The sequence below is a fragment of the Mannheimia pernigra genome, assembly GCF_013377995.1.
Lineage (GTDB): Bacteria > Pseudomonadota > Gammaproteobacteria > Enterobacterales > Pasteurellaceae > Mannheimia > Mannheimia pernigra.
Map to the genome: position 1 here is coordinate 461,372 of NZ_CP055305.1, position 115,343 is coordinate 576,714.

At 39.7% G+C, this 115,343-nt stretch carries 102 protein-coding genes, 1 tRNA gene and 6 pseudogenes (2 of these 109 running past the window's edge); 67 read left to right on the plus strand and 42 right to left on the minus strand.

The features are described from left to right. The 10 genes from HV560_RS02290 to HV560_RS02335 all read right to left on the minus strand — a co-directional run. On the minus strand, positions 1–145 hold the 5' portion of the coding sequence (locus tag HV560_RS02290; RefSeq protein ID WP_176812062.1) for a factor H binding protein domain-containing protein. It extends 1,280 nt beyond the left edge of the window; 145 of the gene's 1,425 nt are visible here — the first part of the coding sequence; it begins with the start codon at positions 143–145; its stop codon lies beyond the left edge, outside the window. 156 nt (positions 146–301) lie between these two features. Further along, on the minus strand, positions 302–724 hold the full coding sequence (locus HV560_RS02295; protein WP_176809440.1) for a F0F1 ATP synthase subunit epsilon: 423 nt from the start codon (positions 722–724) through the stop codon (positions 302–304). A gap of 25 nt (positions 725–749) precedes the next feature. Further along, complete coding sequence (atpD, locus tag HV560_RS02300) at positions 750–2,123, minus strand: F0F1 ATP synthase subunit beta (protein ID WP_176807793.1); 1,374 nt, start codon at positions 2,121–2,123, stop codon at positions 750–752. Positions 2,124–2,143: 20 nt separating this feature from the next. Beyond that, entirely contained in the window at positions 2,144–3,010 is an 867-nt protein-coding gene (atpG, locus tag HV560_RS02305; protein WP_176807794.1) for a F0F1 ATP synthase subunit gamma, read from the minus strand. 26 nt (positions 3,011–3,036) lie between these two features. Further along, positions 3,037–4,578, minus strand: a complete 1,542-nt coding sequence (gene atpA, locus HV560_RS02310; protein ID WP_176807795.1) for a F0F1 ATP synthase subunit alpha — start codon at positions 4,576–4,578, stop codon at positions 3,037–3,039. 12 nt (positions 4,579–4,590) lie between these two features. Further along, entirely contained in the window at positions 4,591–5,124 is a 534-nt protein-coding gene (atpH, locus tag HV560_RS02315) for a F0F1 ATP synthase subunit delta (RefSeq protein ID WP_176809438.1), read from the minus strand. Positions 5,125–5,137: 13 nt separating this feature from the next. Beyond that, complete coding sequence (atpF, locus tag HV560_RS02320; protein WP_176807797.1) at positions 5,138–5,608, minus strand: F0F1 ATP synthase subunit B; 471 nt, start codon at positions 5,606–5,608, stop codon at positions 5,138–5,140. A 61-nt stretch (positions 5,609–5,669) separates the two neighbouring features. Then, on the minus strand, positions 5,670–5,924 hold the full coding sequence (atpE, locus tag HV560_RS02325; RefSeq protein ID WP_005599073.1) for a F0F1 ATP synthase subunit C: 255 nt from the start codon (positions 5,922–5,924) through the stop codon (positions 5,670–5,672). A gap of 117 nt (positions 5,925–6,041) precedes the next feature. Next, positions 6,042–6,830: a F0F1 ATP synthase subunit A gene (gene atpB / locus HV560_RS02330; protein ID WP_159628808.1), complete on the minus strand. Its 789-nt coding sequence runs from the start codon at positions 6,828–6,830 to the stop codon at positions 6,042–6,044. A 24-nt stretch (positions 6,831–6,854) separates the two neighbouring features. After that, the gene (locus HV560_RS02335; RefSeq protein ID WP_176812063.1) at positions 6,855–7,238 is read right to left on the minus strand and encodes an ATP synthase subunit I; all 384 of its coding nucleotides are present in this window, start codon (positions 7,236–7,238) and stop codon (positions 6,855–6,857) included. A gap of 304 nt (positions 7,239–7,542) precedes the next feature. Here HV560_RS02335 and HV560_RS02340 point away from each other — a divergent pair, with 304 nt between their 5' ends. Further along, a complete protein-coding gene (locus HV560_RS02340; RefSeq protein ID WP_176808982.1) occupies positions 7,543–8,181 on the plus strand; it encodes a MerR family transcriptional regulator in 639 nt (212 codons plus the stop codon). 102 nt (positions 8,182–8,283) lie between these two features. Here the strand turns inward: HV560_RS02340 and rsmG are convergent, their stop codons facing one another. Continuing rightward, complete coding sequence (rsmG, locus tag HV560_RS02345; RefSeq protein WP_159628811.1) at positions 8,284–8,898, minus strand: 16S rRNA (guanine(527)-N(7))-methyltransferase RsmG; 615 nt, start codon at positions 8,896–8,898, stop codon at positions 8,284–8,286. A 211-nt stretch (positions 8,899–9,109) separates the two neighbouring features. On the opposite strand from rsmG, the gene HV560_RS02350 reads away from it, so the two are divergent. From HV560_RS02350 to HV560_RS02375, 6 genes are all read left to right on the plus strand, one after another. Beyond that, entirely contained in the window at positions 9,110–9,625 is a 516-nt protein-coding gene (locus HV560_RS02350; protein ID WP_176812064.1) for a hypothetical protein, read from the plus strand. A 27-nt stretch (positions 9,626–9,652) separates the two neighbouring features. Further along, entirely contained in the window at positions 9,653–10,411 is a 759-nt protein-coding gene (locus HV560_RS02355) for a tetratricopeptide repeat protein (RefSeq protein WP_176812065.1), read from the plus strand. Positions 10,412–10,434: 23 nt separating this feature from the next. Then, the gene (locus tag HV560_RS02360) at positions 10,435–11,100 is read left to right on the plus strand and encodes a hypothetical protein (protein ID WP_176812066.1); all 666 of its coding nucleotides are present in this window, start codon (positions 10,435–10,437) and stop codon (positions 11,098–11,100) included. Between the two features lie 153 nt (positions 11,101–11,253). Further along, positions 11,254–12,651 carry an SEL1-like repeat protein gene (locus tag HV560_RS10320; protein WP_176812067.1) on the plus strand — a complete coding sequence of 466 codons (1,398 nt, stop codon included), beginning with the start codon at positions 11,254–11,256 and terminating at the stop codon, positions 12,649–12,651. Between the two features lie 50 nt (positions 12,652–12,701). Further along, on the plus strand, positions 12,702–12,860 hold the full coding sequence (locus HV560_RS02370) for an SEL1-like repeat protein (protein WP_238348725.1): 159 nt from the start codon (positions 12,702–12,704) through the stop codon (positions 12,858–12,860). A gap of 19 nt (positions 12,861–12,879) precedes the next feature. Continuing rightward, positions 12,880–13,173 (plus strand): tetratricopeptide repeat protein, encoded by a 294-nt coding sequence (locus HV560_RS02375; RefSeq protein ID WP_176812068.1) that lies wholly within the window; start codon positions 12,880–12,882, stop codon positions 13,171–13,173. Positions 13,174–13,247: 74 nt separating this feature from the next. Here HV560_RS02375 and HV560_RS02380 read toward each other — a convergent pair whose 3' ends face one another. Both HV560_RS02380 and mnmG read right to left on the minus strand, forming a co-directional pair. After that, positions 13,248–13,448, minus strand: coding sequence for a hypothetical protein (locus tag HV560_RS02380; RefSeq protein ID WP_176812069.1), 201 nt, complete (start codon positions 13,446–13,448; stop codon positions 13,248–13,250). A gap of 112 nt (positions 13,449–13,560) precedes the next feature. Next, positions 13,561–15,453 carry a tRNA uridine-5-carboxymethylaminomethyl(34) synthesis enzyme MnmG gene (mnmG, locus tag HV560_RS02385; RefSeq protein WP_176809429.1) on the minus strand — a complete coding sequence of 631 codons (1,893 nt, stop codon included), beginning with the start codon at positions 15,451–15,453 and terminating at the stop codon, positions 13,561–13,563. Between the two features lie 451 nt (positions 15,454–15,904). Between mnmG and HV560_RS02390 the strand changes: the two genes are divergently transcribed. The 4 genes from HV560_RS02390 to uriH all read left to right on the plus strand — a co-directional run bounded on the left by HV560_RS02390 (position 15,905) and on the right by uriH (position 19,924). After that, the gene (locus HV560_RS02390) at positions 15,905–16,366 is read left to right on the plus strand and encodes a YchJ family protein (RefSeq protein WP_176812070.1); all 462 of its coding nucleotides are present in this window, start codon (positions 15,905–15,907) and stop codon (positions 16,364–16,366) included. 68 nt (positions 16,367–16,434) lie between these two features. Continuing rightward, entirely contained in the window at positions 16,435–17,064 is a 630-nt protein-coding gene (locus HV560_RS02395; protein WP_176809427.1) for a tellurite resistance TerB family protein, read from the plus strand. 222 nt (positions 17,065–17,286) lie between these two features. Continuing rightward, positions 17,287–18,939 (plus strand): phospho-sugar mutase, encoded by a 1,653-nt coding sequence (locus tag HV560_RS02400; protein WP_176812071.1) that lies wholly within the window; start codon positions 17,287–17,289, stop codon positions 18,937–18,939. A gap of 55 nt (positions 18,940–18,994) precedes the next feature. Then, positions 18,995–19,924, plus strand: coding sequence for a uridine-preferring nucleoside hydrolase UriH (gene uriH, locus HV560_RS02405; RefSeq protein ID WP_176812072.1), 930 nt, complete (start codon positions 18,995–18,997; stop codon positions 19,922–19,924). Between the two features lie 39 nt (positions 19,925–19,963). Here uriH and recG read toward each other — a convergent pair whose 3' ends face one another. Continuing rightward, positions 19,964–22,045 carry an ATP-dependent DNA helicase RecG gene (gene recG / locus HV560_RS02410; RefSeq protein ID WP_176812073.1) on the minus strand — a complete coding sequence of 694 codons (2,082 nt, stop codon included), beginning with the start codon at positions 22,043–22,045 and terminating at the stop codon, positions 19,964–19,966. Positions 22,046–22,233: 188 nt separating this feature from the next. Between recG and htpG the strand changes: the two genes are divergently transcribed. Further along, positions 22,234–24,117 (plus strand): molecular chaperone HtpG, encoded by a 1,884-nt coding sequence (gene htpG, locus HV560_RS02415; RefSeq protein WP_176812074.1) that lies wholly within the window; start codon positions 22,234–22,236, stop codon positions 24,115–24,117. 53 nt (positions 24,118–24,170) lie between these two features. Here the strand turns inward: htpG and HV560_RS02420 are convergent, their stop codons facing one another. Beyond that, the gene (locus HV560_RS02420; RefSeq protein ID WP_176809422.1) at positions 24,171–24,764 is read right to left on the minus strand and encodes a hypothetical protein; all 594 of its coding nucleotides are present in this window, start codon (positions 24,762–24,764) and stop codon (positions 24,171–24,173) included. Between the two features lie 172 nt (positions 24,765–24,936). On the opposite strand from HV560_RS02420, the gene proS reads away from it, so the two are divergent. The 4 genes from proS (at position 24,937) to HV560_RS02440 (ending at position 33,551) form a co-directional block, all read left to right on the plus strand. Beyond that, positions 24,937–26,652, plus strand: a complete 1,716-nt coding sequence (proS, locus tag HV560_RS02425) for a proline--tRNA ligase (RefSeq protein ID WP_176812075.1) — start codon at positions 24,937–24,939, stop codon at positions 26,650–26,652. A gap of 150 nt (positions 26,653–26,802) precedes the next feature. Beyond that, entirely contained in the window at positions 26,803–28,947 is a 2,145-nt protein-coding gene (locus HV560_RS02430) for a TonB-dependent hemoglobin/transferrin/lactoferrin family receptor (RefSeq protein ID WP_176812076.1), read from the plus strand. A gap of 69 nt (positions 28,948–29,016) precedes the next feature. After that, positions 29,017–30,705 (plus strand): ShlB/FhaC/HecB family hemolysin secretion/activation protein, encoded by a 1,689-nt coding sequence (locus tag HV560_RS02435; protein WP_176812077.1) that lies wholly within the window; start codon positions 29,017–29,019, stop codon positions 30,703–30,705. Between the two features lie 8 nt (positions 30,706–30,713). Next, positions 30,714–33,551 carry a two-partner secretion domain-containing protein gene (locus HV560_RS02440; protein WP_176807818.1) on the plus strand — a complete coding sequence of 946 codons (2,838 nt, stop codon included), beginning with the start codon at positions 30,714–30,716 and terminating at the stop codon, positions 33,549–33,551. A gap of 90 nt (positions 33,552–33,641) precedes the next feature. Here the strand turns inward: HV560_RS02440 and HV560_RS02445 are convergent, their stop codons facing one another. After that, the gene (locus HV560_RS02445; RefSeq protein WP_176807819.1) at positions 33,642–33,818 is read right to left on the minus strand and encodes a DUF1232 domain-containing protein; all 177 of its coding nucleotides are present in this window, start codon (positions 33,816–33,818) and stop codon (positions 33,642–33,644) included. A 13-nt stretch (positions 33,819–33,831) separates the two neighbouring features. Further along, positions 33,832–34,272, minus strand: coding sequence for an FMN-binding protein MioC (gene mioC, locus HV560_RS02450; RefSeq protein WP_176812078.1), 441 nt, complete (start codon positions 34,270–34,272; stop codon positions 33,832–33,834). Between the two features lie 197 nt (positions 34,273–34,469). Between mioC and HV560_RS02455 the strand changes: the two genes are divergently transcribed. Then, positions 34,470–35,156 (plus strand): CPBP family intramembrane glutamic endopeptidase, encoded by a 687-nt coding sequence (locus HV560_RS02455; protein ID WP_176812079.1) that lies wholly within the window; start codon positions 34,470–34,472, stop codon positions 35,154–35,156. A gap of 70 nt (positions 35,157–35,226) precedes the next feature. Here HV560_RS02455 and nanA read toward each other — a convergent pair whose 3' ends face one another. The 7 genes from nanA to HV560_RS02495 form a co-directional block, all read right to left on the minus strand. Further along, positions 35,227–36,105: an N-acetylneuraminate lyase gene (gene nanA, locus HV560_RS02460; protein ID WP_176807822.1), complete on the minus strand. Its 879-nt coding sequence runs from the start codon at positions 36,103–36,105 to the stop codon at positions 35,227–35,229. 26 nt (positions 36,106–36,131) lie between these two features. Then, positions 36,132–37,025, minus strand: coding sequence for an N-acetylmannosamine kinase (locus HV560_RS02465; protein WP_176812080.1), 894 nt, complete (start codon positions 37,023–37,025; stop codon positions 36,132–36,134). 8 nt (positions 37,026–37,033) lie between these two features. Continuing rightward, positions 37,034–37,720 (minus strand): N-acetylmannosamine-6-phosphate 2-epimerase, encoded by a 687-nt coding sequence (locus tag HV560_RS02470; RefSeq protein ID WP_176812081.1) that lies wholly within the window; start codon positions 37,718–37,720, stop codon positions 37,034–37,036. 372 nt (positions 37,721–38,092) lie between these two features. Beyond that, complete coding sequence (locus HV560_RS02475; protein ID WP_176807823.1) at positions 38,093–39,424, minus strand: Fic family protein; 1,332 nt, start codon at positions 39,422–39,424, stop codon at positions 38,093–38,095. 423 nt (positions 39,425–39,847) lie between these two features. Continuing rightward, positions 39,848–40,207: a helix-turn-helix domain-containing protein gene (locus tag HV560_RS02485; protein WP_176807824.1), complete on the minus strand. Its 360-nt coding sequence runs from the start codon at positions 40,205–40,207 to the stop codon at positions 39,848–39,850. A gap of 9 nt (positions 40,208–40,216) precedes the next feature. Next, the gene (locus HV560_RS02490) at positions 40,217–40,555 is read right to left on the minus strand and encodes a type II toxin-antitoxin system HigB family toxin (RefSeq protein WP_238348726.1); all 339 of its coding nucleotides are present in this window, start codon (positions 40,553–40,555) and stop codon (positions 40,217–40,219) included. A gap of 115 nt (positions 40,556–40,670) precedes the next feature. Further along, positions 40,671–40,765 (minus strand) — tRNA-Sec (locus tag HV560_RS02495). Positions 40,766–40,829: 64 nt separating this feature from the next. Between HV560_RS02495 and selA the strand changes: the two genes are divergently transcribed. From selA to selB, 4 genes are all read left to right on the plus strand, one after another. Beyond that, on the plus strand, positions 40,830–42,227 hold the full coding sequence (gene selA / locus HV560_RS02500; protein ID WP_176812083.1) for an L-seryl-tRNA(Sec) selenium transferase: 1,398 nt from the start codon (positions 40,830–40,832) through the stop codon (positions 42,225–42,227). A gap of 53 nt (positions 42,228–42,280) precedes the next feature. After that, the gene (locus HV560_RS02505; protein ID WP_176807827.1) at positions 42,281–42,451 is read left to right on the plus strand and encodes a hypothetical protein; all 171 of its coding nucleotides are present in this window, start codon (positions 42,281–42,283) and stop codon (positions 42,449–42,451) included. A 111-nt stretch (positions 42,452–42,562) separates the two neighbouring features. Next, positions 42,563–42,733 carry a hypothetical protein gene (locus HV560_RS10325; protein ID WP_238348727.1) on the plus strand — a complete coding sequence of 57 codons (171 nt, stop codon included), beginning with the start codon at positions 42,563–42,565 and terminating at the stop codon, positions 42,731–42,733. Between the two features lie 16 nt (positions 42,734–42,749). Further along, on the plus strand, positions 42,750–44,597 hold the full coding sequence (gene selB, locus HV560_RS02515) for a selenocysteine-specific translation elongation factor (RefSeq protein ID WP_176812084.1): 1,848 nt from the start codon (positions 42,750–42,752) through the stop codon (positions 44,595–44,597). Between the two features lie 110 nt (positions 44,598–44,707). On the opposite strand, the gene HV560_RS02520 is transcribed toward selB, so the two are convergent. After that, a complete protein-coding gene (locus HV560_RS02520; protein ID WP_176812085.1) occupies positions 44,708–46,240 on the minus strand; it encodes a YadA-like family protein in 1,533 nt (510 codons plus the stop codon). A gap of 313 nt (positions 46,241–46,553) precedes the next feature. On the opposite strand from HV560_RS02520, the gene HV560_RS02525 reads away from it, so the two are divergent. From HV560_RS02525 to trkA, 5 genes are all read left to right on the plus strand, one after another. Then, positions 46,554–47,516 (plus strand): TAXI family TRAP transporter solute-binding subunit, encoded by a 963-nt coding sequence (locus tag HV560_RS02525; protein ID WP_176812086.1) that lies wholly within the window; start codon positions 46,554–46,556, stop codon positions 47,514–47,516. A 203-nt stretch (positions 47,517–47,719) separates the two neighbouring features. Next, a complete protein-coding gene (locus tag HV560_RS02530; RefSeq protein WP_176812087.1) occupies positions 47,720–50,356 on the plus strand; it encodes a TRAP transporter permease in 2,637 nt (878 codons plus the stop codon). Between the two features lie 38 nt (positions 50,357–50,394). Then, positions 50,395–50,820 carry a universal stress protein gene (locus tag HV560_RS02535; RefSeq protein ID WP_176807833.1) on the plus strand — a complete coding sequence of 142 codons (426 nt, stop codon included), beginning with the start codon at positions 50,395–50,397 and terminating at the stop codon, positions 50,818–50,820. Positions 50,821–50,871: 51 nt separating this feature from the next. Then, the gene (gene rsmB / locus HV560_RS02540; protein WP_176812088.1) at positions 50,872–52,200 is read left to right on the plus strand and encodes a 16S rRNA (cytosine(967)-C(5))-methyltransferase RsmB; all 1,329 of its coding nucleotides are present in this window, start codon (positions 50,872–50,874) and stop codon (positions 52,198–52,200) included. Beyond that, on the plus strand, positions 52,201–53,577 hold the full coding sequence (trkA, locus tag HV560_RS02545; RefSeq protein WP_176807835.1) for a Trk system potassium transporter TrkA: 1,377 nt from the start codon (positions 52,201–52,203) through the stop codon (positions 53,575–53,577). It begins immediately after the preceding gene. Between the two features lie 71 nt (positions 53,578–53,648). On the opposite strand, the gene HV560_RS02550 is transcribed toward trkA, so the two are convergent. The 5 genes and pseudogenes from HV560_RS02550 to HV560_RS02570 all read right to left on the minus strand — a co-directional run bounded on the left by HV560_RS02550 (position 53,649) and on the right by HV560_RS02570 (position 58,967). Next, positions 53,649–54,299, minus strand: coding sequence for an L-fuculose-phosphate aldolase (locus tag HV560_RS02550; protein ID WP_176807836.1), 651 nt, complete (start codon positions 54,297–54,299; stop codon positions 53,649–53,651). A 59-nt stretch (positions 54,300–54,358) separates the two neighbouring features. Next, positions 54,359–54,514, minus strand: a pseudogene (locus HV560_RS10330) (RbsD/FucU domain-containing protein); the annotation flags it as partial. A gap of 107 nt (positions 54,515–54,621) precedes the next feature. Next, complete coding sequence (gene fucK / locus HV560_RS02560; RefSeq protein ID WP_176812089.1) at positions 54,622–56,055, minus strand: L-fuculokinase; 1,434 nt, start codon at positions 56,053–56,055, stop codon at positions 54,622–54,624. A 191-nt stretch (positions 56,056–56,246) separates the two neighbouring features. Next, positions 56,247–58,013: an L-fucose isomerase gene (gene fucI / locus HV560_RS02565; protein ID WP_176812090.1), complete on the minus strand. Its 1,767-nt coding sequence runs from the start codon at positions 58,011–58,013 to the stop codon at positions 56,247–56,249. 207 nt (positions 58,014–58,220) lie between these two features. Continuing rightward, on the minus strand, positions 58,221–58,967 hold the full coding sequence (locus tag HV560_RS02570) for a DeoR/GlpR family DNA-binding transcription regulator (RefSeq protein WP_176809399.1): 747 nt from the start codon (positions 58,965–58,967) through the stop codon (positions 58,221–58,223). 280 nt (positions 58,968–59,247) lie between these two features. Between HV560_RS02570 and HV560_RS02575 the strand changes: the two genes are divergently transcribed. Further along, positions 59,248–61,305: a TonB-dependent receptor domain-containing protein gene (locus tag HV560_RS02575; RefSeq protein WP_176812091.1), complete on the plus strand. Its 2,058-nt coding sequence runs from the start codon at positions 59,248–59,250 to the stop codon at positions 61,303–61,305. A gap of 97 nt (positions 61,306–61,402) precedes the next feature. Here HV560_RS02575 and HV560_RS02580 read toward each other — a convergent pair whose 3' ends face one another. After that, on the minus strand, positions 61,403–62,614 hold the full coding sequence (locus HV560_RS02580; protein WP_176809397.1) for an ATP-binding protein: 1,212 nt from the start codon (positions 62,612–62,614) through the stop codon (positions 61,403–61,405). Between the two features lie 173 nt (positions 62,615–62,787). Here HV560_RS02580 and purL point away from each other — a divergent pair, with 173 nt between their 5' ends. Beyond that, complete coding sequence (gene purL, locus HV560_RS02585) at positions 62,788–66,687, plus strand: phosphoribosylformylglycinamidine synthase (protein WP_176812092.1); 3,900 nt, start codon at positions 62,788–62,790, stop codon at positions 66,685–66,687. Between the two features lie 69 nt (positions 66,688–66,756). On the opposite strand, the gene HV560_RS02590 is transcribed toward purL, so the two are convergent. Further along, complete coding sequence (locus tag HV560_RS02590) at positions 66,757–66,894, minus strand: hypothetical protein (protein ID WP_176807843.1); 138 nt, start codon at positions 66,892–66,894, stop codon at positions 66,757–66,759. Positions 66,895–67,046: 152 nt separating this feature from the next. On the opposite strand from HV560_RS02590, the pseudogene HV560_RS02595 reads away from it, so the two are divergent. Together HV560_RS02595 and HV560_RS02600 are read left to right on the plus strand one after the other, a co-directional pair. Continuing rightward, a pseudogene (locus HV560_RS02595) lies at positions 67,047–67,229 on the plus strand (IS1595 family transposase); the annotation flags it as partial. Between the two features lie 292 nt (positions 67,230–67,521). Then, positions 67,522–69,987: a TonB-dependent receptor plug domain-containing protein gene (locus HV560_RS02600; RefSeq protein ID WP_176809395.1), complete on the plus strand. Its 2,466-nt coding sequence runs from the start codon at positions 67,522–67,524 to the stop codon at positions 69,985–69,987. 40 nt (positions 69,988–70,027) lie between these two features. Here the strand turns inward: HV560_RS02600 and HV560_RS10440 are convergent, their stop codons facing one another. Continuing rightward, a complete protein-coding gene (locus tag HV560_RS10440) occupies positions 70,028–70,162 on the minus strand; it encodes a hypothetical protein (protein ID WP_015586978.1) in 135 nt (44 codons plus the stop codon). Positions 70,163–70,431: 269 nt separating this feature from the next. Between HV560_RS10440 and HV560_RS02605 the strand changes: the two genes are divergently transcribed. Together HV560_RS02605 and HV560_RS02610 are read left to right on the plus strand one after the other, a co-directional pair. After that, on the plus strand, positions 70,432–70,800 hold the full coding sequence (locus tag HV560_RS02605; RefSeq protein WP_238336869.1) for a transposase: 369 nt from the start codon (positions 70,432–70,434) through the stop codon (positions 70,798–70,800). Positions 70,801–71,180: 380 nt separating this feature from the next. Next, positions 71,181–71,420 (plus strand): annotated as a pseudogene (locus tag HV560_RS02610) (asparaginase domain-containing protein); the annotation flags it as partial. A gap of 218 nt (positions 71,421–71,638) precedes the next feature. Here HV560_RS02610 and HV560_RS02615 read toward each other — a convergent pair. Continuing rightward, positions 71,639–72,223, minus strand: coding sequence for a protein-methionine-sulfoxide reductase heme-binding subunit MsrQ (locus tag HV560_RS02615; RefSeq protein WP_176812094.1), 585 nt, complete (start codon positions 72,221–72,223; stop codon positions 71,639–71,641). Then, the gene (msrP, locus tag HV560_RS02620; protein WP_176807847.1) at positions 72,223–73,176 is read right to left on the minus strand and encodes a protein-methionine-sulfoxide reductase catalytic subunit MsrP; all 954 of its coding nucleotides are present in this window, start codon (positions 73,174–73,176) and stop codon (positions 72,223–72,225) included. The genes HV560_RS02615 and msrP overlap by 1 nt, the downstream gene beginning before the upstream one ends. A gap of 320 nt (positions 73,177–73,496) precedes the next feature. Between msrP and HV560_RS02625 the strand changes: the two genes are divergently transcribed. From HV560_RS02625 to HV560_RS02775, 31 genes and pseudogenes are all read left to right on the plus strand, one after another. Next, the gene (locus tag HV560_RS02625) at positions 73,497–73,781 is read left to right on the plus strand and encodes a hypothetical protein (protein WP_176807848.1); all 285 of its coding nucleotides are present in this window, start codon (positions 73,497–73,499) and stop codon (positions 73,779–73,781) included. A 103-nt stretch (positions 73,782–73,884) separates the two neighbouring features. Further along, positions 73,885–74,928 carry a Gfo/Idh/MocA family oxidoreductase gene (locus HV560_RS02630; protein ID WP_176812095.1) on the plus strand — a complete coding sequence of 348 codons (1,044 nt, stop codon included), beginning with the start codon at positions 73,885–73,887 and terminating at the stop codon, positions 74,926–74,928. Positions 74,929–75,093: 165 nt separating this feature from the next. After that, positions 75,094–76,200, plus strand: a complete 1,107-nt coding sequence (locus HV560_RS02635; RefSeq protein ID WP_176807850.1) for a transglutaminase-like domain-containing protein — start codon at positions 75,094–75,096, stop codon at positions 76,198–76,200. Continuing rightward, entirely contained in the window at positions 76,175–76,540 is a 366-nt protein-coding gene (locus HV560_RS02640; RefSeq protein WP_159628859.1) for a mercuric transporter MerT family protein, read from the plus strand. The genes HV560_RS02635 and HV560_RS02640 overlap by 26 nt, the downstream gene beginning before the upstream one ends. Positions 76,541–76,557: 17 nt before the next feature. Next, the gene (locus HV560_RS02645; RefSeq protein ID WP_159628860.1) at positions 76,558–76,863 is read left to right on the plus strand and encodes a heavy-metal-associated domain-containing protein; all 306 of its coding nucleotides are present in this window, start codon (positions 76,558–76,560) and stop codon (positions 76,861–76,863) included. A 235-nt stretch (positions 76,864–77,098) separates the two neighbouring features. Further along, a complete protein-coding gene (srlA, locus tag HV560_RS02650; RefSeq protein WP_025235004.1) occupies positions 77,099–77,653 on the plus strand; it encodes a PTS glucitol/sorbitol transporter subunit IIC in 555 nt (184 codons plus the stop codon). A gap of 31 nt (positions 77,654–77,684) precedes the next feature. After that, positions 77,685–78,677 (plus strand): PTS glucitol/sorbitol transporter subunit IIB, encoded by a 993-nt coding sequence (gene srlE / locus HV560_RS02655; RefSeq protein WP_176812096.1) that lies wholly within the window; start codon positions 77,685–77,687, stop codon positions 78,675–78,677. A 73-nt stretch (positions 78,678–78,750) separates the two neighbouring features. Then, positions 78,751–79,116 (plus strand): PTS glucitol/sorbitol transporter subunit IIA, encoded by a 366-nt coding sequence (gene srlB / locus HV560_RS02660; RefSeq protein WP_176812097.1) that lies wholly within the window; start codon positions 78,751–78,753, stop codon positions 79,114–79,116. Between the two features lie 47 nt (positions 79,117–79,163). Beyond that, the gene (gene srlD, locus HV560_RS02665; protein ID WP_176812098.1) at positions 79,164–79,952 is read left to right on the plus strand and encodes a sorbitol-6-phosphate dehydrogenase; all 789 of its coding nucleotides are present in this window, start codon (positions 79,164–79,166) and stop codon (positions 79,950–79,952) included. An 84-nt stretch (positions 79,953–80,036) separates the two neighbouring features. After that, a complete protein-coding gene (gene gutM, locus HV560_RS02670) occupies positions 80,037–80,405 on the plus strand; it encodes a transcriptional regulator GutM (RefSeq protein WP_176812099.1) in 369 nt (122 codons plus the stop codon). A 74-nt stretch (positions 80,406–80,479) separates the two neighbouring features. Continuing rightward, entirely contained in the window at positions 80,480–81,127 is a 648-nt protein-coding gene (gene hxpB, locus HV560_RS02675; RefSeq protein WP_176812100.1) for a hexitol phosphatase HxpB, read from the plus strand. A 41-nt stretch (positions 81,128–81,168) separates the two neighbouring features. After that, entirely contained in the window at positions 81,169–81,966 is a 798-nt protein-coding gene (gene srlR / locus HV560_RS02680; protein WP_025235009.1) for a glucitol operon DNA-binding transcriptional repressor SrlR, read from the plus strand. 10 nt (positions 81,967–81,976) lie between these two features. After that, positions 81,977–82,912, plus strand: coding sequence for a KpsF/GutQ family sugar-phosphate isomerase (locus HV560_RS02685; protein WP_176812101.1), 936 nt, complete (start codon positions 81,977–81,979; stop codon positions 82,910–82,912). A gap of 197 nt (positions 82,913–83,109) precedes the next feature. Beyond that, the gene (locus HV560_RS02690) at positions 83,110–84,984 is read left to right on the plus strand and encodes a PTS mannitol transporter subunit IICBA (RefSeq protein ID WP_176812102.1); all 1,875 of its coding nucleotides are present in this window, start codon (positions 83,110–83,112) and stop codon (positions 84,982–84,984) included. A gap of 57 nt (positions 84,985–85,041) precedes the next feature. After that, entirely contained in the window at positions 85,042–86,181 is a 1,140-nt protein-coding gene (locus HV560_RS02695) for a mannitol-1-phosphate 5-dehydrogenase (protein WP_176812822.1), read from the plus strand. A gap of 9 nt (positions 86,182–86,190) precedes the next feature. After that, complete coding sequence (locus HV560_RS02700) at positions 86,191–86,709, plus strand: MltR family transcriptional regulator (RefSeq protein WP_176812103.1); 519 nt, start codon at positions 86,191–86,193, stop codon at positions 86,707–86,709. Between the two features lie 99 nt (positions 86,710–86,808). After that, complete coding sequence (locus HV560_RS02705) at positions 86,809–88,674, plus strand: SLC13 family permease (protein WP_176807853.1); 1,866 nt, start codon at positions 86,809–86,811, stop codon at positions 88,672–88,674. A gap of 279 nt (positions 88,675–88,953) precedes the next feature. Further along, the gene (gene yiaK, locus HV560_RS02710) at positions 88,954–89,952 is read left to right on the plus strand and encodes a 3-dehydro-L-gulonate 2-dehydrogenase (protein ID WP_159631205.1); all 999 of its coding nucleotides are present in this window, start codon (positions 88,954–88,956) and stop codon (positions 89,950–89,952) included. A gap of 92 nt (positions 89,953–90,044) precedes the next feature. Beyond that, positions 90,045–90,506: a NanQ anomerase/TabA/YiaL family protein gene (locus HV560_RS02715; RefSeq protein ID WP_176812104.1), complete on the plus strand. Its 462-nt coding sequence runs from the start codon at positions 90,045–90,047 to the stop codon at positions 90,504–90,506. An 8-nt stretch (positions 90,507–90,514) separates the two neighbouring features. Further along, positions 90,515–90,997: a TRAP transporter small permease gene (locus HV560_RS02720; RefSeq protein WP_176809388.1), complete on the plus strand. Its 483-nt coding sequence runs from the start codon at positions 90,515–90,517 to the stop codon at positions 90,995–90,997. Beyond that, entirely contained in the window at positions 90,994–92,271 is a 1,278-nt protein-coding gene (locus tag HV560_RS02725) for a TRAP transporter large permease subunit (protein ID WP_176812105.1), read from the plus strand. Before HV560_RS02720 ends, HV560_RS02725 begins: the two co-directional genes overlap by 4 nt. Positions 92,272–92,364: 93 nt before the next feature. Next, the gene (locus tag HV560_RS02730) at positions 92,365–93,351 is read left to right on the plus strand and encodes a TRAP transporter substrate-binding protein (RefSeq protein ID WP_176807855.1); all 987 of its coding nucleotides are present in this window, start codon (positions 92,365–92,367) and stop codon (positions 93,349–93,351) included. 82 nt (positions 93,352–93,433) lie between these two features. Beyond that, a pseudogene (locus HV560_RS02735) lies at positions 93,434–93,553 on the plus strand (TRAP transporter substrate-binding protein); the annotation flags it as partial. Positions 93,554–93,742: 189 nt separating this feature from the next. Next, positions 93,743–95,251, plus strand: a complete 1,509-nt coding sequence (locus tag HV560_RS02740) for a sugar ABC transporter ATP-binding protein (protein ID WP_159628869.1) — start codon at positions 93,743–93,745, stop codon at positions 95,249–95,251. A 124-nt stretch (positions 95,252–95,375) separates the two neighbouring features. After that, the gene (locus tag HV560_RS02745; RefSeq protein ID WP_176812106.1) at positions 95,376–96,422 is read left to right on the plus strand and encodes an ABC transporter permease; all 1,047 of its coding nucleotides are present in this window, start codon (positions 95,376–95,378) and stop codon (positions 96,420–96,422) included. Between the two features lie 18 nt (positions 96,423–96,440). Next, positions 96,441–97,550, plus strand: a complete 1,110-nt coding sequence (locus HV560_RS02750; protein WP_159628871.1) for an ABC transporter substrate-binding protein — start codon at positions 96,441–96,443, stop codon at positions 97,548–97,550. 195 nt (positions 97,551–97,745) lie between these two features. Then, positions 97,746–98,639, plus strand: coding sequence for an SMP-30/gluconolactonase/LRE family protein (locus HV560_RS02755; protein WP_176812107.1), 894 nt, complete (start codon positions 97,746–97,748; stop codon positions 98,637–98,639). Positions 98,640–98,695: 56 nt separating this feature from the next. Continuing rightward, the gene (locus HV560_RS02760; protein ID WP_176812108.1) at positions 98,696–100,168 is read left to right on the plus strand and encodes an FGGY-family carbohydrate kinase; all 1,473 of its coding nucleotides are present in this window, start codon (positions 98,696–98,698) and stop codon (positions 100,166–100,168) included. A gap of 212 nt (positions 100,169–100,380) precedes the next feature. After that, complete coding sequence (locus tag HV560_RS02765) at positions 100,381–100,695, plus strand: ElaB/YgaM/YqjD family protein (RefSeq protein WP_159628873.1); 315 nt, start codon at positions 100,381–100,383, stop codon at positions 100,693–100,695. A gap of 89 nt (positions 100,696–100,784) precedes the next feature. After that, on the plus strand, positions 100,785–101,192 hold the full coding sequence (locus HV560_RS02770; protein WP_159628874.1) for a phage holin family protein: 408 nt from the start codon (positions 100,785–100,787) through the stop codon (positions 101,190–101,192). A gap of 4 nt (positions 101,193–101,196) precedes the next feature. Beyond that, positions 101,197–101,463, plus strand: coding sequence for a hypothetical protein (locus tag HV560_RS02775; protein ID WP_238336870.1), 267 nt, complete (start codon positions 101,197–101,199; stop codon positions 101,461–101,463). Positions 101,464–101,713: 250 nt separating this feature from the next. Here the strand turns inward: HV560_RS02775 and HV560_RS02780 are convergent, their stop codons facing one another. After that, positions 101,714–103,312 (minus strand): glycerol-3-phosphate dehydrogenase/oxidase, encoded by a 1,599-nt coding sequence (locus HV560_RS02780; RefSeq protein ID WP_176807861.1) that lies wholly within the window; start codon positions 103,310–103,312, stop codon positions 101,714–101,716. Between the two features lie 364 nt (positions 103,313–103,676). Between HV560_RS02780 and glpT the strand changes: the two genes are divergently transcribed. From glpT to glmS, 4 genes are all read left to right on the plus strand, one after another. Further along, the gene (glpT, locus tag HV560_RS02785) at positions 103,677–105,122 is read left to right on the plus strand and encodes a glycerol-3-phosphate transporter (protein WP_176812109.1); all 1,446 of its coding nucleotides are present in this window, start codon (positions 103,677–103,679) and stop codon (positions 105,120–105,122) included. 63 nt (positions 105,123–105,185) lie between these two features. After that, positions 105,186–106,259: a glycerophosphodiester phosphodiesterase gene (gene glpQ / locus HV560_RS02790; RefSeq protein ID WP_176807863.1), complete on the plus strand. Its 1,074-nt coding sequence runs from the start codon at positions 105,186–105,188 to the stop codon at positions 106,257–106,259. 266 nt (positions 106,260–106,525) lie between these two features. After that, positions 106,526–107,287, plus strand: coding sequence for a DeoR/GlpR family DNA-binding transcription regulator (locus HV560_RS02795; RefSeq protein ID WP_176807864.1), 762 nt, complete (start codon positions 106,526–106,528; stop codon positions 107,285–107,287). A 72-nt stretch (positions 107,288–107,359) separates the two neighbouring features. After that, entirely contained in the window at positions 107,360–109,195 is a 1,836-nt protein-coding gene (gene glmS, locus HV560_RS02800) for a glutamine--fructose-6-phosphate transaminase (isomerizing) (RefSeq protein WP_176807865.1), read from the plus strand. Positions 109,196–109,324: 129 nt separating this feature from the next. Here the strand turns inward: glmS and HV560_RS02805 are convergent. The 6 genes and pseudogenes from HV560_RS02805 to HV560_RS02830 form a co-directional block, all read right to left on the minus strand. Further along, positions 109,325–110,150, minus strand: a pseudogene (locus tag HV560_RS02805) (cysteine ABC transporter substrate-binding protein). Between the two features lie 20 nt (positions 110,151–110,170). Continuing rightward, positions 110,171–110,902 carry an amino acid ABC transporter ATP-binding protein gene (locus HV560_RS02810; RefSeq protein WP_176807866.1) on the minus strand — a complete coding sequence of 244 codons (732 nt, stop codon included), beginning with the start codon at positions 110,900–110,902 and terminating at the stop codon, positions 110,171–110,173. A gap of 170 nt (positions 110,903–111,072) precedes the next feature. After that, on the minus strand, positions 111,073–112,866 hold the full coding sequence (locus HV560_RS02815; protein WP_176809378.1) for an alpha/beta hydrolase: 1,794 nt from the start codon (positions 112,864–112,866) through the stop codon (positions 111,073–111,075). A gap of 8 nt (positions 112,867–112,874) precedes the next feature. Further along, positions 112,875–113,549, minus strand: coding sequence for a cyclase family protein (locus tag HV560_RS02820; protein WP_176807867.1), 675 nt, complete (start codon positions 113,547–113,549; stop codon positions 112,875–112,877). A gap of 11 nt (positions 113,550–113,560) precedes the next feature. Further along, positions 113,561–114,908, minus strand: a pseudogene (locus HV560_RS02825) (alpha/beta hydrolase-fold protein). A 63-nt stretch (positions 114,909–114,971) separates the two neighbouring features. Further along, positions 114,972–115,343, minus strand: the end of a protein-coding gene (locus HV560_RS02830) for a GntT/GntP/DsdX family permease (protein WP_159628885.1). It continues 1,101 nt past the right edge of the window; the window shows 372 of its 1,473 coding nt (coding positions 1,102–1,473); its start codon lies off the right edge, out of view; the stop codon is at positions 114,972–114,974.

Sequence of the window (115,343 nt, forward strand, 5' to 3'; positions counted from 1 at the left end):
ATTTAACCGAATCTAGTTCTGCCTGAGCTTGGGTTAGCTGATTTTGCCGTTTTAGATTTGTTTCACCTGATTTCCCACCACCGCTACTACAGGCTGTAAGACTAAGTAAAATAAGACTAGCTAGAGAAAGTTTTTTTACTGACATAGTGTTTTCCTTATTAAATTAACCGTGCAAACGCACACAAAAATTGTACAAAAAAAAAACAATCTGTCGTCAAATAAAAAATGAATTATTGGAAATAATTTATGATTTTCAACCGCTTGTAAAAATAAAACCCCACTTTCGTGAGGCTTTTCGAGATTAACGTTTATTCGCTAATTTTGTTTTTGTGAGTTCGTAAACACGTAATTTAGCAATTTCTTGTGCTAATTTCGCCGTTAAATAGTCTTCACTATCGGCTTTAGATAAACGTTCTTCTGCTTTGCGTTTTGCTTCAAGAATACGTTGTTCATCTAAGTCTTCACCACGAATAGCTGTATCTGCAAGCACTGTAACAGTGGTTGGTTGAACCTCAAGGAATCCACCTGATACATAGATAAATTCTTCTTTACCATCAGCAAGAGTGAATTTAGCCATACCTGGTTTAATTGCCGTTAATAGTGGCGTATGCCCTGCATACACCCCTAGTTCACCATCGATCCCTGAAACACGAACACTTGTTACTGTGCCTTCAAAAATTTTACGTTCCGCACTCACTACTGTGAGTTCAAATTGAGATGTCATACTGTTCTCCTTTGTTTAAGAACAATTACATCTGTTTTGCTCTTTCAACCACTTCGTCAATTGAACCTGCCATATAGAACGCTTGTTCTGGAATATGGTCGTATTCGCCTTCTAAAATGCCTTTAAAGCCACGGATGGTTTCTTTTAATGGAACGAATTTACCTGGTACGCCATTGAATACTTCCGCAACGTGGAATGGTTGTGAAAGGAAACGTTCAATTTTACGTGCACGAGCAACCAAACGTTTGTCATCTTCAGATAATTCGTCCATTCCCAAGATTGCAATAATATCTTTTAACTCTTTATAACGTTGTAATGTACCTTGTACATCACGAGCAACTCTATAATGCTCCTCACCAACCACTAATGGATCTAACTGGCGAGATGTTGAGTCTAATGGGTCAACCGCAGGGTAGATACCTAGTGATGCAATATTACGGCTTAATACGACTGTTGAGTCTAAGTGAGCAAAGGTTGTTGCTGGAGATGGGTCAGTTAAGTCATCTGCAGGAACATATACCGCTTGAACAGAAGTAATAGAACCTGTTTTAGTTGAAGTAATACGCTCTTGTAGTACACCCATCTCTTCTGCAAGAGTTGGCTGATAACCTACCGCAGATGGCATACGACCTAATAATGCTGATACTTCCGTACCTGCAAGGGTATAACGGTAGATGTTATCTACGAAGAATAAGACATCACGACCTTCATCACGGAATTTTTCCGCCATGGTTAAGCCAGTTAATGCGACACGCAGACGGTTGCCTGGTGGTTCATTCATCTGACCGTAAACTAGCGATACTTTATCTAATACGTTAGAGTCTTTCATTTCGTGGTAGAAGTCATTACCCTCACGAGTACGCTCACCTACGCCCGCAAATACAGAGTAACCGCTGTGCTCAATTGCGATGTTACGGATTAACTCCATCATATTTACGGTTTTACCTACACCCGCACCACCGAATAAACCAACTTTACCACCTTTCGCAAACGGGGCAACTAAGTCGATAACTTTGATACCCGTTTCAAGTAACTCGGTACTATTAGCTTGTTCTTCATAGCTTGGTGCTGCACGGTGAATTGTCCAACGCTCTTCTTCACCTATTGGGCCTGCTTCATCAATAGGCTCACCTAATACGTTCATAATACGACCTAGTGTTTTTGTACCTACAGGTACTTCAATCGCTTTATTCGTATTTTCAACTTTTAAGCCACGTTTTAAACCATCAGATGAACCAAGTGCGATACAACGAACCACACCGCCACCTAATTGTTGTTGAACTTCAAGCGTTAAGCCTGTTTCAACTTTTAATGCATCATAAACTTTTGGTACTGCATCTTGCGGAAACTCAACATCGATTACCGCACCGATGATCTGTACAATTTTTCCCGTTGCCATTACCGTTCCTCTATTCTGTGTTAAATTGCAGCGGCACCCGCGACAATTTCATTTAATTCATTCGTAATACTTGCTTGACGAGCCTTGTTATACACCAATTGTAACTCATTAATCAGATTACCCGCATTATCCGTTGCAGCTTTCATTGCCACCATTCTTGCTGCTTGTTCCGACGCTAGATTATCAACTACTGCTTGATATACCTGAGATTCTAAATAACGTACAAGTAAGCTATCTAATAACGCCTGTGGACTTGGTTCATAAATATAATCCCAAGAACCTGTTTGTTCTAATGAGTCATTTTCAATTTCTGGCAATGGAAGAAGTTTTTGTACTGTTGGTTTTTGAGACATCGTGTTTACGAAGCGGTTATATGCTACATAAACTTCATCAATCTCACCGTCACGGAAGGCATTTACCATACCGTTTACAATACCGACTAAATTCTCCACTGCTGGTGTATCACCCAATCCGTTAAGATGACCTTTAATGTCTAATCCCATTGAGTTGAAAAAAGCAATACCTTTATTTCCAACTAAACTTAATTCAGGTTTAATACCTTGATCATCTTTTTCTTTCAACTCATTTAAAACTGCTTTAAATAAGTTTACATTCAAACCTCCGCATAATCCTCGATCAGTTGAAACCACTAAATAGCCAACTTTCTTTACTGGGCGAGAGGTAAGAAATGGGTGTTTATACTCAATGTTACCTTTGGCAATATGGCTAATTACCTTGCGAATACTATCTGCATACGGACGAGAAGCCGACATACGCTCTTGGGTTTTACGCATTTTTGATGCTGCAACCATTTCCATCGCTTTAGTAATTTTTTGTGTATTACGAACACTTGCAATTTTGGTTCTTATCTCTTTAGCACCTGCCATATTTTTTTCTCCGCTAAAAAGTTAGATTACCAAGCACTGTTCTTTTTGAAACTAGATAAAATCTCGTTCAATTTATCTTTAATTTCATCATTGAAATTACCCGATTTTGACAGTTCTTGCATAAACTCACCGTAGTTGCTTTCGGCATAAGCTAATAAATTAGACTCAAATGAACCTACACGCTCAACAGGTACATCATCAAGATAACCATATTCAGCTGCCGCTAGAGATAGACCTAACTGTGCTACAGACATTGGCTCGAATTGTTTCTGTTTAAGTAATTCAGTTACTTTTTGACCGTGCGAAAGCTGTTTGCGTGTTGCTTCATCAAGGTCTGATGCAAACTGTGCGAACGCTGCTAATTCACGATATTGTGCAAGTGCGGTACGAATACCACCCGCTAATTTCTTCACTAATTTAGTTTGAGCAGAACCACCCACACGAGAAACCGAGATACCTGGGTTTACCGCAGGACGAATCCCCGCATTGAATAAACCTGATTCTAAGAAAATCTGACCATCAGTAATTGAGATTACGTTAGTTGGAACGAATGCAGAAACGTCCCCTGCTTGAGTTTCAATGATAGGCAATGCAGTTAAAGAACCCGTTTGACCTTTCACCGCACCATTAGTAAAGCGTTCTACATAGTCTGCATTCACACGAGATGCCCGCTCTAATAAACGAGAATGTAGGTAGAAGACATCACCTGGGAATGCTTCACGACCTGGTGGACGGCGTAATAACAATGAAATTTGACGGTAAGCAACCGCTTGCTTAGATAAATCATCATAAACGATTAACGCATCTTCACCACGATCACGAAAATATTCACCCATAGTACAACCTGCATAAGGTGCAAGGTATTGCAATGCTGCAGATTCAGAAGCGGATGCCACCACCACGATAGTATTCGCTAATGCTCCGTGCTCTTCTAATTTACGCACCACATTTGCAATCGTTGATGCTTTTTGACCAATAGCAACGTAGATACATTTAATACCTGTATCACGTTGATTGATGATGGCATCAATTGCTAATGCCGTTTTACCTGTTTGACGGTCACCGATTATTAATTCACGCTGACCTCGACCGATTGGCACCATTGAGTCAACCGCTTTATAACCGGTTTGAACAGGTTGATCTACCGATTGACGGTCAATAACACCCGGTGCAATCACCTCGATTGGAGAGAATCCGTCATTTTCGATTTCACCTTTACCATCAATTGGCTGGCCTAAGGTATTTACTACACGACCTAATAAGCCACGACCAACAGGCACTTCTAAAATACGGCCTGTGCACTGTACTTCCATACCTTCTGCTAAATCTGCATAAGGTCCCATTACAACTGCACCGACAGAATCTCTTTCTAAGTTTAATGCAATCGCATAACGATTGCCTGGTAATGCAATCATTTCACCTTGCATTACATCAGATAAGCCGTGGATACGAATAACCCCGTCACTTACTGAAACGATTGACCCCGTACTTTGAGCTTCGCTCACTACATTAAATTGGGCAATACGCTTTTTAATCAATTCACTAATTTCTGTTGAATTTAGTTGCATTTTTTATTCCTCTTACAAGCTCAGCTCTTGACTTAAACGGTTTAGCTGTCCACGACTACTACCATCAATAACAACATCATCATAACGAATAATCACACCCGCAATTAATGAACTATCAACTGATGAAGTAATACGAACTTTTGTTCCGAGCCGCTTTTCCATCGCATTAGCAATTTTTGCTTCTTGTGCATCTGTTAACTTATCTGCAGAAACCACTTCAACATTTTTCACTGACTCATGTTCTGCTCTTAATTCTAAAAATGCATTCAATACAGCAGGTAATACCGCTAAACGCTTATTATCAGCCATAACACGAATGAAATTTTGCCCATATTGATCTAATTGTTCGCCACAAATATTGATAAACGTATCAGAAATTTGACCGCTTGCAAGTGATGAGTTAATAAAACTAGCTACTTGCTCATTATTAGCGACAGCTGCAGAAAACTGTAACATTTCCTGCCATTTATTCAATTGACCTTGTTCTAAAGCAAAATCGAAAGCTGCTTTAGCATAGGGGCGAGCTACTGTGCTTAATTCTGACATCTGCCCCATCCTCTTATAGTTCTGCAACTAGCTTATCAATAATATCGTTGTTCGCTGCAGCATCAACTGAACGCCCAACAATTTTCTCCGCACCAGCAATTGCTAATGCAGCCACTTTTTGACGCAGCTCTTCTTGAACACGTTTACGCTCGCTTTCGACTTCCGCATAGCCTTGTTCAATAATACGTTGACGTTCCACCTCAGCTTCTGCTTGTACAGATTCTAAAATTTCATTACGACGTTTTGTTGCCAAATCAATAATATTTTGTGCTTCTTCTCTCGCCTTAAGGATTTCTAAATCCGCGCTAGCTTTAAAATCAGCTTGCTCTTGTTTCGCTTTTTCAGCAGAAGCTAAAGCATTAGCGATATTTGCTTGACGCTCTTCGATAGCTCGAATAAGCGGGGGCCAAACATATTTCATACAGAACGCAACAAATAATGCGAACGCAATAAGCTGACCAATTAGTGTTGCATTTAAATTCACAACGCCCTCCTAAAAGTCGGTTAAAGTTATTCTGCTGAATAACGGTTAATCAAATCCCGACTTATTTCAATAAATCAATGAACGGGTTCGCAAAGATAAATAGTAAAGAGATACCTACTGCGATCATCGCAATAGCATCTAAAAGACCAGCAACGATAAACATTTTTGTTTGTAAGCTTGATGCCAATTCTGGTTGACGCGCTGATGACTCTAAAAATTTACCACCTAAAATCGCAAAACCTATAGCTGTACCAAGTGCAGCAAAAGCTAATAAAATTGAAGCACCAATAATTGTTGCTGTGATTACTGATTCCATAATGTTCTCCATTAAATTGAGGAATTAGCCCGAAGGCTAGGTTGTTGATAAAAGTAAATATTCAAACCGTTCAATTTTGCAAAATTTTACGAAAATCCAACGGATTGCAAGGTTAGTTTAATGATCCGCTTTATTATAAGCGATACTCAAATAAACAATCGTTAGCATCATAAAAATAAACGCTTGAAGCGTAATAACCAAAATATGGAAAATAGCCCAAACTAAGTGTAATGGAATACCTAACGCCTGAAGAGCGAAGTTATCAGCCATATACATTACTGCAATAAGGATAAAAATTAATTCACCTGCATACATATTACCAAATAAACGGAATGCCAATGAAATGGGTTTTGCAAGTAAAGTAACTGTTTCTAAAATAAAATTGACAGGAATAAATGCCCAATGATTAAAAGGATGTAACGTATATTCTTTTACTAAACCACCAAAACCTTTAGACTTCACGGTATAAAATAAAATCAATCCGAATACACAAATAGACATTCCTAAGGTTGCACTAATATCTGCTGTAGGCACTGCACGTAAGTAATCAATACCGAAAAGATGTGCAAGCTGAGGTAAGAAATCGACTGGCACGAGGTCAATCGCATTCATAATAAATACCCAACAGAAAATTGTTAATGCAAGTGGAGCAATCATATTACGAGGTCCATGGAAGTTATCTTTAACTAAGCCATCTACCCATTCAATGACAATTTCAACAAAACATTGCAATTTACCTGGCTGACCCGAAGTTGCATTTTTCGCCACTCGAGAAAATACCCATAAAAAAATTGCACCTGCCACTAAAGAAAAGAAAAGCGTATCTAAATTTACTGCCCAAAAACCATCACCTGTAGATAAAAAACTCAGATGGTGGCTAATATATTCTGCTGTCGTTCCAGCCATAACATATCCTTTTAACGTAAAAAATTAGTGGGTAAATCTACTTAATAAAAACGGGATCATATTATTTAATAATAATACAATAAAATACCCCATAAAAAACCACACAAAATCCATCGGAGAAACTAATTCAAAAAAACCAACAATCAATAATATCGTCGCTAGCCATTTAAGTCCTTCGCCTCGATAGAAAGCGGTCATATTTGTCCGATCTTTTGCAGAATTTCTAAAGAAAACCCAATACACAAAAATAGCGTGAGGAACAAAACTAGACACAGTTCCAGCAATAAAGGAAATGGTGATATTCCCTTTATATAAAAATAGAAAAAAAGCGAAAGCCAATATAACGCCAACCTCAATTCCCAACGCCCTACGATATTGTGATTTTGCTTTATTGATTACAGCAGACACATTTTACCCTTTTTGTTTGAGACAAATTTACCTTCACAATCAAGCTAATAATTAGCCACTGTTTAATCAACGGAAATTCGCCAGAAATTATACTTTACAAATCAAGAGTTGCAACCTAAAACTATTCAAAAATCGGCATTCTTCACATTTTTGAGAAAAAATGCTTATTTTTAGCAAAAAATTTAAAAATTTATTTAAAAAACGAACAATCTATTTTATTTTTACATTTAAAACTAAAAAGTTTTACTTTATACTTAATAAAAAACCAAACCAGAATACGACTATCAATAAAAAAGGAAAGATGATGATTAAAATGAATGACTTAGTGAAACTCACTAACACCCCAAAATCGACCATTTTATACTACATAAAAGAAGGTATTTTACCTGAACCTTATAAAGATAAGCCAAATTTCCACCTTTATGATAAAAATAATATAAAACTATTAGAATTTATTAAATACCTACAAACTAACTTTAATGCCACAATAGCACAAATTAAGTTATTATTTGAGCAATCTCATTTTGATATAAACAACCCTTATGAAAGTTTAGCCCACTCTCTATCTCTGGTTATGGGTGCTGAAAATGAAACTTTTTCAACAAAAACACTCTGTGATGAATTCAAAATAAGTGAGCAGACCCTCAACGAATATGTAGAAAAAGGTTTACTAAACCCACAAAATGGTCTGTTTACCAGCAAGGAAAGGGACATTTTAGCCATCATCAATCGCTGTAATGAAACAGAATTAAATTTACTCCAAACGTATATGGAAGTGGCAAAGAAACTAGCTCAATTTGAAGTCAATATTACTTCTGAAAGCTTGGCAAATAGCGAGCTGAAAGAGGATAAATTAAAGCACCTTTTCGATATTCTCCTCGTATTAAAACCTTATTTGTTTAATATGGAAACCTTAAAAACTTATCAGCAAATAACTGAGTAAATGTAGTAAGCAATTGCTTTCTAAATTTACTTAATATAAAAATACAAGCGGTGTTTTTTGCTCACTTTTTTGCAAAAAGCTAGAGAAAAAACACCGCTTGTATTATGCTTTTTTCAACACAATCAAATGCCGCTCACCAACTAATTCGGGAACATTTAATTTAATCACATTAACTAAGTCTATTGGCTGATTAATTCCCGCCATTTCTTGCTCATCATAAACGCCTTTAAGAGCGTAAAATTTGCCGTGTTCATTTGGCAGATGATAGCACCAATCGATCATATCATTAAGAGAGGCGAAAGCACGGCTTAACACACCATCAAACTGGTTCGATGTGTATTCTTCTACTCGGCTAAGTACTGGCGTGACATTTCTAATCCCTAATTCACGCAGTGCATTTTTGATAAAGGTGATACGTTTTCCTAAGCTATCAAGCAACACAAATTGTTTATCGGGGTTGGCTATTGCAAGCGGAATACCAGGTAATCCAGGCCCAGTTCCTACATCAATAAAATTTTCACCCTGCAAATGGCGGCTAACCACAAGGCTATCCATTATATGTTTCACTAACATTTCATCAGGGTTGCGAACAGAGGTGAGGTTATAGGCTTTATTCCATTTATCTAATAAACGGACAAACCCAACCAACTGTTCTTTTTGCTGATCGGTCAAATTTATTTCAGCTTGGGCTAACAAGCGGTCTAATTTTTCTAACATTTTACAAATCCTTTCTTTTATTTTGCAGATTTTAACCAAAAATCGACCGCTTGTCTTGGTGAGAAAAGTGGTTAAATAAACATCAATATTTCAATTAATATCGAGCAAGAGGGTTTAGCAGTCCTTTATAGGACAGATAGTATACTATCTGTCCTACCCTCTTGATAGAGGGTAGCGAAATACTGGATAAATACATATAAAACTGACTAAAATGCATCATCTCCATCAAAAAACTCATTCAAGACTAAAACAGACTTCTGATTATTGGCATTCCGAAGCTGCAAATTTATTAACATCAGCAGAAGTCCTATACAACAATCTAGATAAAAAACCATTCTGTTGGAATAGCTATAAACTGCTTATCGGGCTATCGTTCGAATTATTATTGAAATCGATAGCTATCCAAAAAAATATGGAGCTATCTCATACTCATAAACTAGACGAGCTTATTAAATCAATCAATATTCCATTATCAAATAATGACGATTTAGGCATTTTGAAAATTTTAACTGAATATGTGATTTGGGCTGGGAAATACCCTATCCCCAAAAAAGCTCATGAGCTTCCCAAATTATCCAATTTAGAAAACCAATACTTAAATAAAACCATTTCAAAAATAGGAAATATCAAAATAGGTACTTACAACAATAAACTTGATTTCCCTTACCTACTTAAACTTTGGCAAAAAATAAACGATGTATATATACATAATCGTTTTCCCGAATAACATTACTATTTTATAAGGAACTCTAAAATGATCATCAAAAAATCACTACTTATCGCTCTACTCTCTGTTGGTATCGCTAATACTGCATTCGCCGAAACCGATAGCGAAAAATTTGATCGAGCTATTCAAGCCTACGAACAACAAAACTATTCCGCTGCTTTCCCACTATTTAAACAACTTGCAGAACAAGGAGACGCAAGTTCCCAATTCAATCTCGCTTTGATGTATGCAAACGGAGAAGGCGTTACCCAAAGCGATAAACAAGCCGTCTATTGGTACAAAAAAGCCGCTGAACAGGGATACGCAGATGCCCAATCCAATCTCGGTGTGATGTATGACAAAGGGCGAGGTGTGACCCAAAGCGATAAACAAGCCGTCTATTGGTTCGAAAAAGCCGCTGAACAGGGATACGCAGATGCCCAATCCAATCTCGGTGTGATGTATAACACAGGGCGAGGTGTGACCCAAAGCGATAAACAAGCCGTCTATTGGTACAAAAAAGCCGCTGAACAAGGATACACAATTGCCCAATTCAATCTCGGTGTGATGTATAACACAGGGCGAGGTGTGACCCAAAGCGATAAACAAGCCGCCTATTGGTTCGAAAAAGCCGCTGAACAGGGATACGCAGATGCCCAATTCAATCTCGGTGTGATGTATTACGAAGGAAAAGGTGTGCGAAGAGATGTTTCCAAGGCTAAGCAGCTATTTGGACAATCTTGTGATAATGGTAGCGCTAGTGGTTGTAAAAATTATTCTATTCTTGATAAACAAGGTATTCATTAATACAAAATGTCAAAACACTATTTATGAATAGCATACACACTATTATATTTATCTTAGGTTGGATAATCGGTACACTTTTTGGTATTGGTGTTACCGATTGGCATCTTTTGCTGAAAGATGAATATAAAATCACTGACTGGATAATCGCAATTTGCACTATTTTAATTGTAATGGGTACATCGCTTGCTACCATATATACTAAGAAAAGTGCTTATTATGCCAAAAAGCAGTTTTTTTCCAACAATCTGCCATTAGCGCAAGAAATTTATTCCAGTTTAGTAAGTCAATTACAAACATTCTCATATAATCTTAATGATCGCTGCCGTGAAATTCGTAATCTAGTTAACAAACGATATGAACCACATAGTACGATTCAAAATATTACCTCCACAATGGAAAACACTTTAAGTAAATTATCTAACTTAAAAGAAACAATAGAAAAACAAAAAAATCAACTCTCATTTTTAATGCAAAGTAATGATTTCAATAACGTAACTGCTCCGCTTTTTCTACTTGAATTAAATCTAAAAAATTTTTTAGATTTGTACAAAATCCACCCAAATAATATTGAAGATTTACGAAAAATAGCTAAACAGATTTTAGATTGTAATAATCAACTTATAGAAGCACTTAATCCAATTAAAACTTTTTTTCAACATTATTTTCAGCAAACAAGGAACCCCAAATGAACTTCAAAAAATCCCTACTTATATTCCTATTCTCGTTTGGCATTGTTCAATCTGTCTTTGCTGAAATCAATAGCTAAAAATTTGACTGTGCCGTGCAATTACTATTGCTAATATATGAAATCAAATTTTTTCGACTCTCACTAAGGATATAAAATGAAACTCAAACTAAAAAAATCACATAAACTTGGATTGGTAGGGCTTGTTACTGCATTGATAGCAAGTACTATTGTCTATAATCAATTAAGTGATCGCCAGCAACTTGAAATTCAATCACTATTTAGTTCAAGCGCCAAACGCTGGCTACATGAACAGTATGTTGAAGACTTTGGAAACTATCTAGAAAATGGCAAATCTGTAGGGATTGCGATGAGATATTCTGAGATAGAAATGGAAGAAGTTGTGAATCATAAGATACGAGAAGGTTATCTAAGACCCAAATTAGATTGCGTATGGGATTATGATTATTGGGGAAAAAATTACGGAAATAGCCATGTTTGTGATGGGATAAACTATGCTTATATCCATTATGCAATGAAATTTTTTAAAAATAATAGTACTAAAATGCAGAAAGCACTTAAACTGACTTTCAAGGATAGTATGCTATTCTATTATCATGGCTATAATGGAAGAAACGAAAATAACTACTACTACAATTTTAAAAATGAATACCAAGCATATGCAGAAAGTGCTATACGTGATAAAAAGCACGAATGTGAGCAAAAAGAAACTCGGCTTGAAGAACAACGTTGTTTATTATATGAACTGGTTTCAAAATTACATCCTTTCAGAAATAAATTTGATGATTTATTTTATATCAATGAAGAACTCATCTTAGAAGATCTTATTGCAAATGCTAAAACATTAGATATACAGCAAGCAGCTAAAATATATTTAATTGACTTAGTTATATATAGATATAAAGATTACAACAAACAAAAATATTGGAATATGTTGCAGGAGTTGAGTGATCAATCATATTACCCTGCACAAATATTATTAGCTTATTATCTATATAATGATCACAACAATGATAAAGCGTTAGAAATATATAATAAATCAAAATTAAATAATAATAAGATTACAATTGATAACCTATCCGACACCATAGGAAGAACTCTTTATCAAAAGATAGAAGCAGATATCTATTGGGGAAAATATGCTCGTAGTAAACATATCGATAAAGATAAGGATAAAAGTAAACAGTGGTTACAAAAATATCTAATTGCTTGCCGTGTAAATAATTTAGAGGATATAGTTTCACTTCCTACTTTTCACGGATACCAGCGACCTAATAGCTGTCTTTACCATATAGCAAGTGATTATCAAGATGAAAAAAAGTATGGAAAAGCCAAAGAAATCTATGACAAGATAGAGTCATTCCATGCTAACGATATTATCGCATTATTCCAACTCGGAGTTATCTATTATAACGGCTTAGGTTTACGTCAGGATTTAGAAAAAGCCAAATCCTACTTTGGCAGAGCATGTGATTTAAACGATCAATCGTCTTGCGATCTTTTCCGTGAAGTGAATGAGAAAATTCGTTATTAAACACCTGAATCACTATTTGGTAAGTTGTAAGGAAAATCCAACGTGACTAATTGTTTGAAGCCCAATATAAATTGGGGGAGATGTATCAGCACGGTTGGGGTGTTCGTCAAAATAAAGCAACAGCGAAAGAATTGTTCGGTAAAGCGTGCGATAACGGAAGTCAGACAGGTTGCGAGCAGTACCGCCAGTTGTTAGAGCAAGGCTATTAATTTATACGGAAAATAACCAATGAAATTAATTTTATATTCACTCTTATTCGCAGTTTCAACATTCGCTCACAGTTCAGCTTGTGATAAATATAAGGTAAAGCAAGACTATATTAATCATTTCGATTGTGTTAGCGAACTTGCCGAATCAGGCTATGCTCCAAGTCAGTTAATTTTAGGCGTGGCTTATGAATTTGGTGAAGGTGTTCAACAAAATCTCAATATGGCAAAGCACTATTATGGTTTAGCTTGCGATAAAGGGCATCAGAAAGGCTGTGCCAATTATGCGAGATTAAATGAACAAAGCATAAAATAGCCCTACTTAATTTAACAAGCGGTAGATTTTGCAAATTTTTCTGCAAATTCTACCGCTTGTGTTGTTTCGCTTATCTACTCTCTAATCCGCAAATCCCGATTTCGCAGTAAATGCGTTTCGCTAAGCAGTAAATTTTCTAGAAACTGCACCAAATACTCATCGGTGGCAAATACGCCTTCACGGAGATTTTCATAATTCGCCCGAACTAACGCATTTATGAAATAGAGTGAATGTTCGGCAAACATCTGACTGTTAATTTTTTTAAAGCCAAGCATTTTCAAATATTTCACCAAAAATACGGCTGTTGTACGAGTATTCCCTTCACCAAAAGGGTGAATTTTCCATCTCTTTTTGCAAATACAACTAAAAAATCAACCGCTTGTATCATTACAACTCACCTCGTTTCAACATTCCTTGTTTTTTCAAATTCACCAGAAGAATGGAGATTGCCGCAGGCGTAATGCCTGAAATGCGGCTGGCTTGTCCGATGGAAACAGGCTTATGTTGCATCAATTTAGCACGCACCTCGTTAGATAAACTGTCCACTTTGTCGTAATCAAACTCTGGCGGAATTTGGGTATTTTCGTGGCGTTTATGGCGTTCAATTTCGTTGTATTGATGTTCGATGTAGCCTTGATATTTAATTGCAATTTCCACCTGTTCCGCAGCTTGTTTGTCTTCAATTGCTGGAGCAAACGGGGCAATTTGTGTCAATTTTTCGTAGCTCATTTCAGGGCGGCGAATTAAGTCTTCTCCGCTGGCTTCTCGGGTAAGTGGCGTGCTTAATAACGCATTAAGTTCACTTAGATTTGGCATTTGTAAATGAGCCCAAATCTGTTTTAAACGGCTACGTTCTTGCTCAATCGCTTCCATTTTTTGGTTGAAACGCACCCAGCGGGCTTCGTCAATTAAGCCTAATTCGTGAGCAATCGGCGTTAAGCGAATATCCGCATTATCTTCACGCAATAATAGACGGTATTCCGCACGAGAAGTGAATACACGGTATGGCTCTTTTGTGCCTAGCGTGCAGAGATCGTCCACCAATACGCCTGTATAAGCTAAATCACGGGTAGGGAACCAAGATTCCTTGCCTTGAACTTGTAATGCCGCATTAATGCCAGCTAATAAACCTTGTGCTGCCGCCTCTTCATAACCTGTAGTGCCGTTGATTTGCCCTGCGAAGAATAAGCCGTCAATGGCTTTGGTCTCTAAAGTTGGTTTTAAGTCTCGTGGGTCGAAATAGTCGTATTCAATCGCATAGCCTGGTTTGATAATTCGGGTGTTTTCCAAGCCTTTCATCGAATTTACGATCCCCATTTGCACGTCAAACGGCAAGCTGGTGGAGATCCCGTTTGGATAGACTTCAATCGTGTTTAAACCTTCAGGTTCTAGGTAGATCTGGTGGGAATTGCGATCCGCAAAACGCATCACTTTATCTTCAATAGATGGGCAGTAACGTGGGCCAATGCCTTCAATAATACCGGTGTACATAGGACTGCGATCGAGATTTGAACGGATCACCTCGTGGGTTTGTTCATTCGTATGCGTAATGTAGCAAGGGATCTGGCGAGGATGTTGCTCAACCGATCCCATAAAAGACATTACAGGCAATATTTCATCACCGTGCTGCTTTGCCAATACCTCAAAATTAATAGTACGTGCATCTAAACGTGGTGGCGTACCTGTTTTTAAGCGATCTACACGCAAATTCAGATCACGCAAGCGATCTGCCAGCATAGTTGCTGCTGGATCGCCGGCACGCCCACCTGCATAGTTATCTAACCCAATATGGATCTTACCCGCTAAGAAAGTTCCTGCGGTTAAAACCACTGAACGAGCTTTAAAGACCAACCCCATTTTAGTGACTGCACCAACCGCACGGTTATTTTCTATTAAAATATCAACAACTTCTTGCTGAAAAATATCTAAATTAGGTTGGTTTTCTAATGCTGTACGCACCGCATTACGGTAAAGCACACGGTCAGCTTGGGCACGAGTAGCCCGTACAGCAGGGCCTTTTGAGCTGTTTAACGTGCGAAATTGGATCCCTGCCATATCGGTAGCCATTGCCATTAAACCGCCCATAGCATCGATCTCTTTGACTAAATGGCCTTTACCGATCCCACCTATCGCAGGATTACAAGACATTTGACCTAAAGTATCTACATTGTGGGTCAAAAGTAACGTTTTTAACCCCATACGGGCAGGAGCTAGAGCGGCTTCTGTACCAGCATGTCCACCACCTACGACAATAACATCGTAAATTTGGTTATAAATCATATATTGCCTTTTTATCTAAAAATACTGTTCTAAAATAAACGCATATTCTAGCGTAAAAAGGGATCGTCAGGGAAATGGATTTTGATGAAAAGGATCATTTATAGCCAAGCTAAATATAATATAGATCTATATAAAGATCTTTATTGTTACTCTTATTAGATCGAGCTATTTAGGTGAATAACCGATCTTTTTTATTAGAAACAATGAGTTAGATGAAAAATTAGGCGTGGATAGATCGCATAAATAGAAAAATTAACTTGTGGATAAAACCCAATGTTATCCACAAGAGATAAAATGAATGTGCTTTATAACGTAAAACTCTCAAATAATTCAGTCTTTTTTCATAAGTTATCCACAGAGGGTATGTCACGCTTTTGAGTTCAATTTCTTTTTTATTATTTATCAAGTAAAATTTAGCATCATCAATGAATATGCAAAAAAGTGAGAAAAAATGACCGCTTGTTATTGCCAATCGGGCAAAGATTATACGCAATGTTGTGAGCCTTTTCATTTAAGAGACAAAATCCCAGAAACGGCAGAGCAACTAATGCGTTCTCGTTATTCTGCTTATCAGTTGGTCAATATTACGTATATTGTAGAAACAACAGTACCAAATCAGCAAAAATTTCTTGATCAACTGGCAATGAAAGAATGGGGAGAAAGCACAAAATGGGCTGGGTTAGATATTGTGAAACATTTGCCTAATCTCTCTAAAATACATAGTCAGGTTGAATTTAAAGCCTTCTTTGAAACAGAAGATGGTAGGCAAGTTCATCACGAAATATCACTGTTTGTAAAAATAGAATATCGATGGTTTTTTGTTGATCCTACCGTTTCTTTGCCTAACCAAAAGCAATCTTGTATATGCGGTTCAGGCAAAAAATTTAAACATTGTTGTGGTTATTATCTCTAGTTAATGGAACTCTTTTTAAACCGAAAAGACTAAATAAATGCGATTTACTTACTAATGAGGAACAAAAAATGGATTTCAGTAAAATTTTAAGCCAAGTATTAGAGATGGCAAAAGATGCAACAACGAATGGATTAATTAAAGGTAACACTAAAAATGATCAGATTGCTAAAGTAGGTGGAGCAGCAGCGGCTCTTGGCCTTATTTCAATGTTGTTTGGGCGTAAAGGTGGTTCAGGTTTAGCTAAATTAGGCTCTTTGAGTGCATTAGGTAGCCTTGCTTATCAAGCTTATAAAAAATACCAAGAACAAAATGGGACCGCTTCTACATTAAGTCAAAATGAATTTGCAGAAATAGATTCTCACGCAGCGAGTAAAGTTATTTTACAAGCAATGATTGCAGCCGCAGCTGCAGATGGTGCAATTACTGAAGATGAAAAAGCGGCAATAGTTGCTCAAGTATCACAAGATACCGAAATATTGGACTGGATGAACCAAGAAATGAATAATCCAGCAAGTGTAGAAGACATTGCTCGTCAAGTTGGAAATGATCAAGCTTTAGCTACCCAAGTTTATCTTGCCGCTAGAGCAGTATGTACAAACTTAGTGCGTAAAGAAATTATCTTTTTAGCAAACTTAGCAAAAGCTTTAGGTTTACCAGATGGATTGGTTGAACAATTAGAAAAAGATGCTGGTTTCTAAATGTAGCACTAAATGTTAGCAACAAGCGGTTATATTTTGAGAGTTTTTTGCAAAAAACTGATGAAATATAACCGCTTGTTCTTTTGTCACTATATAAAAAATAAGTAAACGTTTGCCTGATTTTTATTTGATAACTCGATCACAAAAAAACAAATAAATCCTTTAAAACAAAGGCTCTTTGAGTTAGTCTAAATATTATTTTAAATTTAAAAGGAGTAAAAAATGACTATTTTCCAAATTGCTCAAAATTGGTTGGAGCAAGATCCTGATTTAGAAACCCGTGCGGAATTAGAACAGTTAATTCAAGCCGCACAATCAGATGAAAAAGCGAAAGAAGAATTGGAAGCTCGCTTTTGTGGTCGCCTACAATTTGGAACCGCAGGTTTGCGTGGTAAATTACAAGCAGGCTCTCAAGGTATGAACCGTGTGTTAGTTGCTCAAGCCGCTGGCGGATTAGCAGCTTTTATTAAAGAGTATGATAAGGCTCCTTCTATTGTGATTGGTTATGATGGGCGAAAAAATTCTGATGTATTTGCTCGTGACACCGCAGAAATTATGGCTGCAGCAGGCATTAAAACCTATTTACTTCCTCGCAAATTACCTACACCTGTGCTTGCCTTTGCTATTCAATATTTTGACACGACAGCTGGTGTAATGGTAACCGCAAGCCACAATCCACCTGAAGATAACGGCTACAAGGTTTACTTAGGTAAAGCAAATGGTGGCGGACAAATTGTTTCCCCTGCTGATAAAGAGATTGCAGCATTAATTGATAAAGTGGCAAGTGGCAGTATTGCTGATTTACCGCGTAGCCAAGATTTCACCGTGTTAGATGATGAAGTGGTAAATAAATATATTGAAAAAACCGCCTCGCTTGCAACACAGCCAAAAGCGGAGATCAACTACGTTTACACCGCAATGCACGGTGTGGGTTATGAGATATTAAGCAAAACCTTAGCCAAAGCAGGATTGCCGCAACCCCATTTAGTCGATGCACAAATTCAGCCTGATGGCTCATTCCCAACGGTAAACTTCCCTAATCCAGAAGAAAAAGGTGCGTTAGATTTAGCTATTGAGCTTGCTAAAGAGAAAAATGCTGAATTCATTATTGCAAATGACCCCGATGCGGACCGTTTAGCGGTTGCAATACCAGATAGAGAAGGTAACTGGAAGTCTCTTCACGGTAATGTGATTGGTTGTTTCTTAGGTTGGTATTTAGCGAAGCAGTATCACGCACAAGGTAAAAAAGGCGTGCTGGCTTGTTCATTAGTTTCTTCACCTGCTTTAGCGGAAATTGCGAAAAAATATGGATTAGACTCAGAAGAAACTCTAACAGGCTTTAAATATATCGGTAAAGTGGATAACCTATTATTTGGTTTTGAAGAAGCCCTTGGCTATTTGGTTGACCCAGATAAAGTGCGTGATAAAGATGGTATTTCAGCGGCAATTATGTTCTTAGATTTAGTCTGCAGCTTAAAAAAAGAAGGTAAAACTATTGCGGATTACACGGCTGAATTTGTGAAAGAATTTGGGGCTTATGTAAGCGGTCAAATTTCAATCAGAGTAAGCGATTTATCGGAAATTGGTAAATTAATGACAGCATTACGTAATCATCCACCTGCAGACATTGGTGGATTTAAAGTGGCTGAATTTATCGATCATACTAAAACGACACGTCAAAATGATATTTTGGTTTTTGTTTTAGAAAATGGTAGCCGATTAATTGCTCGCCCTTCAGGCACAGAACCGAAAATTAAGTTCTACCTAGATGCTCGGGGTACGGATGCAAAAAATGCAGAAGAGGTATTGAGCCAATTTGACGAAAGTGTCCGCACATTGCTTCGCCAAGATCAGTACGGTAAACAAGATTGTTAATAATCTATAAATATAAGGAGAGCATTGCTCTCCTTTTTTGAAGGAGATGAATGATATGGCACAAAAAATTATTTTAGACTGCGATCCTGGGCACGATGATGCGATTGCAATGATGTTGGCGTGGGGAAATCCGAATATTGATTTATTAGCAGTTACCACAGTGGTTGGGAATCAAACCTTAGAGAAGGTTTCTCGCAATGCGTTAGCAGTAGCAGAAATTGCCAATATCCGCACTATTCCTTTTGCGAAAGGCTGTCCTCGTCCATTAGTGAGAGAAGTAGAAAATGCCCCAGATATTCATGGTGATTCTGGTATGGATGGCCCTGTTTTGCCGGAATCTACAATGCAATTTGAGGAAAAGCACGCAGCACAATTAATTATTGATTTAGTAATGTCCTATCCTGAAAAAAGTATTACACTCGTCCCAACGGGTGGGTTAACCAATATCGCCTTAGCTGCTCGCTTAGAGCCTCGTATTATTGAACGAGTAAAAGAAGTGGTGTTAATGGGTGGGGGCTATCACACGGGTAACTGGAGTGCCGTAGCGGAATTTAATATAAAAATTGATCCAGAAGCTGCTCATATCGTATTTAATGCGGGCTGGAAAGTGACGATGATAGGCTTAGATTTAACTCATCAAGCTCTAGCAACGCCAGATGTGGTAGAACGTTTTAAAGCATTAAATAGCAAGCCAGGGCAATTTGTGGTTGATTTATTAGCGTTCTTCTCCAAAATGTACAAACAAGCCCAAGATTTTGATGCTCCACCAGTTCACGATGCTTGTGCAGTGGCTTATGTCATAGATCCAAGTCTAATTGAAGTGCAACAAGTGCCAGTCAGTATTGAGTTAACAGGTACGCATACGTTAGGGATGACTGTCGCTGATTTTCGCTATCCACCCAAAAAATGTAATACTTGGGTAGCGAAAAAACTAGATAAAGACCGTTTTTGGGATTTGGTGATTGATGCGGTAAAACATCTATAATAGAAATAAGGCTGAGATTTTTCAGCCTTATTCATTTAATTAAGCATTTGTATATTCTGCCTTATTATCTAACCATCTCTTAATCAACGCTTGTGCAAGCGGTTGATTTTCGCTAATAATTTGCTTAGCGTAGTGTTGAACTAGCGGGATTATTTTACGGTCTCGCATCAAATTCGCCACTTTAAATTCTGCCATTCCAGTCTGCTTGGTGCCTAATATTTCCCCAGTGCCACGAATTTCTAAATCTTTTTCGGCAATGTAGAAACCGTCTTGGCTATCCCTCATAACCTGTAACCGTTTGCTAGAAATTTTGCCGAGAGGTGGTTTATACATCAATACACAGTGAGAGGCAGTTGAACCACGCCCAACTCGACCTCGTAATTGGTGCAGTTGAGCTAATCCTAACCGTTCAGAGTTTTCGATGATCATCAAACTCGCATTCGGTACATCAACACCTACCTCAATCACAGTGGTGGCAACCAATAAATCTAAATTAGCGGATTTAAATTCCGCCATAATATCCTGTTTTTCTTGCGGTTTCATTCGTCCATGTACTAAGCCAATGCGTAAATCAGGCAACGCTCGCTGCAAATCTTCCGCAATTGCGGCCGCGGCTTGGGCTTCTAGCACTTCCGATTCATCAATCAGTGTGCACACCCAATAGGCTTGGCGATTTTCTTGTTTACAGGCTTGGTAAACTCGCTGCACAATTTCCGCTCGCCGATCTTCTGAAATCACTACGGTAGTAATAAGCGTTCTGCCTGGTGGTAGCTCATCAATAATAGACGTATCTAAATCAGCATATACTGTCATTGCCAGTGTGCGTGGAATCGGGGTTGCAGTCATAATGAGTTGGTGCGGATACACATTCCCTTTCGCTCCCTTTTCACGCAGAGTTAAGCGTTGATGTACGCCGAAACGGTGTTGTTCATCAATAATGACTAAAGCTAAATGATGAAACGCCACATTTTCTTGGAACAGGGCGTGCGTACCGATAATCATCTGCACATCACCGTTTTTAATCGCTTCTAATTGAGCTGTTCTTGCCTTGCCTTTCACTTTGCCAGCGAGCCAGCCTACCTTAATACCGAACGGATGGAGCCAATTTGCAAAATTACTAGCATGCTGTTCGGCAAGAATTTCAGTCGGTGCCATCAGTGCAACTTGTTTGCCGTTATCAATTGCTAGTAAGGCAGCAAGAGCCGCAACAAGGGTTTTACCCGAACCTACATCACCTTGTACTAAACGCATCATCGGATTTGAATGAGCTAAATCTTGCTCAATATCTGCGGTCACTCGGCTTTGGGCATTGGTCGGCTGAAAAGGTAAACTTGCCAAAAAGCGTTGCTTAATGTCGGTTTTATACCGTAATGCTTCCGCACATTGCTGTTTTACCCCCAAGCGAAGTTGCTGCATTGCCAAATTATGAGCCAGTAATTCTTCAAAAATTAACCGTTTTTGAGCTGGATGTTCGCCTTTTTCTAATACCTGTGCGGAAATAGTGGGTGGCGGACGGTGCAACAACTGCAACGCCTCTTTTAAACTATATTGGTGTGGATTGTATTCATCGGGCAGAAGTTCGGCAACGTTCACTTTTTCCAATAACGCCAGAGCTTGCTCGGTTAGTTTACGAAGTGAGGCTTGCTTTAAACCTTCGGTGGTGGAATAAATCGGCGTCAGCGTTTCTGCCAACTCAAGCGGTTGATTATTACGGATAATTTGATATTCAGGGTGATGAATTTCTGCCATAAATCGCCCACGTTTTACTTCACCAAAGGCTTTTACTCTAACACCTGTGGCAAAGCTGTTTTTCATTCCTGCATTGAAATTGAAAAATTTGAGCATAATTTTGCTCGTGCTGTCAGAAAGTGTGACGGATAAAATCGGACGGCGACCAAACTGCACTTCAGTGAGCTGAACATACCCCTCAATGGTGCAGTAACTTTCAGGGCGAATGTCTGCAATTGGGGTAATACGAGTACGATCTTCGTATCTGATTGGCAGATGAAATAGCAAATCCTGCACATTATTAATGCCGATACGGCTCAGTTTTTCCGAAATTGCCGCCCCCACGCCCGAAAGGGCAGTTAACGGTACGCCATCTAATAGTTGTTCGCTCATAGTGTTATTCAAATCATCATTACTGGAAACAAGTATAAGGGTTAAATCAGGTTTTCTCTATTTTTTAATCATTTTTCTTGCATACAAGCGGTATTTTTTTCTCTCATTTTTTGCAAAAAATCTTGAAAATTTGACCGCTTGCCCCATCTAGTTTCTGTTTTTTAAATGTTAAATAAAAGGAATACACAATGGCAAATCAAGAAACTCGTGGCTTCCAGTCGGAAGTGAAGCAACTTTTACAGTTGATGATTCATTCTCTTTACTCTAACAAAGAAATTTTCCTGCGAGAGCTGATTTCAAACGCCTCAGATGCCGCAGACAAGCTTCGTTTTAAAGCACTCTCTGATTCTTCTTTATACGAGGGCGATGGCGAGTTGCGTGTGCGGGTGTCGATTGATGACACTCTCGGTACTATTACGATTGCGGATAACGGTATTGGAATGACCCGTGAGCAGGTGATTGAGCATTTAGGTACGATTGCAAAATCAGGCACCAAAGAGTTTTTAAATGCTCTGGGTGCAGATCAAGCGAAAGACAGCCAGCTTATTGGGCAGTTCGGTGTGGGCTTTTACTCATCGTTTATTGTGGCGGATAAAGTCACGGTAAAAACTCGTGCCGCAGGCGTGCCTGCTGAGCAAGGGGTGATTTGGGAATCAGCCGGAGAGGGCGAATATACGATTGCTGATTTTGAGAAAACCGATCGTGGCACCGAAATTATTCTACATTTGCGTGAAGAGGAAAAATCATTTTTAAACGAATGGCGTTTGCGTGAGATTATCGGTAAATACTCCGATCACATCGGCTTAGCGGTGGAAATTCAAACCAACGAATACGATGAGGAAGGTAAACCAAGCGGTCAAAAATGGGAAAAAATTAACAAAGCCCAAGCTCTTTGGACTCGCTCGAAAAACGAGATTTCAGACGAGGAATATAAAGAGTTCTACAAGCACATTAGCCATGATTTTGCTGAGCCATTGCTTTGGTCGCATAACAAGGTTGAAGGAAAGCAAGAGTACACCAGCTTGCTTTATATACCAAGCAAAGCACCCTGGGATTTATTCCAACGTGAGCAGAAACACGGCTTAAAACTCTATGTGCAACGAGTCTTTATTATGGACGATGCAGAAGTGTTTATGCCTAATTACCTGCGTTTTATTCGTGGTCTGTTAGACACTAACGACCTACCGTTAAATGTCAGCCGTGAAATTCTACAAGAAAACCGTGTTACGCAATCGCTCCGTTCTTCTCTAACCAAACGGGCATTGCAATTATTGGAAAAATTGGCGAAAGACGATACAGAAAAATATGCTCAATTCTGGAAAGCGTTTGGCTTAGTGCTGAAAGAGGGCGTGGGTGAAGATTTTGCCAACAAGCAACAGGTGGCAGGCTTGCTCCGTTTTGCTTCAACGCACTCAGATTCTAGCGAACAAGCGGTCAGTTTTGCTGATTATATTGCAAGAATGAAAGCGGGGCAGAAAGCAATTTATTTCTTAACAGCAGATAGTTATCAAGCGGCTAAAAATAGCCCACACTTAGAGTTGTTTAATAAAAAAGGTATTGAGGTGTTGTTGCTTTCCGAACGCATTGATGAGTGGGTAGTTAGCCATTTGACAGAGTTTGATGGCAAACCATTGCAAAGCATTACCAAGTCTGATTTAGACTTAGGCGACCTTGCTGACAAAGCGGAAGATGAAACCCAAAAAGCCCAAGAGGCAGAGTTTGGCTCATTCTTAGAACGAGCAAAAGGCTACTTTGGTGAACGGGTGAAAAATGTGGTGCTCACTCATCGTTTAACGGATACACCTGCAGTGGTTTCAACTGATAGCGATGAAATGACCACTCAAATGGCAAAACTGTTTGCTGCAATGGGGCAACAAGCACCAGAAGTGAAATATACTTTCGAGCTAAACCCAGATCACACAATGGTGAAAAAAGTCGCGGATATTGCAAGTGATGATGAGTTCAATGAGTGGATTGAATTACTATTTGAACAAGCGTTATTGGCAGAACGAGGCACGCTAGAAAATCCGATTGCATTTATTAAGCGAATAAATAAGTTATTAAATGAATAACTCAAATAAAAATCCACCTCAAAGGTGGATTTTTTAGTTAATAGGACAGGTTTTTACTGCTTATTTGTTTCTGGTTGTTGAGTGGCTTTTTGCTCTCTTTGACCTTCAAGCGATTGTTCTTCTGGTAATCCTTGTTCTTTGTGTGGCGTTGGCTCTTTTTGACCAATCGCTTTTGATAATTCTTCAGGCGTAGTTTGCTGAACAAGTGGTTTACCCTCACTTCCTACCCCTGTTGATTTTGCCGTTGGGGTATGTTCAAGCGTTTTAGCGTGAGTTTCTGGTTTTTGCTCATTGGCTAACGTTTTAGGCTCTGGTTGTTTTTGGTTAGCCTGCGGAACTTCAGCGGGTTGCTGTTGTTGCTGACCTTCAAGCGATTGTTCTTCTGGCAATGCTTGTTGTTTGCTTGGTGCGGGTATGTTTTGCGTATCTTTCGCTTGCTCACGCTTTTCTTCTTTTGTAACAGCTGGAAGCGGCTGTGGCTGTTTGACTTCTAGCTCTTTATGCGGATCTACGGTTTGTTGAGACTCAGTTTTTGTTGGTTCAACTGCTTCTACTTTTTCTTCTTTCTTCTCATTATTGCCAATAACATAATTACCGCCAATAAATGCCACTAAAACTAATACAATTAATAAAAATATTTTAGCCATTGTTTATCTCCTTTACTCAGTTTTTCCTATCCTAACACGTTCTGAAGCCAATACACAACAAGCGGTTATTTTTTTATGGGATTTTGCAAAATTTTCTGAAAATCTGACCGCTTTGTTTTAGAATAGACAACATTTTTAAGCTTCTAAAAATATAAAGAGAATAGGAATAACAATGCGTACAAGTCAGTATTTATTTTCAACCCTTAAAGAAACCCCGAATGATGCACAGGTAGTGAGCCATCAATTAATGTTGCGTGCCGGAATGATTCGCCCGATGGCATCTGGGTTATATAACTGGTTGCCAACTGGAATCAAAGTGTTGAAAAAAGTGGAAAATATTATTCGTGAAGAAATGAATAAAGGCGGAGCAATCGAGGTATTAATGCCTGTGGTGCAGCCAGCGGAATTGTGGGTGGAATCGGGGCGTTGGAATGATTATGGTCCAGAACTGTTACGTTTTAAAGATCGTGGTGAGCGTGATTTCGTACTTGGCCCCACTCACGAAGAAGTGATTACGGATTTAGTTCGCCGAGAAGTCTCTTCTTATAAGCAACTTCCGCTGAATTTATACCAAATTCAAACCAAATTTAGAGATGAAGTTCGCCCTCGTTTTGGCGTAATGCGTTCTCGTGAGTTTGTGATGAAAGATGCTTACTCTTTCCACACCACCCAAGAGAGTTTACAAGAAACCTACGATATTATGTATCAGGTTTATAGCAACATTTTTACACGCTTAGGCTTAGATTTCCGTGCGGTACAGGCAGATACTGGCTCTATCGGTGGTTCAGCGTCGCACGAATTCCAAGTCTTAGCTTCAAGTGGTGAAGACGACGTGGTTTTTTCAACCGAATCAGATTTTGCCGCCAATATCGAATTAGCAGAAGCGGTAGCCGTAGGAGAACGCCAAACACCAACTGCGGAGATGACATTGGTCGATACGCCAAATGCGAAAACCATTGCTGAGCTAGTGGAAAATCACGGTTTAACCATTGAAAAAACGGTGAAAACGTTAATCGTGAAAGGGGCGACTGAAGAGCAGCCACTAATTGCATTAGTGATTCGGGGAGATCACGAATTAAACGAAATCAAAGCACAAAAGCATCCGTTAGTCGCTGATCCGCTTGAATTCGCTGATGAGGCGGACATCAAAGCAAAAATCGGGGCGAGTGTGGGGTCTTTAGGTGTGATTAACTTGCCCATTCCTGCAATTATTGACCGCTCGGTTGCATTAATGTCAGACTTCGGCTGCGGTGCGAACATTGATGGCAAACATTATTTTAATGTGAATTGGGAACGTGATGTCGCAATGCCTGATGTGTTCGATTTGCGTAACGTAGTGGAGGGCGATCCAAGCCCAGATGGTAAAGGTACATTGCAAATCAAACGTGGTATTGAAGTAGGACACATCTTCCAATTAGGTAAAAAATACTCGGAAGCAATGAAAGCAACGGTGCAAGGCGAAGATGGCAAACCGCTTGTGATGACAATGGGTTGTTATGGTATCGGCGTGACTCGTGTGGTGGCTTCTGCCATCGAACAGCACCACGATGAGCGTGGCATTATCTGGCCAAGTGATGAAATTGCACCGTTTACGGTGGCAATCGTGCCGATGAATATGCACAAATCGGAAAGTGTGCAAGCCTTTGCCGAAGAGTTATATACGACCTTAAAATCACAAGGTGTTGATGTGATTTTTGATGATCGTAAAGAGCGTCCAGGTGTGATGTTTGCAGATATGGAGCTTATTGGAGTACCGCATATGGTGGTGATTGGCGAGAAAAACCTAGAAAACGGTGAAATTGAATACAAAAACCGTCGCAATGGTGAAAAACAGATGATGGCGAAAGAGAACTTGCTTGATTTCTTGAAGGCAAATGTGAAAGCCTAATTGCAATATTTCGCATAAAATTGACCGCTTGTTGATTTGCCCCTCCAACAAGCGGTTTATTTTTGTATAAAAATAATTTTTATTATTGATAATTGTTCTCAATATAAATATTATAGCCACTTTACTTTATACCTAAAATTAGGGGCTACAATGAAATTATCTAAAATTTACCTTGCGTTATTGGCTAGTTCAACGGCTGGTTATGCTCTTGCTGATCAATCAATCAATCAATCAACTCTTGATATCATTAATGTGGTGGCAACTCGTGACCCGAGTAAATTTGCCGACAATCCGCAAAAAGCAAGCAAAAATAATCTCCTTTCTAAACAAGCTACTAGCATTGCTGATGCGTTAAAAGATAATCCAAACGTCGATATTCAAGGCGGTTCCCGTGCCATTGCTCAGAAGCCAAACATTCGTGGTTTGAGCGGTAACCGTGTAGTGCAGGTGGTTGATGGCGTGCGTCAGAATTTTGATTTGGCACATCGTGGTTCCTATTTTTTACCGATGTCGTTAATTCAAGAAATTGAGGTGATTAAAGGCCCGAGCAGCTCATTGTGGGGTAGCGGTGCGTTGGGCGGCGTAGTGGCAATGCGTACGCCGAACGCGTTGGATTTGCTTAAAAATAACGAAAAATTTGGGGCAAAAATCCACCAAGGTTACCAAACTGCCAATAATTTGTCTGAAACCGACGTTTCCTTGTTTGCGGCGAACGATAAATTCGATGGGCTGATTACGGGGTTCCGTAACAATGCTGATAATTTACGCACAGGTGAAGGGCGAGAACTAAACAACACGGCATATCAGCAAATGGGTGGTTTGGCGAAACTGGGTTGGCAAATTAACGACACCAATCGTTTGGAACTTTCCCACCGTGAAAGCCGAATTAAACAAACTGCACCGAGTAATAACGAGGTGGAAAATCCACTCACAAATGAACAGATTGTAGCGGAAATCCGTCGTTTCCACACAACAGTGACTCATACTGATCCGCAATACGCACAAAAATTGGCGGATTTCTATGCGGGTGTCACTTCACGCTTCGGGAGTGTGAGCTATTTAACCGATCAAAAAATTACCGATAAAAGCACTGCACTGAACTACTATTTCAATCCATATAATCCTTATATCAATACCCAATTTACTCTTTATCGTAACAGTACCAAAGAGAAAGAAAAACGTCAGTTAAGCGGTGTGAAAGATCAAACCAAACTCAATACCACGGGGTTGAATTTGCGTAACCATTCAGAATTACCAGGGTTATCCTTGGTATATGGCGTGGATTATATGTTGGATAAAGTTGCAACTCAACGTGGTAGAAATAATTCAGATGCACAATATCGTGCTAATCCTTATGAGGCAAAATCTAAAACCACAGGTGCTTATTTGATTGCACATATTCCGTTGTTTAACGAAAAAGTCGTCTTTTCTCCGAGTGTACGTTACGACCATTTCAACACTTTAAGTGAAACGGTGAAATACAAAGATAGCCATTTATCTCCTGCTGTAAAACTAACTTGGAAAGCAACAAATTGGTTGGATTTAACTGCTAAATATAATGAGGCATTTCGTGCACCTTCAATGCAGGAGCGTTTTGTTAGTGGCTCACATTTTGGGGCGAGTTTTATGGGCAGAAACATCAATAACACCTTCGTGGCTAACCCGAATTTGCGTCCTGAAACGGCGAAAAACAAAGAAATTTCCGCCAATTTCCACTTTGATGGCGTCTTTACCGAAAACGATAAACTCAATGTGGCGGCGACCTATTTCCGTAACGACGTGAAAGATCTGATCAATCTGCAATTATTCAAACAAAATTCAGCAGATCGACGCGAAATTCCACCGAAATTGTCACAATACCAAAACATCGCCAACGCTCGTTTAGCTGGGGTTGAGTTGAAAGCACAATATCAAACCGAGCGTCTCGGTGTGTTTGCGGACTACGGTATGACCAAAGGTAAAGACAGATCCACAGGCGAAGCCTTGTCTAACATCGCGGCAGGCAAAATTGGGCTAGGCGTAGATTATGCGGTGGTGAAAGATAAATTCACCGTAGGGGCGAAAGTGACTCGCTATAACGCTCAAACCCGCGTGCCGAAAAACCACGGAATGACCTACCAAGGCTACACATTGACCGACCTCCGTGCCACCTACGCACCGCTGAAAGGCGAGTGGGCAAATCTGCGTTTAGATTTTGCAGTGGAAAACTTGTTCGATAAAAAACATTTACCGGCATTTAGCCTGATGGAAGGGGCAGGACGCAACGTGAAAATAAGTGCAGGTTATACCTTCTAATATAAAGGGGAGAAGGATTGACAAGCGGTCACTTTTCCCCAATTTTTTGCAAAATTGATAGGAGATACAATGAAATTTAATTTATCGGCGATCGCAAGTGCGATCGGTTTTGCCCTTGTTTTGAATACCTCAGCGTTTGCAAATGTACCCAACGCTGGTACGCTGAATCGCGAATTGGAGCAGCGTAACATTCAGCCGAAAATCAAACCAAGTGGTGAAATGTTCAACCAAGCCAGTAAAACGCCATACACCGCACAAGATGGGCAGGGGCTGAAATTCCCGCTTTCCCGTGTGCAAATTTTCGACCGTGATCAACAAGAAACCTCCGCTCCTGAATTGGCAGGCGTTTTGGCGAAATATGTGGGCAAAGAGGTCTCGCTGGCGGATTTAAACCATTTGGCGAACGACATCACTGAGTTTTATCGCAGTAACAACTATTTGGTTGCCAAAGCAATTATCCCACCTCAGGAAATTGAACAAGGTGTGGTGAGAATTTTGCTGTTAAAAGGCAATATGGGTGAGGTTCGGCTGCAAAATAACAGTGCCTTGAGTGAAAAGTTTGTCGCTCGTTTAGCGAATACGACGGTCAATTCAACCGAATTTATTTTAAAAGACAAGTTGGAAAAATTAGCTTTGACGATGAACGATATTCCTGGCGTGAATACCAGCTTGGAACTTTCCGCAGGCAAGAAAGTTGGCGAAGCGAATTTATTGCTTAAACTCAATAATGCCCAGCGTTTTTCGGGGTATGTGTCGGCGGATAACCAAGGTAACAAAACCACAGGACGTTTTCGTTTCGCGTTGGGGGCAAAAGCCAATAATTTGATTGGTTGGGGCGATGAATTGAAGTTGGATTTGATTAGCTCCAACAATGCTAATTTGAGAAATGCCCGTTTGGATTACTCTTCGCTCATCGACGGCTACGCCACCCGTTTGGGTGTCACAGCAAATTATTTGGCGTATGAATTAGGCGGCAATTTCAAAGATTTGCAATCAAAGGGGAACTCACATAGTTTTGGTGTGTATGTGTGGCATCCGACCATTCGTACGCCAGATTTCCGCTTAAATACCAAAGTCAGCTTTAACCACCAAGCCTTAACTGACAAACAGCAAGCCGTTGATGTGGTGCAAAAGCGTAAGCTCAACAGTCTCACTACGAGCATTAACGGGGCGTGGAACAACATCAAAGACGGCACGAGCTATTTTTCACTGTCGGCATTATTTGGTAATTTAACTAACCAAACCAACGAGAGAACACACTATGTGGTAGATGATTTCCAGCCGAAATCCCGTTTCACTGTCTATCAATATAGCTTGTCACACGAGCAAATGCTGCCTAATGCCTTTGGCTTCACTGTTGGCGTGAATGGGCAATTTACTGACAAAACGCTCGACAGCTCGCAAAAAATGCTACTGGGTGGCTTGTCTGGCGTACGTGGCTATCAAGCTGGTATTGCTTCGGTGGATGAAGGGCATATGGCACAAATAGAACTCAAACATTATTTACCGCTCTTTTCCAAAAGCGTGCTGACCAGCTCGGTTTTCTATGATTACGGCATCGGCAAATACTATAAAAATAGTCGTTTCTTGGCAGCAGGCGTGGAAAACAAGGTAAAAGTACAAAGCCTTGGGGTGAGCTTCTCGCTTTCAGCGGCAGGCAACTATGCGGTGAATGTGAGTGCGGCAAAGCCGTTGGGTAACAAGATCAAAAACGCAGACAAACACCAGTTTGGATTTTCTGTGATTAAAACATTCTAGGAGGAAATATGTTTAAGTTAAATGCCATTTCTTGGACGATTTTGACCGCTTGTAGCGGCTTGGCTTACGCCTCTACGCCAAGTTTGCCACAAAACGGCGAGGTGGTTGTTGGTGCGGCTGCGATCAATACCAGTGGCGATAAAATGACGATAGATCAAAGTACCCCAAAAGCACAAATCAACTGGAATAGCTTTGATATTGGTAAAAATAACGAGGTGGAATTTAAACAGCCGTCAGAAATGGCGGTAGCTTACAACCGTGTGACGGGGGGCAATGCTAGCCAAATTGCGGGCAAACTGACCTCCAATGGTAAGGTGTATTTAGCGAACCCAAACGGTGTGTTAGTCACCAAAGGGGCTGAAGTGAATGTTGGCGGTTTGTTGGTCACAACGAAAGACTTAGAACAAATCAGCGAGAAAGGGGATAAAGATAAATTTACCCGTAAATTGCAAAAAGAAGGACAAATCCGTAATCAAGGAAAAATTACCGCAAAAGGCGAACGGGCTTTCGTGGTATTAGTTGGTGATGATGTTGTTAATGAAGGGGAAATTACGGCTGAGCGTTATTATCATAAAGAAACCAAGAGAGTTAAAGGTTGTCATGATGACCCTTGGAGTTGGAATGGAAAAACCTGCTACGATTATGAGCAAGACATTGTCAAAAGTACCAGTGGTGATGTGAATTTATCTTCAGGTGAAAATGTGACCTTTACCCTGCGTGATGGTTATATTGATGTGGCATTAGATGAGAATACGGTAAAAAGTATCATTAAAAATGAAGGCATTATTACCACTGATGGTGATATTACGTTGACGGCCAAAGCACGTAATCAGGCATTGGATAGTTTGATTATAAACGATGGTGTGCTGCAAGCGAACCAAGTCGTCAGTAAAAAAGTGGGTACTGTTGTGTTATCAGCAGGTGATATTCAGTTAAATGAAAAGAGTGATATAAAAGCGGAGAACTTGCATTTTTCTGAACCAGCTACCTTTGGACTAAAAGAGAATATCAACGTCAGTTCTCAAAAAGGGGCTAAAGTCACAACCCCTAATTTGCATATCAAAGGAAAAACAGTGCATTTGACTGGCGATTTCGGCCGTCAGAACAACACCGACTTATATACCCACGACCAAACACTCAAATCGACAGTTCATATTCAAGTTCCCAATACAGAAGATATTCGCATTGCGGATAAAGATAATGGTGGAGCAGGCTCATTTATCCAAACAGATGCTTTAAGCTCATTGTTGGCGAATAATGGTCGAGTCAATATGCAAGGTAACGGGTTTGATATTTCAGGCAATATCAACATTGATTCATTTAAAAAGACAGATGGGGTATTGAAGATCACCAATCAAGGGAATATTAATATTCATAATGCAAATATTAATTCAACTGGCCGATTATTTATGATCACAAGTTTGCAGAATACGGTAGATTTTAAGTCAAATATCAGTATTAACGACAGTAAATTTAATTTAGGTAATGGGGCTATTGGCTTAGGACGCAGTGCGAGTTCTCGTGATTTCTTAGATGATCGCCATTACAAAGTTGAAGATAAACAACGTAAGAAATTTAATGTTGATATGAACAATGTTGAATTTAGTCAAGTTGATGATGTTGTTGTGGTTGGTGGTTTTGATAAGGTCAATTTAAATCACATTAACGCTACGGGGCAGACCAACTTTTACATTGATTCTGGTAACACTCGAGAATATATGAGATATAAACGTGGCAAACAAGAAGAGATGACCCTTTATGAATATGGCGTATTAAATTTAGATACGCGTACGCAATTATCCAGACGTAACCAAAACAGAGCCCGTTGGATATCTCATGCGACTATAGAAGACGATATTCACAGAGAATACAATCTTCGGTATGATTTGTTTGCCGCTAAATTTAACAACCGAGCACCAGTTGCAGATACGGAAATTAACATTTCCAATAGTAATATCAAGCTAAACAATGGTTTTGTGCATTTGATGGCTGAGAAGATTAAGTTGGATAACAGTAATATTGATATTGCTTTTAATAAAGATAACAGTATGGATGAGAGCACCCAATTTAACCGGATTGGATTTAACGGCAAAGTCGCAATGAAAAACTCCCATATTAAAGCTGTTGGTGAAGAGAAAAGTGGTATCTCACCAAACCCGCCTTATGCAACTATGTTCTTAGTAGGTGAATTAGAGGGTGAGAAGAGCTCCATTTTTGTGAAATCCCATCAAGGTTATGCGTTTAGAACGGATGGTGACTCTCGACTTACAGGAAAAAACAACAAAGATGACTTGAAAATTACCGCAATTACAACTGGTGGTCGAATGGGGGCTGAAGTGATGGTAAATGGTTTGCCTGGATCGATAGATAATGATGCGAATTCCGCTAATATGGCATTTACCGTTGGTGATGCGGCACGAACCAAAACGGTAATTGAAAATGCGACCATTACAGCACTTGCACCCAATGGCGGTACAGCGTATTTAAGCTTTTCTGAGGCGCTTATTGATGTCAAGCCAAGCGCAGATTTCACCTTTTTTGAATTGCCAAGAAATAAAAACTTAAATCAAGCTGATATTAAAGGCAATTCTACTAAACTCAATTCTCGTGATTTTGCCCGCCTTTACGACCGCATCAACGGCGTGAAAGCCAGCAGCCTTTCTGCCGAGCAATTAGGCGTAGCGGATGCCAGCAAACTGAGCTTGAGAAACAGTAACGTTGAGAATCTGGACATTGAAAACCTGGTTTCCATCACTGTTTGTGATGAAAACAACCAATGCGAAGACCGTATGCTGGGTAAAAAGACTGATTCAAGAGTGAGTGTGGGAGAAATATTATCCGAATAAGTTGATTCTCATAAAAGGGAGCGGTAGCTCCCTTTGTTTTTGATGTAATGTTGATTTACAAGCGGTTATTTCTTACTAATTTTTTGCAAATTATTCTAAAATCGTTTTAATCAACAGTATAAGGGCTGTGGCATCATCAACTAAACCGAGTGGGCCTAAAATCACTTCAGGCAAAATATCAATCGGGCTGAACATATAAATTAAGATAATCGCAATTTTAATCCACTTCATTTTGTTAATGGGATGTTTTGCTTGAATTTTGTTCATTTATTTATCTATCCTATAGATTGGTTATAAAAGAGGGTAGCCACTCCTCTGCTGTGGCATCGTGGTCAAAATTATTGACTACGTCAATACGTAAAGATTCACAAACCTGTATTGCCCCTTTTGCTTTTAGTGCTTCTTCAGCAATATTGACCGCATTACAAAAGGTATCGTAATCAGAGCTGCCTATCCCAATGATGCCAAATTTCATTGGGCTTAAATCAGTAGAACTGTTGGCTAAATCTGTAAATAATGGTTGGATATTTTCTGGTAATTCGCCAGCTCCGTGGGTGGAAGTGACCACAATTAAATGCGATCTCCCTTTAATATCTGACAGCTGAGCTTGATTAAACAATGTTACTTCAATGCCTTGTTTAGTTAATATATCGTTAATATGATCGGCAACATATTCCGCACCACCAAGGGTGCTACCTGTAATAATGCAAATAGACGTCATTTTAAACCTCTCTTAAAAAATAGATATTGTATTTTGAGTGACAATTTAGATTTATTATAGGTCAATTATGAGGTTAGTGCTTCTTTAATTATGGTTAATAAATCTAATTTAGATGTAAATGCAATTTACTTGTATTAAAATCACCGCCTTATTTTTAAATAATAAAATGAAAAAATATTAGACTAAAAGGAGAGCGTATGGCAGTTCAGAAGATAAAGTATCTGACATTTAAAGATATTATGGTATTAACCCTCATTTTCTTTGGTGCATCAATTTATTATTCTTCTATCGGATATATTGAGTTGCTTGATAATAATCAGGTTGCCCCTGAAATATCGGTTAATGATTTAGCGAGCTATCATATAACCGTTGTGCAGGGTATTTTGTTGATGATTGCTTGGTTGTATTTACGTTGGCGTAATTTTGATTTTAGCGTATTAAATTTTAAGGTTGATCGTTACACATTACCGATGACTTTAGTGCTCGTATTGGTAGCAGGTGCTATTGCAGATATTTATCAATATTTACATTCATTCGTTATACCAGAGCATTACCCAGAAATAGATGAGTCATATTATCAACGCATTAGTTATACCCCTGAATTAATCATCACATCATTGGTGAATGGTTTTTTTGAAGAGATTTTCTTTATAGGGTTAGTCTTTGCGGTGCAACCTCGATCTTTTCCTAAAGCATTAATCTTAAGTATTGTGGTTCGTTTTTTATTCCATACTTACCAAGGTATTGCAGGGGCTTTAACTGTGACAACACTAGGAATATCATTTTGGTTATTTCGCCGAAAAATGAATGTGCTTGTACCTTTTTTTATTGCTCACGCCGTCTTTGATATTTGGGGGCTAAGTGCATTAGGATTCTTCCTATAATGACTTGAAAAAAGCACCTTAAATAATTTATTTAAGGTGCAATAATTAAGAGGGTGTTATTTCTTATACATTATAAGAATTTTGCTTTTAACTCTTTCGCTCGAGCTAATTGTTGCTCGGTTGCTTTTGCCGTCATTGGCTCACGGCAGAAGCCTGCATCAACACCTTCTAATTTTAATAACTCTTTAATCGTTAAATATAAGCCGTTTGCTAAAATACCTTCAATTAAATCGTTTGTAACGTGTTGAATTTCAAGTGCTTCTTTGATCTTACCTTGTTGAGTTAATTCAAAAATTTGTCTTGCACGCACACCGTTTACGTTAAAGGTTGAGCCGATAGCACCATCTACACCAAGAGAGGCTGCTGGTAACATCATTTCATCAAAACCAGCCCAAATTAAGTGATCAGGATAGGCTTTTTTCAAGCGTTCTAATAAGTAGAAATCACCCGCTGTAAATTTAACCCCTAAGATTTTCGGGTTTTTGTAAAGTTCACCGAACTGCTCAATACCGATATTCACACCTGTTAAGAACGGGATAGAATAGACAATCATATTATTGCCTGTTTCTGCAATAATTGTTTCGTAGTAATGTTTGATTTCAGGGAAGCTGAATTTATAGTAAAACGGCGTAACCGCAGATAAAGAATCGTAGCCTAATTCTGTGGCGTATTTACCTAATTCCACCGCTTCTTTTAAGTTTACGCTACCTACTTGTGCGATTAATGCAATTTCATCTTTCGCTTCATCTTTTGCAATGCGGAAAATTTCTTTTTTCTCTTCGGTAGAAAGCATAAAGTTTTCACCCGTTGAACCGCCAACATATAAGCCGTCCACTTTCATTTTATCAATGTTGTGGCGGATAATTTGGCGTAAACCTTTCTCATTAATTGAGCCGTCTTCGTTAAAAGAAACGAGTAACGCACTAAAAATACCTTTTAAACTTTTCATTTGAATCTCCGGAGTTTTTGAAAGAGTTAATTGTTCTTAAAATGATGTTCAGCCCACCAAGCCGCACCGATTAAACCTGCATCTTGCCCTGATTTGGCATTGTCTAATGCACAGTGATAAACAGCGGGAAGCTCGGTGAGATAGTGTTGAACCAACGGCAAATACCCTTCCGCCAAGCCAACACTACCCCCTAACACCACTTTTTGAATATCTAAACTGATTTTTAAATCAGCAATTAAATTGGCAATCGCTTTTGCAGATTTTTCTACTAATTCGACCGCTTGTTGATTACCTTGTCTGAAACGCTCAAACACTTCTTTTGGTGAGCAAGGGGAATCCCATTTGCTAGAAACCGCCTCTATGGCACGCCCTGCCGCTATGGCTTCTACACACCCAACTCGACCACAACCGCAAACAGGGCCATTAGGATCGGCAAGGGTATGACCAATATGCCCTGCAATGCCATTTGAGCCAATTTGCAATTCGCCGTTTAAAATAATGCCACCGCCAACACCGGTGGAAACGGTAATAAAAACAAAATTTTTGACCGCTTGTTGTTCTTCATTTAAATATTCCGCACAGACTGCTGCTTGTACGTCATTTAATAATGCAATTGGCTTATCAGTATGGCGAGCAATACTTTCTTCTAATGGAAACTCAGCTAAACCGCCCAAGTTTTTGGGGTTTAATGCAGTAAGCACGCCTTTATTGATAATACCTGTTGAGGCTACAGCAATAAAATCAAATTGCCCTTGATAGGCGTGTAAAATCTCGCTAATGGTTTTGTGCAAACTTCCTGCTTGATCGGCTTGAGGTTTATCTGTTGGAGTTTGAATTTGCTTGCGTTGTTGCACTTGGTTGTGCTGAACAATCGCAGTGGCAATTTTTGTGCCTCCAATATCAATCGCTAAACAACGCATATTTACCTCTACTTTTGGGCTGATTTCACAGAGTTGGCAAACCAACTAACGATATGCTCTAAGCGAGTTAATGCTGAACCAACGGTAACATAATCCGCCCCGATTTCCATCGCGACTCTGGCAAGTTCTGGCGTATTGTAACGCCCTTCTGCCATCACATTACAACCCGCTATTTTTAAATCTTTCACTAATTGATAATCTGGTTCATCAGGCACTTCACCGCCTGTATAGCCCGACATCGTACTGCCAATAATATCAAAACCCAGCTGTTGGCAATGCAAGCCTTCTTCCAAATTAGAACAATCTGCCATTGCTAAACAACCTTTTTCGTGAATGCGTTTTACAGCATCTTCAATGCTCACAGGGCGAGTGCGGAATGTGCCATCAACGGCAATAATATCTGCACCTGCATCGGCTAACGCATCAATATCTTCTAAAAATGGGGTGATACGAACTGGGGAATCAGGCAAATCACGTTTTACAATACCGATAATCGGCACATCAACGGCTACACGAGTGGCTTTTAAATTCTCTACCCCTTCAATGCGAATCCCTTTTGCTCCACCAATAACGGAAGCAGCTGCCATTGCAGCAACAATTTCAGGTTTATCCATCGGACCATCATCGACAGGTTGGCAAGAGGCAATTAAGCCGTGTTGGATTTTATTTAAAATGGTATGACGAGATGCTGACATAATCTTTTTCCTTAGTGCAAAAGTCGTCAATAGACTAGATTTGTTATGAAGAAATACTCCAAATAATTATAATCTAATAAACTTTTACTACAAATAGGAAATTAGAAAAATGTGAACTAGATCGCATTTTTCATCAAAATATTTTTGAGAATGGAGAGAAGAAAGAGAAATGGCGGAAGTGTATGGGAGTCAAATTAATAGGTTAAATTTTTGATTTTAAATGTGTTTTTATTTTACCCTTAAGTTCTTGTTACTTTTTTTCATTGCTGCCCATATATTCCGTCATCATCATTTTGTAATTCAGAAATTTGGCTGTAGCAAAGTGATGGACAATAAAAAGCCTTTAGAATGTAACTTCTAAAGGCTGGTTGATTATTGGGTTTGTAACCGTTCGATTAAATCACTAGGGGCAATGTAGCTTATGCTGTTGCCGGTCTTGAATTGACCTAATAGATTAAGCTCAAACAATCCCTTTAAATCGCTTCTAGCTGTGTTTTCTGATATGCCGTACTCGTTGCAGATTTCTCTTGCGGTAAAGATGTAGCCTTTTTCTTTAATCGCTTTTTGCAGTATCTGAATTTGTCTATCGTTGAGTTTAATAGCAGTTTTGGCGGTAAATTTTGCTATCTCCCCCATAAATGCGTTGAACCGCTTTTGCTTTTCACTAATAAACCGCTCTAGGTCGTTAATGGCTCGCTTAATGATGTGAGCTTGATAGTAAATGAAATAAGTCAAATCTAGCTCGTCTGTTTCGCTGTAGAGGTAAGATAACGCATATTGTTTCGGGGCTTCTTTGAGTAGTCTGCTGATAGAGATATATTCAAATAGCCAGTAGCCCGATTTCAGCATATACCAGTAAAACAAGGCTCTTGCGGTTCGTCCGTTGCCATCCCCGAAAGGGTGGATATACCCAATCAGGAAATGCAGCAAAATAGCTTTAATCACTGGGTGAATGAATTGCCCTTTTTCTCCGCTATGGTCTGCATTCGCAAATTCACAATAGGCGGTCATTAGTGCTTTTAGTTGGGTGTGCGATGGCGGCTGATAGAGTTGGTTTCCGTCATTATCTGAAATGAATATATCATCATCTTTCCTAAATTCTCCTGCGATGGCTTTATTCTCAATGGCGTTATGCGTTGCCGTGCGGTGTAGCTCAAGGATAAGCTCAATAGAAAGCGGTTCATCTTTGAGCTTGATCGCCTCTTTCATCAAGGCATAGTTATTCGCAATCATCATTTCGCCTTTGGTTTTGGGCTTTCTTGCAGTTTCTAGCATCTCTTTTGCCACTTTGCGAGTAGTAACTGCCCCCTCTAGTTGGGCTGAGGTGATAGCTTCCTCCATTACAAGCGATTTCAATAAAAAACGGTCTTGTTCGCTTTTATTTAAGCCAGTAAGCGTGCTTGTTCCTACATTTCCGCCAGTTGCTTTATCGATGAAATGAAGTTGAGCCTGCAGACTATCTGGTACACAAAATGAAAATTCGCACTCGCCTACTCTTAACGCATTTTTTAGCCCCTTGCGGTTTAGCTTGGTGGCAAGCCATTTTATTTCGCTATCTTTAGGGTACACATATTTGAATTTATCCCACGCCAAATAACGCCCCTTTTCATCGGTAGCTTTGAATTGCGAAAGAAAGGGCAAAACGTCATTAATTGAATATTGCTCTAAAAGCGTGTCGAGATTTGGCGGATAGGGTAGTTTCATAACGAAAGCCTCAATTTTTAAAAATTGCGTTTAATTCCGCATTATGTGCTGATTTTATTATTGTGTAAAGCGGCGGTTTATCGGGGGCTTTTGAGGATAATAACTAAGGGCATTTACAAGGAAGCTAAACCGCCAATCGGTAACCTCTATTCAGACGTAGGGGCAATTGAGTATATTTTAGCCCTGTTGTGTCCTATTGGGGATAAAATAGTTCCAGAAGATGATGCTTAGAAAGTCAAAAACTGTCAAAAACCACGCCGCCGCAACCCCTCGGGAGTACCTTGTTAATTTTAACCATAGCATATCGACATCCACCATCATAGAAGCCGCTAAGAGTGATATAAAAGCGGTCATAAAGTGTTGATAAATTGATAAGGAAAGGCAAACAAAAAGCCGTTAATCTCTCAATCAACGGCTTTGTAACTAGGCTTGAATCAATATATCCGCCCCTATGCCTAGCTTGCTATGAAGTTGGCGGATCATATTTAGCGTGAGAGGTCTAGTTTTGTTAAAAATCTCATACACTCTATTGGGTTTGCCTATAATACCATCTAGGTCTTTAATCTCTAGCCCTTGCTGTTCCATTCTAAATTTAATTGCTTCTATTGGGTCTGGTAGTTCAATGTGATAGTGTTTGCTTTCATAGTTTTCAATTAAGCTAATCATTACATCAAAATAATCTACCTCTTCCCCTGTTAACTCTTCCTCACGGTCAAATAGAGGCTCAATTGCTTTTAATGCTTGCTTATAGTCTTGTTCTGTTCTAATCGGTGTAATATTCATTTTCTGCCCCTATAGTTCTATTTCGTCTGCGTTGATACGGTCATATTCTGCGTGTGTGCCTATAAACTTGATGTAAACCGCTCCTAATCTAAATGCAACCGCCACAATTAGCCTATGGTCGTTTCCTTTGATATTAAACACAACACGCCTATTTTTTAAGATACTGGCATTTTTATATTGTGCCTTAATATCGTGAGCTGTCTGCCAATTAGCTTTTTTTACCTCAGCTACCCACGATTTTAGAGGTTGTTCCGTTTCAGGGTGTTTTGTGTAGTAGTCTATTAATGTTGAAGTTGAGATTATTCTCATAGTTTCCCCTGTTGGTTTGTTGCTATATTTTAATCCCATTTTGGGATTGTGCAAATTACATTTTAAAAGAAGGTGAAAATCAAAATATCTATATATAGAAATAGGTTAGACCATTACAAGTTGTGAACGCTGGGGAATGTTAGAAAACAAGGGTTGGCGGAAGTGCATGGGAGTTGAACCCACCTGAGAACGCTGGCGTCCTCAACAGGATTTGAAGTCCTGCCACCTCACCGGAGATGACGCACTTCCGAATGTGTAGCAATATTGTACTTTATTTATTAGAATAATCCAAAATATTCTCTTAATAAAAATTATGCAAAAACTATTCAGACAAATCCCCTCTCTTGATTTGCTACTAAAAAAGCCACAAGCGGTCGAATTATGCCAAACATTTGCTTATTCTACGGTTGCAGAACAAGCACGATTATTGATTAATCAAGCCCGTCAATTTATCGCTCAGCATCAAGCATTACCGAGCTTTATCTCAGAGGAAAATGCATTTTTCTCCATATTAGAAGGTAATCTGCAAGCCTTAAGCAACGTTAAGATCAGAACGGTTTTTAATTTAACAGGCACCGTGCTACACACTAATTTAGGGCGAGGGCTATGGTCGGAAAAGGCGATTGAAGCTGCCACAAACGCAATGCGACATCACATTGCATTAGAATTTGATATTGATGAAGGAAAACGATCGCATCGAGATAATTATATTTCTGAGCTTTTGCAAACCTTAACAGGAGCGGAGGCGGCTTGTATTGTGAATAATAATGCGGCGGCGGTGTTGCTAATGCTTGCGACTTTCGCACAAGGCAAAGAGGTGATTGTTTCTCGAGGTGAATTGGTGGAAATTGGGGGGGCGTTTCGCATTCCAGATATTATGCGTCAAGCTGGGTGCAAGTTGGTGGAAGTAGGCACAACAAACCGTACGCATTTAGCCGATTATCGCAACGCAATCACTGAAAACACCGCCTTTTTGATGAAAGTTCACACGAGCAACTACCATATTGAGGGGTTTACCAGCTCGGTATCGGACGAGGCGTTAGTGGCATTAGGAAAAGCGTTTAATTTACCTGTCGTGACAGATTTAGGCAGTGGCTCATTAACCAATATGCAAGCGTTAAATTTACCTAATGAACCGTTGGTACAACAAAAAGTTGCAGCAGGTGTAGATTTAGTTTCTTTCTCGGGCGATAAATTGTTGGGCGGCCCTCAAGCAGGCATTATTGTAGGCAGCAAAACGATGATACAACAACTGCAACAACACCCACTTAAACGTGTATTACGTTGTGATAAAGTGATTTTATCTGCCCTTGAGGCAACGCTTCGCCACTATTTATTCCCAGAAAAATTACCCGAAGCCTTACCTACACTCAATTTACTCACTCAATCGCTCGAGGAGTTACAGAACAAGGCAGAACGCTTGAAAAACGCCTTAAACAAGCGGTTAAATGCCGATTATATTTTGCAAATTGAACCCAGCCACGCCCAAATTGGCAGCGGAGCGTTACCAACCGAAAGGTTGCCTTCGGTTGCCGTGACTATTTCTGCTGAAAAACAGCGCGATTTGCTCGCACTCGAAAAACAGTTCAAAACCTACCCAAGCCCCATTATTGGACGCATTGCACAAGGAAAAATGTGGTTAGATGTGAGATCGGTTGCCCAGTTTGAGAGGTTAATTGAGATGTTGGGGAATCACAAAACCAAACCTTGAACTTTAGTTAAATCAGGCTAGAATATTAACCAATGAATGACAAAGGGGGATATATGGATCTTACGTTATTACACAATGCTGCTCAATTAGAAAAACAAAACTGTTTTTATACAGATGATGAGCTTGAATTGTTATATAAATTAGAGAACGGCTTAGTGGAAACCAAATCTCATCATCAAGTAATGGAAGATTTGCGTAAAAAATTAGGGTTGTCTGAAAAATGATGAAGTTTGATTATGATATTGTTTGGCTGAAAAAGGCAGAAATAAAATTATTTCATCAAACTGATTATATTTTACAACAATCTCAAAATCCGATTATTGCTGAGCAATTCTATGATGCAATTAAAAGCGAAGTCGATAAACTCTTATACCGCAGAGGTTTATCGACTTCGCAAGAAAAAAGAAATTCCGATTTTAAACGGAAAGTATCAAGTAAAATTCCTGATCGGTCAGGAAAATGTCTATATCGTGGATTTCAAATCCTCTCGTCAAAATAGTTACTAATTTCACAAGGATTTCTATGATTATCTGCACCGCAGGTCACGTGGATCACGGCAAAACCTCGCTTTTACACGCCTTAACGGGCACCAATACCGCCCATTTGCCCGAAGAGAAAAAACGTGGGCTAACGATTGATTTAGGCTATGCCTATTTACCTGTTGAGAATGATATTTTAGGTTTTATTGATGTGCCAGGGCATCAACGGTTTTTATCCAATATGCTGGCAGGGCTGGGCAGTATTCATCACGCGTTGTTGGTGGTTTCTGCCGAAGAGGGTATTAAGCCGCAAACCGAAGAGCATTTAGACATTCTCCGCCTGCTGAATTTTCAGCACATTATGGTTGTGATCACCAAGGCAGATCGTGCGAGTGTCGAGCAAATTTCGTCATTAATTGAAAAGGTGAAAACAGCGTATCCATTTTTAGCACAGGCGAAAACGTTTGTGACCTCTGCCAAAACCCTGCAAGGCATTGAGGAATTAAAGGCTTATTTAACGCAATTCAATCAACATAATCCTCACACAAACAAGCCATTTCGCTATGCGATTGACCGTGTTTTTAATATTAAAGGTGTAGGTTTAGTGGTAACAGGCACAACGGTTGCAGGCAGTGTGAGCGTGGGATCGGAGTTGTTTTTATCGAACGGTAAAACGGTTCGAGTAAAAGCCATTCACGCCCAAAACACCCCTTCGCAAACAGGCTCTGCAGGTCAGCGTTTGGCGTTAAATATTGCGAATGTTGAAAAAGAGCAGATTAAGCGTGGCGATTGGATAACAACGCTTGAGCCTCACTTTGCCACCGATCGCATCACGGTTTCACTTACACCCAACCAATCTTTTAAAGAAAACAGCATCGTCCACATTTACCATTTTGCCCGCCATATTACAGGCAAACTCAATTTGCTTGAGGGGAAACAAGCGGTCAAAAATCAGCAATTTTTTGCAGAAGTGATTTTAGACGAGCCGCTGCATATTGCCATAAACGACAAACTGATTATCCGAAATGGAGATGACAGCCAAACATTAGCGGGGGCGGTGGTGCTAGAAATCCACTCACCCAAACGCCACAAACGCACCGATGAGCGTTTAGCGTGGGTAAAAAATCTTGAAAAAACGACCGCTTGTGATGATTTTGCCGCACGAATTAATCTCTATCTGCAAAAAAAAGCCATTGATTTGCCATTGCTATTATGGGCGGAGCAATTGACTACGAAAGCGGTGGCAAAATTAGGGTTTGATGTCTCTTCAAAATGGCTATTTAATCACGAATTTAAAGCCCAAGCCCAACAACGGGTGATAGAAAACATCACAACCTACCACCAACAACATCAAGATCAAATAGGCGTCACCAAAGCACGGCTTTATCGTATGGCATTATTGGATTTGCCCGAAAGTTTAGCCAATCAATTTATTGAAGAGCTAGTGGCAGAAAACCGATTAGCAAACAGCCGAGGCTGGTTACATTTGCCAGAACATCGTATTGAATTTACCCATACTGAATGGCAATGTTGGCAACAAATTCGACCGCTTTTTGAGGCAACCAACCAAGCACTTTGGGTGCGTGATGTAGCAAGCCAGCTTTCTGTAGAGGAGGGGCAAATGCGTAATCTTTTATATAAAGCAGGAAAATTAGGCTATCTTATTCCTATTGTGAAAGATCGCTTTTTATTAAGTGAACAAATCAGCGAATTTGCCGCCTTAATTAAACGGTTTGTGGCAAAACAGGGAGCGATTTCAGTCAATCAATTGCGTGATGAATTAGGCTATGGGCGAAAATTAACCGTGCAGTTAATGGAATATTTTGATCGTTCAGGCTTTTTAAGACGTAAAGGTGATGTGCATTTATTAAGAGATAGTAAAACGTTTTAGGTAGGGGTAAAGCTAAAATAAACCGCAATAAATAACGCATAAATGAATGCACAAAAAAGGCACTTGCCAAACGCAAGTGCCTTATGTTTTACACAATCATTTATTAATGATTATTTCCAGCGGTAACCTACACCTGCACCTACTACTGGAGAGCCAGATGTGGTTGCAGAAGCACCTACTTTATAGTTAAATTTACCGCTATTAGAGTTACCTGTTAAACCGATAGCAATCGCTTGTTGGCCATTATAATGACCTGCACCTGCCGTGATGTAGTGAGCACCTTTTTCGCCCGCAGTTGGCATCATAGATAACGCCGCTGTGCCTGCAATACCTGCACTCAGGTTTTTATTCAGTTTGTTCACTCTGGTTTCTAACGCACTAGTTCTGTTTTCTAACGCAGATACTCTGGTTTTCGTTGAGGTAAGATCTAAGGTTTGATTTTGGAAGCTGTTTACTGAAGTTTCTAGCATATGAATCTTAGCTTTGTTGTGTACAATATCAACTTTATTAGCTATAACTGTATCTGTTAGAACGTCTACATGCTCTTTATTCGCTGCAATGTCCTTTTTGTTTTTTGCAATATCAGCTTTGTTCGTTGTACTAGCAACTTTGTTGGCTAAAGCACCTTCAGCGACGCTATCAAGATATGCTTTATTTTCTGCGATATCAGCTTTGTTCGTTGCACTAGCGACTTTGTTGGCTAAGACACCTTCAGCTACATTATCAACATATTCAACATCGGCTTTATTTGCCTGTAATTTTGCAATTTCAGTATTATTGCTGTTTACATTATCTTGGACGTGGTAGAAGTCTCTTTTTTCTACTTTTGTTTCTAAAGCGTCTTTATTGGCTTTTATGTTAGCGTTAGTATCAGTGAAATTTTTTGCTGAGTCTGCTTGGTTAGCCGTAATTTGTGCCTGAAGGCCTCCAATTTTAGCCACTTCAATTGCATTGTCATTAACTATGTCTTTAAGACCGTTTACATAACGTGCTGTTGCATCAATGTCTGCTTTGTTGTGTGCAATATCAACTTTATTAGCTAGAACTGTATCTGTTAGAACGTCTACATGCTCTTTATTCGCTGCAATGTTCTTTTTGTTTTCTGCAATATCAGCTTTGTTCGTTGTACTAGCGACTTTGTTGGCTAAAACACTTTCAGCGATGCTATCAAGATATGCTTTATTTTCTGCAATATCGGTTGCATTGTTATTAACTATGTCTTTAAGACCGTTTACATAACGTGCTGTTACATCAATGTCTGCTTTGTTGTGAACAGTATCAATTTTGTTACTTATAACGGTCTTTGTTAGAGCGTCTACATCCCCTATAAGAGAGTACGTTGTTGAACCCAATTGGATTAATGTGTCAGCCGTAAATTGTCCGAATTCATTCAGAGTCATTCTTGCGTCTCGCATACCTTGTAGACCTAAGTCTTGGCCTTTCACAGCCTTATAAAGGTTATTAAATTGAGTGCCATCAATCTTATATTCAATGACAGTATCATCAGCCATACTTACACCACTTGCGACGGCAAGGGCTAATGCGGTGGCTACCACGCGTGATTTTGAGCGAGACGTAGCTAATTCTGAGCAAGCCACAGATTGACCAAGTGCGTTTTTCTTCACTTTAAAAATTTTGTTCATAATAGAAACTCCATAAAAAATTGAATTGTATACAATAAAAATTTCTTGCAAGTTCTTATGGGGGTAACAAACAAGAAATACTAGCTAGTGATGATCATCATATAAGTATATAACCACGATCAGCCCTAATGGTAGTGTTGAATGTGGTGGTTGTCAATTTGTTTTCAGTTTTAGCCTGTTTTTTGTGTGGGGGGCGAGAAAAATTGTTTTACTAATCAAATAATCTGTGCTAAAAAATTGCCTTAGTTTTTATGGTGTTTTGAGCGTTTGCTTAAAATAAATGCTTTTTTATGCTGATTTTTAGGAGCCAATCATGAAAAAATTAGTCAAACTTTCTTTTCTTGCCAGCTTAGTAATGGGTGGGGCATCTGTTCACGCGGCTGAAACGTTTGTGACTATCGGTACGGGTGGTCAAACGGGGGTTTATTATGTGGTGGGGCAGTCGATTTGTCAGTTAGTAAACCGTGATACGGCAAAAACCGGGGTGAAATGTAATGCACCATCAACGGGCGGCTCGGTGGCAAATTTAAATGCGATTGCAGTGAAAGAAATGGATATGGGGATTGCTCAATCAGATTGGCAATACCACGCTTATAATGGTTCAAGCTCATTTGAGGGGAAGAAAAATGATAAAATTCGTGCCATTTTCTCCCTTCATCCCGAGCCGTTTACCGTAATGGCACGGACGGATTCGGGTATTGCCTCTTTCGATGATTTAAAAGCAAAACGGGTGAATGTGGGTGACCCAGGTTCGGGCACGCGTGCAACAATGAATGTGATTTTAGCCGCAAAAGGTTGGACGGATAGAGATTTTAAAGTGGCCTCCGAATTAAAACCTGCAGAAATGGCATCAGTTATGTGTGATAACAATTTAGATGCGATTACTTATAACGTGGGGCACCCAAATGGGGCATTAAAAGAAGCCGCTGCGTCTTGTGAGGCAAAATTAGTGCCAGTGGTGGGGCCTGAAATTGATAAATTAGTTGCCGATCATTCTTACTATGCAAAAGCAACCATTCCTGGTGGGTTATATAAAGGCTCAGATGAGCCAACAGACACCTTTGGGGTGTATGCAACGTTGGTAACATCTTCTGATGTGGATGCCGATAAAGTGTATACCGTGACTAAAGCGGTGTTTGATAATTTTGATCGTTTTAAACGTTTACACCCAGCATTTGCGAATTTAAAACAAGAAGAGATGATTAAAAATGCACTTTCTGCCCCTTTGCACGAGGGGGCGGTGCGTTATTATAAAGAAAAAGGTTGGATGCAGTAACCTTTGTATTTTGTGATGTGGGTTTAATCAGCACGTTTTGGCGTGCTGGTTTTTTTGCATTTATGGACTGTGGATAATTTATCAATTTTTTCGTTTGATTGATAAGTTATCCATAGTATTTAGCTTAGCAAGCGGTCGGTTTTTCGAGAAAATTTGCAGATTTTTAGCAAAATTTGACCGCTTGTGTTGTTGAGGAATCTGTTATGTCGGTTGAATCTAAAGCGGATTATGATGACCTGCAAGATATGGTGGCATCAAATGATACAGGGGGGCGAACCCCCTCTGGTTTGGCGAAGAAGGCGATTGTGTATGGGGCTATTCTTTGGTCTCTCTTTCAAATTTATTATGCCTCTCCATTGCCGTTTGTGTTCCAAGAGTGGCTCACTCAATTAGGCTTTTCGTTGAATGTGGTGGTGGATGATACGAAAGCCCGTTCTATCCATCTGGCGTTTGCGGTGTTTTTAGCCTTTTTGGCTTATCCTGCCTTTGCAAGTTCCCCTAAACATCGGATACCGAAGATCGATTGGGTATTTGCGATAGTGGGGGCTTGTTTGGCGTTGTATTATATTTTCTTTTATGATGGATTAGTTAAACGTTTCGGGGCGCCTAATACGCAAGATATTATTGCAGGCTGTTTGGGGATTTTATTGGTGCTTGAAGCCACTCGCCGTAGCCTTGGCTTGCCACTTGTGATTATTGCGATGGTGTTCTTGGTTTATAATTTCTTTGGGCAGTATTTTCCTGCTGATTGGATTGTAAGCCATCGTTCTGGTTCTCTTTCTCAAATCATTAACCAGCAATGGATTACCACAGAGGGGGTGTTTGGGGTTGCATTGGGTGTTTCCACTAAATATGTGTTCTTATTTGTGTTATTCGGTGCGTTGTTAGATAAAGCAGGGGCAGGGAATTACTTCATTAAAACGGCGTTTGCTTATTTAGGTCACTTGCGTGGTGGTCCTGCAAAAGCCGCAGTGGTTTCTTCGGCATTAACTGGTTTGATTTCGGGTTCGTCTATCGCTAATGTGGTGACAACAGGCACGTTTACCATTCCAATGATGAAACGTGTGGGCTTTAGCAAAGAAAAATCGGGTGCGGTAGAGGTTGCTTCATCAGTAAATGGGCAGATTATGCCGCCTGTTATGGGGGCTGCGGCGTTTTTGATGATTGAATATGTGAATATGCCTTATAGCCAGTTGATTACACACGCGTTTTTACCCGCGTTGATTTCTTATATCGCATTGGTTTATATCGTGCATTTGGAAGCCTGTAAAATGAATTTGCAAGGCTTGCCAAGAAGTGAGCCGCCTAGCCCAATATTGGTGTTTTTATTAAGAGCAGTGACCTCAATTTTAGTGGTGTTAGCTTTGGTGATTGGCGTTTATTACGGTTTAGGTTGGATTCGTGCCATTACGCCTGATTTTGCCTTTGGGATTGTGTGTGCTTTATTAGCGGTGTGGTATTTGTTAGCCATTCGTCGGGTGGCGAGCTTTCCTGATTTAGAGGCAGATGATCCAAATTCAGGTATTGTGTCGTTACCGAAGAAAAAACCAACGGTAAATGCTGGCTTACATTACTTAATTCCTGTTGTGGTATTGCTTTGGTGCTTAATGGTTGAAATGCTTTCGCCAGGGCTTTCTGCATTTTGGGGAACCGTTACGCTGATTTTCATTCAATTAACTCAGCGTCCTTTATTACACGTTTTCCGCAAAGAGGCGGTGACGGTTGAACTTGTCAAGCAGGGGCTAAAAGATGTGATTGATAGCCTTGAGGCAGGTGGTCGTAATATGACGGGTATTGCCTTAGCTACCGCAACGGCAGGGGTGATTGTGGGTGTTGTTGCATTAACAGGATTTGGTGTTCAGCTTTCAAGCGTGATTGAAATTCTGTCAATGGGTAACATTGTGTTAATGTTGATTTTAGTTGCCATTTTTAGTTTGATTTTAGGAATGGGATTACCTACAACGGCAAACTATATTGTGGTGTCATCATTAATGGCAACCGTGATTGTGGAAGTAGGGCGTCAAAATGGATTAATTGTGCCACTTATTGCGGTGCATTTATTTGTGTTCTATTTCGGGATTATGGCAGATGTGACGCCACCTGTCGGTTTAGCCTCTTTCGCTGCCGCGGCAATTTCAGGCGGTAGCCCGATTAAAACAGGTTTAGTGGCTTTTTTATATAGTTTGAGAACCGCAATTCTTCCGTTCCTATTTATTTTTAATACGGATTTATTGTTGATTGATCTTCACTATCCAGGACAGGGTTGGTTGGTGTTCTTTACTGCAACGGTTGGGGTGTTAGCGTTTACCTCGGCAACCATGAATTATATTTTAACTAAAAATAAATGGTGGGAAACGGCATTACTTGTGATTGCAGCCTTTGCATTATTTCGCCCAGGCTTTTTTATGGATCGTATTTATCCGTCTGAACGTCATATTGAGCCAGTGCATTTTGAAGAACAGTTGCTTGAAAGTCAGGTAGGTCAAAATGTTACCTTAAAAGTGAAAGGGTTAAATCCTTACGGTAAAGAAATTGAGTTTTACGCTCAATTACCTGTACCAGAAGGCTCAACGGGTGAAGAGCGTTTGAAAAACGTAGGTTTAACGCTTATTCAAACCGATGAAAAAATTAACGTTGATGGTGTAGACACACCAAAACTCGTGATTGATATGGTTGAGATCGATTCTCCAGCCGCGAAAGCTGGCTTGAATTGGGATCAAACGTTACTTTATGTGGCTGTTCCACAATCCGCTCCAGCGAAAGAGTGGATGTTCATTCCTGCTTTATTGGTTGTGTTTGGTGTTGTGGCAAACCAACGCCGTAGAGTGAAAAAATCATAAATAAAAGGGAGGTAATGTCCTCCCTATAGGATTTAATTATGTATAACAAAATACTTATTGCCATTGATTTAACCGATCTTAAAAGTGCAAAATATGCAGTCGATACAGCATTGCAGATAACCGCAAATAATCCAAATGCGGTTTATCGTGTGGCTTCTATTATTGAGCCAGTAGATAACAGTTTGATTTCCGCTTTTTTGCCGAAAAATTTTGATAAAGAAGTGGTTGCAGAAGCGAATCAAAAATTGCACGACTTTACTAAAGCCCATTTTCCTACGGGCTCAAAAGTGCAGCACATTGTGGCGTATGGCACAATTTATGAAGAAATTTGTCGTATTGCAGAAGAGAAAGCGGTCGATTTAATTCTGATGCTTGCAAGTAGTAAGCCGAATGCGAAGGGGCTGAGTTCTAATACGGTAAAAGTGGCTCGTAATAGCACTAAACCAATTTTAGTTTTAAGATAATAACGCATTCAGTTACAATAGTGCCATTCTATCCGAATGGCATTTTTATTTATGAAAAAAAATTCTGCTGCACTCTCTTCTCGAGCGATGAGTGCAAATATTCTTTTACAAGTACTTGAGCAAGGTAAATCGCTTTCTACGCTGATGTTTGACACGCAAAAACAACTTAACCCAAAAGATTTACCGCTTGTGCAAGAAATTACTTTTGGGGTGTGCCGAGTGTTGCCTCGCCTTGAGGCTATCATCAAATTATTAGTGGCAAAACCGCTCAAAGGCAAAACGCGTTTGGTGCATTGTTTGTTGTTGGTGGGGTTATATCAACTTCTTTATATGCGAGTGCCTGCCCACGCTGCGGTTGATGAAGTGGTGAATGCGACTAAAGCATTAAAATTGGATAGTTTTCGTGCTTTAACAAATGGTGTGTTACGCCGTTTTTTGCGTGAACAAGAAAGCATTTTGGCGAAAGTGGATAAGCATTGGCAAACCCTGCACCCCGAATGGTTGGTAAACAAGCTAAAAAAAGCCTACCCTCATTGGCGTGAAATTATTGAGGCAAATAACCAACGCCCTCCAATGTGGATTCGTGTTAATCAGCAACATATTAAAGCAAAAGATTATGCGGTGCTGCTTAATGATTTAGTTGCAAAAAATTCGGAAAATTCGACCGCTTGTACTTCAGCAAATATTCCCGAATGTGCGATTTTGTTAGACAAACCCGTTGTTGTTAATCAACTTGTTCATTTTGAACAAGGCTGGGCAACCGTGCAAGATGCTCACGCCCAATGGTCGGCGGAATTATTAGGGGCAGAAAATGGCGAGCTGATTTTAGATGCCTGTGCCGCCCCGGGTGGAAAAACCACCCATATTTTAGAAAAATCGCCACTGGCGAAAGTGATGGCGTTAGATATTGAAGAAAACCGCTTACACCGCGTGCGTGAGAACCTCGCCCGACTTGGACAAACCGCAGAGATAATGTGTGGCGATGCTGCCAAACCTGATGAATGGCTAGAAAAAGGTGTGATGTTCGATCGCATTTTGCTTGATGCCCCTTGTTCTGCAACAGGCGTTATTCGCCGTCATCCAGATATTAAATGGCTTCGCCAAGAAAGCGATATTGCAGAGCTGGCAACACTACAAAGAAATATTCTCAATGCCTTATGGGAAAGACTAAAACCCAATGGCATTTTGCTTTATGCAACTTGTTCAGTGCTACCCGAAGAAAATAGTGAGCAAATTCAACGATTTGTACAAGAAATGCCAACTGCAAAATTAGTGGAAATGGATTTTAACGGCGAAAAAGTGCTAGAGAAACAGTTTTTTCCTGAGCAAAATAGTGGCGATGGATTTTTCTACGCAAAATTACAAAAAGTGGCAAATTAAATGAAAATTATCATTTTAGGTGCGGGGCAGGTGGGCTCAACACTGGCAGAAAATTTAGTCAGCGAAAATAACGATTTGGTTTTGATTGATAATGACCCCTCTCGTTTAGATAAACTTAAAGACAAGCACGATTTACAAGTGATTCGAGGCGAATTTGCTTCGCCACAAGTATTGCGAGAGGCGGGGGCAAGCGATGCAGATTTGTTGGTTGCGGTAACAGACAGCGATGAGGTGAATATGATTGCCTGTCAAATTGCTTATACTCTGTTTAATGTGCCAACTAAAATTGCCCGTATTCGAAGTGCGGATTATGTGCGAGAAAAAGAGCTGCTGTTTAACGATAATGTGTTGCCCATCGATCATATTATTGCGCCTGAAATGCTAGTAAAAAAAGATATTCTTCGCCTTATTCACTATCCGGGGGCGTTGCAAATTACCCACTTTGCGAATGAGCAAGTGAGCATTGTAAATGTGAAAGCCTATTATGGCGGCCCTTTGGTTGGTTACCCGATTTCGGCGTTGCGTGATCACCTTCCTCATATTGAAGTGCGTGTGGTCTCTATTTTTCGCCAAGACAAGTCTATTGTGCCACAAGGTTCTACCATTATTGAGGCAGGCGATGAGGTGTTTTTTATCTGTGCAACCTCACATATTCGAGCGGTAATGAGTGAACTGCAACGCTTAGAGCGTCCTCACAAACGCATTATGATTGTAGGCGGAGGGAGCATCGGTTCCTCACTCGCTCACGATTTGGAAGATCAATATAGTGTTAAAATTATTGAACGTAACCCAAAACGTGCTGAAAAATTGGCGGAAAAACTGTCTAAAACCCTCGTTTTAACTGGCGATGCCTCGGATAAAGAGCTATTGTTTGAAGAACATATTGAAAATATTGATTTATTCCTTGCCGTGACGAGCGATGATGAGTCTAATATTATGTCAGCCTTGCTTGCTAAACGGCTTGGTGCGAAGAAAGTGATCGTTTTAGTGCAGCGTTTGGCTTATTTACACTTAATTCAAGGCGGTACGATTGATATTGCAATATCGCCACAACAAGCGACGATTTCTGCCCTTGCTAGCTATGTACGAAAAGGCGATATTTTACAAGTGTCTTCGTTAAAACTCGGCGTGGCGGGTGCGGTAGAAATTATTGCTCACGGTGATGAAACCTCTTCTAAAGTGGTTGGCAAACAAATTCGAGAAATTAAGTTACCGCAAGGTGCCATTATTGGTGCGGTGGTTCGTAGAGAAGCGGTGATTATTGCCCATAAATCAACAGTAATTGAAGAAAATGACCGAGTCATTATTTTTGTGAATGATAAAAAACAGATCGATGAAATTGAAAAACTCTTCCAAATTGGGGTGTTTTTCCTGTAAACAGAAAGGGCATTTTTAAACAATGCCCTTTCTGTTTGGTTAGTTTTTCGTGAAAAATGACCGCTTGTAACTTACCTTTCTTCCACCCAAGAACCGTAGGATTTAAATTTTTCTAATACGATATCCATCTGTTCTTTGTTTAACGTTGGGATAGCTTTACCTGTAGCGAGTAATTTCAGATACCATTCTGCGATCACTTCTACTTCGTGAGCCACACCTAGGGCTTTGTCTAGGGTTTTATCGGCAGTGATTAAGCCGTGATGTGCCAATAAAATTGCTTTACTGCTTTTAATTCCTTCTCGCACATAATCGGCTAATTGATGGGTGCCAAAGGGGGCGTAAGGTACGCATGGAATGTGGTCGGTGCCAGTACACGCAATCATATAGTGAATAGCGGGTATGGGTTCACCTAAAATAGAAACTGCGGCACAGTTTTTTGCGTGGTTATGCACCACTGCATTTAGCTCTGAATGAGCTTCATAAACTGCCAAATGGAACTGCCATTCGCTTGAGGGGAGTTTACCCTCTTCGTGCTTACCGTTACCATCAACAAACACGATAGAATCTTCCGTCATTTCTTCATAAGGTGTGCCTGTTGGGGTAATCAGCATACCGTCTTTATAACGCACACTGACATTACCTGCTGTGCCTTGGTTTAACCCGATTCGGGTCATTTCAAGACAGGTGTCAATAATTTGTCTTGCCAGTTGTTGTCTTTCCATTTTGGAACTCCTTTTAATTTTGTTTTTGTAAAAAATTCTGATTTTTTAACCGCTTGTACTTAAACTGGTGTGACGCCTTTTTTGATAATAATGTTGCCATATTTCGCCAACTCGCCGGTAATCACCACGGCATAAGCGGCTTTCGCTCTGTTGTAAATTGCTAGTGGGGCTTCAACATATTGGTTAAATTCGAATAGGGCAGAAATACCATCTAATTTTACCCCTCTCCCTGATTTGAGGTTCTGAACGAACCTCAAATCTGTCCCTCTCCCACAAGGGGCGAGGACATATATCTCCCCCCTGTGGGAGAGAGCGGGAAACGCTATCTATAAAATTGATTATTTGCTGATGGCTCAACCCGTTTCACATTTGGCTTCATTGCCTGTTGTGCGGCATTTGGGCTGTTAAATACACCCGCCCCAGCAAAGGTGAACATTGCTGCCCCCAACACCGTACTTTCTGGGAAATCCACCACATCAATTGGGCGATTTAGCACATCGACTCGGATTTGGTTCCACAACGCATTTTTAGAACCTCCGCCTACGCAAATCAAACTTTCCGCATTGAAGTTGCTGACTTCTTGTAATACATTCAGTCCGTCTTTTAGGCGGTGAGCCATATATTCCAAACCTGCTCGGTAAATTTCGCCACGAGAGGTGTGCATAGATAAACCTGTAATGGATCCTGTTTGGTCTGTTGTGCCGTCAAAGTTGCCGACCAATTTCACGCCGTTTGAGCCAGCTGGTACTTCTGTTGCTTCGCCAATCATTGTGGCGTAGTAGTTCGGTGTATCTGCCGCATCAGAGAAGAAGCGTTTGCCAACCCACTCCATCACCCCTGAAGCCACCCATTGCACACCTGGGTTGAAATAGCCTGACTGGCTGTCAAACTCAATGGTTAAGCCATTTTCCACAAATTGCGGTTGCGGTTTTGCTTTGGGGGAGCGAACCATTAAAATTTCCCAAGTGCCAGAGCTTAAAACAGGCTGATTGTAGCCAGCCCCTGAACCGAAAATTGCAAATTGGGTGTCGTGTCCGCAAGAAATCACTGGAATTTGACCGCTTAGTCCTAACTCGTCGGAAATCTCTCTTTTTAATGTTCCCACAACCTCGCCTGCATTTTTCATTGGTGGGAAGTGTTTTTCGGTTAAGCCGAGCAGCTCTAACACTTCGTTATCCCAAGCGTCGTTTTCAATATTTGTCATCATTGAGGTGCCTGCCATTGTGCGGTCGGTGCTTTGTACACCCGTTAGTCGGTAGGTCAAAATGGACGAAATAAATAAGAAGCTCTCTGCTTGGGTGTAAATGTCAGGTTTGTTCTCTTTTAGCCACAATAATTTGAATAAGGTGTTAAAGCTGTAATGCCCTACGCCGTTGCGGCGATATAAGGCTTCTACATCAATATAATGGGCGAAATTTTCCATAATTGGCAAGGTTCTTGGGCATTTCCACGAAATAATCGGGTAAAGCTGCTTGCCGTTTTTATCAAAAAATGCACCGTCCACGCCAAATGTCGTGACGGAAATCCCAACAATTTGTTGTCGTTGTTGTTCCGAAAGTTGAGCAAGGGTTTGTTTGGCACAAATCATTAATTTTGACCAAATTTCTTCAATATCCCAAATGTGAAACTCAGGATTTTCCGCATCAGGCTGCGTGTTATTCGGTAAGTGATGTGCCGCCACAATTTGACCTGTTTGGTCGATTGCGATAGTTCGTAGATTGGTGGCACCACAGTCAAAAATAAGGGAAATTGGCATTTTTATCTCCTTCATTTTACTCTCTCCCCTTGTGGGAGAGAGACCGATCAAATTGCGTTCAGTAATTTAATCAGAGAGGGGTAAATTGTGAGAGAAAAGCGACCGCTTGTTTCTCCCTCTCCCTGCAACACCATTTTGAACGAATTGTGTTGCTGTTCCTCTCCCGCAAGGGGAGAGGGCGATTTTTTTACTTATTTATAAAGTGGTCCGAAGTTTGCACAAGCTCTGTAGTCTTGACCTTCTTTGTCTTGTCCAAAGCCATTCCACGCACTTGGGCGGAATACGTCTTTGTCTTCCACATTGTGCATACAAACTGGAATGCGTAACATTGAAGCCAGGGTGATTAAGTCTGCACCCACGTGTCCGTAAGTGGCTACGCAGTGGTTTGCTCCCCAGTTAGCCATCACGCTATACACATCAGCAAATGCCCCTTTGCCTGTTAAGCGTGGTACGAACCACGTCGTTGGCCAAGTTTCGTTGGTGCGTTTGTTTAAGGTATCGTGAACGTGTTCTGGTAAGTCGATAGACCAACCCTCCGCAATTTGTAACACCGGCCCAATACCTTTGATTAAGTTGATGCGGTGCATCGTAAATGGCATTCCGCCTTTGGTTAAGAATTGAGAAGATAAACCGCCGCCACGGAAGTATTCGTGAACCGCTGGACACCAATGTGTATTCTCTAAACAGCGTTTTCCATCTTCTTCTGTTACTTCCCAAGCAGGTTTGATGGTTGGTTTGCCGTCTTTGTCAGTGTGTTGACCTGTGCCGTCTAACGCTGCTGAACCTGAATTGATTAAGTGGATAAAGCCACTTTCCGGACGCCAGCCTGTGACCCGCTCAACCGAATCTTCGCTCCAGTAAGTACGCACATCCGCAAACACTTGAGCCTGACCGGTTAATAAGTTACCGAATAACATATTCACGCCATTTAAGCTGTCGTTTTCGGTTGCCATAATGTATGGCGGACGCACACCGTTCCAGTCGTAGGTGGAATTTAGCATTGCTTCTAAAAAGTCACCGTTTGGCAAATGGTCTGTCCAATGGCGTTGCCCTTGGAAACCAGCAGCGATGGCATTGTGACCTAATGCTTCTTCGCCGTAGCCTAATTCAGCTAAACGTGGGTTGCCCACCATTAAATCACGGGCGATGATGGTCATTTTCACCACATCTTCCCAAAGTTTTTCACGTTCTTCTGGCGAGCGTTGGTTTTCTGGGGCATTAACATCAACCCCTTCTTTGCAATAGACTTTCACCCAGTCCATCGCTAATTTAAATTCGGCTTCATCGTAAATGTTGCGGTCTAGACGGCGTTTAATTTCAGTCATATCCACATATTCATTACGCATACCCAAATAGTTTTGGAAGAACTCTTGGTTTACGATAGAGCCAGCAATCCCCATTGAAACGGAGCCGATAGATAAATAAGATTTGCCACGCAAAGTCGCCACCGCTAAACCTGTACGAGCAAAACGTAATAATTTTTCACGCACATCCGCAGGAATGGATTGGTCTCCAGCTTCTTGTACTTCAGTGCCGTAGATTGAGAAGGCGGGTAAACCTAATTGGCTATGTCCTGCGAGAGCTGCGGCTAAATAGACTGCACCTGGGCGTTCTGTGCCGTTAAAGCCCCAAATCGCTTTCGGCATATGTGGATCCATATCAATCGTTTCTGAGCCATAGCACCAACAAGGGGTAACGGTGATAACTGCACCGACATTTTCACGTTTGAATTTTTCCGCACAAGCCGCTGCTTCGGCAACACCACCGATGGTGCTATCTGCAATTACGCACTCAACAACATCGCCATTTGGATGACGGAGTTCAGATTGAATTAAATTTGCTACGGCTTTCGCCATATTCATTGTTTGATCTTCAAGTGATTCACGCACTCCTAAACGGCGACCGTCAATAGTTGGGCGGATACCAATTTTAACAGGGGTGGATTTTAACGTTGTCATAAATAGTTCTCCCGATTGGGTTTAAAAACTGTATTGATGAATTTATTATGCACAGGCAATAGATCTGATGAAGAGAAATTCTAAAATCGTTTAATTTTTGTGATTAGGATCACAAAATTTGGATAGTTTTTAGTTGAAAGTCTAAAAAAATATGCCCGATTTTACTTTTTTCGGGCAAAATCGGGCATATTGAGGAGGAAGAAATAACTAGATAATGAGTTGAATTTGGTTTTCTAAACAGTAATTTTGTACAATCTTAGGGGGAATTTGATCGACAAACAGTTTATTAACACAAGAGAGCATTTCCATTTGAATTAAGTCTTTACGATCAAATTTGCTGTGATCAACCAACAAAAACACCGCTTTACTATTTGCCAACAATTTCCGTTTGAAGGAAATATTAATTTCATTGGATTCCCAAATTACATTGTCTGCAATACCTGTACAAGAGATAATCGCGATATCAATTTTCAAGCGAGATAATAGCTGCTCAGAAAGCGGTCCATAAAAAGCATCATATTTCTCTGAATATATCCCACCCGTCGCAACGGTTCTAATGTGTGGTTTATGTGAAAGACTGCGAATAATCCGCATAGAGCTACTTACAATCGTACAGGGAATATTTGGAATGCGTTGTGCTACGTTCCAAGAGGTTGAGCTAGCATCAAGGGCAATCACGGATTCTGGTTGTAAATAAGAGACAACATTTTCTGCAATATGTCGTTTAGCGTAGCTATTTGCTCGTAAGCGAGTACTAAATGAACGTCCGATATCTCTTTTCTTATGACTAACCGCCCCACCATGTGTGCGGTGTAGCAGCCCGTTTTTATCTAATCTATTTAAATCTCGGCGGATAGTCTCAATAGAAACTGAACAATGTTCAGCCAATTCTTGCACGCTAGCCTCATCAAATTGGGCGAGATAAGCGATGATTTTATCTTGTCGTTGCTGCATAAATAGTCCTTAGTAAATTTAGACATAAATTTAACCGCTTGTAGGTCGGTCTGTCGAGTGGATAAATCGGATTTTTAGAGCGTGATCACATTTGTTTTACAAGCGGTCATATTTAGAGAGTTTTTTACAAAATCTACCTTATTTTTTGAAATTTAATTTCAGACTAATTGACAACCAATTTTAACTCTGTAAAATTCGCTTTCGTTTTGATGTTGAGAATTATTTTTAATATCAAACAGGTAATCCTCTTAAATAATTTACCTAAGGAATATAAACAAAAATGAAAAGCTTCAAATTACTCCCTGTTTCTGCTGCGGTATTGGGCGTGTTCGCAGCAAATGCGTTCGCTGAAACAGCGGTATTAGATACGGTTACTGTAACAGATAACCAAGGCTTAAAAGTTAAAAGCAATATCGTGACGACTCAGAAAAAAGATGAAAGCACTCAAACCGATTTACGTGGTTTACTGCGTGATGAGCCTGCAATCAACTTAGGTGGCGGTAACGGTACATCTCAATATCTTTACATTCGTGGTATGGGGCAAAACTCAGTTGATGTTAAAGTAGATAATGCGTACTCTGACAGCCAAATTCACTATCATCAAGGTCGTCATATGTTAGACCCTGCGTTGGTGAAAATCGTCTCTGTACAAAAAGGTGCAGGCAGTGCTTCTGCTGGTATTGGTCAAACTAATGGTGCAGTAGTTGCAAAAACATTAGATGTTCGTGATTTATTAAAAGATAGCGAGAAAAACTTTGGTGCAAAATTAGGTACTGGTATCAGTACAAACCATGCTCACAACTTCAATGCAACTGTGTATGGCAAAGGTGAAATCTTTGATGTATTGGTGTCTGGAAATCAAGTGAAAGAGAGCGATTACCAAGGTGGTAGAGGCTATTTTGATGATGCTAATAAAAATAATCGTGTCGCAAGCAGTGCCTTAAACAAAATTAGCTATTTAGCAAAATTAGGGGCAACGTTAGGTGATCATCGTATTGTATTAAGCCACTTAAATGAACAACACGAAGGTGTGCGTAATGTACGAGAAGAATTTCAAACCTTTAGTGGTCAATCACCGGCTAACCGCAAAACATCGGTTACTAATACTAATTTAGAGTATACGGGTAAAAATTTAGGTTTCGCTCAAGAAATTACGGCTAATGTTTATCGCTTGGTTCACGGTCGTGTTTCTGCTGACGATTCAGGTAACTTCTATGCGGGTCAAAAAACAGTCGGCAAAAATCGGATTAGCCTAAACCCTAAAGGGCAAACCACAAAAAATAAGATTGTAACAACGGGTGCAAATCTAAACTTTGATTCAGTAGTAAATGAAGGTGTATTACTAAAATATGGTGTGAACTATCGCCACCAAGAAGTAAAACCACACACAAAATTTGATACAAGATTAGTAAATCAAGAGAAAGTGGATACAGGTCTTTATTTAGAAGCCATTTCTGCACCAGTAGATAAAGTGACTTTAACGACGGGTATTCGTTATGATCATTTCAACTTTAAAGGTATGGATGGCAGAAAACGCAGTGATGGAGCATTTAATCCGAGTATTGGCGTCATTTATGAGCCTATCAACTACTTGAGTTTAAGTGCAAGCCACAACTACGCAACCCGTAGCCCACGTATGCAAGATGCGTTATTGTCGCACGGTGGTGGTCGAGGTTTCTACACAATTGGTAAAAATACTAAAGCAGAAAAAGCTCGCAATACTGAAATCGGCTTCAACTATAATGACGGTACATTCAGCTTTGACGGTAGTTACTTCTGGCAAAATATCTCAGATGCACTTGGCACAAATAATGGTCGTAACAGCCACGATGTGGCTTCTCAAATTATCATCAACGCAGGTAAAATCAAAAACCGCGGTTATGAGTTAAATGCAGGTTATCACGATAGTGGATTTACTGCCCGTGTAGGCGTTGCTCACAGCAAACCTAAATTCTACGGTGATAATTTAAGCAACAACCCTGAATATGCTACAGCAATTGGTCGTACTTGGACGGCGTCATTAAGCTACCGCTTTGAGCAACCAAACGTAGAAGTTGGCGTACACCACCGTATTGTTGAAAAAGTGAAAGCAGGGGATAACTTCCTGGTAAGAAACGACAATGGTACACCTAAGATTGGTCGTTTTGAAGCCTCACAAAAAGACGGTTACAATGTGACTGATATTACTGTGAACTGGAAGCCATTTAATAACGATAGCTTGAATGTGAACCTCGCAGTAGATAATGTGGCAAATAAACTCTACAAATCTCACGCTCAGCGTAGCCAGTTACCCGCCCGTGGTCGTGAATTCCGAGCAGGTGTAAACTACACGTTCTAATGCTTAAATAAGACTAAAATGCCCGATTGAATTTAATTCAGTCGGGCGTTTTTTGTTACAAGCGGTCAAATTTCCTGATTTTTTTGCAAATGTCACGTTAATTCACAAAAAATTCGGCAAAAGGAATAATCTCAATGGTTTTTCCGTCACTGATCACTTTATCTTTTTGGTTTAACGTAATGATATAGCCGTTATCAAAGTCGAAAAAACGCATTGCATCTAATACACCCTGAATTTCTCGTTCTCGATTTTCGGCATTCAGCGTTAAACAAACCTGAATAAGCTGTTGTGGTTGAGCATTTTTACACACCACGAAGTCACACTCTTTATTATTTTCGTTGTAATAATAGATCTCTTGATATTGGCGGCGTAATGCCCAAAATACGGCATTTTCTAATTTCCTACCGAGATCTGCCGTAAAAGAGGGGGAAATTGCTTCTTGTAAGCCGTTATCAATAAAATAGACCTTGCGAGGGTTCACTAACTGAGCTTTATAAGAGTACGCAAATTTGGGGATAAGCTGTATCAAATAAGCGTTTTCTAAGTAAGTTAAATATTCCTGCACGGTGGAGGTGCTTTTTACATTTAAACTTTGGGTGAGCTTACTCGCTGAAATTAAGTTCCCTACATTGCCGGCTAAAAACAGTACAAGCCGTTTCATTGATTGTTCGTCCCGAATAGCGTAACGCACCACAATATCACGGTATAAAATATCGTTGATTAAATGTTCAAACAGTTCATTTTCTTGCGTTTTCAAATATTGTGGAAAACCGCCTTTGTGCAAATATTTCTCCACGCTTTCCGCATTTTGCGGTAATTGTAGAAACGCACAAAATTCAGAAAATGAAAAAGGGAACAGCTCTTTGCTAATATGCCTGCCAGTTAATTTTGTGCCGAGTTCTCGGCTTAATAATGAGGCATTTGAGCCTGTCACAATCACTTGATACCCTTCATCGAGCTTGCCTCGCACATAGATTTCCCATTGATCAATAACTTGGATTTCATCAAAAAAAAGGATTTTAACCTGTTTTTCTTGAATGATTTCATCTAACAAACGGAAATCGCTGAATTGGAAATCAAACAGCCTTGGCGTATCAAAATTGATAAACAGCGTTGTTTGTAGATTTTGTTGCTGTAAAAGTTGGGTAAGCAATGTGCTTTTGCCGCAACGTCTGATGCCAGTAATAATTAATGCCATTTCGTTATAAAAACGCAGTTGTGGCAACATTTCTCTAGGATAGCTTTGTTGAAAGGCTAATTGTTGTTGCTGAATGCTAATTATATCAAGGAGATCGGATTTTAGTATCATAAGTGTTTATTGGTATTGAATGAATTTGTTTGATAGTAACAAATAAATTTATTCGATGCTAGAAAATAAATTTGAAGAGAATTATCTTTCCCTTATTTTTCAATGCTAGCAACCGTTTGCGTAATGAATTATAATCAGCACAAATTTTCATTTTAGATAGGAAAATATCATCAATGACTATGCAGATCTTTCGTGGCTCGCCAGCCCTTTCTGAATTTCGTTTAAACCAACTTCATCAAAAATTCCAGCAAAATCAACTTCCTGTTAAATCGGTGTATGCCGAATTTTTGCATTTTATTGCCCTAAATCGACCGCTTGCTGAAGCCGAAACAGCGAAAATTCAAGAACTGTTGCATTATGGACCTACATTGAAAGAGCAAGAGCCAAAGGGGTTTGCATTATTTGTGACCCCACGGGTTGGTACCATTTCCTCTTGGTCGTCTAAAGCAACGGACATCGCCCATAATTGTGGCTTAGACGCGGTTGAGCGTATTGAGCGTGGCGTGGTGTACTATTTTGAATTTTCTGCCGAGCTGAGCGAGTCCCAACTTACCACGCTCAAAGGCTTGCTGCACGATCGTATGATGGAAACCGTGCTGAAAGACGCTGCCGATGCCGCTCAATTGTTTGCCCAACAAGAACCAAAACCATTCACTTCGGTGGATATTTTAGGCGGTGGTCGCAAGGCGTTAGAGGACGCGAACATCAATTTAGGCTTGGCGTTGGCGGAAGATGAAATTGATTATTTGGTGCAAAATTTCACCGCACTGGGGCGTAACCCGAATGACATCGAGCTTTATATGTTCGCCCAAGCCAACTCCGAGCACTGTCGCCACAAAATTTTTAACGCAGATTGGACGATTGACGGCGTGAAACAGGAAAAATCCCTGTTCAAGATGATTAAAAACACCTTTGAGAAAACGCCTGACTATGTGCTTTCCGCTTATAAAGACAATGCCGCCGTGATGGAAGGTTCAACCGTTGGTCGTTTCTTTCCAGATCAAGACGGGCAATATCGTTACCATCAAGAAGATGCGCATATTTTAATGAAAGTGGAAACCCATAATCATCCGACTGCTATCTCGCCATTCCCTGGTGCAGCGACAGGTTCGGGCGGTGAAATTCGTGACGAAGGAGCAACTGGGCGTGGAGCGAAGCCGAAAGCAGGTTTGACAGGCTTCTCGGTCTCAAATTTGGTTATTCCAAACTTTGAACAGCCGTGGGAAAACCCGCTCTCTAAACCGAGCCGTATTGCTTCTGCGTTAGATATTATGATCGAAGGCCCACTTGGCGGTGCTGCATTTAATAATGAGTTCGGTCGCCCCGCATTGCTTGGCTACTTCCGCACTTACGAAGAAAAAGTAAATAGTTTTGCAGGTGAGGAAGTGCGGGGTTACCATAAACCAATTATGCTTGCTGGCGGTATTGGCAACATTCGTGCTGAACACGTGCAAAAAGGCGAAATCCCAGTGGGAGCAAAATTAATTGTGCTTGGCGGCCCTGCGATGAATATTGGCTTGGGTGGCGGTGCGGCTTCGTCTATGGCTTCGGGCAAATCGAAAGAGAATTTGGATTTTGCCTCGGTTCAGCGTGAAAACCCAGAAATGGAACGTCGCTGCCAAGAAGTGATCGACCGTTGCTGGCAGATGGGGGCGGAGAACCCAATTTTATTTATTCACGACGTGGGGGCTGGCGGTTTATCAAATGCGATGCCTGAATTGGTTCACGACGGCGAACGTGGCGGTAAGTTTGATTTGCGTAACATCTTGTGCGATGAAAAAGGAATGTCGCCACTTGAAATTTGGTGTAACGAATCGCAAGAGCGTTATGTGCTTGCCGTTTCCCCTGAAAAACTCGACATTTTCACAGCATTGTGCGAAAGGGAAAGAGCCCCATTTGCGGTGATTGGCGAGGCAACGAAAGAGAAGCATTTAACCCTTGCTGACACCCATTTCAACAATAAGCCGATCGATTTGCCGATGAATGTACTGCTTGGTAAAACCCCGAAAATGCAACGAGATGCTTCGTCAAAAACCGTAAAAAATCCACCGCTTGTCACCGCTGATATTGATCTCAAAGAGGCATTTCATCGTGTATTACGTTTGCCTGCGGTGGCGGAAAAAACCTTCCTGATTACTATCGGAGACCGTTCGGTAACCGGTATGGTTGCACAAGATCAGATGGTCGGTCCGTGGCAAATTCCAGTGGCGGATTGTGCTGTCACCACCGCAAGTTTAGACAGCTATCACGGTGAAGCAATGTCAATTGGCGAGCGATCACCTGTTGCTTTGCTTGACTTTGCTGCCTCAGCTCGCCTCGCCGTGGCAGAAAGCATTACTAACATTGCTGCAACCAACATTGGTGATATTAAACGGATTAAACTTTCCGCAAACTGGATGTCAGCAGCAGGTCACGAGGGGGAAGATGCAGGGCTTTATGAAGCCGTAAAAGCCGTGGGCGAAGAGCTTTGCCCAACGCTTGGCATTACAATCCCAGTGGGTAAAGACTCAATGTCGATGCGAACCACTTGGGAAGAGAACGGCGAACAAAAATCGGTAACTGCGCCTCTTTCTCTCGTGATTTCCGCATTCGCCCGTGTGGAAGATGTGCGTAAAACCGTTACCCCACAACTTCGTACCGACAAAGGCGACACTCGCTTGCTGTTAATCGACTTAGGCGAAGGCAACAGCCGCTTAGGTGCGACCGCTCTGGCTCAAGTGTATAAACAGATCGGCGACAAACCGGCGGACGTGGTGAATGTGGCACGCTTAAAAGGTTTCTTTAACGCAATACAAACCTTGGTTCGTGATGGCAAGCTACTGGCTTACCACGATAAATCAGACGGTGGTTTAATCACGACCCTTGCGGAAATGGCATTTGCCGGAAATTGCAAAATTCGTGCTGAAATCGACCGCTTGGGAACAGACGACTTAGGCGTGCTGTTCAACGAAGAACTTGGGGCAGTTATTCAAGTTAAAACCTCTGATTTAGAGAGCGTACAAGCGGTATTAAAAGCGGAAAATCTTGCAAATCTTACCTACGATATCGGTTCAGTCGCACAGGGTGATGGCTTTGAAATCACCCGAAATGGCGAAATGGTATTCAGCCAAAAACGCTCCGAACTGCGAGGCATTTGGGCGGAATTAACCCACCAAATGCAACGCTTGCGTGATAATCCTGAGTGTGCAGACCAAGAATTTGCAGCGAAAAAAGACTCGAATAACAAAGGCTTATCGGCGTTTTTAACCTATGATGTGAATGATGACATTGCCCTGCCTTTCATCAACAAAGGCACGAAACCAACCATCGCTATCTTGCGTGAGCAAGGCGTAAACAGCCACTACGAAATGGCGGCAGCGTTCGACCGTGCTGGCTTTAATGCAATTGACGTGCATATGTCCGACTTGATCTCTGGTAGACGCAACCTAAACGACTTCAACGCAATGGTGGCGTGCGGTGGTTTTTCTTACGGCGACGTACTGGGTGCGGGCGGCGGCTGGGCGAAATCAATCCTATTCAACCCAATGTTGCGTGATCAATTCAGCCAATTCTTCGTTAACCCGAACACGCTGGCATTAGGGGTATGTAATGGTTGCCAAATGGTCTCCAATCTAGCGGAAATTATTCCAGGCACAGAAAACTGGCCACGCTTCGTGCGTAACAAATCCGAACGTTTTGAAGCTCGTGCCGCAATGGTGAAAATCAACGACACCAACTCGCTCTGGTTCAATGGAATAGCTGGCAGCCATATGCCGATTGCAGTCAGCCACGGTGAAGGGCAGGTGGAATTCAAGCGGTCGGAACAGCTCGAAAACTTGCAAAAACAGAACTTGGTCATTGCCCAATATGTCGATAGCCATCTCAACCCAACCGAACAATACCCAGCCAACCCGAACGGATCGGCGTTGGGTATTACTGCCATCGGCAACACGGACGGACGAGTCGCTATTATGATGCCACACCCAGAACGAGTGTTCCGAGCGGTCAGCAACTCTTGGTGCCCCGAAGATTGGACGGAAGATGGGGCTTGGATGCGGTTGTTTAGAAGTGCGAGAGTGGCGTTGGAGTATTAAAAATCTACCTTCGTAGTGATCTGCCCCCATAGGGGGCGATTAAAATTCGAATTCATAGAACCCGAATTTTTATATATCTGATAAACGAAGTTGTTTATCCTCTAATTCGTGCTTTTCCTGATATTTCAAGTACTTTCTTATCATTTCTGCATTGACATCTACGGTGTCTACGCAGTAGCCTCTTGCCACAAAAGTGGGTTGCCCCACAATTTATGCTTACGTAAATAGGGAAACTTATTGAAAAATCTTATTGGACCCTGTTCACCCTTTTAAATGCCCCATTACGTCTTATACAGAAAATGAACGTGATTTATTTGAACGGTCAATTCTACCTTAATAGAAAGTGGTTTTTAGTTAGCAATCAAAATCACATTAACGGAATTGAGAATTTGGAGAGTCAGGCAAAATGCTATTTGCGTAAATTTAACGGCGTTCCTAAAGTACATGAATTCTATTTGAAAGAATGCAGATGGCGTTTTAATCATAGTGACTTAAAATATCAAGTTTTCTTTTTAAAACAATTGGTTAAATTGAGTTTCTAGGATAGCCCCTTATTTTTATAATCCTCTATTTAAGTGCATATTTCTATTTATGCTAATCGTCTAACGTATCCTTTATAATATTGAACATGATTACTATTTTCGTCTTGTGCTATACTAGACTCGCGCAATAAAGGCACACTTTTTTCTTCAGTGTCTTTAGCGTTGCGATTTAAATTTAATTACATTTTTTATAGGAAAGACAATAGAAATGAAGATCAAAAAATATGTATTTCACCTGACTTGTACAACACTTATCTGCCCCTTACCTAGGGTATTCGCAGAGGAAGGTTATATGTTAGATACGGTTGAGGTTAAAGCCCAAGCAATAAAAAAAACAGATGAAGTTTTCATTAAAACAGGGGCAATAAGCACCCGAGATAAAATCTTGGAATCAAACCAAAGCTTAGAGACTATTGTTCGTTCTATGCCTGGCGCATTTACACAAATGGATAAATCTCAAGGTGTGGTTTCTGTTAATATTCGAGGAGGTTCTGGATTTGGGCGAGCTAATACTATTATTGATGGAATTAGCCAAACTTTCTATGGTAGTTCGACAGATGATGGAGGGCGATCAGGAGGCACATCTCAATTTGGAGCTTTTATTGATCCTGCTTTTTTAATGTCTGTTAATGTGGAGAGAGGAACCTTCAGTGGTAGTAGTGGTGCCAATGCATTACTTGGAGCAGCAAACTTTAAAACTGTCGGTGTCAATGATCTAGTTACACAAGGAAATTCCATGGGTGCTATGTCTAAAATGACTTTTGGTAATAATGCAATAGGCCCAAATTATATGGGAATGCTCGCTGGCAAATACCAATTCAATGACTCTACTTGGATAGGAGCATTATTTGGGCATAGTTGGCGCAAAATCTCTCAAAATTATAAAATAGGAGGCGGACGAAAAGTTACGGATAGCTCGATTGACCTTAGTAAAATTGATGATCTAGATAAAGAAAGTTCTACCACCTCACCGTTCAATGCAGCTCATTTAAAACAAAAACCAATGAGTCGTATGGCTAAATTGGAATATGGCGATAAATACCAAACCATCACACTTTCTTATCGTGATTACCAAAGTCAGGTAGCGGGTAGACATTTAAAAAACCAAAACAACCAGTTAAATTATCGTTTTCACTTGCCTGAGTCACCTTGGTTAGATGTTCAAGTGGCCTATGCGGAAAATCAAGGCAAACAAAACTACAACAAAGGGAGCCGAATTAATAATAAATATTTAATTCAAGGTTTGGCAATTAACAACAAAGCGACAACCTTAAATTTGAGTAACACCTTTAAAGTGTCTCCGTTTAAAGATGGAGAATGGGAAGCAATATTAGGTTTTAATCGTTTAAAGAACCGCTATAGTAAAAATAGACATCCTGCGGAATTAAACTATAACTTAGAGAATGGCGAAACCAGCGAAAACAACGATTCTGTAGGAATGACAGCCGTTCGTAAATCGCTTTATACTTCAACTTTCCAGCCTGATGGCGAACAGAAGTTCGATACTTTTTATCTCGACAATCACTTTAACTATGGTATGTGGGGATTGGATATAAACGCAAATATTAATACCGCTCGGTTTATTGGTCAGCGTTTTAAATATTTTCCTTTTGCGATTAGAGAATTGGAGTCAGATATTAGACAGGCAAGTAGAAATAGGCAGTTTGAGCATTTAAGGTCATTACAATCTCAATTAGACAACTTGCAAAAAAAACATTGTACATATATTCCAGATGAGGATTTTCCTAATGATCCTGAATTGGGAGAGTTTAACTGTCCTGATGTCAATTTTCCTCATACAGCAACAGGAAAACATAAACGAATTAATTATTCAGCAACCTTGTCTGCTTATATTCACGATTTATTCACGCCCTTTATTAGTTATTCTCAAACACATCGAGCCCCTAATATTAAAGAAATATTCTTCTCTAACTTAGGTGACTATGGTGTAAATACCGCACTACAGCCAGAGCAAGCGAAAACAACACAGTTTGGTATTAATGGATTCAAAGAACGGGTATTTAGTGAAGAAGATAAATTAGGATTTAAAGTGCTATTTTATAACACTCACTTAAAAAACTATATTTATAATGTACAACATACCGCTGTTGGTAGTGCTCCTGGTTTATTCATTTTCCACAAAAACTATGAAAAACCAGTAAATATCAAAGGGATAGAATTAGAATTTAGTTATGATATAGGCTCTTTCTATGGCAACTTAGCTTATGCTCGTCAAAATACGAATCAACCCGTATCCTTTACAGATGCAAGTTCAAGGGTAGATGCCGCTTCTCATTATGGTTTTAAAACTCAAGGTTTTGGTGCCAGCAAAATTTCAGCGTTACCAAGAGACTATGGCTCATTGGAGTTAGGGACAAGATGGTTTGATCAAAGACTACAAATTGGCGGAGTGGCAAAATATTACGGAAAAAGTAAACGTATTGCGATAGATGAGTTTAACTATACTTATTATCCTGGAACACATATTGTGAAAGAAACTCATCGGCTCGAAGAAACCGTAAATAAACAACCTATTATTGTTGATTTTTACGTGAGCTACGAACCAATCAAGTCGCTTATATTAAAGTTAGAACTACAAAATGTCTTTGACAAAAAGTACATTGATCCTCTTGATGCTAATAATGATGCAGCAAGTCAGAGGGTTTACAATTCTGATATCAGTGATGAACCTATTTATACGCTCAATAATTATGCAAGAGGGAGAACTATAGTGTTTAGCACAAGTTATAAATTCTAAATGGGGTTGTCCTAGATAAGCTAGCTTAAATTTCCTTTAACTAATTATTTGGCATAGTGACTAAAATTGAGTCTGCACAGTAGGTTAAAACCTTATAATATAAGGATTTAACCCAGATGGTGCAAGCGTCCACGCTTGTGCCAGTTAATTCCTGTTCTGAAAGTATTTCAGTCATAAGATAAAAGCCTAAATCAGCCAAGTAAAATTTGGTTTATTTGGGCTTTTGTTTTTGGCACAAGCGTGGACGCTTGCATCATCATTTTATTTATCCATCCATTGCTATCATTTCAGTATTTCTTTGGCTTATCACAAGCGGTTAAATTTTATCAACACTTTGCAAGTTTTAATGATTTTTGCGATCTAGATCGAAAAAATTATATTGGCTTGTGGAATTTAATTTTGAATAGGGTATTTTTCTTATTCCTTTTTAAGTTGAGAAAGGCTATGAGCCGAAAATATAAATTCCACGAAAAGAGCGGTGCTTATTTTGTCAGTTTTGCAACTGTTTATTGGGTTGGTGTGTTTGTGAGAGAAATTTATTTTCAGGTAATTGTTGATGCCTTAGATTACTGCAGAAAACATAAGGGAATGATTTTGTATGCCTATTGTATTATGCCAACTCATATCCATTTATTATTTCAAGCAGAAAATCAAAATCCTTCTGATTTAATACGAGATTTCAAAACATTCACCGCTAAAATACTTATTCAGAGAATTAAAGATAATTTGCAAGAAAACCGTCGGGAATGGTTGCTGTGGATGTTTTCTCGGGCGGCTGAACGACGTTGTAATGTAAAACAATATCAATTCTAGCAACATCATAACCAACCTATTGAAATCTATTCGCAGAAATTCTTTGATGAAAAGTTAAATTATATTCATCAAAATCCAGTGGTAAGTGGTTTTGTGTCTGAGCCTTGGGAATGGAAATATAATTGAAATAAACTGCTTGTATTTTTGCGATCTCTGTCGAAAAATTGTAAATTTTTACTTGTCTGTCGGAGAATTTTGCGTAAATTCTGCTTATTATGTTTTAGTTAAAGGTATTCTATGAGTAGATAACCCAAATGAAAATAGCGATATAACCTATTTCTACCCAGTAATTAATTTCCGCTTTTATGTATCAGATCAAATAATTTACACTGATTTATCGGTATTATCTGTCTTTAGTTTTTTTAATTAAGGAGCCTTATATGAAATTCAAAAAATTAGCATTAGCAGCAATGTTAGGTGGCTTATTTGTAACAGCTAATGCGGCAGAATTACCTAATATCACTATTTTAGCGACAGGCGGAACGATTGCTGGTAGTCAGCAGAATGCAAATAGTAGTGCTTATCAAGCAGGGCAATTGAATATCGAAACCTTAATTGAAGCAGTGCCAGAAATGAAAACATTGGCGAATATCAAAGGTGAGCAGATTGTGAAAATTGGCCTACTAAAGCCTTGTTAGATGTAGGCTATCAAGGTATTGTCGTAGCAGGTGTTGGTAACGGCAATATGAATGCGGAAAATCTTGCATTATTTAGAGGAAGCCAACAATATTTTTAAGATTTTTAATAAACGTTAAAGCATATAAAAAATGGCATAAGTGAGTCACTTATGCCATTATTTTTTGTATGTGGTTTGACTGCTGCAAGCGGTGTGATTTTGCTATTTTTTTGCAAATTTAGCCTGTATTTTATGAGTAACAATAAATAGCACTAAGACCCCAATGATAATTGGATCGAATGTTACGCTTTTTACCGACCAATAATAATGCACCATCGCCAATACTAATGCAGGATAAGCCCACTGGTGAATCGTCCCCCAGTGTTTTCCTAATTTTCGTTTTAGCATAGGCAGCGAAGTGACAGCCATTATGCTTAGAATGAAAAAAGCAGTAGCGCCTAAAATCAAATATTGGCGACCAGCAAGCTCGCTAAAAAATAATTTGACATCAAGGCTTAATTCTAACAATAGATAGCTTGAAATATGTAGAGTTGCCCATACAAACGCCCATAATCCCAGTGGTCGGCGTAAAATTTGATACTGGTTTTTCTTTAGGTATTGTAGGGCAATACCAAGTAGAAACATTATACAAAAAATGACGATTGCACCATAACCGAGAAAATGCTCCAGCTCTTTAATCGGATCGGCACCTAATATTGTTTCATTACCCGTATATAATAGCTGTGCTACCCAAACTAGCGGTAATAAACAGCCAAGATGAATGAGTATACGTAACCAGGTTAGCATTAGTAGTTCACCTTTAAATCTAAGCCACGGTATAAATTTGCCACTTCATTTTCGTAGCCATTAAACATTAGCGTTGGCTGGCGTTTGACGGATAATAACCCGCTGGCACCAATTACGCGTTCAGAGGCTTGCGACCAACGTGGATGATCAACATTCGGATTCACATTAGCATAAAAGCCATATTCATTTGGAGCAAGACTTTCCCAAGTAGTGAGTGGACGTTTTTCGGCAAAGGTGATTTTGACGATCGACTTAATACTTTTAAAACCATATTTCCAAGGAACGACTAAGCGAATAGGTGCGCCGTTTTGCGGTGGTAGGGTTTTACCGTATAAACCGACGGACAGTAATGTGAGTGAATTTAAGGCTTCATCTAAGCGTAACGCTTCTACATAAGGATAATCAATCCCACCGCCTAGCAAACGATTTTTTTGTCCTGGCATTTGTGCAGGATCATATAAAGTGTGAAAGACCACATATTTGGCTTTAGTGGTTGGTTTTGCCATCTCAATTAAGCGAGCTAACTCAAAGCCTATCCACGGCACAACCATTGACCACGCTTCAACACAACGAAAACGGTAAATGCGTTCTTCCAGTGGAAACGTATTAAGCAATTGTTGATGATTTAAGCTAAATGGATTTTCAACTTCACCGCTAATTTCCAATGTCCAAGGATCGGTTTTAAAGTTTGCCGCATTTCTTGCTGGGGCACTTTTATCCACACCAAACTCATAGAAATTGTTATAGCCTATTACTTTGTTTTCGGGAGTGAGTTCAAGCCCTTTATTTGGATCTGGTTTAAACTGCAGTGATTGCAAGTGTCTTTGTGTTTCTGCCATACTTACTTTAGGCAATGCAGAAGCCGCAATACCTAACCCTAACGCGGTAATAATTTTGCGGCGTTGGTAGAAAATAGTTTCAGGTGTCACATCTTGAATGGTTAATTTTTTCATCGAGCTATCCTTTTTTATGAATTGTTGTTATTATTTTGGACTCAGCTGATCGAGAATTCTTACAAAATAAGTGTAATTTTTTATTGGGCATTCCTTACTTAAAGGAGATATATGAAGAGTCTATCTTCTACATAGAGAGAAAAGATTAGAAAGCAAATGGTTAAAATTGCTACCCTACAACTAACCGATAAGCTGCACTTAAAACTTGGATTTTGCCATTTTAATAAAAATACCAAGAAATTGGGCAAGATATTAAGAGCTTACAGTAACAATAAAGATGCTCCGCTCTGATTTATTATACATTTTAAAAGGAGAAAAATATGCGTTATTGGTTAATAAGTTTAAGCATACTATTAAGTGGCTGTGTCGTGCCAGTTACTCCTACAGGACAAGCTGGTATCCCTATGCCTATTATCATAGGTGTCTCAGATCAAATTGATTCCAAAGAGGTTCACATTTGTACTCTAAAGCCATTTACTCAGGAATACCGTAGTGAACATAGTAGCCGAGGCAGAGCCAAATTAAATGTACAAAAGCAATGCCTTGCAAACCACAGTAGCATATTTTGTGAAGAAAAAGAGATTGTTTGCAAAACTTATGATTAGTTAAATAAGCGGTCGTATTTTATCTATTTTTTGCAAAATTTTCCTAAAATTTGACCGCTTGTTTATTTAAGCTGATAACATCAAAATGTTATGAGGATTTTCTATGAAACCCATCAATATTTCCATTGCGGGTGCTGGTTTTTCCAGCCGTGTTTTTCATATTCCATTTTTGAAGCAAGATGTTCGTTTTAATATCACAAAAGTGTATGAACGCACTTCTAACTATGCGGCGGAGTGGTTGCCGAACGCGGAAACGGTGCGAGATTTCAGCTTGCTTTTAACGCCTGAAGTGGATTTAGTGCTGATTACCACTCCAAATCAAACCCATTATGCAATGGTAAAAGAGGCATTGCTTGCAGGCAAACACGTTCTGGTGGAAAAGCCTTTGGTTGCCACAGTGGCAGAGGCAGAAGCGTTGGCAGAGCTTGCAAAGCAACAAGGCAAGGTGCTTTATGTTTATCAAAACCGCCGTTGGGATAGCTATATAGCCACAGCGAAATCGCTCATTGAGCAAAATTTGCTGGGCGAGTTGGTAGATTGTGAAGTGCGTTTTGACCGTTATGCTAAAGAGAAAAATAGTAAAGCGTGGAAAGAGGCGGGCGATCGTGGTACAGGTTTGGTGTATGATTTGGGCGTGCATTTAATCGACCAAGTGTTGTATTTATTTGGCAAGCCCAAAGCGGTGTATGCTGATGTGCGTTATCAACACGAGGGTGTGTTGGTTGATGATAATTTTGATATTCAGCTCTATTATGCCAATGATTTTAAAGTGGTGTTGAAAGCCAGCCGATATGCTCGTGAGCCAAGTCCAACATTTGTGTTACACGGAAAATTAGGCTCTTATCTGAAACAGACCCCCGATAATCAAGAAACGTTGTTGAAAAATGGCGTGCAGCCTCTTGGCAAAGAGTGGAATATGGAGGAAAAAGAAAACTGGGGTATTTTACATACTGAGTTGGAAGGTAATGTCGTTCGCCAGCCTTATCCCAATGCTCAAGCTAGTTACCAAAATTTGTTTGATGATTTGTACCAAGTGATCGCCTACAATGCTGATCCAGTGATTAAACTAGAGGAAGTCATTTTTGTGTTGAAAGTGATTGAGCGTGTATTTGAAAGTGCAAAGTTAGGGCAAAAAATCTATTTGTAAATTTTTTATGATTTTTGACCGCTTGCAGAAAAATGGGGGAAATATATTCATTTTCCCCCATTGCTTTCCCCTTTTTTATTGGCTAATATGCAACCTCATCCGTAGTTAGAATACTTAATATGTTAAGTTTTAACTGTTTCTTCACTCTAATAAGGATCATTTCTAATGAATAAACTTATTGCTTCTCTTGTTGCATCAAGCTGTGCAACTGCTTTTTCGGCCCCTGTTCAACACAATAATTTCCACACCAATACTCATACTTATGAATTTACCCAATCTTATGATTTAGTGGTGCCGCAAGGTTCTTCAGGCACTACGAATTTATGGATTCCGTTACCGTCTGATACCGATTATCAAACCGTTAAATCCATTGAGTTTGAGGGAAGTTACAAAAACGCGTATATCACAGAAAATAACGCTTATGGGGCGAAAACCTTGTTTGCGACTTGGGATCAAGACGCTCCAAAACGTGATCTGAAGGTGAAAATGGTGATTGAAACCCAAGATCGTGAGCCAATGGCTCAAGGTGCGTTAGCACATTATCAAATGCCAGAGAAAATTATCTATTCGGTGGATGTGTTGGAGTACTTAAAACCAACGGCTCATATTAAAACAGATGGCATTGTAAAAGAATATGCCGATAAAATTGTGGGTAACGAGCAAAATCCGCTGAAAAAAGCGGAACTTATCCACAAGTGGATTGTAGAGAATATGGAACGTGATAACTCAGTTTTAGGTTGTGGCGATGGTGATGTGGAGAAAATCCTCACCACTAAAGTGTTAAAAGGTAAATGTACTGATATTAACTCTGTTTTTGTGGCTTTAGCTCGTGCTTCGGATATTCCCGCCCGTGAAGTGTTTGGTATCCGTTTAGGTCAGGCGGTAAAAATGGGGCAATACTCCAAAACTGCATTTGGTAGCTCAAAAGAGGGGATTGCGAATGAAAATACTGGACAGCATTGCCGTGCGGAGTTCTATCTAGCTGGTTTTGGTTGGGTACCCGTGGATTCTGCCGATGTTGCGAAAATGCGTTTAGCAGAGAAAAAAGAGGTTTCAGATCCAGATGTGCAAACGGTGTCTAAATACCTATTTGGTAACTGGGAAATGAACTGGGTTGGTTTCAATCACGGACGTGATTTTGATTTATACCCACAACCAGAACTTACTCCACTTAATAACTTTGGCTATCCCTATGCGGAAGTGGGGGGAGATCCATTAAACTCTTTTGAAGCGAAAGAATTTGGCTATGAATTTATCTCAAAAGAACTGTAATGGTGATAACAATAAATTTATCACAATGTGTATCACCGCGGTAGTTACTGCGGTAAGTTCGACATTATGTTGCATTGCACCACTGGTTTATTTGTTGTTTGGCGTTTCGTCTCCGTGGTTAATTGGGCTTAATCAGTTTGCATTTTTACAAATTCCGATGTTAATTTTATCGCTTGCCGCTTTTGGCTACGGTTTTTGGTTGCTCAATTTTTCCAATAAAATGATTTGCACCAAATATTTTTCTCGCAAAACACTCGTCATTTTATATTGGCTGGTGTTTGTGGTGGTCATTTTCTTTTTAACTTACCCATATATTTTGCCTTATATTTTAGAAATGTAGGGCGGAGAATAGATAAAATGAAATATTTTTTAATCATAATGAGCTTGGTTTGGAGTGGGATTTCTTCGATTTATGCACAAGAAAGAACGCCTGAACCTATCACAAAACAAGTTGAAAAAAACGTGGTTTTGCATATTGAAGAAATGAACTGTCAATTATGTGTTTATCTCGTAAATAAAGAGCTGCGAGCGGTGTCTGGGGTTATTTCTACCAAAGCCTCAATGAAAGATCGTAAAGTTAAGATTGTTACCACACAGGATGTGGATAACCAAACACTGATACAAGCGGTTGAAAAATTACATTATTCTGCAAAAGTGATGTAAGAAATAAGCTCAAACAAAGGTTTGAGCTTTTTCTTTTATTAATCCCTCTCTCATTTTCTTATCAAAGTATTTATCTATTTTATTCAAAATAAAACCAAATTAATTTAATTTGAAATGTTTTTCTGGTTTTGTGATCTTAATCACAGTTTTCAAAATGAAATTGTTTTACTATTTGCACATCTCGACACAGAGATGAAAAAATGTAATTTTTATTTTGAAAAATACGGAGGTCTTTATGATAGAAACAATCACACACGGAGCAGAATGGTTTATCGGTTTGTTCCAAAAAGGTGGTGAAACCTTAGTTGGAATGATAAACGGTATTTTGCCTCTTTTAATTTCATTACTGGTAGTAATGAATGCATTGATCAAATTCATTGGGCAAGATCGTATTGAAAGACTTGCTCAACGCAGTGCAGGAAACCCGATTTCTCGCTATTTAATCTTACCTGTTATCGGAACATTTGTTTTTTGTAATCCGATGACATTGAGCTTAGGGCGTTTCTTACCTGAGCGTTACAAACCAAGCTACTATGCAGCTGCATCTTATAGTTGCCACTCAATGAATGGATTATTTCCTCATATCAATCCGGGTGAATTATTCGTTTACTTAGGTATCGCCAGTGGATTAACCACACTAGGCTTACCACTTGGTCCTTTAGCTATCAGCTATTTGTTAGTAGGTATGTTTACTAACTTCTTCCGTGGTTGGATTACGGACTTCACTACCGCATTTTTTGAAAAGCGAATGGGTATTACATTAGATAAAGAAGTTCATTTATCTCACTAATTAAACAGAATGAAAAGTAGAGGAATGTATTATGAGTAACAAAGCTATTTATATTGAAAAAGGCAATGGCGGTTGGGGCGGTCCATTAACATTACCTGTAGTAGAAGGCAAAAAAGTGCTTTATATGACAGGAGGAACACGTCCTGCCATCGTGAATAAATTAGTGGAATTAACGGGGTGGGAAGCTATAGACGGCTTCAAAGAAGGTGAGCTACCGGCGGAAGAAATTGGCATTGCGATTATTGATTGCGGTGGTGTATTACGTTGTGGGCTTTATCCGAAACGTCGTATTCCAACTATTAATATTCACGCAACAGGTAAATCAGGTCCATTAGCTGAATTTATCGTAGAAGATATTTATGTATCAGCGGTAAAAGAGCATAACATTCGCTTAGTTGATGCAGAAGAGGCTTCTTCTGTAGTTACTGAGCCCAAAACAGTCGTTCCAAGCCAAGTGAAAGAGTATGACTCAAGTAAAAAAATTACCGAGCAAAGTGATGGTTTATTAGCAAAAATTGGAATGGGGATGGGTTCTGTTGCAGCATTATTCTTCCAAGCAGGACGAGATACGATTGATACCGTGCTTAAAACCATTTTACCGTTTATGGCATTTGTTTCCGCCCTCATCGGGATCATCATTGCTTCAGGCTTAGGAGATGTGATTGCACACGGCTTGACACCGTTAGCTAATAGCCCAATCGGATTAGTGATTTTAGCCTTGATCTGCTCATTCCCTCTCCTCTCGCCATTCTTAGGTCCTGGAGCGGTTATTGCACAAGTTATTGGGGTGTTAGTAGGTACACAAATTGGTTTAGGCAATATTCCACCACATCTAGCCTTACCTGCTTTATTCGCAATTAATGCTCAAGCTGCTTGTGATTTTATTCCTGTCGGTCTTTCAATGGCAGAAGCAAAACAAGATACCGTAAGAGTGGGTGTTCCTTCCGTATTGGTTGGTCGTTTTTTAACAGGTGCACCAACAGTGCTGGTTGCTTGGGCAGTTTCAGCATTTATCTATCAATAATGAATTACAAGCGGTTAAATTTACAAATTTTTTTGCCAAATGCACCGCTTGTAAATAAAGAGAGAACATCTATATGGCAATTATTTATACAACGACCTTTACTAAAATTGGTAATTTTGCTCAAGAATCCTTGCAAGACAATATGTTAATTACTTTTAAACAGGGTGCTCCTGCAGACTTGGAAGATTATTGCTTCATTCATAATCCATCTGAATTAAGTAGCCCTTTACAAGTAGGCGATATTGCAGAGTTTGATGGTGTAGATTATCCAATTACGGCAGTCGGTAGCGTTGCATCAGAAAACTTATCATCGCTCGGACACATCACTTTCCGCTTTGATCGTTCAACAGAGGCTGAATTTCCGGGAAGTGTTCACGTTATCGGAACACCACCGCAAGGTTTATCGGAAAATTCAACCTTGATTATCAAGCGTGATTAATAACGGATTACAATTTATTTCAAATTGAAAATTTAGAGGAATACATTATGAAAAATGAAAAAAAAGTGGCTATCGTTGTAGGTGGTGGTCAAACACTTGGAGCTTTTTTATCTGAAGGGTTAGCTGATGCTGGCTATCGTGTAGTTGTTGCTGATTTAAACGGTGAAAATGCACAAAAAGTGGCTAAAGATATTAATGCAAAACAAGGCGAAGGTAATGCGATTGGCGTGCAAGTAGATGCTGGAGATGAGCCCAGTGTTGAAGCATTAGCTAATGCTACCGATGCCGCATTTGGGCGTGCTGATGTATTAGTTTATAGTGCAGGAACGGCAAAAGCATCACCTATTTGGGATTTCAATTTAAACGATTTTGATTTATCGGTAAAAGTGAATTTAACAGGTTATTTCTTAACCGCAAAACATTTCTCTCGTTTAATGATTCGTGATGGAGTTAAAGGACGGATTATTCAAATTAACTCAAAATCGGGTAAAGTTGGTAGTAAATATAATTCAGGTTATAGTGCAGCAAAATTTGGCGGTGTAGGTTTAACTCAGTCTTTAGCGTTAGACTTAGCCGATAAAGGCATTACCGTGCATTCATTAATGTTAGGTAATTTATTGAAATCACCGATGTTCCAATCGTTAATTCCACAATATGCGGCAAAACTCGGCATTCTGGAAAATGAAGTTGAGCAAGTTTATATTGATAAAGTGCCTTTAAAACGTGGTTGTGATTATCAAGATGTATTAAATGTATTGAAATTCTATGCCAGCGAAGAGGCATCTTATTGCACAGGACAGTCTATCAATATTACTGGCGGACAGGTGATGTTCTAATAGCATAAGCGGTTGGTTCTGTTCATTATGGAAGTTGCAAAAAAATGAACAAAATCGACCGCTTGTATTTTATTGGGAGGAGCAATGAATTCAACAACCGTCTTCATTATTTTTGCTATAGTAATGTGGCTTTTACAAATTTTATTCGGGGGGCTTCAAATCAAAGCATTTAATCAAGCCTTTATGGAAATTAGCCGGAAAGGAAAAGTAACTGTTGGGCGTAACAGTGGTCGCTTTAATCCAAAATCCATTATTGTGTTGGCATTTGATGAGCAGAAAAAAATTGTTGATAGCCTTTGTATGAAAGGATTCTCTGTTTTTGCTCGACCACAAAAATTAGATGATGTGATTGGCTTATCCATTGATGAAATTGTACCAGAAAAAATCTTTCCAACGGATAAACGCTCACAGTTTGCCTTAAAAGTAGCTATCTCTTCCGGATATAATGCTTAGGATCAAAAATAATATAATTTTTATTTCATTTTGAATATTTTTTATTTGAAATGAGATAATATAGAGAGGAAAGAATGAAGATAAGCAGTGTCATTTTTGATATGGATGGGGTAATGATTGATTCAGAACCCCAATGGGCGGAAGCCCAAATTGAAGTATTAGAAGCGTTAGGAATTAACATTACGGTTGAAGATTGTGAAAAATTCACAAGGGGTAAACGCATAGATGAACTTAGCGAAACTTGGATAAAAAAATTCAATTTAACGATTTCCAATGCCGAATTAAGTGAGGCTATTCTTACTTATGGTTGTAATGCGATACAAAAATCGGGCTATGCGTTAGCAGGATTATATGAATTATTGGATTTCTTACAGTCTAATAATATCAGACTTGCTGTGGCAACATCATCGCCACCGGTTATTATCGAGGCGGTTTTTGATCGTTTAAAATTATGGGATTACTTCCCTATTCAATGTACCGCAATGGACGAAGATTACGGCAAGCCACACCCGGCTGTTTATCTGAGAGCAGTAAAGAAACTTGGTATTGAGAAACAAGAATGCATTGTTATTGAAGATAGTGTAACGGGCTTAATCGCAGCAAAAGCGGCAAATTTAACCACTTTTTTAGTTAATCCACATTATCAAAACGAAAAATTTTCGATTGCTGATGAAAGAATGTTTTCCCTTTTAGATGTAATCACAAAGTTAAAACAGTATTAGCATAGATTGAAATCTCCAATCGTTGCTAATTGGAGATAAAAATGAAACCATTTGAAAGACGACAACAAATTTTAGCGTATTTAGCCAATCACGGTAGAACGGAAGTGGATGTGCTTGCAGCTTATTTTAAGCTAACAGGGGCAACTATTCGTAAAGATCTCACTGCTTTAGAAGATGATAATAAAGTGCTACGAACTTATGGTAGTGTTGTGTTAATTTCGGATGAAACCTTTGATAGAAAAGAAAAAATAGCAACTACAGATAAGGAAGATAAACCAATTTCACAAAAAACAGGGATTAATCTTCAACAAAAACAACGTATTGGACAAAAAGCCGCAGAATTAATTAATGAAGGAAACTCTATTATTTTTGATGCGGGCAGTACAGTGCTTCAAATGATCCCCTATCTAAAACCATTTGATAATCTCTCTTTAATGACAAATAGTTTAACGATTTTTAATGAAATTTTAAAACTCAATAAATCGTATAACTTACTTATTTCCGGTGGCACATTTCGTGAAAAATCAGCATCATTTCACGGTTATTTTGCTGAATCAGCTTTTATTGGTTCAAATTTTGACATACTCTTTATCGGTACTGATGGATTAGATTTAGATGTTGGATTAACGACTTTCAATGAAGTATATAAAGTCAGTTCTCTAATGTGCGATGCTGCAAATAAAATTGTCTTACTTGCGGACTCCAGTAAATTTGGACGTAAAAGCCCCAATATCGTTTGTGGTTTAGAGAAAATCCATACTATTATTACCGATGAAGGATTATCTCAAGAAATGAGAGAACAAATTAAATCGAAAGGAATTGAGTTGTTAGTTGTATAAGGGCACAAAAATGAATCATCTAGACAGTGCAAAAGAAGCGTTGAGCCTTTATGCTCAGCAGATTATTACGCTGAATCATCGCTTATCTGAAGAATTTAACGAAGCCGTGGAGATGATGCTGGCTTGTGAGGGGCGAGTGGTTGTAGGCGGAATTGGAAAATCGGGATTAGTCGGTAAAAAAATGGTGGCGACGTTTGCTTCTACAGGCACACCTAGCTTTTTTTTGCATCCGACAGAGGCATTCCACGGCGATTTAGGAATGTTAAAGCCTGTTGATGTTGTCATTTTGATTTCCAACAGCGGCGAAACCGATGATGTAAATAAATTGATTCCAAGCTTGAAAAGTTTTGGCAATAAAATTATTGCGTTGACAGGCGATCCTTATTCCACGCTTGGGCGAAATGCAGATGTGATTTTAAATATTGGCGTGGAGCGTGAAGCCTGTTTGAATAATCTCGCACCAACAAGCTCAACCTTAGTGACTATGGCATTGGGCGATGTGTTGGCAATCGCATTAATGAAAGCTCGTGATTTTCGCCCAGAAGATTTTGCACGCTTTCACCCAGGCGGAAGTTTAGGGCGTAGGCTGCTCAATCGGGTGCGAGATGTGATGGTACGAAAAGTACCCATAGTTGATCTGAAAAGTACTTTTACTGAATGCCTTTCTGTGATGAACGAAGGGAGAATGGGCGTTGCGGTAATTATGCAAGGTGAGAAACTAGAAGGGATTATTACCGATGGCGATATTCGCCGAACGCTAGCAAAATTTGGGGCAGAGAGCCTGAATAAAACGGCAGAAGAGATTATGACTCGCCATCCGAAAACGATTAATGATTCGGTATTCTTAGCTAAAGCAGAAGATTTAATGAAAGCACTAAGAATTCACTCTCTCATCGCCGTGGATGATGATGGAAAAGTGACAGGCTTGATCGAGTTTTCGAGTTGATTAATGTTATCTTATGCTAGCCTCTTTACTGTAAAAAATAAAAATGTGATCTAGATCACATTTTAAAATTAGGCACAGAAAAATTAATGTGATCTACTTCACATTTTTAAGAGAAATATTTTTGTAACTTTTGAAAAGGGTGCTATTTTGCACACGATTTATTCAATCCTAATTTTCTCTCCTTTTTCGAGGTTTTTATGTCTAATTTAAAAGTGAAAGTTCAAGGTTTTGGACGTTTTCTCTCTAATATGGTGATGCCAAACATTGGTGCATTTATCGCTTGGGGTTTCATCACGGCGTTGTTTATTCCAACAGGTTGGTTGCCAAACGAAAGTTTCGCTAAGCTAGTTGGCCCGATGATTACTTATTTACTTCCACTGTTAATTGGTTATAGCGGAGGTAAATTAGTGGGTGGAGAACGTGGTGCGGTAGTGGGTGCAATTACTACTATGGGCATTATTGTCGGTTCTGAAATCCCTATGTTTTTAGGGGCGATGATTGTGGGGCCTCTTGGTGGCTGGGCAATTAAAACGTTTGATAAAGCGATTGAAGGCAAAGTAAAAAGCGGTTTTGAGATGTTGGTAAATAACTTCTCGGTTGGTATCATCGGTATGATTTTAGCGATGTTATCCTTTGCGTTTATCGGTGGTATTGTCACTCAAATTTCTGCTCTATTAGGTGCTGGTGTAGGGGCATTAGTTGAAGCAGGTTTGTTACCATTAACTTCTATTATTGTTGAACCAGCCAAAATTTTATTCTTAAATAATGCCATCAATCACGGTGTATTTACACCACTTGGCACAGCTCAAGCACAAGAAGTAGGTAAATCTATCCTATTTTTAATTGAAGCAAATCCAGGCCCAGGCTTTGGTATTTTACTTGCTTATATGTTCTTCGGTCGTGGTACAGCAAAACAAACTGCAGGTAGTGCGTCGATTATCCATTTCTTAGGCGGTATTCACGAAATTTACTTCCCTTATGTGTTAATGAGCCCACGTTTAATCATTGCCGTTATTGCAGGGGGTGCAACAGGTATTTTAACTAACTCATTATTAGGTGGAGGCTTAATTGCCCCAGCATCGCCGGGTTCAATCTTTGCCATCTTAGCAATGACAGCACCAGGAGCACACTTTGCGGTAATTGCTTCTGTAGTGCTTTCTTGTGCGGTAACCTTCGCAATTGCCTCCGTTTTACTCAAAACACAAAAAAATGAGGCGTCATTAGAAAATGCCCAAGCACAAACTCACGCAATGAAAGCGGAAAGTAAAGGCGTTGCGGTTGCGGCTGTAGATGGTAATATCCGTAAAATCTACGTAGCTTGCGACGCAGGTATGGGCTCAAGTGCGATGGGGGCAAGTCTGTTGCGTAAAAAGGTGCAAGCAGCAGGCTTAAATATTGAGGTGCAGAACTTAGCGATTAACGATTTACCGCCAGATGCACAATTAATTATTACCCATAAAGACTTAACGCCTCGTGCTCAACAACGTGTGAGCTCAGCTCAGCATTTATCCTTAACCAATTTCTTAGATGGTGCATTCTATGATAGTTTAGTGGCAAAATTAGGCAATCAACCCGCTCTACAAGCGGTTCAAAATGCACAAAATTTTGCAAATCCAGTTGTTGAAGGCCGACAAGAGGAAGGCTTAAAACTTCAAGCATCGCAAGTATTCTTAGGTTTAACGGCAAGCAGCAAAGAAGAGGCAATCCGCTTTGCGGGGGAGCAATTAGTCAACGCAGGATTTGTGCAACCAAGTTATGTTGAGGCAATGTTTGCCCGTGAAGAGTTAGTTTCTACTTACTTAGGCGAAGGCTTAGCGGTTCCGCACGGTACAGCTGATGCGAAAGATAGCGTACTCAAAACAGGCATTGTGTTTTGCCAATACCCGAATGGCGTTCGCTTTACTGATGAAGAAGACGGTGTGGCAAAATTAGTGGTAGGAATTGCGGCAAAAGGTAACGATCATATTCAGATTTTAAGTGCGATTACCAATGCTTTAGATGACGAAAAAGCAATGCAAACATTAACCCAAACTCATGATGTGGAAAAAGTGTTAGCATTATTGGCTAAATAATATTATGGGGCGACTTTCGCCCCTTTGTCTTTATATTAATTTTTCGGAGAACAAATGATGAACGCACTCCATTTCGGTGCAGGCAATATTGGGCGTGGCTTTATCGGCAAATTATTAGCAGATAGCGGTGTATTCGTCACTTTTGCTGATATTAACCAAATGCAAATTGATCAAATAAATGAAAACAAACAATACGGTGTGAAAATTGTTGGTGAGGCAAGCCGTGTTGAAATGGTTAAAAATATCGCTGCAATCAATTCTAAAGATGAAGCGGCAGTGATTGAGCAAGTAAAAAAAGTTGATTTAATTACTACTGCGGTTGGCCCGAACGTATTAGGCTTTATTGCGCCACTTTTTGCTAAAGCGTTAGTGGCTCGTGTAGAAAGTGGAAATACTCAGCCATTAAATATTATTGCCTGTGAAAATATGGTACGTGGTACCACTTTCTTTAAAAACAAAATTTTTGAAAACTTAACTGCCGAACAACAAGCTGAAATTGAAAAAATAGTTGGCTTTGTTGATTCTGCCGTAGATAGAATTGTGCCACCAGCAGAATTAAATGAACAAGATCCGCTAGAGGTAACCGTTGAAGAATTTAGTGAATGGATTGTGGATAAAACGCAATTTAAAGGCACCATTCCAGATATTAAAGGAATGGAATTAACCGATAACCTAATGGCGTTTGTTGAACGTAAATTATTTACGCTTAACACTGGGCATTTAATTTGTGCCTACTTAGGTAAACAAGCGGGCGTAAAATGGATTAAAGAAGCGATTGCTATTGATGATATAAAAGCGGCAGTAAGGGCGACAATGGAAGAAAGCGGTGCGGTATTAATTAAACGCTACGGCTTTGATGAGCAAGCGCACAATGCGTATATTGAGAAAATTTTGAAACGCTTTGCAAACCCCTATCTAGACGATAATGTAAATCGGGTTGGTCGCGAGCCCATTCGTAAACTCAGCCCAAGTGATCGTTTAACCAAACCACTTTTAGGCACGTTGGAGTACGGCTTACCGCACACTCATTTAGTTAATGGCGTGGTAATGGCATTGCAATATCGTAATGAGGAAGATCCACAAGCGGTCGAATTAGCAGAATTTCTTGCAAATCACAGTGTGGAGGATGCAGTTGAAAAATATACAGGCTTAACGGATCAAGCTGTTATTGATAAAGTGGTCGGGTTATATCAATAAGCTTGGTAAATGATTGTGGACTGCATAGATAAACTGAGTGAGGAAGCCACCTTAAAAGGCTTCCTCACCACGGCCAATCAACTGTTTGCGAATTCGGTAGCACAGTTGATTGAGCGAGTGTTTCGTAAAACGGATTTTGCATTAAAATCGGTTGTGGACTCTTTGTTTGAACATCAAGGTCCACTTGCCGATCTTTCAGTTCGTTTAAAAGTCCTGCTTGGCTTAGGTGTGATTTCCCCTAAAGTATTTGAAGATATTTCGCTTTTTCTTGAAGTGAAATCCCATTTAAGCGAAGAGGAAGACGATTTTCCTTTCTCCCACCCTGCGGTCGTGCAATTTGCCAAAGATTTAAATCACATTGATTTTTTGCCTATCAACCAATTGCTGAACGTAAAGGCGAAAAACGGCAATAAAGATTCAATGTTATTTCAAATGCAGCAAATGCGACTAGAAAAAATGGTACGCTCTAGCTTGATTTTAGCCATTACCGAAATTGATGAGCAGCTTAATGTTGAAAGTCCGCTATAAAGTGAGTTTTCACTTATTTTCCCTCTTTTTGATCTTCTCGACTTTTTTCTTTTTCTAAAGCGGTGTAATCTATCTCTAACTATTTTGGAGGATATGATTATGCAATCACTTCTTGTTTTTGTACCTGATTTTTTACAGCAACCACTCCTTTGGGTAATGCTTTTACTGGTTTTTGCCATTTGGCAATTTATCCAAAACAAGCTACGTATGGATATTGTTGCCTTAATTGTAATGCTCTTTTTTAGCTTGACAGGCATTTTGTCGGTGAAAGAAGTGCTGGCAGGATTAAGCGATCCAAATGTCGTGTTGATTGCTCTGCTTTTTATTGTGGGAGAAGGCCTAGTACGAACAGGTGTCGCAAACCAAGTGAGTGATTGGCTGATGCGAGTTTCAGGTGCAAGTGAAACTAAAGTATTAGTATTGTTAATGTTTTCTATTGCTTTACTTGGATCTTTTATGAGTTCTACTGGCATTGTGGCAATTTTTATTCCTGTTGTGCTAGCTATTTGTGCTGGAATGGGCATTTCTCCTCGCCGTTTAATGATGCCACTAAGTGTTGCAGGATTAATTAGTGGAATGATGACTTTAATTGCCACGCCTCCAAACTTAGTTGCTCATTCTGAATTAGTTAAATTAGGCTTTAATGGTTTTGGGTTTTTCAGCTTCACGCCAATTGGCTTAATGATTTTAGTATTAGGTATTGGCTATATGTTGGTTGCTCGCCGTTGGCTAGATAATGGCGAGCAGCGTGAAGAGTTAAGTACAGCTAAACACTTTTCTATGTCTCATTTAATTGATGAATATCAATTAAGAGGTAGGGCAAAAATGCTATTAGTAGAACCTGACTCAATTTGTGTTGGTAAAACTATTGGGCAATTGGATTTACGCATTGGATATGGTTTGAATATTATTGCCATTCAACGCAATAAACATTTCAGAAAAATCACGATTAATGCCTCTGTGAATGAAATATTCCAACCCAAAGATATTTTACTGCTTGATACCGCTTTAGAGGACGAAGCCTATCAGCAACGTTATGAAGCGCTCAGACTCCGCCCCATTGAATTAAAAGGCGAATTTTTCTCTACACACTATCGCTCGGTAGGAATGGCGGAAATCTCAGTAATGCCTGAGGCAGAATGTATTGGTAAAACAATTCGAGAGTTAAAGTTTCGTTCAAGATACCATTTAAGCATTGTAGGTTTAAAACGTGGTGATGAAATCATACAAGAAACATTGCTTGATACACCATTAAAATTTGGCGATGTGTTATTAGTCATGGGCGTTTGGCAACAAATCCACCGAATGGACGATGATCATCGTGATTTCTTCTTATTACGAGCTCCTGCGGAAAGCAAAAATGCACCGCCTGCGTTAAGCCAAGCCCCTCACGCATTATTTTCTGTGCTAACAATGGTGATATTAATGATTACAGGCGTTGTGCCGAATGTAATGGCAGCATTGATTGCTTGTTTAATGTTAGGAAAATTTCGCTGTGTAGATGTAAAAAGTGCCTATGATTCCATTCATATGCCAAGCATTATTTTAATTGTGGGTATGATGCCATTTTCTATCGCACTGCAAAAAACGGGTGGGGTAGATTTAACCGTTCGCCTTTTGCTTGATGTGATGCACGGCTCAGATGTGCATTTTATTCTCATCGCCTTATTTGTGTTTACGGCTATTATTAGTGCCTTTATTTCCAACACGGCAACCGCTATTTTAGTGATGCCAATTGCGATCGCAATTGCACAACAACTCGGCTATTCACCTGCTCCATTTGCGATGACGGTTGCTGTTTCAGCCTCTGCTGCTTTTATGACACCAGTATCCTCGCCAGTAAACACAATGGTACTTGCCCCAGCAGGTTATAAATTTATTGATTTTGTTAAAGTGGGCGTGCCGTTTACGGTATTAGTGATGTTGGTTTCGGTATTTGTGATTCCTATTCTTTTCCCAGTTTAAATTTCATTAGATACAAGCGGTCATATTTGGGTAAATTTTTACGAAAATTATTCACAATCCTTTGGCAAATCCAATGTGCAAAAACAATGCTTTTTATGACCGCTTGTTTACCTTATTAAAAGTGTGATCTACCTCTCAAATTTACAAAAATATTTATAACTTGTTGATTTAAAATGATTTTTATATTTTCAGTTTGATTGACTTTAAACTTCCTTAGGAGTACCTTATGAAACGTGATTTTACTATTTGAAATTTTAATTTGAGGTATTCCAAATGACTATTCGAGTTTCTTACGATGACTTAAAAGCCCAATTTAAACGTGTTCTTCTTGCCCGTAATGTGCGTGAAGACATTGCAGAAGAGTGTGCTACTGTATTTGCCGATACGACTCAAGCAGGCGCATATTCACACGGTGTAAACCGTTTTCCTCGTTTTATCCAACAATTAGAAAATGGCGATATTGTGCCTGAAGCTGTGCCGACTAAAGTACTTTCTTTGGGCGCGATTGAACAGTGGGATGCTCATCAAGCAATTGGCAATTTAACTGCTAAAAAAATGATGGATAGAGCGATGGAGCTTGCATCACAAAATGGTATTGGTGTCGTGGCTCTGCGTAACGCAAACCACTGGATGCGTGGCGGTTCTTACGGCTGGCAAGCAGCGGAGAAGGGCTATATTGGTATCTGCTGGACGAACGCTTTAGCTGTTATGCCACCTTGGGGTGCTAAAGAATGCCGTGTAGGGACTAACCCATTAATTATTGCGATCCCCACTACGCCAATCACAATGGTGGATATGTCTTGCTCAATGTACTCTTATGGTATGTTGGAAGTGCACCGCTTAGCAGGTCGTCAAACCTTTGTGGACGCTGGTTTTGATGACGAAGGTAACCCAACTCGTGATCCTGCAACTGTTGAGAAAAACCGCCGCTTAATGCCTATGGGATTTTGGAAAGGTTCGGGCTTATCTATCGTATTAGATATGATTGCAACATTACTTTCTAATGGCGAATCCACTGCTGCGGTAACTGAAGATAAAGATGATGAATATTGCGTCTCGCAAGTGTATATCGCGATTGAAGTAGATCGCTTAATTGATGGCAAAACTAAAGACGAAAAACTTAATCGTATTATGGATTACGTCCGCACTGCGGAGCGAGCAGATCCAGATGTGGCTGTTCGTTTACCAGGACACGAATTTACCCAAATTCTTGCCGATAACAAGGAAAATGGCATTCCTGTTGATGATAGCGTTTGGGAGAGATTACAAGCCTTATAATTTCTGATAGCACCAGCGTGAACGTTGGTGCTAAACACGAAGCAATACAAGCGGTTCAATTTCTCTAAATTTTTGCAAAAACGGAGCAAAAAATGTATTTCGGTCATATTTCAAATTACAACCCAGTTCAGTATCCGAAAGCGATTCAATTGGCATTGGATTATCTGAAAAATACCGATTTTGATGCGATGGAGGCAGGCGTTTACGAGCTAAAAGGGCGTCAAATTTATGTGCAGGTGTTAGATTTAGACACTAAAGAAAAATCAGCTTATCAACCTGAAGTGCATCAACATTATTTAGATGTGCAGTATCTGCATAAAGGCGTAGAGTTGATGGCAGCGGCGATTGATTTAGGTAATAATCCAGTGGCTAAGGAATACGACGTAGAACGTGATATAAAATTCTACTCCGCCGTACAAAATGAAAATGAATTCCGCTGCAAGCCAGGTAATTTTGCCATATTTTTCCCTGAGGATACGCACCGCACCGCTATTTTTGCAGGCGAGGCTCAAATCCGCAAAGTTGTGGTTAAAATTGCGATTAGTGAACTCTAGGAGTCTTTATGAAATCCTTTGCTCAATTAGTTGGAAAAGTGCTAGAGGCATTTGTGGTGATTATTTTATCTGCAATGTCGATTCTGGTTTTCCTTAACGTTGTGTTACGTTACGGTTTTAATAGCAGTATTAATATCACTGAAGAAATTTCTCGTTTTATGTTTGTGTGGCTGGCATTTTTAGGTGCAGTATTAGCCTTTAGTCATAATCAGCATGTAAGTGTCACGATGCTGACCGAAAAGCTCCCCCCTGTTGCGAGAAAAATATTAAGTATTTTTACCGATCTGGCCATGCTATTTTGCTGCTATTTAATCGTAGATGGTAGTTGGATTCAATTTCAGTTAAATATTAATAATCTTGCCCCTATTTCAGGCTTACCCCAAGGCATTACTTTCCTTGCTAGCACAATTGCTGGTGTGTTAATCGGGATCTTAATTCTTGCGCGTGTTGTAGCAACCATAAGTGTACTTGCAAGAGGAGAAAGTCAATGACTGTCGTAATTTTCCTTTCTGTGTTACTCGGCTCAATTTTACTAGGCATTCCAGTTGCTTTCTCACTACTTGTTTGTGGTATAGCATTAATGGTGCATTTAGATTTATTCGATGCTCAAATTCTTGCTCAGCAAATTGTAAGTGGTGCAGATAGCTTCTCGTTAATGGCGATTCCGTTTTTCATTCTTGCAGGTGAAGTGATGAATGAGGGCGGGTTATCCAAACGTATTATTGATTTGCCGATGAAATTGGTCGGTCATAAGCGTGGTGGCTTAGGTTTTGTAGCAATTCTTGCTGCTATGATTATGGCGAGCCTTTCAGGTTCAGCTGTTGCTGACACCGCAGCAGTTGCGGCAATGCTGTTGCCAATGATGAAAACCACAGGTTATCCGCTGGATAAATCTGCAGGCTTGATTGGTACGGCAGGAATCATTGCTCCAATCATTCCACCAAGCATTCCGTTTATTGTCTTTGGTGTAGCAAGTGGTGTGTCTATTACTAAATTATTCCTAGCAGGCATTTTTCCTGGCATTATGATGGGTATTTGCTTAGCGATGTTATGGTGGTGGCAAGCAAAACGCTTAGACTTAATGACTTTCTCTAAAGCAACAAAAGAAGAACTTTGTATCTCATTTAAAAACAGTATTTGGGCGTTATTGTTACCCGTTATTATTATCGGCGGATTCCGCTCAGGGATGTTCACCCCAACAGAAGCCGGGGCTGTCGCCACATTCTATGCGTTAGTTGTTTCACTTTTCGTGTACCGTGAACTTAAATTTAAAGATTTATACAAAGTCATATTAGCCGCGGCGAAAACGACAGCTGTGGTAATGTTCTTGGTTGCTGCAGCGAATGTAACGGGTTGGTTAATTACGATTGCCGAATTGCCAATGATGCTCACAGAACTTTTAGAGCCATTAATCGAAAGCCCAACCACATTATTATTAGTGATTATGCTCTCAGTATTTATTATCGGAATGGTGATGGACTTAACGCCAACGGTATTAATTTTAACCCCTGTACTAATGCCCTTAGTGCAAGAAGCTGGAATTGATCCAGTATATTTCGGTGTGTTATTTATTTTAAACACCTCAATTGGCTTAATTACGCCACCCGTTGGTAATGTATTAAACGTGATTACCGGTGTATCAAAATTACCGTTTGACCAAGCAGCCAAAGGAATACTCCCTTATATGATAATGATGGTTGCCTTGTTATTACTCTTTGTATTCTTCCCGTCGCTGATTTTAGTGCCGTTAAGCTGGATGCAGTAATGAATTTTTACCCCAACAAGCGGTGACAAATTGTAAAAAATTTGCAAAAAACGACCGCTTGTAAACCATAATGTTAAATCACAGGAGAACCCTATGAAATTATTTAATTTAAAAACTTTAGCAGCATTAGTGGCAGGCATTGCAGTGATGAGCTCTTCAGCAATTGCTGATGTGTCTCTTCGTTTTGGTTATGAAGCGCCTCGTTCAGACAGTCAACATATTGCAGCAAAAAAATTTAATGAGTTGTTAAACGAAAAAACTAAAGGCGAAATCAAATTAAAACTTTTCCCAGACAGCACTTTAGGCAATGCACAAACGATGATCAGTGGAGTGCGTGGTGGTACGATCGACATCGAAATGTCTGGCTCACCCAATTTCACTGGTCTTGAGCCAAAATTAAATGTGATTGATATTCCATTTATCTTCAAAGATCGTGAACACGTTTACAAAGTATTGGACGGCGAAATTGGTCAAGGTTTATTAAAAGATTTAGAATCCCAAGGCTTAAAAGGCTTAGCGTTCTGGGACGTCGGATTCCGTGCATTCTCAAACTCTAAACATTCAGTCACTAAACCTGAAGATATTAAAGGCTTAAAAGTACGTACAAATCAAAATCCGATGTATATTCAAGCGTTTAACTTATTGGGCAGTAACCCAGTGCCAATGCCACTTTCTGAGCTTTACACTGCGTTAGAAACTCGTGCGGTAGATGCACAAGAGCATCCAATTGGTATCTTCTGGTCGGCTAAATTATTTGAAGTACAAAAACACTTGAGCTTAACTAATCATGGCTATACACCGTTAATCGTGGTGATGAACAAAGCAAAATTTGACAGCTTAAGCCCAGACCTTCAAAAGGCATTATTAGATGCAGCAAAAGAAGCAGGCCAATTCCAACGTGATTTAAATGTGAAAAATGAAAAAGAGATCATCGAAAAATTACGTAAACAAGGTATTGAGGTCATTGAACAAATAGACAACGCACCATTTAAAGCGGTTATTGAAGCCGATGTTCGTAAATCATTTATCGAAAAACACGGTGATGAATTATTGAAAAAAGTAGATGCGTTAGCGAACTAATTTGACTTAATTTAATAAGTCTAAAACTCCCTCCAGCGGAGGGAGTTGTTGTATAGACTCTACATCTTTGTAGGAGAAAACAATGAAATTTTTTAACCCAACCGCACAAGCTGAAACTACTTTCCATTTTGCTTATGAAAGCCCTCGCTCCGATATTCAGCATATTGCAGCGAAAAAATGTCATAATTTACTGAAAGAAAAACCTAAATACCACCCCATTCAAAGAGATAGTATTGGCTGAAATTCACAAGCATTTGTTGAGAAACAGCGAACATTCCCTGTTCACTAAAGAGGGATAAAATTAAGCGAATAAATAGTTCGTTTGGTTTGAAAATACAAGCGGTCATAATTCGCGAAGAATTTACAAACAACTTCCTCATAAGGAGGAGAAATGACACAGCCAATATTGAGTATGCATCACATCATTAAACGCTTCGGTAGCCATACTGCGGTGAATGATGTCAGCCTTGATATTCATTCAGGCGAAATTGTTGCATTATTAGGGGAAAACGGTGCGGGTAAATCCACACTGATTAAGATTCTTGCAGGTATTTACCATTGTGATGAAGGCGAGATCTTATTCCACAACCAAAAAATCCAATCAGCGAATGCGATTGAAAAAGGCAATAAAAAGCCGATTGCGTTTATTCACCAAGATCTAGGTTTAATTGAATGGATGACGATTGCGGAAAATATGGCTTTTGTAATGGGTTTTCCTCGCCGCTTTGGCTTAATTGACTGGGCAAAGGTGCGTGAGCAATCCCAAAAAGCCCTCGATTTTGTTGGTATTAAACTTTCTGCAGATACCCGTGTTTTTGATTTGAGCCGTACTGAAAAAGCCTTACTTGCTATTGCCCGTGCGGTTGCAGTCAATGCTGAGATTCTAGTTTTAGATGAACCCACTGCCTCCCTTCCAGCTTCCGATGTAGAACATCTCTTTACTGTCCTTAACCGCTTGCGTGAGCAGGGTGTAGGAATGATCTATGTTACTCATCGTTTAGATGAAGTAATTGCGATTTCTGACCGCATTTTAGTTATGCGTGATGGTTTCCCTGTTGCTGAAGGACAAACCAAACTTTATGATGTGAAAGGTTTGGTGAAAGCGATTGTGGGAGAGGAGAGCCGTGGCAGACAACGAGTAGCTCTACCAACGGATATGCCAGAAATTCTTCATCTTGAAAAAGTTGTTGTTGGCGATACTGGCCCTGTAAACTTCCGCTTACATAAAGGCGAAATGATTGCTCTTGCAGGCTTGCGTGGTGCAGGGCAAGAGGAAATTGGTCGATTACTGTTTGGCGAACGTACGCTTGATCAAGGTGTCATTCAGTTAGACAAGCGGCCATATTTTGCTAAAAATCCGCAAGATGCGATTGCCAAAGGTGTGGCTCTGGTTGCAGGCGACCGTACCCGTGAAAGCGTATTTATGTCAATGACAACGAGTGAAAACTTGTTTATCAATCCAGTACTAAGTGGACATTCTCCGCTCAAACGTTACTCTCGTCGCGAGGAGTGGGGGGAGAGTTGGTATAAATTCCAACTGTTCGATATTCGTCCGAAGAATCTGTTTATTGATGCGAGTGCTTTATCAGGCGGTAACCAGCAAAAAATCGTTCTTGCCCGTTGGATGCACTTAAATACTCCAATTCTGATTTTGGAAGATCCAACAGCAGGGGTGGATGTGGGTGCAAGAGCTGAAATTTACGATTTACTCAATAAAGCATTGGCCGAAGGTGTTGCTATTATTGTGATTTCTACCGATTTTGAGGAAATCGCTCATTTATGTAACCGAGCGTTAGTTTTCAATCGCGGTGAAATTGCGGGCGAACTCCTTAATGAAGAAGTAACTTTTGCGAATTTATTGGCGTTAGCGTCGGATAGTAAATCTAAACAAGCGGTGTGATTTTGCAAAAAATCTACCTATTTTAACCGCTTGTAGGGAGTGGGTCCTGTGCTCACTCGTCAAATCATCTGAGTATCGGGCGGGCACAGGACCTACCCTACGAAAAAATTTATAGGGAGTTTATATGGCTCAAACAAACATCAAATCAACAGCGTTAGAACAACCCGTTTCTATCGCTCGTGATGGCTTTATGGCGTGGTTTTCACAAATGTCCACTCGTTATGGTTTATTAGGTCTTTGTATCCTATTAGTGATTGTTTTCTCACTTACTACAGATTCTTTTGCCTCAATGCTGACACTCAATGCAATTTTAGAAAGTAAATCGAAAATTGCACTTTTAGCTTTAGCAGCAACGACTACGATGATTGTTGGTAAAATTGACCTAAATGTTGGTTTTGGTATTGTGTTATGGCACATTTTAGTTATTACCTTGCAAGTACAATATGGCTTCTCTTGGTATATGGCAATTCTTGTCGTCTTGGTCATCGCTGCTCTTTATGGATTGCTAAATGGAATTTTAGTTGCTTTGGCAGATATTGACAGCTTTGTCGCAACGCTTGGTTCAGGTACGGTGCTTTATGCAGTTGCATTGTGGCACTCAGGCGGGCGTCAAATTGTGGGTGATTTACCAGATGAATTTATCGCACTCAATAGTACGGAGTTTTTCGGTATTCCCATTTCAGCATTTTATGTATTAGCGGTTGCGATTGCATTATGGTTAGTCACCGAGCACACCCCAACTGGTCGTGCAATGTATGCAGTAGGAGCAAACCCAGCCGCTGCTCGTTTAAACGGAATCAATATTAAAAAATACACTATCGTACCGTTTGTGGTTTCAAGTGTCATTACTGCTTTCACTGGTGTACTTATTTCTGCCCAACAAGGTGTAGGGCAGGCAAGTGTAGGTATGGACTACTTACTTCCAGCATTAGTAGGTGCATTTTTAGGAAGTACCACTATCCGTCCAGGACGTATTAATGTGTGGGGAACGGTAGTAGGTATTGCAATTCTTGCTATCGGTATTTCTGGTATTCAACAATTCGGTGGAGCCTTCTGGGTTGAGCCGCTATTTAATGGTGCAACATTGTTGCTTTCTATCACAATCGCAGGCTATGCTCAACGCAAACGCTTGTTAAATCAAAAAGCTGTACAGAAAAAATCAACCAACTAACCCTAAGAGGATTTGATTATGAAACGCACATTTCGTACAACCTTAACCGTACTTGCAACTTTAACCACAGTTGCATTTGGTCGTAACGCTTTTGCGAATGAGGATCCATTCGTACAAGAAGCAAAACAACTTGTCGCAGCTGCTACGGCAAAACAAGAAAAATGGGACGGCCCAAAAACAGGCCCACAATTACAAAAAGACAAAACAGTGATTTTTATCGCCTCAGATATGAAAAACGGTGGTGTACTTGGTGTGATTGATGGTATGAAAGAAGCGGTAGATGTAACTGGCTGGAAGTTAGATGTATTAGACGGTGCAGGTACGGTAAACAACCAATTAGCAGCTCTTAACCAAGCGATTGCTCGTAAACCAGATGCGATTGTTATTGGCGGTTGGAATCCGAATGTGGCGAAAATTCCACTCCAGAAAGCAACTAAAAATAGCATTACACTTGTAGCGTGGCACGCAACGCCAGAGCCAGGTGCAATTGATAAATATGGCATTTTCTATAATGTCACCTCTGATTCTGATGAAATTGCTCGTCTATCAGCGATGCTGGCAGTGGCAGATTCTAACGGTAAAGCCAAAGCGATTATTTTAACCGACTCGCTTTACGAAATTGCACTTCGCAAAGCAAACGTGATGAAAGAAGTGATCGAAAAGTGTAAAGAGTGCAAGGTATTAGAATTTATTGATACACCGCTTGCAGACACTTCAAGCCGTATGCCTAACTTAACTTTCAACTTATTACAAAAATATGGTGATGATTTAGAGTACGCACTTTCGATTAATGACCTTTACTTTGACTTTATGGCTCCTTCTTTACGTACCGCAGGTAAAAATAAACCATTAAGCATTTCAGCAGGTGATGGTTCTGTAACGGCTTATCAGCGTATTCGTAACGGAGATAAACAGTTTGCAACTGTACCAGAGCCACTTAATTTACATGGTTGGCAGTTAGTTGATGAGCTAAATCGTGCTTTTGCGAATGAAAAAGCGTCAGGCTATGTAACACCAGCTCATTTAGTAACCAAAGAGAATGTAGCTTATGATGGCGGTGTAAATAACCTTTACGATCCACAAAATGGTTATAAAGATGCTTATAAAGCGATCTGGGGCGTGAGGTAAAATGTAGGGGCGAATCAAATTCGCCCTTAACAAGCGGTTGGATTTTGCAAAAATTCTGTAAAATGTGACCGCTTGTAATAAAAATAAAAAATGAAGTAATTTCTTCGCTTATGGCTACTGCCAAATATCCCCTAACCCCTCGTAGCTCAAAGAGAGGGGAGATTTGGCAGAATAGAAACATAGCTGGTAATAAAAATGAGTAATAAATTTATCCCCCAAATTTCCGACCCTCGCTTTGCGGAGCTGGTCGGCACACATTTTGAAATCGAAGAGCTGTTTGACGGAGCAATTTGGGCAGAAGGCCCAGCGTGGAGCAAACCGCAGCAAGCTCTCTATTTCAGCGATGTCAAAGGCTGCACACTTTACCGCTGGACTGAAAAAAACGGCACACAAATTTTCCGCAAACCGTCAAATTTCTCCAACGGCAACGCTTTTGATGCGAACGACAACTTAATTACTTGCGAACACGGTAATCGAGGTATTAGTTTAACGACACCCAGTGGCGAATATCGTTTCTTGGTCGGAAAAATAGACGGCAAAAAGCTCAATTCACCGAATGACGTGGTAGTAAAATCAGACGGGACGATTTGGTTCACCGATCCGCCGTACGGCATTTTGTCCGACAACGAGGGCAAGCAGTCACCAAGTGAAATTATCGGCTGTTATGTCTATTGTTACGACCCGAAAAGCGATAAACTCAACATTGCCACCTTTAACACAATGCGACCAAACGGTTTGGCATTCTCGCCAGATGAAAAACAGCTGTTTGTGGCAGATATGTCAAGTGTGGAGTTTGATGCAGATGGTTTACATCATTTAGCCGTTTTTGATGTAGATGGCAACAAACTTAACAACCGTCGAGATGTTGTTGAAATAAATCCAGGTATTCCAGACGGTTTTCGCATTAAACAAAATGGCGTGATTTTTTGCTCTTGCGATGAGGGTATCATCGCTCTTCTGGCTGATGGTACAGAACTTGGGCGATTTGTGCTAGGTAAACCAACTTCAAATTGCTGTTTTGGTAATGATGAGCATACACTATTTGTTACTTGCTCAAATAGCGTTTATCGTTTAACAATAAACCCATAAAGATAAAATATTTTTGCCTTTACAAGCGGTTATTTTTTCACAATTTTTTACAAATAATGGATAGCAAAATGAACTACACACTCGGCATTGATTGCGGCGGTACTTTTATCAAAGCCGCACTTTTTGATAATCAAGGGAATATTCAAGCACTTCATCGAGAAAATGTTTCGGTTATTAGCGAAACAGCAGGTTATGCGGAAAGAGATATGCTGCAGTTATGGACTGTTTGTGCTGAGGTGGTGCGTTTAACAATTGAAAAAAGTGGTGTAAATCCAGGTGATATCAAAGGCGTTGGGATTTCTGCACAAGGTAAAGGTGCATTTTTCTTAGATAAACAAAATAAGCCATTAGGGCGAGCAATTTTATCTTCTGACCAACGCTCGCTTGAAATTGTAAAACAGTGGCAAGCAGATGGTGTGCCACAACAACTTTATCCGCTGACTCGTCAGACATTATGGACAGGTCATCCCGTTTCTATTTTGAAATGGGTGCAGAAAAATGAGCCAGAGCGTTACGCACAAGTCGGTTCAGTATTGATGTCGCACGACTATTTGCGTTTTTGTTTAACAGGAGAGTTGCATTGTGAGGAGACGAATATCTCTGAAAGCAATCTCTATAATATGGCAAAAGGTGAATACGATCAAAGTTTAGCTGATTTATTGGGTATGCCTGATGTATTGGAAAAATTGCCACCAGTGATTAAGCCAAATAAGGTTGCAGGTTATGTCACTTATGACGCTGCAAAATTAACGGGTTTAGCTGTAGGGACACCTGTCGTTGGCGGCTTGTTCGATGTGGTCTCAACCGCTTGTTGTGCGGATTTAGATGATGAAACCAAGCTTAATGTTGTATTAGGTACTTGGTCAGTAGTCAGCGGGATTACTGATAATATTGATTTAAGCCAAGCACTGCCGTTTGTGTATGGACGTTATGCCGAACCAGATAAATTTATTGTACACGAGGCGAGCCCAACTTCCGCAGGGAATCTGGAATGGTTTGTGAAGCAGTGGAGCCATTTAAGTTATCAGGAAATCAATGAAGGAATTGCTGCGTTACCTGCTGCACAAAGCTCAGTATTATTTGTGCCATTCTTGTATGGTTCAAATGCAGGTTTAGGTATGCAAGCAAGTTTCTACGGAATGCAGTCTTATCATACGCAGATGCACTTATTACAATCGATTTATGAAGGGGTGCTATTTAGCTTAATGACGCATTTAAACCGTATGTTTATCCGCTTTCCAAAAACCAAAGTATTGCGTGTTACAGGTGGACCAGTTAAATCAAAAGTATGGATGCAGATGCTAGCCGATTTAACAGGAATGAGACTTGAAGTGCCACAAGTAGAAGAAACAGGCTGTTTAGGTGCAGCATTAATGGCAATGCAAGGTGTTGGTTTAGATCTTAACCAAAAGCCAGTATTGAACGCAGAAATGCAAGTATTTGAACCAAATAAAGAAAATTATACCGCTTATCAGACGAAATATCAGCGTTATCAAAAATTAACTGATGCACTTAAAGCGATGATTTAAATGTATTTGCGATTTTACAAGCGGTCTTATTTTATAAAAAATGCGTAAATGATGATTGATTTTTATTATTAAATTGTAATTTATTTTCAAATTAAATGAATAAAGTGTAAAAATAAAGATTGACATTAGGGTATGGAATCGGTATTTTAACAAATGAGACATAAATGAATTATATTTTATGTCATATTAACTAAATGATAGGGAGAGTAATTATGGCTAAGAATTTATTAGACTCAAAACGTGAAGAATTAACGAATGAAATTCGTGACATTTTAAAAAATGCAGAAGAATTATTTAATGGCACTGCAGATTCATCTACAGAAGAATATAAAAAATTAAAACATAGATTAGCAGAACAATTTGATGATGTTAAATATCGTTTTGCATCATTAAAAGATGATACTATTGATAGTGCTAAAGCAGTTGCAAAACAAACAGACACCTTAGTTCAAGATAACCCATATAAAGCAATTACTGTTGCTGGTGTGGTAGGTTTATTATTAGGTGTTTTAGTTACTAGAAGATAATAATCTTCTTTAGTTAAAATGTTTTAATTGAAGAAATAAGTAGGCCACACCTATATAGGTGTGGCTTATTATTTAATACAAGGAATGATATGTTAGATAATATTAAATCTGGATTTAAAAATAGCCTTGTCACTTTGTTGGAAATTATTCAAGTTCGTGGAGAGATGGCAAGATTAGAAATTAATGAGCAAAAAAATCAATTAGTTTCTGTTTTGGTTTTAGCGTTGTTAATTTTTATATTTTTATTGGTGTCATTTATTAGCTTATTATTTGCCTTAGATAATTATTTATTACCTGAGTATAAAGTTGTTGTATTCTTTGCTATTTCAGGCATAAGTTTATTATTAGTCTTGTTATTTGTATGGGGAATTCTAGCCTCATTGAAAAAACAAGCTAATTTTATGAAAAGTACGTTAGGCGAGCTAAAATTAGATATTGCTGCTTTCAAAAATGCATTAACCTTTAAAGATAATTTTAATGAGCATAATGGGGAATGATGAAATGGAAGATTTAAAACTAACAGAAAAAGAACTTTTAATTATGAAAGGTAGTGCCTTGAGAATGCGTTTTAAAGCCGAAACGCAAAAAACGAAAAACGATATTGTCCAACCTTTTAAACGAGTAAGAAATACAGGTTTATCATTAATTTCATCGCCAATTGGAATGACAGCAGCATTGCAATTTATAAAAAGATTTTTAGGTGCAAAAGGGACTGGTTATTCTATTTTAGGTATGGTTGCCTTATATTTATTGCAGAGAAATAAGTGAATTTCTAGATAATACAAGCGGTTAAAATTACTGAAAAAATTGCAAAATTTTTATAAATTTTAACCGCTTGTTTTTATCTGCCCTAAATAGCCTGTCTTAATTCAAGGACTGAGTTCTTTATTTTATAGAGCTTGGTCCTTTCTTTTCATTTTTATATTCGTGAATTGTTCTATTATGTTTATTCATAAAAAATCTGTACCTTAATCAGCAGTCTAACTTTTGGGGTACAGATTTTTAAGATTGTGATGGATTAAGAGATTAATTGTGGTTGATATTCAACAAGTAAATAATGTTTAGCTACATCAAGAAATTGTGCCACTTGCTGTTGCTGCCAAATATCATCTTTACCCATTTCTTTTGCCATAATAGCGGCAACTTTTACAGCACTGTCAATTGCAGCTCTTGCATCGGTGAAAAGTAATCGAACTCGGCGAGCTAATACATCTTCCACCGTTTGTGCCATTTCGTGTCGAACTGCCCAAATTACTTCTGCAATCGTGTAGTCAAGTCTCGGGTGAATTTTTTCTGCATATTCAGGGTAAGCGGTCATTAATCCACGTAGTTCTGGAATGTCAGCACCGTAAACATAGAGATGATCTTGTAAATTCACCAGCTCGGCAGGAATGTTGCCGTGAATAGATAAATCTACCGTTCTGCAGGGCTTATTGCCCAATTGTGGGTGGGCTTTTAACGCTTCTTCCACGGTATCTTCCGCCATTTGACGATAGGTTGTCCATTTGCCACCTGTAATCGTAATTAAACCACTGGTTGGGTCGGTTAATACTTTGTGGCTACGAGAAACTTCTTTCGTGCTTTGACCTGCTTTTTCAGGTGCAGCAAGCGGACGTTGCCCTGCAAACACGGCTTTTACATCATCACGAGTTGGTTTTTTCGTCAGATATTGCCCTGCCGTTGCTAAAATAAAGTTTACTTCTTGCTCAAGTGGAATTGGCTCGTAAGATGGCTGTTCAATTAAGGTATCGGTTGTACCGACAACTAACACTTCGTGCCAAGGTACAGCAAATAGCACTCGACCATCTGAGGTTTTTGGAATCATCAACGCATCATTACTTGGTAAGAATGATTTATCTAGCACTAAGTGAATTCCTTGGCTTGGCACAACGAATTTTTTTGGACTACCGTGATCCATACTTAGGATATCATTCATAAATACGCCAGTTGCGTTAATTACCGCAGTACCGAATACAAGATGTTCTTGCTGGTTTAACTCATCATAAAAAGTAACACCATCAATTTTTCCCTGTGTGGTTTTATGTAGGGAAGTTACTTTAGCGTGATTAAGTACGGTTCCGCCTTGTTCTACGACTGTTTGTGCCATATTGACTGCTAAACGAGCATCATCAAATTGCCCATCTTGATACACAGTGGCCGCACGTAAACCCAAACTGTTTAATGTTGGTAAACGTCTTTTGGCCTCTGCTTTATCAATATTTTGAGTTTTACCTAAACTTAAATTACCTGAAAGCATATCGTATAAGCCCAAACCTACGCGGTACATTAAACAATCTTTAAGTGTATAATTTGGAATAATAAAGCTTTGATTTTTAAATAGATGAGCTGCATTTTTAGCTAAACGACCACGCTCACGCAATGCTTCTTTTACTAAGGCAACATCGCCATTTGCTAAATAGCGAACACCACCATGTACTAATTTAGTACTGCGACTTGATGTGCCTTTAGCGAAGTCGTGGCTTTCTAATAATAAGGTTTTGTAACCTCGAGAGGCTGCATCTATCGCAACGCCTAAACCGCTAGCACCGCCGCCGATAATGATAAAATCCCATTTTTGTGTTTTTTGCACTTGAGCGACTTGTTCATGTCTTTGCATTTCTTGCTCCTTATGCTCGAATTTGAACTTAATTTTTACTTTATTAGCATAAACGAAAATAAGATGAGTTCAAATAGATTTGTTGAAAATTTAGATCTAAATCACAAAATGCCTTTGTGTTATGACATATATCTATTGTTCTTAATGAGGATTTAATAAAAATTAGTTTAATAAAAGTTGTTGCGATTTTTTCTTTTTCAAACATTTTTGTGCGTAAGAAAGTAAATTTTTTGTGAAATAAATCACATTTTTATAAAAAATTACTTTGTAATTTTTTATTTTCATTTATGATGGGCTGCCTTTAAATCTCTAAAAGAGAATTATTTGAGGTTTTTACTAAGTTATATTGGAATTGGAGAATATTATGTTTGGTCCATTTAAACCCGCTCCTCATATTGCGGAGCTCCCAGCGGACAAAGTTGATGCAAGATATAAATTCTTGCGTTGGCAGGTGTTTGCAGGAATTTTCTTCGGCTACGCCGCTTATTATTTCGTTCGTGCTAACTTCGATTTAGCTCAAAAAGGTTTGATTGAAGCAGGAATGTACACTAAAACCGATCTTGGTGTCATTGGTACCGCTGCAGGTCTTGCTTATGGTTTATCAAAATTCGTGATGGCAGGGATGTCAGACCGTTCAAATCCGAAGGTGTTTTTACCAACGGGTTTGCTACTTTCTGGCTTATGTATGACTTTAATGGGGTTAATGCCTTGGGCAACATCAAGTATTCTCGTTATGTGGGTGATGATCTTCTTAAACGGTTGGTTCCAAGGTATGGGTTGGCCACCGTGTGGTCGTACGATGGTTCACTGGTGGTCTAAATCTGAACGTGGAACAATAGTTTCAATTTGGAATACGGCTCACAATTTAGGGGGGATGGTGCCAGGCGCAATGGTATTGCTAGCGAGTGCATTGTACTTTAGTGAGTTTGGTGTTGAGGCAAAAGCTAAAGATGTTTGGCAACAAGCACTTTACTTCCCAGGTATTGCGGCAATGGTTGCAGCTATTCCAATCTACTTAATTATGAAAGATACGCCACAATCTTGTGGTTTACCGCCAGTAGAAAAATGGCGTAACGATTATCCAGAAGACTATAATGAAAAAACCTATGAACACGATTTAACAACCAAAGAAATCTTTGTGAAATATGTGTTTAAAAACAAATTGTTATGGTATATCGCAATTGCTAACGTATTTGTTTATTTAATTCGCTATGGCGTATTAAAATGGTCTCCAGTTTACTTAGGTGAAGTAAAACACTTTAACATTAAAGGTACGGCATGGGCATATACCATTTATGAGCTAGCTGCGATTCCAGGTACGTTATTATGTGGTTGGATATCAGACAAAGTATTTAAAGGCAAACGTGGTTTAACGGGCTTCATTTTTATGATTTTAACGACAGCAGCTGTTGTCGCATTATGGCTCAATCCAGCAACACCAGAGTCTGAAGTGGCACAATATGCTGGCCACGCTTGGTATGAAAATCCATATCAGCTAATGGACTTCGTTTGGATGACCACTATTGGCTTCTTAATTTATGGTCCAGTAATGTTAATTGGTTTACACGCACTTGAGCTTGCACCGAAAAAAGCAGCAGGTACAGCAGCAGGCTTCACCGGTTTATTTGGTTACTTAGGTGGTACTGTTGCAGCTTCAGCGGTTGTAGGTTGGGCAGCGGATAAATTTGGCTGGGACGGCGGTTTCTATGTGATGATCGCAGGTGGTGTTTTAGCCGTTATCTTAACATTCATCGTAATGATTGAAGAAGGCAAACACAAAGCGAAATTAGGCGATCACTACGGTAAATAATGATTACTAACAAAGGAAGAACGGAAATGGTCTTCCTTTTATTTTTCTATAATGAGGATTTCTATGAAATTTAAATTCAAAACGTTTGTAGCTGCATTGGCACTTTCTGCTGCAACATTCGGTGCATACGCACAGCAATCAGATAAGTTAGTTATTGCTCATCGTGGTGCGAGTGGTTATTTGCCAGAGCATACGTTAGAGTCAAAAGCTTTAGCCTTTGGGCAACAAGCGGATTATTTAGAGCAAGATCTTGCAATGACTAAAGATAACCACATTATCGTGATTCACGATCATTTCTTAGACGGATTAACGGATGTTGCAAAAAAATTCCCAGCTCGTAAACGTGAAGATGGGCGTTATTATGTGGCTGATTTCACCTTAGCAGAAATCCGTACTCTTGAGATGACAGAAAACTTTAAAACTGAAGAAGATAAACAAGTTCAAGTTTATCCAAATCGCTTCCCTCTCTGGCAATCTAGTTTCAAAATTCATACTTTTGAAGAAGAAATTGAATTTATTCAAGGCTTAGAAAAATCAACGGGTAAACAAATTGGTATCTACCCTGAAATTAAAGCACCGTGGTTACATCATAAAGAAGGGAAAGATATTGCTTTAGAAACCTTAAAAGTGTTGAAAAAATATGGCTATGATAAAAAATCATCGCCAGTTTATTTACAAACTTTTGATTTTAATGAGCTAAAACGCATTAAAACCGAATTACTTCCCCAGTTAGGAATGGAGTTAAAATTAGTTCAATTAATTGCTTATACTGATTGGAAAGAGACTGAAGAACAAGACAAAGACGGTAAGTGGATTAATTACGACTACGATTGGATGTTTAAAGAAGGTGCAATGGCGGAAGTGGCAAAATATGCTGACGGTGTTGGGCCAGGCTGGTATATGTTGATTGACGATAAGAATTCAAAAGTAGGCGATATTAAATATACGCCACTGGTAGAAGAACTTGCCAAATATAAACTGGAAGTACACCCTTACACGGTACGTAAAGACGCACTAGCTCCATTTTTTGTCGATGTGGATCAAATGTATGACGCACTATTAAATAAAGCCGGTGCAACAGGTGTATTTACCGATTTCCCTGATACAGCCGTTGAGTTTTTGAAAAAACAAAAATAATTAATTAGTTGAATAACAAGCGGTCTTATTTTTGCAAAATTTTGCAAGAATAAGACCGCTTGTATTTTATTGCTTATTATTTAGCAGGACTATCCATCTTCGCTAAGGTGAATATGGCGTTTGTTCATATTATCGTGAGAATGATTGAAACAAGCGGTTTTATTTTGTATAGATTTTGTAAATCCTTTATTTCTCTATTTTCTTTTGATTATATTTCTTTATAATATATTTTGTTTTTGAATCGAAACTTAAATGGAAGGTGGGTAATGTCAAAGCGTAATACACAACAACGTCGCCATTTAATTGTGCAGATGGTGCAATCGCAACAGGAAGTAAGTGTTGATGAACTCGCCGAAAGGTTTGAAACCTCTGAGGTAACCATTAGAAAAGATTTAACCGCTTTAGAAGAAAGTGGTTTTTTATTGCGAAAATATGGCGGTGCGGTAAAAGTTCCGTCGGAGATGATGGAAGAAGAATTTATTGAGAAACTTTCGATTCAAAAGAAAATGATTGCTCAAGCAGCTCATAATTGTATTCGAGATCATCACCGTATCATTATTGATAGCGGCAGTACTACAGGTGCGTTGGTTAAAGTCTTAGACCAAATAGGCTTGGTTGTGATGACTAACTCGTTAAATTTAGCGTCGGAATTAATTTCTCTTGAGTGTGAACCCACGGTATTAATGACAGGTGGTACTTGGGATAGCCGTTCAGAATCTTTTCAAGGAAAAGTGGCTGAACAAGTGCTACGTTCGTATGATTTTGACCAACTTTTCATTGGTGCGGATGGTTTGGACTTAGCTCGTGGCACAACCACTTTCAATGAATTGGTTGGTTTGAGCCAGGTGATGGCGGAAGTCAGCCGAGAAGTGGTTGTGTTGATTGAGTCACAAAAAATTGGGCGAAAAATGCCTAATATTGAATTGGGATGGGAAAAGATCACGAAAATCATTACCGATAACCAGTTAAGTTTTGAGACGAAAGAACAAATCGAAAAAATAGGGGTTGAAGTGGTGATTGCTGAGTAACGCACCTAAATTCCTGTACGGCTGCCGTACTAAAGTAGATGATTTTTTAGTTTAAATTAGGAATGTAAATTTATGTGTGGAATTGTAGGTGCAGTAGCACAACGTAATGTGGCTGAAATCTTAGTTGATGGTTTACACCGCTTAGAATACCGTGGCTATGATTCAGCTGGTGTGGCAGTATTAAATACCGATGAGAAAAAAATGCAGATCGTTCGCCGTGTCGGTAAAGTGAAAGCATTAGATGATGCATTAGAAGCACAGCCATTATTAGGTGGCACAGGTATCGCTCACACTCGTTGGGCAACGCACGGTGAGCCGTCGGAAACGAATGCTCATCCACATCGTAGTGGTAAAATTGCGGTAGTGCATAACGGTATTATCGAAAATTACGAAGAGTTAAAAGTGCTGTTACAACAGCGTGGTTATGTATTTCAATCTCAAACCGATACTGAAGTTATCGCTCACTTGGTGGAATGGGAGCTACGTTCTGTCTCGTCATTATTAGAAGCAGTGCAAAAAACCGTTATACAATTACGTGGTGCATACGGTACGGTTGTATTAAATGAAGCAGAGCCAGAGCATTTAATTGTGGCTCGTTCAGGTAGTCCACTTGTGATCGGTTATGGTGTAGGTGAAAACTTTTTAGCATCAGATCCATTGGCATTATTAAGCGTAACTCGTCGTTTTGCTTATTTGGAAGAGGGTGATGTAGCAGAAATTACCCGCCGTTCTGTTGAGATTTATGACCGTCAAGGCAACAAAGTAGAACGTGAAATTCACGAAGGTCACTTTGAAGCCGATGCTGCGGATAAAGGTCAATATCGCCACTATATGCAAAAAGAGATTTTTGAACAACCGGTGGCGATTATGAACACCCTAGACGGCCGTATTAAAGACGGTAAAGTGGATCTTTCAGCGATTGCTCCAAATGCCACTGAGATTCTCTCTAAAGTGCAACATGTTCAAATTGTGGCTTGCGGTACTTCATACAATGCTGGTATGGTGGCTCGTTATTGGTTTGAATCTTTAGCTGGCGTAAGCTGTGATGTGGAAATTGCCTCAGAATTCCGCTACCGTAAATTTGTCACACGCCCGAACAGCTTATTAATCACGCTTTCTCAGTCAGGCGAAACGGCGGATACTTTAGCCGCACTTCGTTTAGCTAAAGAGTCTGGTTATATGGCGGCAATGACGGTGTGTAACGTGGCAAGTTCATCTTTAGTGCGTGAATCTGATCTAGCGTTCTTAACCAAAGCTGGTGTGGAAATTGGAGTAGCATCAACGAAAGCCTTTACCACACAATTAACCTGTTTATTATTATTAAATGTGGCAATCGGTCGTTTACAAGGCAATATGAGCGAAGAACAAGAACATCACATTGTGCAATCTTTGCAACGCTTACCAGCTCAAATTGAAAGTGCGTTAGTGTTCGATAAACAAATCGAAAAATTATCGGAAGATTTTGCTGATAAACACCACACTTTATTCTTAGGACGTGGCGAATATTATCCAATCGCAATGGAATCAGCATTGAAATTAAAAGAGATTTCATACATTCATGCTGAAGCCTACGCAGCAGGTGAATTAAAACATGGTCCGTTAGCGTTAATTGACAGCGATATGCCTGTTGTGGTGGTTGTACCGGAAAATGATTTACTTGAAAAAGTGAAATCAAACATCGAAGAAGTGCGTGCCCGTGGTGGTCAATTATATGTATTTGCCGATCACGATGCCGGTTTTGAAGAAGCAGAAGGTTTCAAAACTATCGTATTACCAAAAGTAGATGAAGTAACCGCACCGATTTTCTATACCGTGCCGTTACAACTGCTTTCATATCACATCGCTTTAATTAAAGGCACAGATGTGGATCAACCTCGTAACTTAGCGAAAGCGGTAACCGTAGAGTAACGATAAAAGAAAAACCTTATTCAGCAATGAATAAGGTTTTTTCTTCCTTGAAGTTTACAAGCGGTCAAAAAAGTAAAATTTTTTGCAAATATACTTACTAACCGCTAGCTACCATCCGTTGCAAATCGGTTACTTGGCTAATAGTTCTTCTTTCTCTCCATACACCGGCATTAAGGTTTTTTCATAAGCTGCTTTTAATTTTCCATTGGTTTTGAATTGGCTGATTTCTTGATTAATGAAATCAAGCAATGCTTTATTGCCTTTTTGTACCGCCGGAGCAATTTGCTCTGCCGGGCCAATGTTACCAATAGCAACATCAAAATCCGCATTTTCTTTTGCCCATGCCTAAACCAGAGCGTTATCGTGTGCTAAGGCAACACCACGCCCATCTTTTAAGGCATTGAAGGTTTCAGTATTGTGGTCGAATTTTAATAACTGAATTTCAGGGTGATTTTTGCTGAAATAGGCATCAGCCGTTGTGCCTTTATTCACTAATAAGGTTTTGCCTTCGAGTTGTTTTACATCTGTAATTGGGGCATTTTTCGGCGAAACCACACCTAATGCTACGTTCATATAAGGTTCAGCAAAATCCACTACTTCTGCACGCTCAGGCGTTTTAGTATAGTTGGCTAAGACTAAATCTACTTAAGTATTCCACACGGTTTGCTGCTTCTGTGAGTACGAATTCCACTTTGTCAGGACTACCGAGTAAGTCATTGGCGATTTCTTTTGCAATTTCCACATCAAAACCTTGGCTTTTACCGTTGGCATCAACATAACCAAATGGTGGTTTATCGCTAAATACGCCGATGCGAATCACGCCTTTTTCTTTAATTTGAGCCATGCTGTCTTTTGCTGGTGTATTTTGAGTAGTATTGCCGTTATCACAAGCGGTTAATGTCAAGGCAGCAAAGGCAGTGGCAATTAAGGTTTTTAAAAAGGTTGAACGTTTCATAATCATTCCTCAAATAGTAGTTAATAATCTAAACCGTGTAAGAACTGTTTAGCTCGTTCGGTTTTGGGAGCGTTAAAAAAGATCTGTGGAGGAGCTTGTTCAATGATCTCTCCTTTATCCATAAAGACGATGCGATCGGCAACCTTCTCTGCAAAGCCCATCTCGTGAGTAACAATGAGCATTGAAATTCCCTCACCTGCCAATTCAAGTACCACATCTAACACTTCTCGTACCATTTCAGGGGCAAGTGCTGCTGTAATTTCATCTAGCAAAATAACTTCAGGGTTCATACACAACGCTCGTACGATGGCGATCCGTTGTTTCTGCCCGCCATACAGTTCTCGTGGAAAAGCGGTTTTTCTATCAAATAAACCAACTCGTTTTAAGAGTAAATCTGCCTGAGCTTCCACTTCTTCCCGACTGCGTTTTTGAGCCTTTAATGGGCCAAGTAAAATATTTTCAATAACGTTTAAATGGGCGAATAATTCATAGCTTTGGAATACCATTCCCACTTTTTGCCGAGATTGCTCACAACTCAAATCTTTGCCAAATTCGCCAACACCTTGCATTGAAATTGTACCTCCTTGTTTATCTTCCAAGCCATTAATACAGCGAAGCAAGGTACTCTTACCACAGCCAGAAGGCCCAAGCAGCACAACAACTTCGCCTTTATGCAAATCTAAACTCAGATTATTAATTGCGACAGTCTCGCCATATTTTTTATGCAAGTTTTGAATAGAAAGTAAAGGCATATATGCGTAACGTTAAGTTATTTATGAAAGCATTTTGCAGAAAAATAATTAAGAAAGGGAATCATAAGAAGCTATTTTGTATAACTTTTGATTATAAGGAATGTTTTTAATAAGAAGATTAAAAAAGAGCTAATCATCATAAGATTAGCTCTTGGTATATATTTAGTAAATTAGGCTAAAAACCGTCCGATTACTTGCCCACCAACCATAATCCAAGCCATCAACATTGAGGTAAAAAACACCCCTAAGTAGATATAGCCAGTTTTAAGGTAACACCAGTGGTTGATAATCGTAAATACCACAAACTGTGGAATAATAACTGCTAACATCATCATCCATCGACCACCAAATTGAGGCAATCCGAGTATGTCAAAACCCGGCCCTATTTGCATAAAGTTCGGTACAAAATGGAATAACCATAAAATGACTAATCCACCTGCAGCAAATAAGATGGTTTTGAATGACCAACTCAAGAGGGTTGAGGAAAAACTGCTTGATAATGGCTGTTTCATTTGTACAGATACAATTAAACCATTAAAACTGAGGAAGAAGAGCAAAATTGGTATCCAATAAATGAAAAATAGTTCAAAGCGTTCTATCGTTAATGGTTTTAGTAACGGCCATAAGAAGCGTAATTCCGTCCCCCAAATTGAATGAGCAATAAAGGCGATAGCATAGAGCCAAATAACTAACACTATACTTAGCATTAAATTGCGTCCGATAGCTTTACTTGTACTAAAGTGGCTTAATACGCCAAATTCTGCTAATGAAATCGTGCTTGTTTTTTTCCAAAGGAAGAAAAACAGGAAGTTAATCACAGCACTAACCGACAGCCAAGTGATAATTCCATTCCCCATCTCTAAAGGCATAAAGCTCAATTTTGCAGCAATGGGCTCATTCGCTCCACCCCATTGGGTTAATAAAGGATAAAGTACGATAGTAACTGCAATATTAATTACTGCAAATAACCGCCAACGGCTTGGTGTGATTGCCATCTTGGTAGTAACGGTTTGTGTTGCCGCAGCAAAATAAGGGGCTTTTAGTAAATGATTTGCTAAAAACAATGCAGAAATAACAGCAAAAAATAGGGCAAATAGGCCGCTAAACTCTTTATACCAATAGGTTTGTTGCTCAGGCTCAATCCAGCCTTCTCCTTTTTCGCCATTTTGGAGAGCTTGGTTAAACCAAAGAATTGCTTCTTTATTACTGTGTTCTGCGATCATTACACCTAAATGCGTGCCATCAACTAAGGCTGCTCGGCGTGCTGAACCATCATTGAAGTTGCCGTAAGTATGATCCCATTTCAAGTTTTCACCACTAGGCAATGAGAAAGCGGTCAATCTTGCTTCATTATTTACAAGATCTTTTACCGGGAACGTTTTTTCCCGATAAATTCCAATTTCTTCATATAACCCCTGTGTTAATAAGTAGTTGTTTAACTCTTTATCGCCACCATTGCTACTTAAACCATTTACTGCTTTGTGATCAGGGTTTAGTTTTGCTACTCGGATCGCATTTAATGCCCCTGTGGAATGCCCAAAGATCCCCAGTTTTTCCTTATCAACGAAAGGAAGCGTTTTTAAATATTGATAGCCATTATTTGCACCGCTGATCGTTTTATTCGAGGCTGGTAATTTTGTTGAGTAGCCGTGACCAAAGTGGTCAATGGCTAATACTACAAAACCTCGCTTTGCCAGTTCTAATGCACCAAAAGTATTGGTGGCTTCTTTATCGCTTTGATAACCGTGCAATGCCAAGAGGGCAGGTTTAGGCGAGTTTTCAGTTGCAGAGATCGGACGATAGAGTTTGGCTATCATCGGTTGATTCTGCTCCGTCATAAAGCTCACGGTTGAAACATCAATTCTGCCGAAATCCCGCTCAATCAATGAGCCAATATAACTACTGATAAAACTCAATGCTAAGAAAATAATGGCTAACACTAAGCTAAATTTACTTGTTTTCATCTTTTTTCCTATTGGATTTCTGCCAAGACTGTAACTTGCGAGCTATCAACGCCTTTTACTCGTAAAGGTAAAGCAAACACTTTTTTGAGTTGCTCAGCTTTTACTTCCGATAACATTAAATCCTCAATAATGCAGATAAAATTCGAGCTATACATTCCAAGCATAACTTGATGGGCTTTTACACCGTGATCAGGGTGAGCTGGGGAAGCCAGCGAAATAAAATCAAATCCAATCGCTTTCAAATTTGCTGCATTTTTAATCAAAAATTCGGCACATTGAATGCTAACTGCTCCACCATTATGGGCATATTCGCTCGGATTTTCCTTGCGTAGCTGTTCAAAACCTGTACGGATCAATAACAAATCAGCTTGTTGAATAGCGGCTAAATGTGGTTGTAGATCCTCAGGTTCTATCATCTGCCCTGATTGTTTCGGAATATCTAGCAACAAGGGTTTTTCATAGATAAATTGAGAAAGCGGCAGCTCCGTAATTGTTACGCCATTCGGATTAAAATGGCGAGGGGCATCAAAGTGCGATCCAAAATGGTTAAACAGATGAATTTTGGAACTGTTATACACATCACCTTTATCAGTACTCGTACAAGTTTCTAAGCTCAATGTCGGCTCGCTGGGAAAACCAGGGTCATTCACATCTAATGGATAAGAAAGATATTGATACGTCATAATAAAGTCCTCTATGGGCGTTTTTGTTGAAGTAACCACTCAATCACTTCAGGGCTGTTATACACAGCGTCCCAAGTGTTGTGAGGGTTGTTATTGACAATACCGTTGTCGCCGGCTTGTTCAAAGCTAAATTCGGTGTATTTCACATTTGGGGCATTAAGCTGCTCGTGTAGAATTTGGTAGTTGATGCGAGAGCCTTTTACAGGCGAGACTTTGTCTTCTTTGCTGTGGAAGAACCAAATCGGTAAATCTTTAATTGCCGCTAAGTTCTCTTTGGTTGCGTTGCCGTCCACCCATTCGTTGGTGTAGGCTTCACGACCGCTCATTAATAATGCTCCTGCAAAGAAATTCGGGCGAGCCAGCAACAGATTTAATCCGCCTTCTGCTCCTCGAGATAAGCCATTCACATAGATGCGGTTGATATCAATTTGTGGGTTGGCTTTGATGGTTTCATCAATCATTTTGAATACAAGGTTGATACGGTTGTCTGTCTGTCTGCCAATGAATACCGCCTTTTTGCCCTTTGGCAGCATTATCAAATGGGTCAAAGACTTGGTCATATTGCGGTGCCAGCACAAAACTTGGCTCATAAGGTGAGGTTGCAATCGCCCCTTTACTGGAAATTAAGTGAGCAAGATTATCGGAACCCACTTGCCCTGAACCGTGTAGGAAAATCACAAGCGGGTATTTTTCGCCATTTTTTTGCAAAGGCGAATAGAGCCGATAGTTCAGCTTATTTTCAGGCTTATCTAAGTTCACTTGTTTTGTTTTGAAATCGTCAAGGTAAGTGGTTTTGATTTTTTCAGGCTCGGCAGTTTGTGTCCACTCTGCTTTGCCTAAGGTTGTGCCATTAGTTAATTTGAGTAAGCCTTTTTGTTCTACCGAATAGGCTAAGCGATTTGCAAAAAATTCAGGAATTTTGACCGCTTGTACTTTCTCTGTTTCTACAATGTTGCCGTTTTCATCTTTGGATTTAAACTTCATCGGTGCTTTATTGGCATCTTTTACGCTATAAGTTGCCGCATTTTTATCTGCCGTATCTAATTCAACAATCACAAATTTACCGGCTTGCGGAAGTGCGGTCGTTTTTGGCTCGGCATTCACATAGGCTTTCAATACTGAACGGCTTTCCTTTTCCGCATTGTCTAAACTGGTTTGGATTTGGTAAAGTTGGCGAAGATCGCTACCCGACAGCACATTTTCAGGGTATTCCAACGCCAATCCGTTAATTTTTTGCCCTTGAGCGGTGATTTCTGCCAGCAGAGTAATATTGACTGCCTCGTTAGGTTTAATTTCATCGGCAGCGTATAGGAAAGTGGAAAACGCTAGTCCTGCAAGAAGGGAGAGAGGTTTTTTCATAGTATTTCCTTGTATATAAAAAAATAGACTATGAGAAGATCCCATAGTCTATTTATGATTGCATTACTTATTTAATGTTTTGTTTTGTGATTTGATATAGATTGCAATAATTGCCATCACACCAACAGGGAAGGCGAGGTCAAATAATGAACCATCGTTACCCCAAACAAGGTTGGCTAAAATTACGCTAATGCCGCCGATACCCCACGCAATAGTGGTTGGTACAGACCAAACGATCATCTGTTTCTTCACATCGTTGATGCCCATCATACGGTTTACTACCCAGAATAAGCTGTCGTTAAAGTAACCGAAGAAGAGCGATCCCATAGTAGCTGCCTGTGCAGCAAGTAACATATTCACCCCTGGAATTTGAGCTAAGATCGGGGCTGAAATAGAGGCTGCTGTCACCATTGCTACTGTGCCTGAACCTTGAAT

Excerpts from the sequence above, each read along its gene's own strand:
- rsmB (WP_176812088.1), top strand. The coding sequence starts at position 50,872 with ATGAAAAAAAATTCTGCTGCACTCTCTTCTCGAGCGATGAGTGCAAAT.
- HV560_RS02630 (WP_176812095.1), top strand. The coding sequence starts at position 73,885 with ATGAAACCCATCAATATTTCCATTGCGGGTGCTGGTTTTTCCAGCCGT.
- HV560_RS02600 (WP_176809395.1), top strand. The coding sequence starts at position 67,522 with ATGTTAGATACGGTTGAGGTTAAAGCCCAAGCAATAAAAAAAACAGAT.
- HV560_RS02775 (WP_238336870.1), top strand. The coding sequence starts at position 101,197 with ATGGAAGATTTAAAACTAACAGAAAAAGAACTTTTAATTATGAAAGGT.
- atpH (WP_176809438.1), bottom strand. The coding sequence starts at position 5,124 with ATGTCAGAATTAAGCACAGTAGCTCGCCCCTATGCTAAAGCAGCTTTC.
- HV560_RS02755 (WP_176812107.1), top strand. The coding sequence starts at position 97,746 with ATGAGTAATAAATTTATCCCCCAAATTTCCGACCCTCGCTTTGCGGAG.
- HV560_RS02390 (WP_176812070.1), top strand. The coding sequence starts at position 15,905 with ATGACCGCTTGTTATTGCCAATCGGGCAAAGATTATACGCAATGTTGT.
- HV560_RS02445 (WP_176807819.1), bottom strand. The coding sequence starts at position 33,818 with ATGAACAAAATTCAAGCAAAACATCCCATTAACAAAATGAAGTGGATT.
- HV560_RS02490 (WP_238348726.1), bottom strand. The coding sequence starts at position 40,555 with ATGGGATTAAAATATAGCAACAAACCAACAGGGGAAACTATGAGAATA.
- srlE (WP_176812096.1), top strand. The coding sequence starts at position 77,685 with ATGAGTAACAAAGCTATTTATATTGAAAAAGGCAATGGCGGTTGGGGC.
- HV560_RS02400 (WP_176812071.1), top strand. The coding sequence starts at position 17,287 with ATGACTATTTTCCAAATTGCTCAAAATTGGTTGGAGCAAGATCCTGAT.
- hxpB (WP_176812100.1), top strand. The coding sequence starts at position 80,480 with ATGAAGATAAGCAGTGTCATTTTTGATATGGATGGGGTAATGATTGAT.
- HV560_RS02435 (WP_176812077.1), top strand. The coding sequence starts at position 29,017 with ATGAAATTTAATTTATCGGCGATCGCAAGTGCGATCGGTTTTGCCCTT.
- HV560_RS02575 (WP_176812091.1), top strand. The coding sequence starts at position 59,248 with ATGAAAAGCTTCAAATTACTCCCTGTTTCTGCTGCGGTATTGGGCGTG.
- HV560_RS02570 (WP_176809399.1), bottom strand. The coding sequence starts at position 58,967 with ATGCAGCAACGACAAGATAAAATCATCGCTTATCTCGCCCAATTTGAT.
- HV560_RS02580 (WP_176809397.1), bottom strand. The coding sequence starts at position 62,614 with ATGATACTAAAATCCGATCTCCTTGATATAATTAGCATTCAGCAACAA.
- HV560_RS02715 (WP_176812104.1), top strand. The coding sequence starts at position 90,045 with ATGTATTTCGGTCATATTTCAAATTACAACCCAGTTCAGTATCCGAAA.
- mioC (WP_176812078.1), bottom strand. The coding sequence starts at position 34,272 with ATGACGTCTATTTGCATTATTACAGGTAGCACCCTTGGTGGTGCGGAA.
- atpD (WP_176807793.1), bottom strand. The coding sequence starts at position 2,123 with ATGGCAACGGGAAAAATTGTACAGATCATCGGTGCGGTAATCGATGTT.
- HV560_RS02550 (WP_176807836.1), bottom strand. The coding sequence starts at position 54,299 with ATGGAAAGACAACAACTGGCAAGACAAATTATTGACACCTGTCTTGAA.
- srlD (WP_176812098.1), top strand. The coding sequence starts at position 79,164 with ATGAAAAATGAAAAAAAAGTGGCTATCGTTGTAGGTGGTGGTCAAACA.
- HV560_RS02730 (WP_176807855.1), top strand. The coding sequence starts at position 92,365 with ATGAAATTATTTAATTTAAAAACTTTAGCAGCATTAGTGGCAGGCATT.
- HV560_RS10320 (WP_176812067.1), top strand. The coding sequence starts at position 11,254 with ATGAAACTCAAACTAAAAAAATCACATAAACTTGGATTGGTAGGGCTT.
- fucI (WP_176812090.1), bottom strand. The coding sequence starts at position 58,013 with ATGACAACGTTAAAATCCACCCCTGTTAAAATTGGTATCCGCCCAACT.
- HV560_RS02430 (WP_176812076.1), top strand. The coding sequence starts at position 26,803 with ATGAAATTATCTAAAATTTACCTTGCGTTATTGGCTAGTTCAACGGCT.
- gutM (WP_176812099.1), top strand. The coding sequence starts at position 80,037 with ATGAATTCAACAACCGTCTTCATTATTTTTGCTATAGTAATGTGGCTT.
- HV560_RS02375 (WP_176812068.1), top strand. The coding sequence starts at position 12,880 with ATGAAATTAATTTTATATTCACTCTTATTCGCAGTTTCAACATTCGCT.
- glpT (WP_176812109.1), top strand. The coding sequence starts at position 103,677 with ATGTTTGGTCCATTTAAACCCGCTCCTCATATTGCGGAGCTCCCAGCG.
- HV560_RS02505 (WP_176807827.1), top strand. The coding sequence starts at position 42,281 with ATGGATCTTACGTTATTACACAATGCTGCTCAATTAGAAAAACAAAAC.
- HV560_RS02525 (WP_176812086.1), top strand. The coding sequence starts at position 46,554 with ATGAAAAAATTAGTCAAACTTTCTTTTCTTGCCAGCTTAGTAATGGGT.
- glpQ (WP_176807863.1), top strand. The coding sequence starts at position 105,186 with ATGAAATTTAAATTCAAAACGTTTGTAGCTGCATTGGCACTTTCTGCT.
- HV560_RS02535 (WP_176807833.1), top strand. The coding sequence starts at position 50,395 with ATGTATAACAAAATACTTATTGCCATTGATTTAACCGATCTTAAAAGT.
- HV560_RS02720 (WP_176809388.1), top strand. The coding sequence starts at position 90,515 with ATGAAATCCTTTGCTCAATTAGTTGGAAAAGTGCTAGAGGCATTTGTG.
- HV560_RS02695 (WP_176812822.1), top strand. The coding sequence starts at position 85,042 with ATGAACGCACTCCATTTCGGTGCAGGCAATATTGGGCGTGGCTTTATC.
- HV560_RS02420 (WP_176809422.1), bottom strand. The coding sequence starts at position 24,764 with ATGGCTAAAATATTTTTATTAATTGTATTAGTTTTAGTGGCATTTATT.
- HV560_RS02760 (WP_176812108.1), top strand. The coding sequence starts at position 98,696 with ATGGATAGCAAAATGAACTACACACTCGGCATTGATTGCGGCGGTACT.
- mnmG (WP_176809429.1), bottom strand. The coding sequence starts at position 15,453 with ATGATTTATAACCAAATTTACGATGTTATTGTCGTAGGTGGTGGACAT.
- HV560_RS02815 (WP_176809378.1), bottom strand. The coding sequence starts at position 112,866 with ATGAAAACAAGTAAATTTAGCTTAGTGTTAGCCATTATTTTCTTAGCA.
- srlA (WP_025235004.1), top strand. The coding sequence starts at position 77,099 with ATGATAGAAACAATCACACACGGAGCAGAATGGTTTATCGGTTTGTTC.
- atpB (WP_159628808.1), bottom strand. The coding sequence starts at position 6,830 with ATGGCTGGAACGACAGCAGAATATATTAGCCACCATCTGAGTTTTTTA.
- HV560_RS02470 (WP_176812081.1), bottom strand. The coding sequence starts at position 37,720 with ATGTCAGCATCTCGTCATACCATTTTAAATAAAATCCAACACGGCTTA.
- uriH (WP_176812072.1), top strand. The coding sequence starts at position 18,995 with ATGGCACAAAAAATTATTTTAGACTGCGATCCTGGGCACGATGATGCG.
- HV560_RS10440 (WP_015586978.1), bottom strand. The coding sequence starts at position 70,162 with ATGACTGAAATACTTTCAGAACAGGAATTAACTGGCACAAGCGTGGAC.
- atpA (WP_176807795.1), bottom strand. The coding sequence starts at position 4,578 with ATGCAACTAAATTCAACAGAAATTAGTGAATTGATTAAAAAGCGTATT.
- htpG (WP_176812074.1), top strand. The coding sequence starts at position 22,234 with ATGGCAAATCAAGAAACTCGTGGCTTCCAGTCGGAAGTGAAGCAACTT.
- HV560_RS02745 (WP_176812106.1), top strand. The coding sequence starts at position 95,376 with ATGGCTCAAACAAACATCAAATCAACAGCGTTAGAACAACCCGTTTCT.
- msrP (WP_176807847.1), bottom strand. The coding sequence starts at position 73,176 with ATGAAAAAATTAACCATTCAAGATGTGACACCTGAAACTATTTTCTAC.
- rsmG (WP_159628811.1), bottom strand. The coding sequence starts at position 8,898 with ATGTTAGAAAAATTAGACCGCTTGTTAGCCCAAGCTGAAATAAATTTG.
- srlR (WP_025235009.1), top strand. The coding sequence starts at position 81,169 with ATGAAACCATTTGAAAGACGACAACAAATTTTAGCGTATTTAGCCAAT.
- HV560_RS02380 (WP_176812069.1), bottom strand. The coding sequence starts at position 13,448 with ATGCTTGGCTTTAAAAAAATTAACAGTCAGATGTTTGCCGAACATTCA.
- HV560_RS02475 (WP_176807823.1), bottom strand. The coding sequence starts at position 39,424 with ATGAAACTACCCTATCCGCCAAATCTCGACACGCTTTTAGAGCAATAT.
- HV560_RS02765 (WP_159628873.1), top strand. The coding sequence starts at position 100,381 with ATGGCTAAGAATTTATTAGACTCAAAACGTGAAGAATTAACGAATGAA.
- HV560_RS02360 (WP_176812066.1), top strand. The coding sequence starts at position 10,435 with ATGAATAGCATACACACTATTATATTTATCTTAGGTTGGATAATCGGT.
- HV560_RS02485 (WP_176807824.1), bottom strand. The coding sequence starts at position 40,207 with ATGAATATTACACCGATTAGAACAGAACAAGACTATAAGCAAGCATTA.
- selB (WP_176812084.1), top strand. The coding sequence starts at position 42,750 with ATGATTATCTGCACCGCAGGTCACGTGGATCACGGCAAAACCTCGCTT.
- HV560_RS02750 (WP_159628871.1), top strand. The coding sequence starts at position 96,441 with ATGAAACGCACATTTCGTACAACCTTAACCGTACTTGCAACTTTAACC.
- HV560_RS02605 (WP_238336869.1), top strand. The coding sequence starts at position 70,432 with ATGAGCCGAAAATATAAATTCCACGAAAAGAGCGGTGCTTATTTTGTC.
- fucK (WP_176812089.1), bottom strand. The coding sequence starts at position 56,055 with ATGCCAATTTCCCTTATTTTTGACTGTGGTGCCACCAATCTACGAACT.
- atpG (WP_176807794.1), bottom strand. The coding sequence starts at position 3,010 with ATGGCAGGTGCTAAAGAGATAAGAACCAAAATTGCAAGTGTTCGTAAT.
- HV560_RS02690 (WP_176812102.1), top strand. The coding sequence starts at position 83,110 with ATGTCTAATTTAAAAGTGAAAGTTCAAGGTTTTGGACGTTTTCTCTCT.
- HV560_RS02740 (WP_159628869.1), top strand. The coding sequence starts at position 93,743 with ATGACACAGCCAATATTGAGTATGCATCACATCATTAAACGCTTCGGT.
- glmS (WP_176807865.1), top strand. The coding sequence starts at position 107,360 with ATGTGTGGAATTGTAGGTGCAGTAGCACAACGTAATGTGGCTGAAATC.
- HV560_RS02635 (WP_176807850.1), top strand. The coding sequence starts at position 75,094 with ATGAATAAACTTATTGCTTCTCTTGTTGCATCAAGCTGTGCAACTGCT.
- HV560_RS02795 (WP_176807864.1), top strand. The coding sequence starts at position 106,526 with ATGTCAAAGCGTAATACACAACAACGTCGCCATTTAATTGTGCAGATG.
- atpE (WP_005599073.1), bottom strand. The coding sequence starts at position 5,924 with ATGGAATCAGTAATCACAGCAACAATTATTGGTGCTTCAATTTTATTA.
- HV560_RS10325 (WP_238348727.1), top strand. The coding sequence starts at position 42,563 with ATGATGCAATTAAAAGCGAAGTCGATAAACTCTTATACCGCAGAGGTT.
- HV560_RS02350 (WP_176812064.1), top strand. The coding sequence starts at position 9,110 with ATGCATCATCTCCATCAAAAAACTCATTCAAGACTAAAACAGACTTCT.
- HV560_RS02645 (WP_159628860.1), top strand. The coding sequence starts at position 76,558 with ATGAAATATTTTTTAATCATAATGAGCTTGGTTTGGAGTGGGATTTCT.
- HV560_RS02820 (WP_176807867.1), bottom strand. The coding sequence starts at position 113,549 with ATGACGTATCAATATCTTTCTTATCCATTAGATGTGAATGACCCTGGT.
- HV560_RS02810 (WP_176807866.1), bottom strand. The coding sequence starts at position 110,902 with ATGCCTTTACTTTCTATTCAAAACTTGCATAAAAAATATGGCGAGACT.
- HV560_RS02780 (WP_176807861.1), bottom strand. The coding sequence starts at position 103,312 with ATGCAAAGACATGAACAAGTCGCTCAAGTGCAAAAAACACAAAAATGG.
- HV560_RS02355 (WP_176812065.1), top strand. The coding sequence starts at position 9,653 with ATGATCATCAAAAAATCACTACTTATCGCTCTACTCTCTGTTGGTATC.
- HV560_RS02295 (WP_176809440.1), bottom strand. The coding sequence starts at position 724 with ATGACATCTCAATTTGAACTCACAGTAGTGAGTGCGGAACGTAAAATT.
- HV560_RS02625 (WP_176807848.1), top strand. The coding sequence starts at position 73,497 with ATGCGTTATTGGTTAATAAGTTTAAGCATACTATTAAGTGGCTGTGTC.
- HV560_RS02340 (WP_176808982.1), top strand. The coding sequence starts at position 7,543 with ATGATTAAAATGAATGACTTAGTGAAACTCACTAACACCCCAAAATCG.
- HV560_RS02705 (WP_176807853.1), top strand. The coding sequence starts at position 86,809 with ATGCAATCACTTCTTGTTTTTGTACCTGATTTTTTACAGCAACCACTC.
- HV560_RS02530 (WP_176812087.1), top strand. The coding sequence starts at position 47,720 with ATGTCGGTTGAATCTAAAGCGGATTATGATGACCTGCAAGATATGGTG.
- nanA (WP_176807822.1), bottom strand. The coding sequence starts at position 36,105 with ATGAAAAGTTTAAAAGGTATTTTTAGTGCGTTACTCGTTTCTTTTAAC.
- trkA (WP_176807835.1), top strand. The coding sequence starts at position 52,201 with ATGAAAATTATCATTTTAGGTGCGGGGCAGGTGGGCTCAACACTGGCA.
- HV560_RS02440 (WP_176807818.1), top strand. The coding sequence starts at position 30,714 with ATGTTTAAGTTAAATGCCATTTCTTGGACGATTTTGACCGCTTGTAGC.
- purL (WP_176812092.1), top strand. The coding sequence starts at position 62,788 with ATGACTATGCAGATCTTTCGTGGCTCGCCAGCCCTTTCTGAATTTCGT.
- proS (WP_176812075.1), top strand. The coding sequence starts at position 24,937 with ATGCGTACAAGTCAGTATTTATTTTCAACCCTTAAAGAAACCCCGAAT.
- HV560_RS02685 (WP_176812101.1), top strand. The coding sequence starts at position 81,977 with ATGAATCATCTAGACAGTGCAAAAGAAGCGTTGAGCCTTTATGCTCAG.
- HV560_RS02770 (WP_159628874.1), top strand. The coding sequence starts at position 100,785 with ATGTTAGATAATATTAAATCTGGATTTAAAAATAGCCTTGTCACTTTG.
- HV560_RS02465 (WP_176812080.1), bottom strand. The coding sequence starts at position 37,025 with ATGCGTTGTTTAGCGATTGATATTGGAGGCACAAAAATTGCCACTGCG.
- HV560_RS02700 (WP_176812103.1), top strand. The coding sequence starts at position 86,191 with ATGATTGTGGACTGCATAGATAAACTGAGTGAGGAAGCCACCTTAAAA.
- selA (WP_176812083.1), top strand. The coding sequence starts at position 40,830 with ATGCAAAAACTATTCAGACAAATCCCCTCTCTTGATTTGCTACTAAAA.
- HV560_RS02395 (WP_176809427.1), top strand. The coding sequence starts at position 16,435 with ATGGATTTCAGTAAAATTTTAAGCCAAGTATTAGAGATGGCAAAAGAT.
- HV560_RS02455 (WP_176812079.1), top strand. The coding sequence starts at position 34,470 with ATGGCAGTTCAGAAGATAAAGTATCTGACATTTAAAGATATTATGGTA.
- srlB (WP_176812097.1), top strand. The coding sequence starts at position 78,751 with ATGGCAATTATTTATACAACGACCTTTACTAAAATTGGTAATTTTGCT.
- recG (WP_176812073.1), bottom strand. The coding sequence starts at position 22,045 with ATGAGCGAACAACTATTAGATGGCGTACCGTTAACTGCCCTTTCGGGC.
- HV560_RS02520 (WP_176812085.1), bottom strand. The coding sequence starts at position 46,240 with ATGAACAAAATTTTTAAAGTGAAGAAAAACGCACTTGGTCAATCTGTG.
- HV560_RS02615 (WP_176812094.1), bottom strand. The coding sequence starts at position 72,223 with ATGCTAACCTGGTTACGTATACTCATTCATCTTGGCTGTTTATTACCG.
- HV560_RS02640 (WP_159628859.1), top strand. The coding sequence starts at position 76,175 with ATGAATTTATCTCAAAAGAACTGTAATGGTGATAACAATAAATTTATC.
- HV560_RS02725 (WP_176812105.1), top strand. The coding sequence starts at position 90,994 with ATGACTGTCGTAATTTTCCTTTCTGTGTTACTCGGCTCAATTTTACTA.